The sequence below is a fragment of the Geodermatophilus siccatus genome (assembly GCF_900103785.1).
Classification (GTDB): Bacteria; Actinomycetota; Actinomycetes; order Mycobacteriales; family Geodermatophilaceae; genus Geodermatophilus; species Geodermatophilus siccatus.
In genome coordinates, this window is record NZ_FNHE01000010.1 from 112574 (window position 1) to 219307 (window position 106734).

At 75.0% G+C, this 106734-nt stretch carries 103 protein-coding genes and 1 tRNA gene (1 of these 104 running past the window's edge); 56 read left to right on the top strand and 48 right to left on the bottom strand.

Annotation, left to right across the window (positions count from 1 at the left end; genetic code table 11):
- Nucleotides 1-495, bottom strand: partial view of a hypothetical protein gene (locus tag BLS21_RS18200; protein ID WP_175479624.1) — the 5' portion only. The gene continues 42 nt to the left of window position 1, outside the view; the window shows 495 of its 537 coding nt (coding positions 1-495); it begins with the start codon at nt 493-495; the stop codon falls past the left edge of the window.
- Between the two features lie 84 nt (nt 496-579).
- Between BLS21_RS18200 and BLS21_RS18205 the strand changes: the two genes are divergently transcribed.
- Together BLS21_RS18205 and BLS21_RS18210 are read left to right on the top strand one after the other, a co-directional pair.
- A complete protein-coding gene (locus BLS21_RS18205) occupies nt 580-915 on the top strand; it encodes a DUF3817 domain-containing protein (RefSeq protein WP_091221708.1) in 336 nt (111 codons plus the stop codon).
- A 24-nt stretch (nt 916-939) separates the two neighbouring features.
- Entirely contained in the window at nt 940-2265 is a 1326-nt protein-coding gene (locus BLS21_RS18210) for a serine hydrolase domain-containing protein (RefSeq protein ID WP_091221712.1), read from the top strand.
- Between the two features lie 54 nt (nt 2266-2319).
- Here the strand turns inward: BLS21_RS18210 and BLS21_RS18215 are convergent, their stop codons facing one another.
- Nucleotides 2320-2838, bottom strand: coding sequence for a hypothetical protein (locus tag BLS21_RS18215; RefSeq protein ID WP_091221715.1), 519 nt, complete (start codon nt 2836-2838; stop codon nt 2320-2322).
- A 63-nt stretch (nt 2839-2901) separates the two neighbouring features.
- Nucleotides 2902-3465: a hypothetical protein gene (locus BLS21_RS18220; RefSeq protein ID WP_091221717.1), complete on the bottom strand. Its 564-nt coding sequence runs from the start codon at nt 3463-3465 to the stop codon at nt 2902-2904.
- 163 nt (nt 3466-3628) lie between these two features.
- On the opposite strand from BLS21_RS18220, the gene BLS21_RS18225 reads away from it, so the two are divergent.
- A complete protein-coding gene (locus BLS21_RS18225; protein ID WP_091221979.1) occupies nt 3629-3883 on the top strand; it encodes a DUF3253 domain-containing protein in 255 nt (84 codons plus the stop codon).
- Here BLS21_RS18225 and BLS21_RS18230 read toward each other — a convergent pair.
- Nucleotides 3874-4362 carry an Lrp/AsnC family transcriptional regulator gene (locus tag BLS21_RS18230; protein WP_217636192.1) on the bottom strand — a complete coding sequence of 163 codons (489 nt, stop codon included), beginning with the start codon at nt 4360-4362 and terminating at the stop codon, nt 3874-3876. The two genes, BLS21_RS18225 and BLS21_RS18230, sit on opposite strands and share 10 nt — an antisense overlap.
- A gap of 218 nt (nt 4363-4580) precedes the next feature.
- On the opposite strand from BLS21_RS18230, the gene pdhA reads away from it, so the two are divergent.
- The 6 genes from pdhA to BLS21_RS18260 all read left to right on the top strand — a co-directional run bounded on the left by pdhA (nt 4581) and on the right by BLS21_RS18260 (nt 11034).
- On the top strand, nt 4581-5717 hold the full coding sequence (gene pdhA / locus BLS21_RS18235; protein ID WP_091221722.1) for a pyruvate dehydrogenase (acetyl-transferring) E1 component subunit alpha: 1137 nt from the start codon (nt 4581-4583) through the stop codon (nt 5715-5717).
- 103 nt (nt 5718-5820) lie between these two features.
- The gene (locus BLS21_RS18240; protein ID WP_091221725.1) at nt 5821-6801 is read left to right on the top strand and encodes an alpha-ketoacid dehydrogenase subunit beta; all 981 of its coding nucleotides are present in this window, start codon (nt 5821-5823) and stop codon (nt 6799-6801) included.
- 19 nt (nt 6802-6820) lie between these two features.
- Nucleotides 6821-8269 (top strand): dihydrolipoamide acetyltransferase family protein, encoded by a 1449-nt coding sequence (locus BLS21_RS18245; protein ID WP_091221727.1) that lies wholly within the window; start codon nt 6821-6823, stop codon nt 8267-8269.
- Between the two features lie 170 nt (nt 8270-8439).
- Nucleotides 8440-9276, top strand: a complete 837-nt coding sequence (locus BLS21_RS18250) for an alpha/beta hydrolase (RefSeq protein WP_091221730.1) — start codon at nt 8440-8442, stop codon at nt 9274-9276.
- Nucleotides 9277-9316: 40 nt separating this feature from the next.
- Entirely contained in the window at nt 9317-10486 is a 1170-nt protein-coding gene (locus BLS21_RS18255; RefSeq protein WP_091221732.1) for an AGE family epimerase/isomerase, read from the top strand.
- An 80-nt stretch (nt 10487-10566) separates the two neighbouring features.
- A complete protein-coding gene (locus BLS21_RS18260; RefSeq protein WP_091221734.1) occupies nt 10567-11034 on the top strand; it encodes an SRPBCC family protein in 468 nt (155 codons plus the stop codon).
- A 159-nt stretch (nt 11035-11193) separates the two neighbouring features.
- Here the strand turns inward: BLS21_RS18260 and BLS21_RS18265 are convergent, their stop codons facing one another.
- Genes BLS21_RS18265 through BLS21_RS18280 form a run of 4 tightly spaced genes read right to left on the bottom strand, consistent with a single transcriptional unit; the run spans nt 11194 to nt 15468 of the window.
- Nucleotides 11194-11454, bottom strand: coding sequence for an HPr family phosphocarrier protein (locus BLS21_RS18265; RefSeq protein ID WP_091221737.1), 261 nt, complete (start codon nt 11452-11454; stop codon nt 11194-11196).
- A 49-nt stretch (nt 11455-11503) separates the two neighbouring features.
- Nucleotides 11504-13639: a PTS fructose transporter subunit IIABC gene (locus tag BLS21_RS18270; RefSeq protein ID WP_091221740.1), complete on the bottom strand. Its 2136-nt coding sequence runs from the start codon at nt 13637-13639 to the stop codon at nt 11504-11506.
- A 21-nt stretch (nt 13640-13660) separates the two neighbouring features.
- Nucleotides 13661-14704, bottom strand: coding sequence for a 1-phosphofructokinase family hexose kinase (locus tag BLS21_RS18275; RefSeq protein WP_091221742.1), 1044 nt, complete (start codon nt 14702-14704; stop codon nt 13661-13663).
- Nucleotides 14701-15468, bottom strand: a complete 768-nt coding sequence (locus tag BLS21_RS18280; RefSeq protein WP_091221745.1) for a DeoR/GlpR family DNA-binding transcription regulator — start codon at nt 15466-15468, stop codon at nt 14701-14703. The genes BLS21_RS18275 and BLS21_RS18280 overlap by 4 nt, the downstream gene beginning before the upstream one ends.
- Before the next feature lie 158 nt (nt 15469-15626).
- Here BLS21_RS18280 and BLS21_RS18285 point away from each other — a divergent pair, with 158 nt between their 5' ends.
- Nucleotides 15627-17336 carry a phosphoenolpyruvate--protein phosphotransferase gene (locus BLS21_RS18285; protein ID WP_091221748.1) on the top strand — a complete coding sequence of 570 codons (1710 nt, stop codon included), beginning with the start codon at nt 15627-15629 and terminating at the stop codon, nt 17334-17336.
- A 235-nt stretch (nt 17337-17571) separates the two neighbouring features.
- The gene (locus BLS21_RS25250; RefSeq protein WP_175479625.1) at nt 17572-17718 is read left to right on the top strand and encodes a hypothetical protein; all 147 of its coding nucleotides are present in this window, start codon (nt 17572-17574) and stop codon (nt 17716-17718) included.
- Between the two features lie 191 nt (nt 17719-17909).
- Here BLS21_RS25250 and BLS21_RS18290 read toward each other — a convergent pair whose 3' ends face one another.
- A complete protein-coding gene (locus BLS21_RS18290) occupies nt 17910-18419 on the bottom strand; it encodes a DUF4396 domain-containing protein (protein WP_245700546.1) in 510 nt (169 codons plus the stop codon).
- A 176-nt stretch (nt 18420-18595) separates the two neighbouring features.
- Between BLS21_RS18290 and BLS21_RS18295 the strand changes: the two genes are divergently transcribed.
- Nucleotides 18596-20686 (top strand): GGDEF domain-containing protein, encoded by a 2091-nt coding sequence (locus BLS21_RS18295; protein ID WP_245700547.1) that lies wholly within the window; start codon nt 18596-18598, stop codon nt 20684-20686.
- A 9-nt stretch (nt 20687-20695) separates the two neighbouring features.
- Here the strand turns inward: BLS21_RS18295 and BLS21_RS18300 are convergent, their stop codons facing one another.
- Nucleotides 20696-21541, bottom strand: coding sequence for a tyrosine-protein phosphatase (locus BLS21_RS18300; RefSeq protein ID WP_245700548.1), 846 nt, complete (start codon nt 21539-21541; stop codon nt 20696-20698).
- Nucleotides 21542-21721: 180 nt separating this feature from the next.
- Between BLS21_RS18300 and BLS21_RS18305 the strand changes: the two genes are divergently transcribed.
- Nucleotides 21722-23380, top strand: a complete 1659-nt coding sequence (locus BLS21_RS18305; protein ID WP_091221753.1) for a tannase/feruloyl esterase family alpha/beta hydrolase — start codon at nt 21722-21724, stop codon at nt 23378-23380.
- A 100-nt stretch (nt 23381-23480) separates the two neighbouring features.
- Here BLS21_RS18305 and BLS21_RS18310 read toward each other — a convergent pair whose 3' ends face one another.
- The 4 genes from BLS21_RS18310 to BLS21_RS18325 form a co-directional block, all read right to left on the bottom strand.
- Entirely contained in the window at nt 23481-24359 is an 879-nt protein-coding gene (locus BLS21_RS18310; protein WP_091221755.1) for a 3-methyladenine DNA glycosylase, read from the bottom strand.
- Nucleotides 24360-24376: 17 nt separating this feature from the next.
- A complete protein-coding gene (locus BLS21_RS18315; protein WP_091221758.1) occupies nt 24377-25309 on the bottom strand; it encodes a TRADD-N-associated membrane domain-containing protein in 933 nt (310 codons plus the stop codon).
- Nucleotides 25310-25397: 88 nt separating this feature from the next.
- Nucleotides 25398-27359, bottom strand: coding sequence for a helix-turn-helix domain-containing protein (locus BLS21_RS18320; RefSeq protein ID WP_245700549.1), 1962 nt, complete (start codon nt 27357-27359; stop codon nt 25398-25400).
- Nucleotides 27344-28099 (bottom strand): 3-hydroxybutyrate dehydrogenase, encoded by a 756-nt coding sequence (locus tag BLS21_RS18325; RefSeq protein WP_091221761.1) that lies wholly within the window; start codon nt 28097-28099, stop codon nt 27344-27346. The genes BLS21_RS18320 and BLS21_RS18325 overlap by 16 nt, the downstream gene beginning before the upstream one ends.
- A 690-nt stretch (nt 28100-28789) precedes the next feature.
- Here BLS21_RS18325 and BLS21_RS18330 point away from each other — a divergent pair.
- From BLS21_RS18330 to BLS21_RS18345, 4 genes are read left to right on the top strand one after another with little or no spacing between them, the layout of a single operon-like run.
- Nucleotides 28790-29728, top strand: a complete 939-nt coding sequence (locus tag BLS21_RS18330) for an ABC transporter ATP-binding protein (protein WP_091221763.1) — start codon at nt 28790-28792, stop codon at nt 29726-29728.
- 25 nt (nt 29729-29753) lie between these two features.
- On the top strand, nt 29754-30554 hold the full coding sequence (locus tag BLS21_RS18335) for an ABC transporter permease (RefSeq protein ID WP_091221766.1): 801 nt from the start codon (nt 29754-29756) through the stop codon (nt 30552-30554).
- A 41-nt stretch (nt 30555-30595) separates the two neighbouring features.
- Nucleotides 30596-31789, top strand: a complete 1194-nt coding sequence (locus BLS21_RS24745) for a sensor histidine kinase (RefSeq protein WP_217636193.1) — start codon at nt 30596-30598, stop codon at nt 31787-31789.
- Nucleotides 31786-32391, top strand: coding sequence for a response regulator transcription factor (locus BLS21_RS18345; RefSeq protein ID WP_091221990.1), 606 nt, complete (start codon nt 31786-31788; stop codon nt 32389-32391). The genes BLS21_RS24745 and BLS21_RS18345 overlap by 4 nt, the downstream gene beginning before the upstream one ends.
- 76 nt (nt 32392-32467) lie before the next feature.
- Here BLS21_RS18345 and BLS21_RS18350 read toward each other — a convergent pair whose 3' ends face one another.
- The 11 genes from BLS21_RS18350 to BLS21_RS18385 all read right to left on the bottom strand — a co-directional run bounded on the left by BLS21_RS18350 (nt 32468) and on the right by BLS21_RS18385 (nt 39286).
- Nucleotides 32468-32662, bottom strand: coding sequence for a hypothetical protein (locus BLS21_RS18350; RefSeq protein WP_091221768.1), 195 nt, complete (start codon nt 32660-32662; stop codon nt 32468-32470).
- On the bottom strand, nt 32662-32913 hold the full coding sequence (locus tag BLS21_RS18355; protein WP_091221769.1) for a hypothetical protein: 252 nt from the start codon (nt 32911-32913) through the stop codon (nt 32662-32664). The genes BLS21_RS18350 and BLS21_RS18355 overlap by 1 nt, the downstream gene beginning before the upstream one ends.
- A 170-nt stretch (nt 32914-33083) precedes the next feature.
- Nucleotides 33084-34928, bottom strand: coding sequence for an acyl-CoA dehydrogenase (locus BLS21_RS18360; protein WP_091221772.1), 1845 nt, complete (start codon nt 34926-34928; stop codon nt 33084-33086).
- A gap of 388 nt (nt 34929-35316) precedes the next feature.
- Nucleotides 35317-35679, bottom strand: coding sequence for a LapA family protein (locus BLS21_RS18365; protein WP_091221777.1), 363 nt, complete (start codon nt 35677-35679; stop codon nt 35317-35319).
- A gap of 37 nt (nt 35680-35716) precedes the next feature.
- Nucleotides 35717-35881 carry a hypothetical protein gene (locus tag BLS21_RS25255; protein ID WP_175479626.1) on the bottom strand — a complete coding sequence of 55 codons (165 nt, stop codon included), beginning with the start codon at nt 35879-35881 and terminating at the stop codon, nt 35717-35719.
- A gap of 82 nt (nt 35882-35963) precedes the next feature.
- Complete coding sequence (locus BLS21_RS18370) at nt 35964-36389, bottom strand: hypothetical protein (protein WP_091221780.1); 426 nt, start codon at nt 36387-36389, stop codon at nt 35964-35966.
- A 133-nt stretch (nt 36390-36522) separates the two neighbouring features.
- The gene (locus BLS21_RS18375; protein ID WP_091221782.1) at nt 36523-37143 is read right to left on the bottom strand and encodes a TetR/AcrR family transcriptional regulator; all 621 of its coding nucleotides are present in this window, start codon (nt 37141-37143) and stop codon (nt 36523-36525) included.
- A 197-nt stretch (nt 37144-37340) separates the two neighbouring features.
- On the bottom strand, nt 37341-37481 hold the full coding sequence (locus BLS21_RS25260; RefSeq protein WP_175479627.1) for a hypothetical protein: 141 nt from the start codon (nt 37479-37481) through the stop codon (nt 37341-37343).
- A gap of 150 nt (nt 37482-37631) precedes the next feature.
- Nucleotides 37632-37778, bottom strand: a complete 147-nt coding sequence (locus BLS21_RS25265) for a hypothetical protein (RefSeq protein WP_175479628.1) — start codon at nt 37776-37778, stop codon at nt 37632-37634.
- Nucleotides 37779-37833: 55 nt separating this feature from the next.
- Nucleotides 37834-38769 (bottom strand): PfkB family carbohydrate kinase, encoded by a 936-nt coding sequence (locus BLS21_RS18380; protein WP_091221785.1) that lies wholly within the window; start codon nt 38767-38769, stop codon nt 37834-37836.
- Nucleotides 38770-38791: 22 nt separating this feature from the next.
- Nucleotides 38792-39286 carry a DUF6328 family protein gene (locus BLS21_RS18385; protein ID WP_245700550.1) on the bottom strand — a complete coding sequence of 165 codons (495 nt, stop codon included), beginning with the start codon at nt 39284-39286 and terminating at the stop codon, nt 38792-38794.
- A 61-nt stretch (nt 39287-39347) separates the two neighbouring features.
- Between BLS21_RS18385 and BLS21_RS18390 the strand changes: the two genes are divergently transcribed.
- The 4 genes from BLS21_RS18390 (at nt 39348) to BLS21_RS18405 (ending at nt 42234) form a co-directional block, all read left to right on the top strand.
- The gene (locus BLS21_RS18390; RefSeq protein ID WP_091221790.1) at nt 39348-39701 is read left to right on the top strand and encodes a DUF3140 domain-containing protein; all 354 of its coding nucleotides are present in this window, start codon (nt 39348-39350) and stop codon (nt 39699-39701) included.
- Between the two features lie 3 nt (nt 39702-39704).
- Nucleotides 39705-40460: a methyltransferase domain-containing protein gene (locus BLS21_RS18395; RefSeq protein WP_091221793.1), complete on the top strand. Its 756-nt coding sequence runs from the start codon at nt 39705-39707 to the stop codon at nt 40458-40460.
- A 19-nt stretch (nt 40461-40479) separates the two neighbouring features.
- Nucleotides 40480-41502 (top strand): type III polyketide synthase, encoded by a 1023-nt coding sequence (locus BLS21_RS18400; RefSeq protein ID WP_091221796.1) that lies wholly within the window; start codon nt 40480-40482, stop codon nt 41500-41502.
- 75 nt (nt 41503-41577) lie between these two features.
- Nucleotides 41578-42234, top strand: a complete 657-nt coding sequence (locus tag BLS21_RS18405; RefSeq protein WP_091221800.1) for a response regulator — start codon at nt 41578-41580, stop codon at nt 42232-42234.
- A 99-nt stretch (nt 42235-42333) separates the two neighbouring features.
- Here the strand turns inward: BLS21_RS18405 and BLS21_RS18410 are convergent, their stop codons facing one another.
- The 3 genes from BLS21_RS18410 to BLS21_RS18420 all read right to left on the bottom strand — a co-directional run bounded on the left by BLS21_RS18410 (nt 42334) and on the right by BLS21_RS18420 (nt 45523).
- Nucleotides 42334-44052, bottom strand: a complete 1719-nt coding sequence (locus tag BLS21_RS18410; RefSeq protein WP_245700551.1) for a GAF domain-containing sensor histidine kinase — start codon at nt 44050-44052, stop codon at nt 42334-42336.
- A complete protein-coding gene (locus BLS21_RS18415; RefSeq protein ID WP_175479629.1) occupies nt 44049-44579 on the bottom strand; it encodes a universal stress protein in 531 nt (176 codons plus the stop codon). The genes BLS21_RS18410 and BLS21_RS18415 overlap by 4 nt, the downstream gene beginning before the upstream one ends.
- 62 nt (nt 44580-44641) lie before the next feature.
- Nucleotides 44642-45523 (bottom strand): putative protein N(5)-glutamine methyltransferase, encoded by an 882-nt coding sequence (locus BLS21_RS18420; protein WP_091221806.1) that lies wholly within the window; start codon nt 45521-45523, stop codon nt 44642-44644.
- A gap of 128 nt (nt 45524-45651) precedes the next feature.
- On the opposite strand from BLS21_RS18420, the gene BLS21_RS18425 reads away from it, so the two are divergent.
- Complete coding sequence (locus BLS21_RS18425; protein ID WP_091221808.1) at nt 45652-45888, top strand: hypothetical protein; 237 nt, start codon at nt 45652-45654, stop codon at nt 45886-45888.
- A gap of 69 nt (nt 45889-45957) precedes the next feature.
- Here BLS21_RS18425 and BLS21_RS18430 read toward each other — a convergent pair whose 3' ends face one another.
- From BLS21_RS18430 to BLS21_RS18455, 6 genes are all read right to left on the bottom strand, one after another.
- Entirely contained in the window at nt 45958-46599 is a 642-nt protein-coding gene (locus tag BLS21_RS18430) for a hypothetical protein (protein ID WP_091221811.1), read from the bottom strand.
- A gap of 222 nt (nt 46600-46821) precedes the next feature.
- Nucleotides 46822-46892, bottom strand: a tRNA-Gly gene (locus BLS21_RS18435).
- A 16-nt stretch (nt 46893-46908) separates the two neighbouring features.
- On the bottom strand, nt 46909-49644 hold the full coding sequence (locus BLS21_RS18440; protein WP_245700552.1) for an ATP-binding protein: 2736 nt from the start codon (nt 49642-49644) through the stop codon (nt 46909-46911).
- A gap of 112 nt (nt 49645-49756) precedes the next feature.
- Nucleotides 49757-50722 carry a methyl-accepting chemotaxis protein gene (locus BLS21_RS25625; RefSeq protein WP_217636194.1) on the bottom strand — a complete coding sequence of 322 codons (966 nt, stop codon included), beginning with the start codon at nt 50720-50722 and terminating at the stop codon, nt 49757-49759.
- Nucleotide 50723: 1 nt separating this feature from the next.
- On the bottom strand, nt 50724-51299 hold the full coding sequence (locus tag BLS21_RS18450; RefSeq protein WP_217636195.1) for a PAS domain-containing protein: 576 nt from the start codon (nt 51297-51299) through the stop codon (nt 50724-50726).
- 140 nt (nt 51300-51439) lie between these two features.
- On the bottom strand, nt 51440-54172 hold the full coding sequence (locus tag BLS21_RS18455; RefSeq protein WP_091221813.1) for a S8 family serine peptidase: 2733 nt from the start codon (nt 54170-54172) through the stop codon (nt 51440-51442).
- Nucleotides 54173-54366: 194 nt separating this feature from the next.
- On the opposite strand from BLS21_RS18455, the gene dcd reads away from it, so the two are divergent.
- A complete protein-coding gene (gene dcd, locus BLS21_RS18460; protein ID WP_091221815.1) occupies nt 54367-54957 on the top strand; it encodes a dCTP deaminase in 591 nt (196 codons plus the stop codon).
- On the opposite strand, the gene BLS21_RS18465 is transcribed toward dcd, so the two are convergent.
- The gene (locus BLS21_RS18465; RefSeq protein WP_091221818.1) at nt 54923-56179 is read right to left on the bottom strand and encodes an MFS transporter; all 1257 of its coding nucleotides are present in this window, start codon (nt 56177-56179) and stop codon (nt 54923-54925) included. The genes dcd and BLS21_RS18465 overlap by 35 nt on opposite strands.
- A 227-nt stretch (nt 56180-56406) precedes the next feature.
- Nucleotides 56407-58695: a (Fe-S)-binding protein gene (locus tag BLS21_RS18470; RefSeq protein ID WP_091221821.1), complete on the bottom strand. Its 2289-nt coding sequence runs from the start codon at nt 58693-58695 to the stop codon at nt 56407-56409.
- 237 nt (nt 58696-58932) lie between these two features.
- Here BLS21_RS18470 and BLS21_RS18475 point away from each other — a divergent pair, with 237 nt between their 5' ends.
- From BLS21_RS18475 to BLS21_RS18500, 6 genes are all read left to right on the top strand, one after another.
- Nucleotides 58933-59190, top strand: a complete 258-nt coding sequence (locus BLS21_RS18475; protein WP_175479630.1) for a hypothetical protein — start codon at nt 58933-58935, stop codon at nt 59188-59190.
- Nucleotides 59191-59459: 269 nt separating this feature from the next.
- Nucleotides 59460-61340, top strand: coding sequence for a molecular chaperone DnaK (gene dnaK / locus BLS21_RS18480; RefSeq protein ID WP_091221824.1), 1881 nt, complete (start codon nt 59460-59462; stop codon nt 61338-61340).
- Nucleotides 61337-62029: a nucleotide exchange factor GrpE gene (grpE, locus tag BLS21_RS18485; RefSeq protein WP_091221827.1), complete on the top strand. Its 693-nt coding sequence runs from the start codon at nt 61337-61339 to the stop codon at nt 62027-62029. The genes dnaK and grpE overlap by 4 nt, the downstream gene beginning before the upstream one ends.
- Nucleotides 62030-62048: 19 nt before the next feature.
- Nucleotides 62049-63269, top strand: a complete 1221-nt coding sequence (gene dnaJ / locus BLS21_RS18490; protein ID WP_091221829.1) for a molecular chaperone DnaJ — start codon at nt 62049-62051, stop codon at nt 63267-63269.
- Entirely contained in the window at nt 63266-63724 is a 459-nt protein-coding gene (locus BLS21_RS18495) for a heat shock protein transcriptional repressor HspR (protein WP_091221832.1), read from the top strand. Before dnaJ ends, BLS21_RS18495 begins: the two co-directional genes overlap by 4 nt.
- A 73-nt stretch (nt 63725-63797) precedes the next feature.
- Nucleotides 63798-64262: a MarR family winged helix-turn-helix transcriptional regulator gene (locus BLS21_RS18500; protein WP_091221834.1), complete on the top strand. Its 465-nt coding sequence runs from the start codon at nt 63798-63800 to the stop codon at nt 64260-64262.
- A gap of 120 nt (nt 64263-64382) precedes the next feature.
- Here BLS21_RS18500 and BLS21_RS18505 read toward each other — a convergent pair whose 3' ends face one another.
- The 5 genes from BLS21_RS18505 to aceB all read right to left on the bottom strand — a co-directional run bounded on the left by BLS21_RS18505 (nt 64383) and on the right by aceB (nt 72250).
- Complete coding sequence (locus BLS21_RS18505; protein WP_245700553.1) at nt 64383-66110, bottom strand: L-lactate permease; 1728 nt, start codon at nt 66108-66110, stop codon at nt 64383-64385.
- 180 nt (nt 66111-66290) lie between these two features.
- On the bottom strand, nt 66291-67922 hold the full coding sequence (gene glcF / locus BLS21_RS18510; RefSeq protein WP_175479631.1) for a glycolate oxidase subunit GlcF: 1632 nt from the start codon (nt 67920-67922) through the stop codon (nt 66291-66293).
- Nucleotides 67923-69110: an FAD-binding oxidoreductase gene (locus BLS21_RS18515; protein WP_091221839.1), complete on the bottom strand. Its 1188-nt coding sequence runs from the start codon at nt 69108-69110 to the stop codon at nt 67923-67925.
- On the bottom strand, nt 69110-70597 hold the full coding sequence (locus BLS21_RS18520; protein WP_091221841.1) for an FAD-linked oxidase C-terminal domain-containing protein: 1488 nt from the start codon (nt 70595-70597) through the stop codon (nt 69110-69112). The genes BLS21_RS18515 and BLS21_RS18520 overlap by 1 nt, the downstream gene beginning before the upstream one ends.
- Nucleotides 70598-70639: 42 nt before the next feature.
- Nucleotides 70640-72250, bottom strand: coding sequence for a malate synthase A (aceB, locus tag BLS21_RS18525; RefSeq protein WP_091221843.1), 1611 nt, complete (start codon nt 72248-72250; stop codon nt 70640-70642).
- Between the two features lie 185 nt (nt 72251-72435).
- Between aceB and BLS21_RS18530 the strand changes: the two genes are divergently transcribed.
- The 4 genes from BLS21_RS18530 (at nt 72436) to BLS21_RS18545 (ending at nt 76421) form a co-directional block, all read left to right on the top strand.
- The gene (locus BLS21_RS18530; RefSeq protein WP_091221845.1) at nt 72436-73212 is read left to right on the top strand and encodes an IclR family transcriptional regulator; all 777 of its coding nucleotides are present in this window, start codon (nt 72436-72438) and stop codon (nt 73210-73212) included.
- A gap of 93 nt (nt 73213-73305) precedes the next feature.
- On the top strand, nt 73306-73764 hold the full coding sequence (locus tag BLS21_RS18535; RefSeq protein WP_091221848.1) for a MarR family winged helix-turn-helix transcriptional regulator: 459 nt from the start codon (nt 73306-73308) through the stop codon (nt 73762-73764).
- Between the two features lie 53 nt (nt 73765-73817).
- Complete coding sequence (locus tag BLS21_RS18540) at nt 73818-75437, top strand: MDR family MFS transporter (protein ID WP_091221850.1); 1620 nt, start codon at nt 73818-73820, stop codon at nt 75435-75437.
- Nucleotides 75438-75494: 57 nt separating this feature from the next.
- Nucleotides 75495-76421 carry a diacylglycerol/lipid kinase family protein gene (locus tag BLS21_RS18545; RefSeq protein ID WP_091221853.1) on the top strand — a complete coding sequence of 309 codons (927 nt, stop codon included), beginning with the start codon at nt 75495-75497 and terminating at the stop codon, nt 76419-76421.
- Nucleotides 76422-76523: 102 nt separating this feature from the next.
- Here BLS21_RS18545 and BLS21_RS18550 read toward each other — a convergent pair whose 3' ends face one another.
- On the bottom strand, nt 76524-76961 hold the full coding sequence (locus BLS21_RS18550) for an OsmC family peroxiredoxin (RefSeq protein WP_091221856.1): 438 nt from the start codon (nt 76959-76961) through the stop codon (nt 76524-76526).
- Between the two features lie 72 nt (nt 76962-77033).
- Complete coding sequence (locus BLS21_RS18555) at nt 77034-77477, bottom strand: MarR family winged helix-turn-helix transcriptional regulator (RefSeq protein ID WP_091221859.1); 444 nt, start codon at nt 77475-77477, stop codon at nt 77034-77036.
- 202 nt (nt 77478-77679) lie between these two features.
- Here BLS21_RS18555 and clpB point away from each other — a divergent pair, with 202 nt between their 5' ends.
- The 12 genes from clpB to BLS21_RS25270 all read left to right on the top strand — a co-directional run bounded on the left by clpB (nt 77680) and on the right by BLS21_RS25270 (nt 89886).
- Nucleotides 77680-80265: an ATP-dependent chaperone ClpB gene (gene clpB, locus BLS21_RS18560; protein ID WP_091221860.1), complete on the top strand. Its 2586-nt coding sequence runs from the start codon at nt 77680-77682 to the stop codon at nt 80263-80265.
- Nucleotides 80266-80610: 345 nt separating this feature from the next.
- Nucleotides 80611-81369, top strand: a complete 759-nt coding sequence (locus BLS21_RS18565) for a hypothetical protein (RefSeq protein WP_091221863.1) — start codon at nt 80611-80613, stop codon at nt 81367-81369.
- A 65-nt stretch (nt 81370-81434) separates the two neighbouring features.
- Nucleotides 81435-83090 (top strand): molybdopterin-dependent oxidoreductase, encoded by a 1656-nt coding sequence (locus tag BLS21_RS18570; RefSeq protein WP_217636196.1) that lies wholly within the window; start codon nt 81435-81437, stop codon nt 83088-83090.
- 101 nt (nt 83091-83191) lie between these two features.
- Nucleotides 83192-83875: a fasciclin domain-containing protein gene (locus tag BLS21_RS18575; RefSeq protein WP_175479632.1), complete on the top strand. Its 684-nt coding sequence runs from the start codon at nt 83192-83194 to the stop codon at nt 83873-83875.
- 150 nt (nt 83876-84025) lie between these two features.
- The gene (locus BLS21_RS18580) at nt 84026-84685 is read left to right on the top strand and encodes a fasciclin domain-containing protein (protein WP_091222013.1); all 660 of its coding nucleotides are present in this window, start codon (nt 84026-84028) and stop codon (nt 84683-84685) included.
- Between the two features lie 114 nt (nt 84686-84799).
- Nucleotides 84800-85402 carry an orotate phosphoribosyltransferase gene (gene pyrE, locus BLS21_RS18585; protein ID WP_091221866.1) on the top strand — a complete coding sequence of 201 codons (603 nt, stop codon included), beginning with the start codon at nt 84800-84802 and terminating at the stop codon, nt 85400-85402.
- 38 nt (nt 85403-85440) lie between these two features.
- Nucleotides 85441-86793, top strand: a complete 1353-nt coding sequence (locus BLS21_RS18590; RefSeq protein WP_091221868.1) for an FAD-dependent oxidoreductase — start codon at nt 85441-85443, stop codon at nt 86791-86793.
- Nucleotides 86790-87401, top strand: coding sequence for a pentapeptide repeat-containing protein (locus BLS21_RS18595; RefSeq protein WP_091221871.1), 612 nt, complete (start codon nt 86790-86792; stop codon nt 87399-87401). The genes BLS21_RS18590 and BLS21_RS18595 overlap by 4 nt, the downstream gene beginning before the upstream one ends.
- Nucleotides 87402-87479: 78 nt before the next feature.
- Complete coding sequence (fbaA, locus tag BLS21_RS18600; RefSeq protein WP_091221874.1) at nt 87480-88514, top strand: class II fructose-bisphosphate aldolase; 1035 nt, start codon at nt 87480-87482, stop codon at nt 88512-88514.
- Nucleotides 88514-88936 carry a DUF3151 domain-containing protein gene (locus tag BLS21_RS18605; protein ID WP_091221876.1) on the top strand — a complete coding sequence of 141 codons (423 nt, stop codon included), beginning with the start codon at nt 88514-88516 and terminating at the stop codon, nt 88934-88936. The genes fbaA and BLS21_RS18605 overlap by 1 nt, the downstream gene beginning before the upstream one ends.
- A gap of 115 nt (nt 88937-89051) precedes the next feature.
- Nucleotides 89052-89636: a hypothetical protein gene (locus BLS21_RS18610; protein WP_091221879.1), complete on the top strand. Its 585-nt coding sequence runs from the start codon at nt 89052-89054 to the stop codon at nt 89634-89636.
- 106 nt (nt 89637-89742) lie between these two features.
- Nucleotides 89743-89886: a GPGG-motif small membrane protein gene (locus BLS21_RS25270; RefSeq protein ID WP_165965732.1), complete on the top strand. Its 144-nt coding sequence runs from the start codon at nt 89743-89745 to the stop codon at nt 89884-89886.
- 75 nt (nt 89887-89961) lie between these two features.
- Here BLS21_RS25270 and BLS21_RS18615 read toward each other — a convergent pair whose 3' ends face one another.
- The gene (locus BLS21_RS18615; RefSeq protein ID WP_091221881.1) at nt 89962-90579 is read right to left on the bottom strand and encodes a hypothetical protein; all 618 of its coding nucleotides are present in this window, start codon (nt 90577-90579) and stop codon (nt 89962-89964) included.
- Nucleotides 90580-90645: 66 nt separating this feature from the next.
- On the opposite strand from BLS21_RS18615, the gene BLS21_RS18620 reads away from it, so the two are divergent.
- Nucleotides 90646-91935 carry an adenylosuccinate synthase gene (locus BLS21_RS18620; RefSeq protein ID WP_091221882.1) on the top strand — a complete coding sequence of 430 codons (1290 nt, stop codon included), beginning with the start codon at nt 90646-90648 and terminating at the stop codon, nt 91933-91935.
- 101 nt (nt 91936-92036) lie between these two features.
- Here BLS21_RS18620 and BLS21_RS18625 read toward each other — a convergent pair whose 3' ends face one another.
- Nucleotides 92037-93047, bottom strand: coding sequence for a glycerophosphodiester phosphodiesterase family protein (locus BLS21_RS18625; protein ID WP_245700555.1), 1011 nt, complete (start codon nt 93045-93047; stop codon nt 92037-92039).
- Between the two features lie 164 nt (nt 93048-93211).
- On the opposite strand from BLS21_RS18625, the gene rsgA reads away from it, so the two are divergent.
- Both rsgA and purD read left to right on the top strand, forming a co-directional pair.
- Complete coding sequence (rsgA, locus tag BLS21_RS18630) at nt 93212-94249, top strand: ribosome small subunit-dependent GTPase A (RefSeq protein ID WP_091221888.1); 1038 nt, start codon at nt 93212-93214, stop codon at nt 94247-94249.
- Between the two features lie 128 nt (nt 94250-94377).
- Nucleotides 94378-95658 carry a phosphoribosylamine--glycine ligase gene (gene purD, locus BLS21_RS18635; protein ID WP_091221891.1) on the top strand — a complete coding sequence of 427 codons (1281 nt, stop codon included), beginning with the start codon at nt 94378-94380 and terminating at the stop codon, nt 95656-95658.
- Here purD and BLS21_RS18640 read toward each other — a convergent pair.
- Nucleotides 95645-97051, bottom strand: a complete 1407-nt coding sequence (locus BLS21_RS18640; RefSeq protein WP_091221893.1) for an AI-2E family transporter — start codon at nt 97049-97051, stop codon at nt 95645-95647. The two genes, purD and BLS21_RS18640, sit on opposite strands and share 14 nt — an antisense overlap.
- Nucleotides 97052-97136: 85 nt before the next feature.
- On the opposite strand from BLS21_RS18640, the gene purB reads away from it, so the two are divergent.
- The 7 genes from purB to BLS21_RS18675 all read left to right on the top strand — a co-directional run bounded on the left by purB (nt 97137) and on the right by BLS21_RS18675 (nt 103922).
- Nucleotides 97137-98462 (top strand): adenylosuccinate lyase, encoded by a 1326-nt coding sequence (gene purB / locus BLS21_RS18645; RefSeq protein WP_245700556.1) that lies wholly within the window; start codon nt 97137-97139, stop codon nt 98460-98462.
- Nucleotides 98459-99322 carry a phosphoribosylaminoimidazolesuccinocarboxamide synthase gene (locus BLS21_RS18650; protein ID WP_175479633.1) on the top strand — a complete coding sequence of 288 codons (864 nt, stop codon included), beginning with the start codon at nt 98459-98461 and terminating at the stop codon, nt 99320-99322. The genes purB and BLS21_RS18650 overlap by 4 nt, the downstream gene beginning before the upstream one ends.
- Before the next feature lies 1 nt (nt 99323).
- The gene (locus BLS21_RS18655) at nt 99324-100088 is read left to right on the top strand and encodes an alpha/beta fold hydrolase (RefSeq protein WP_175479634.1); all 765 of its coding nucleotides are present in this window, start codon (nt 99324-99326) and stop codon (nt 100086-100088) included.
- Nucleotides 100089-100232: 144 nt separating this feature from the next.
- Nucleotides 100233-100472: a phosphoribosylformylglycinamidine synthase subunit PurS gene (gene purS / locus BLS21_RS18660; RefSeq protein ID WP_091221901.1), complete on the top strand. Its 240-nt coding sequence runs from the start codon at nt 100233-100235 to the stop codon at nt 100470-100472.
- A 14-nt stretch (nt 100473-100486) separates the two neighbouring features.
- The gene (gene purQ / locus BLS21_RS18665; protein ID WP_175479635.1) at nt 100487-101158 is read left to right on the top strand and encodes a phosphoribosylformylglycinamidine synthase subunit PurQ; all 672 of its coding nucleotides are present in this window, start codon (nt 100487-100489) and stop codon (nt 101156-101158) included.
- A complete protein-coding gene (gene purL / locus BLS21_RS18670) occupies nt 101155-103488 on the top strand; it encodes a phosphoribosylformylglycinamidine synthase subunit PurL (RefSeq protein WP_091221904.1) in 2334 nt (777 codons plus the stop codon). The genes purQ and purL overlap by 4 nt, the downstream gene beginning before the upstream one ends.
- Nucleotides 103488-103922: a sterol carrier family protein gene (locus BLS21_RS18675; protein WP_091221907.1), complete on the top strand. Its 435-nt coding sequence runs from the start codon at nt 103488-103490 to the stop codon at nt 103920-103922. The genes purL and BLS21_RS18675 overlap by 1 nt, the downstream gene beginning before the upstream one ends.
- A 160-nt stretch (nt 103923-104082) precedes the next feature.
- Here BLS21_RS18675 and BLS21_RS25275 read toward each other — a convergent pair whose 3' ends face one another.
- Both BLS21_RS25275 and BLS21_RS18680 read right to left on the bottom strand, forming a co-directional pair.
- Entirely contained in the window at nt 104083-104226 is a 144-nt protein-coding gene (locus tag BLS21_RS25275; protein ID WP_175479636.1) for an MFS transporter small subunit, read from the bottom strand.
- A complete protein-coding gene (locus BLS21_RS18680; RefSeq protein WP_091221910.1) occupies nt 104223-105638 on the bottom strand; it encodes an OFA family MFS transporter in 1416 nt (471 codons plus the stop codon). The genes BLS21_RS25275 and BLS21_RS18680 overlap by 4 nt, the downstream gene beginning before the upstream one ends.
- 209 nt (nt 105639-105847) lie before the next feature.
- On the opposite strand from BLS21_RS18680, the gene BLS21_RS18685 reads away from it, so the two are divergent.
- On the top strand, nt 105848-106734 hold an 887-nt coding region (locus tag BLS21_RS18685), incomplete at its 3' end, for an S-(hydroxymethyl)mycothiol dehydrogenase (RefSeq protein WP_091221912.1).

Below are 106734 nucleotides of genomic sequence, written 5' to 3' on the forward strand. Positions count from 1 at the left end.
GGCGCGGACGCCGCCGGGCAGGTGCACCTCCCAGCGGGTGACCACGCCGGGGTCGACGCTCGTCGCCCCGCGCAGACCCACCACGTCGTCCAGCGTGTGCTCCCACACCCGCAACCCGGCCGGCGTGGCCCGCGGCACGGGTGAGCCCGGCGCCCGCACCAGGTGCTCCTGCAGCACGCTGCCGCCCGGACCGGTGAGCACCTCCCAGTACAGGTGCGGCCACAGCGGCAGCGGCCAGCGGCGCACCTCCAGGTCGAGGTCGCCGAAGCGGCGGTCCTCGGTCTCCTCGGGCGGGCCGAGGACGGCCGAGCGCAGCGCCAGCCCGCGCGGCGCCCGCGGCGAGTGCTGCAGCGCCTGCCAGCGGGTGTGCGCCGCGTGCGCCTCCGCCCGGGTGGCGCCCAGCCGGGGGAGCGCCTCGGCGACCAGGTCCGGCCGCAGGTCGGCCATCCGGCGCAGCAGCACCAGGCAGAACTCGCGCCGCGCCAGACCCCGCACGGGCCCCGACCCTGCCACGGGGGGACGACGGGTGGCGCGGGTCACCCCGACCGACGCAGCTGGCCCGTCCCGGCGTCGGGGACCATGGGGCGCGTGACCCCGCGCGCCGTCGCCCTCTCCTTCCGTGCCGTCGCCCTCGCCGAGGCGTGCTCCTGGGTGGGCCTGCTGTTCGGGATGTTCGTCAAGTACGTGCTGGCGACCTCCGAGCGCGGCGTGCAGATCTTCGGCCCGATCCACGGCGGCATCTTCATCGCCTACGTCGTCGTCGCGGTCGTGGCCGCCCGGGTGCTGCGCTGGAACGCCGGCACCGCGCTGCTCGCCCTCGCCGCGTCGGTGCCCCCGCTGGCCACCCTCTGGTTCGACCGCTGGGCCACCCGCACCGGCCGGCTGCCCGTGCCCGAGGCCGCGCCCACCTCCTGACCGCGGCTCGCTAGCGTCCGGTCCGTGCCCGACGCCGTCCTGCCGTCCACCGCCCGCCTGCTGCTCGCCCGCACCGCCCGCGTGCAGCGCGACGGACGGGCACCGAGCCTCGTCGCGGGCGTCGTCCGCGACGGCGGGCTGGCCTGGTCCACCGGGCGCGGCGACGTCCCCGAACCGCACACCGACGTCCAGTACCGGCTGGGGTCGATCAGCAAGACCGTCACCGCGGTCGCCGTCCTGCGGCTGCGCGACGAGGGCCGGGTGCACCTCGACGACCCGCTCGACCGGCACGTGCCCGGCACCCCGCTCGGCGACCGCACCGTCGGCCAGCTGCTCGCCCACGTCGCCGGCGCGGCCGCGGAGAGCCCGGGCGCGTGGTGGGAGCGGGCCCCCGGCGGCTCGCTGGCGGACCTGCGGCTGGCCCCCGAGCACGTCGTCCTCGGGGCCGCGCGCCGCTTCCACTACTCCAACCTCGGCTTCGGCCTGCTCGGTGAGCTGGTGGCGCGGCTGCGCGGCCGGTCCTGGGCGGACGTCGTCGGCGCCGAGGTGCTCGGTCCCCTCGGCATGACCCGGACGACGCCCCGGCCGGTCGCGCCCGCCGCGGAGGGTCGCGCGGTGCACCCGTGGGCCGACGTCGTCCTGCCCGAGCCGGAGCACGACGCGGGCGTGATGGCCGCTGCCGGGCAGCTCTGGGCGACGCTGGCCGACCTCGGGCGCTTCGCCGCCTTCCTGCTCGGCGACACCGGGGACGTGCTCGAGCCCGCGACGCTGGAGGAGATGACCGTGCCCGCGGGCGTGGACCCCTCCGCGCCGGGCTGGGCGGCGTACGGGCTGGGCCTCCAGGTGCTGCGGGTCGACGGGAGCACGCTGGTCGGCCACGGCGGCTCGATGCCGGGCTTCCTCGCCGGCGTCTTCGTCGACCGCGACGAGCAGACCGGCGCCGTCTCGCTGGCCAACACCACCGCCGGCCTGGACCCGCTCGTCCCCGGCCTGCTCGCCGACCTGCGCGCCGCCGAGCCGCGGGTCGTCGAGGCGTGGGCGCCCTCGCCGCCGCCGGTCCCCCTGGAGTCCCTCGGCATCTGGTACTGGGGGCCCGGGCCGCACGCGCTGCGGGCGCTGCCCGGCGGCCTGCTGCACCTCGGTCCGCTGCCGGGCCGCGCCGGGCGGGCCAGCCGCTTCGCCCGGCGGGACGACGGCACCTGGGTGGGCCTGGAGGGCTACTACGCCGGGGAGCCGCTGCGCATCGCCGAGGACCACCTGGACGTGGGCACCTTCGTCTTCACCCGGCAGCCCTACGACCCCGACGCCCCGGTGCCCGGAGGGGTGGACGAGGGCGGCTGGACGGCCTGACGCGGGTTCGTCCCCGTGGGATCACCGTGCGGCTCACCCGGCGGCCCCGGGCGCTCAGAGCCGGTCGAAGGCGTCCATCGTCGTCTTCACGACCGCGCCGTAGGCCAGGTGCGGGACGATGTCGCTGGCCCAGTCGATCGCCGACCAGGTGCGCGGGTCGGTGATGCCGAGGACGGTCATCGGGCCGTTGGCGGCGACCAGCACCCCGAGCGTGGTCAGCAGCGTGCCGACCAGCGGCTGCGACCGGTAGCCGGCCGCCCGCACCAGCCCGACGACGACGCCGACCCCCACGCCGGCCACCAGCCCGGTGATCGGGCCCAACCCCTGGATGCGGTTCTGTCGCGTGTCGCCCTCGCCCGGGATCGGCACGTGCGCCTTCTCGGCCAGCTTCTCCACGGTCCGCTCGGGGGTCGAGCTCGTCGGGCGGCCGCGCACGGTCATGTCGAGGTACGTGACGGCGTTGAGCGCGGTGCTGCCTGCTGCCCCGGCCGCTGCGCCGCGCAGGGCCCAGCCCGCCACGCTGATGCCGCGTCGTCCCTTGCCGATGGTCCCCAGCGGGGTGCGCTTCGCCATCCGCCCGGTCTACCCCCGTCCCGCGATCGGGTACACCCAGCTCAGCGCGGCACCGGCGGCCCCCTACCCCTCGCCGTCCCCGGTCCACCCGGCCGCCCGTCGCCGCAGGACCAGCCCGCCGGCGAACGCCGCCACGAGCAGGACGGCGACGACCGCCTCCAGGACCGTGTCGGACGGGCCCCGGGGCAGCACGGTCCCGGCCGACCCGGGCTCGGGAGCGCTCACGCCGGTCAGCACCTGCACCTCCGCCGCGGCCCGGGGGGTCCACGCCGTCGTCCCGCCGCACAGGTCGGCCACGAGCCGGTCGTCCTCGCGGACGGCGAAGACGAGGAAGGGGCCCTCACCGGCGACCTCGAGGCCGCACGACGCACCGGACGCGGGCGACAGCACGCCCTGCCGGGCGGCGACCCGTCCCGCGTACACCGCGTCGACGGCGAAGACGTGCAGGACGGTCCCGCCGACCACCTGGCGGTCGGCCAGCCGGCCGGAGAACACCGCGTCGGCGCTGAGGGCGTGGTCGGCCGTCGTCCCCCCGGTGCAACTGCACGCCGAGGCCACCGGGGCCAGCACCCAGCCGGCGAGCACGAGCAGCAGGGCGGCGAGCAGCCCGGTCGTCCAGCGGCGCACGGGCCCAGCATCCCCCGGCCGGCGTCCCCACCGGGTCGACCCCGGGCGCCACCACCCACGGACCCTCGGCCGCTGCCCACCGGGCGAGGCGGGGTGGAGGACCGGCGGTGGCCAGGAGGCGGGTGCCGTGGCGCGGCGGCGTCCCGCGCCGCAGGCTGGGGGCGTGGCGGACGTCGACGCGCGGCTGGAGCAGGCCATCGACGCGCTGCTCCACGACCGGCGGGCCGGCGCGACGATCTGCCCCTCGGAGGCCGCCCGCGCCGTCGACCCCGAGGGCTGGCGGGAGCTCATGCCCGCGGCCCGCGCGGCAGCCGGACGGCTGGCCGCGGCCGGGCAGGTGGAGGTCACCCAGCGCGGCGAGGTCGTCGACGTGGCCACCGCGCGCGGCCCGGTACGGGTGCGCCGGCCTCAGTCCTGAGCAGCGGGGTCCTGACCGGCGGCCCGGGACAGCAGCGGGCCCATGCGGTGGTCGACCAGCCGGCGCAGCGCCAGCGCGGTGTCGGTGCGCTGGACGCCGGGGATGGCCAGCACCCGGTCGGTGATCCGCCAGAGGTCGTCGGCGTCGATCGCGACCACCCGTACCAGCAGGTCGGCGACGCCGGACAGCGCCGTCACCTCGAGCACCTCGGGGATGTCCGCCAGCGCCTCGCCGACGTCGGCCAGGCTGCGCTGCACCACCTGCACGGTCATGTACGCGCCCAGCCGGTAGCCCAGCGCCTCGGGGCGGACGCGGTGGTCGAAGGGTGCCAGGGCGCCGCCGGACTCCAGCCGCGCCAGCCGCGCCTGCACGGTGTTGCGCGCCAGGCCGAGCCGCTGCGACAGCGCCATGACCGTCGCGCGCGGGTCCTCGGCCAGGGCCTGCAGCAGGCGGGCGTCGGTGGCGTCGAGAACCGGCACGTCGCTCAGTCTGACAGGCCCGGCGACCCCGTGACCGGTCATCGTGCGCAATCCGATCGGGGGACCTTGCGCAGATCGCTGGGTGGGTGTCTCCTCCATCGCGGGCCGGGTCGTGCCACGATGTGTGAGTGGCGCCACACCCGGGTGCCACGAGGCGTCCACACCGCCCGCACGGCCCGGCGACCCCGGCAGCGGCGGACGACGGCGAGGAGGAGCACGTGAGCGTGTCCAGTGCCACCGAGGTGGTCGACCCGGTACCGGGTGCGGAGGCGCCGCACCTGCCCCGGCAACCCGACCTGGTGCAGCTGCTGACCCCCGAGGGCGAGCGGGTCGAGCACCCGGAGTACGCGATCGACCTCGACGACCAGCAGCTGCGCGACCTCTACCGCGACCTGGTGCTGGTCCGCCGGTGGGACGTCGAGGCCACCGCGCTGCAGCGTCAGGGCGAGCTGGGCATCTGGGCCTCGCTGCTGGGGCAGGAGGCGGCCCAGGTCGGCGCCGGCCGCGCCCTCGAGCCCGGGGACCACGCCTTCCCGACCTACCGCGAGCACGGCGTGGCCTGGACCCGCGGGGTCGACCCGCTGCACGTCATGAGCCTGTTCCGCGGCGTCGACAACGGCGGCTGGGACCCCGTCGCCACCCGCTTCAACCTCTACACCGTCGTCATCGGCGCGCAGTGCCTGCACGCCACCGGCTACGCAATGGGCGTCCAGCGGGACGGCGCCGAGACCGCCGTGCTGGCCTTCCTCGGCGACGGCGCGACCAGCCAGGGCGAGGTCAACGAGGCGATGATCTGGGCGGCCAGCTTCTCCGCGCCGGTCGTCTTCTTCTGCCAGAACAACCAGTACGCGATCAGCGTCCCGCTGGAGCGCCAGTCCCGGGTGCCGCTCTACCAGCGCGCCGCGGGCTTCGGCTTCCCGGGCGTCCGGGTCGACGGCAACGACGTCCTCGCCGTCCTGGCGGTGACGCGGGCGGCCCTGGCCGCCGCCCGGGAGGGCCAGGGCCCGACGTTCATCGAGGCGTTCACCTACCGGATGGGTGCGCACACCACCTCCGACGACCCCACCCGGTACCGGCTGGCCAGCGAGCTGGAGGAGTGGAAGCTGCGCGACCCGATCGCCCGGGTCAAGGCACACCTGTCCCGCAGCGGCGTCGCCGACGCCGACTTCTTCGCCGCCGTCGAGGCCGAGGCCGACGAGCTGGCGGCGCGGATCCGCCGCGGCACCACCGAGATGCCCGACCCGCCCGGGACGGCGATGTTCGACCAGGTCTACGCCGAGCAGACGCCGCACCTGGCCGCGCAGCAGGCCGAGTTCGAGGCGTACCAGGCGAGCTTCGAGGGGGGCGGGCACTGATGACCGCGAGAACGACGCCCGAGCGAGCACCGCTGCGTGCTGGGGGCGCCTCCCGCTCGCGGGGGACAGCGGCCGTGGAGCGGAACGAGGGCGGAGTCGAGTCATGAGCACCGAGACGCTGACCATCGGCAAGGCGCTCAACCTCGGCCTGCGCCGGGCGATGGAGGACGACGCCAAGGTCGTGCTCATGGGCGAGGACATCGGCCGGCTCGGCGGGGTCTTCCGGATCACCGACGGCCTGCAGAAGGACTTCGGCGAGGACCGCGTGGTCGACACCCCGCTGGCCGAGGCCGGCATCCTCGGCACCGCGGTCGGCCTGGCCATGCGCGGCTACCGGCCGGTCTGCGAGATCCAGTTCGACGGGTTCGTCTTCCCGGCCTACAACCAGATCGTCACCCAGGTGGCCAAGATCCACGCCCGCTCCCGCGGGAAGCTGACCATGCCGGTCGTCATCCGGATCCCCTTCGGCGGCGGCATCGGCGCGGTGGAGCACCACAGCGAGAGCCCCGAGGCCTACTTCGCGCACACGCCCGGGCTCAAGGTGGTCGCGGTCAGCAACCCGGTCGACGCCTACTGGGGCATCCAGCAGGCGATCGCGCACCCCGACCCGGTCGTCTTCCTCGAGCCCAAGCGCCGGTACTGGGACAAGGCCGAGGTGGACACCGCGGCCACGCCGGACCCGCTGTTCGCCTCCCGCGTGGTCCGCGGCGGGGACGACGTCACCGTGCTGGCCTACGGCCCGATGGTGAAGACGGCGCTGCAGGCGGCCGAGGCGGCCGCGGAGGAGGGGCGGTCGCTGGAGGTCGTCGACCTGCGCACGCTCTCCCCGCTGGACCTCGACCCGGTTGTCGAGTCGGTGCGGCGCACCGGGCGCTGCGTCGTCGTCCACGAGGCGCCGGTGACCCTCGGTCTCGGCGCGGAGATCGCCGCGCGGGTCACCGAGGAGTGCTTCCACTCCCTGGAGGCGCCGGTGCTGCGGGTGGGCGGCTACGACACGCCCTACCCACCGTCGAAGCTCGAGGAGGAGTACCTCCCCGACCTCGACCGGGTGCTGGATGCCGTCGACCGTGCTCTGCAGTTCTGAGGACAGGGGCTTCTGAGGGATGGGGACGCTCAAGCAGTTCAAGCTGCCCGACGTCGGCGAGGGGCTGACCGAGGGCGAGATCCTGCAGTGGCTGGTGGCCGTCGGCGACACGGTCACGGTGAACCAGCCGCTGTGCGAGGTGGAGACGGCGAAGGCCGCCGTCGAGCTGCCCTCGCCGTTCGCGGGCACGGTCACCGCGCTGCTGCACGAGGCCGGGACCACCGTGGACGTCGGGACGCCGATCATCACCATCGACGTCGGCGGGGAGGGCGGGGGAGACGCCGCCGCAGCCGACGCCGCGGCCGAGCCGGCTGCGGGTCTGATCGGCGGCGCGGCGCCCGGCGGGCGCACGGCGGTGCTCGTCGGCTACGGGCCGCGGACGACGGAGGCCCGTCGGCGTCCGCGCCGTGCCGTCGTCCCCGCGGACGCCGACTACGGCTCGGGAGGCCAGGAGCGCCCACCGCTGCTGGCCACCGCGCCGGACATGACCACCAAGCCGGTGCGGCACGGTGGCCTGGAGGTGGGCCGCCAGGCCGAGGCGCACGCGGCCTCGGTCGACGCGGCGCCGTCCCGCGCGGCCGAGCACGGGCGGCGCCGGCCCCGGCCGCTGGCCAAGCCGCCGGTGCGGAAGCTGGCCAAGGACCTCGGCGTCGACCTCACCGCGCTGACCGGCAGCGGCGCCGGCGGGGTGATCACCCGCGCCGACGTCGAGGCGGCCGCGGCCGGCCCGGCACCGGTGACCGAGCTGCGGCCGGTCGCCGCACCGACGGCGGGGGAGCAGCGGATCCCGGTCAAGGGGGTCCGCAAGCACACCGCGGCCGCGATGGTGGCCAGCGCCTTCACCGCGCCGCACGTCACCGAGTTCCTCACCGTCGACGTCACTCGGATGGTCAAGCTGCGGTCGCGCATCGCCGCGCGGCCCGAGTTCGCCGGGGTCAAGGTCAGCCCGCTGCTGTTCGTGGCCAAGGCGCTGCTGCTGGCCGCCGCGAAGCACCCGATGGTCAACAGCTCCTGGGACGAGGCGGCGCAGGAGATCGTCGTCCACGGGCAGGTCAACCTCGGCATCGCCGCGGCCACGCCCCGCGGGCTCGTCGTCCCCAACGTCAAGGACGCCGGGCGGCTGTCGCTGGCCGAGCTGGCCGGCGCGCTCACCGAGCTGACCGAGACGGCGCGGGCCGGCCGCACCGCCCCGGAGGACATGACCGGCGGCACGATCACCATCACCAACGTCGGCGTCTTCGGGGTCGACACGGGGACGCCGATCCTCAACCCCGGTGAGTCGGCAATCCTCGCCTTCGGCGCGATCCGCGAGCTGCCGTGGGTGCACAAGGGGAAGGTGCGCCCGCGGCAGGTCACGCAGCTGGCCCTGTCGTTCGACCACCGCATCGTCGACGGGGAGCTGGGCAGCCGGTTCCTGGCCGACGTCGGGGCCCTGCTGTCCGACCCGGGGACGGCCCTGGCGTTCTGACGGCATGGAGCCGGCCGGCGCACCGGCCGGCTCCACGCCGTGACCGACGCGCAGCAGCGGTGCCGTCGGCCCTGGGGGCGGCCGCCGCGGGGCCGCTAGCGTCCGCCGCGTCATCGCGGGCCGGTCCGCGCACCGTGCCCGGCTCGCCCCGAATCGGCGAGAGGCGTGCCATGAGCGACGTGCCGACCGCGGCGCCCGACACCGTCGTCCTGGTCCACGGTCTGTGGATGACCCCGCGCAGCTGGGAACACTGGGTGCCGCACTACGAGGACCGCGGCTACCGCGTGCTGACCCCCGCCTATCCCGGCTTCGAGATCGAGGTCGAGGCGCTGCGGGCGGATCCGCGGGTCATCGCGGAGGCCTCGGTCTCCGACACCGTCGAACACCTCGCCGCCGTGGTGACCGCCCTCGACCGGCCGCCGATCCTCATCGGCCACTCGTTCGGCGGCACGTTCACCCAGCTGCTCCTGGCCCGGGGCCTCGGCGCGGCCGGCGTGGCGATCGACTCGGCGCCGACCGAGGGCGTGCGGGTCACCCCGCCGACGCAGCTCCGGTCGCTGTTCCCCTTCCTCCGCAACCCGGCGAACCGGCACCGCGCGGTCAGCTTCACACCGGAGCAGTTCCACGCCTCGTTCGCCACGACCCTGTCCCGCGAGGAGTCCGATCGGGCGTACGAGCGCTACCACGTGCCCGCCCCGGGCCGGTGGGTGTGGGACGGGGTGATCGCGAACCTCAAGCCCGGCCACCAGGAGACCTGGGTGGACTACGACCGGGACGACCGGGCGCCGCTGCTGTTCGTCACCGGCGGCGAGGACCACGTCATGCCGCCGTCGGTGAACCACTCCAACGCCCGCCACTACCGGCACTCCGCGGCGCTCACCGAGGTCCGCGACCTGCCCGGCCGGTCGCACTGGACCTGCGCCGAACCCGGCTGGGAGGCGGTGGCCGACCTCGCGCTGGACTGGGCGGTCGAGAACGCCGGCCGCCGACCGGTGCCGCGGGCCTGACCTCGCCGTGGACCGCGCGGGCTGACTAGCGTCGCCGTCCGTGACCGACCTCGACCGGCTGCTGGACTTCGCGGCCCGATCCCGGCTGCCCGAGGGCGGCTTCGGCTACCTCGGCGACGACGGCCGCGTACGGCCCGAGCGCGGCCAGGAGACCTGGATCGTCGCCCGCATGACGCACGTCTTCGGGCTCGCCCGGCTGACCGGCCGCGGCGGCTGGGACGAACTGGTCCGGCACGGGGTCGAGGCGCTGGCCGCCGGACCGCTGCACGACGGCGGCCGCGGCGGCTGGTACGCCTCGACCGCCGACGACACCAAGGCCGCGTACGTGCACGCCTTCGCCGTCCTGGCCGGGGCCACGGCCACCGCCGCGGGTGCGCCCGGCGGCCGGGAGCTGCTGGACGAGGCGCTCGGCGTCTGGCAGACGCGGTTCTGGGACGACACGGCGGGCCTGGCGGTCGAGGAGTGGGACGCCGGCTGGGCGCGGCTGTCGGACTACCGCGGCGTCAACGCCAACATGCACGGCGTGGAGGCCTCGCTCGCCGCCGCCGACGCCCTGGGCGACGCCGACCCGCGGGCCGCGCAGCTGCGCGGGCAGGCGCTGCGCACCCTGGAGCGGGTGGTGCACGGCTGGGCGCGGGAGGGGGACTGGCGGCTGCCCGAGCACTTCACCGCGGAGTGGCAGCCGCTGCCCGGGTACAACCGCGACGAGCCGGCGCACCCGTTCCGCCCCTACGGCGTCACGGTGGGGCACCAGTTCGAGTGGTCGCGGCTGGCGCTGCACGCCCGCGCCGTCACGCCGGACGCGCCGTCCTGGCTGCTCGACGACGCCACGGGGCTCTTCACCGCGGCCGCCTCGCGCGGCTGGGCCGCGGACGGGCACGACGGCTTCCCGTACACGCTGGACTGGGACGACCGGCCGGTGGTGACCGCGCGCATGCACTGGGTGCTGTGCGAGGCGGTGGCCGCGGCAGAGACGCTGGCGGCCGTCACCGGCGACGCCTCCTACCGGCGGCTCGCCGCGCACTGGTGGGCGCACGGCGAGGCCCGCTTCGCCGACCCCGGAACCGGCAGCTGGCGCCACGAGCTCACGCCGGAGGGCGCGGTCGCCACGGGCACCTGGGAGGGGCAGCCCGACGCCTACCACCTCGCGCAGGTGCTCCTGCTGCGCGGCCGCCCGGTGCGGGGGAGCGTGGCAGCCGCTCTGCTGTGACCCGGGCCCAGGCAGGTGTCCTGCGCGGAGACGCCGGGTAGAGCGGGTCCATCCGAGGACCCCGAGCAGAGGAGGCCAGCGTGGCCAGCGTGCAGGAATCCGTCGACGTCGACGTCCCCATCCGGGTCGCCTACGACCAGTGGACGCAGTTCGAGTCCTTCCCGCAGTTCATGGGCGGGGTCGAGCGGATCACGCAGCTCGACGAGACGCGCACCCACTGGGTGACCAACATCGACGGCGTCAAGCGGGAGTTCGACGCGGAGATCACCGAGCAGCACCCCGAGGAGCGGGTGGCCTGGACCAGCACCGGCGGCGAGGCCAAGCACGCCGGCGTGGTCACCTTCCACCGCCTCGACGACAACAAGACCCGCGTGATGATCCAGATCGACTGGGAGCCGACGGGCATCGTGGAGAAGGCCGGCGCGGCGCTGGGCTTCGACGACCGGCAGGTCAAGGCCGACGCCAAGCGGTTCAAGGAGTTCATCGAGAGCCGCGGCACCGAGACCGGCGCCTGGCGCGGCGACGTCCCCCGCCCCGACCAGGCCTGAGGCCCCTCCCCAGGCCGGATCGCAGACGCAGGACAGCGCCCGCCCCCTTCTGCAGGGGACGGGCGCCGTCGTCTGTGGCGGTCACCCTCCAGGGCCCCGCCGGCCCCGTCCGGAGGCTCGCCGCGAGCGTGCGAGTAGCAGGAGGACGGGGTCCTCCTGCTACTCGGCGTCGAGGTCCTGGGCGACCAGGCCCGCGATCTGCTCGAGGACGGCGGGGTCCTCGCTGCTCACGACGACCTCCGTCCCCTGCTTCGCGCCGAGCGTCATGATCATCAGCGGCGACCCGGCGTCCACCGGGTTGCCCCCCGGCGTGGCCAGCGTGACCGGCGTCCCGGCCTTGCCGACGGCCTCGGCGATGAGGGCGGCAGGCCGGGCGTGCAGCCCGACGCGGGACCCGACGGTGACGGTCTGACTGGGCATGGGGTACTCCCTCGCTTCGGAGACGGGCGGTGGGCTACAGCCTGGTGGTTCAGGCCCGAGCCGGCTGGGTGACGGGGGCGGCGTTGTGCGCGTGGGCCATGTCGACGGCGTCCTCGGGGACGTCCTCGGCCTTCGGCCGGCCGATGCTCTTGGCGATGGTGACCGCGATCGCGCCCACCACCGTGCCCGCGAGGATCCCGATGACGAACCACAGGATCCCGGTGATCGCGAAGAGCACGAAGAAGCCGCCGTGCGGGGCGCGCAGCTCGACGCCGGCCGCGGCCACGATGGCGCCGGTGGTGGCGCCGCCCAGCATCATCGAGGGGATGACCCGCAGCGGGTCGGCCGCGGCGAACGGGATGGCGCCCTCGGAGATGAACGAGGCACCCAGCAGCCAGGCGGCCTTGCCGTTGTCCCGCTCGGCGGGCGTGTACAGCTTCGGCCGGATCGCGGTGCTCAGCGCCATCGCCAGCGGCGGGACCATGCCGGCGGCCATGACGGTGGCCATGATGACCAGCGGCGCGCCGGTGGCCGTGGCGGTGAGCCCGGTGGTGGCGAAGACGTAGGCCGCCTTGTTGACCGGGCCGCCGAGGTCGAAGCACATCATCAGGCCGAGGATGATCCCGAGCACGGCCGCGGAGGTGCCGGTCAGGCCGTTGAGCCAGTTACCCAGGCCGGTCAGGGCGGCGGCCAGCGGACGGCCGAGGACGACGGCCATCAGGCCGCTGGAGATCAGCGTCGCCAGCAGCGGGATGATCACGACCGGCTGCAGGCCCCGGACCCCCACCGGCAGCTTCCAGCCGCTGATCCACCGCGCGGCGAAGCCGGCGATGATGCCGCCGACGAGGCCGCCGATGAAGCCGGCGCCCACGCTCACCGAGACCGCACCCACGACGAAGCCGGGGACGATGCCCGGGCGGTCGGCGATCGCGTACGCGATGTAGCCGGCCAGGGCGGGGACCAGGAAGCCGAAGGCCGCCTGGCCCAGCACGGTGCAGACCGCGCCGAGGTAGCCCCAGAAGCCGTCGTTGAGGCCCTCGGTCGGTGCGACGTCCGGCAGGTTGAAGAACGTGTTGTTCAGGACCCAGCTCAGCGCGTAGCTGTTGCCGTCGGCCGACGACGGGTCGGTGCTGACGATCTGGTAGCCGCCGAACAGGAAGCCCAGGGCGATGAGCAGGCCGCCCGCCGCGACGAACGGGATCATGTAGCTGACGCCGGTGAGCAGCCAGCGGCGGATCTCCGTGCCGGCGCCCGGCTTGCCGGCCGCGGCGGCCGGCTCGTCGGCGCCGCCGGCGCCGCCCGGCACCCGGCGGGCGTTCGGGTCGTCCGCGGCGGCCAGCGCCTCGCGGACCATGACGTCGGGCTCGTTGATCGCCCGCTTGGTGCCGGACTGGACGAGCGGCTTGCCGGCGAAGCGGTCCCGGTCCCGGACGCCCACGTCGACGGCGAAGATGACCGCGTCCGCGGCGCGGATCACGGCCGGGTCCAGCGGGGTGGAGCCCGAGGAGCCCTGGGTCTCCACGTGCACGTCGACCCCGGCGGCCTCCCCGGCGGCGGTGAGCTTGTCGGCGGCCATGTAGGTGTGCGCGATGCCGGTCGGGCAGGCGCTCACGACGACCAGGCTGCGGCGGGCGCCGGTGGTGGAGGTGTCGGCGGCCGGCGCGGCGGCGGGGGTGGCGGCGGTCGCGGCGCTCGAGGAGCCGGCCGCCGCGGGTGCGCCGGCGGGCGCCGGCTCGGGGGAGACGACCTCCTGCACCAGCCGCACGACCTCGTCGGCGGAGCCGGCCGCGCGCAGGGAGGCCACGAACTCCGGCCGCACCAGCGCCCGGGCCAGGGCGGTCAGCAGCGTGAGGTGGTCGGCGTCGCCGTGCGCCGGCGCGGCGATGAGGAAGACCAGGTCGGCCGGGCCGTCGGGGGCGCCGAAGTCGACCTTGGGGTCCAGGCGGGCGAAGGCCAGCGAGGCCTCGGTGACCGCGGCCGAGCGGCAGTGCGGGATCGCGATGCCGCCGGGCAGGCCGGTGGCCGCCTGCGCCTCGCGCGCCAGGGCGTCGTCGGCCAGGGCGTCGGCCCCGGTGGCCCGCCCGGCGCCGGCGACGAGGCCGGCGAGCCGGCGGACGACCGCGGTCTTGTCGGAGCCCAGGTCGGCGTCGAGCGCCACCAGGTCAGGGGTGATGAGGTCGGGCATGGCTCACCTACTCGAGAGGCGTCAGACGTCGCGGCCGGCGGCCGGGACGGTGGTGCGCTGTGCAGTGGGCGGTGCGGGAGTGGTGCTGGGCAGACCCTCGGTCCGGACGGTGGCGACCTCGACGTCGAGGGCGGCCACCTGCTCGGGCGTGGGGACGGCGGAACCGGGCAGCGAGGCGCTGGCGGCGCCGTACGCGACGGCGCTGCGGAGCCGTTCGGCCGGTCCGGCGCCGGCCAGGTCGGCCAGCACGTGCCCGGCCAGGCTGCAGTCGCCGGCGCCGACGGTGCTGCGGACGGCGATCCGCGGCGGGGTGGCCGCCCAGACGCCCTCGGCGCAGGACAGCAGCGCACCGTCGGCCCCGAGGGTCAGGAGCACCTCGGCCACGCCGCGCGCGTGCAGCGTGTCGACGGCGGCCAGCGCGGTGGCGCGGTTGGCGGTGAGGTGGGCCTCGGGGACGCCGGAGAGCTGGGCGAGCTCCTCGGAGTTGGGCTTGAGCAGGTCGGGCGCGGCGTCCGGACCGGCGCCCAGCAGGGCCAGCAGCGGCGCCTCGGACGTGTCGACGGCGATCTTCGCGCCGGTGTCGCGCAGCGCGCGGACCAGGTCGGCGTACCAGTCCAGCGGCGTGCCGGGCGGCAGCGAGCCGGACAGCACCACCCAGCGGGCGCCCTCGGCGTGCTGGTGCATCGCGATCGTCAGCGCTCCCCGGGCCTCGTCGTCCAGCGGGGCGCCCGGCTCGTTGAGCTTGGTGGTGGTGCCGTCGGGCTCGGCCAGCGTGTAGTTGGTGCGCACCGGCGTGGCGATGGGGACCGTGGCCATCGGCAGGTCCAGCCCGTGCAGGGCGCGCACGATCGGGTCGTCGTCGGCCGCGGGCAGCACGGTGACGACGTCCCCGCCGGCGGCGGCGATCGCGCGGGCGACGTTCACGCCCTTGCCGCCGGGCTCGGTGGAGCTCGGCGCCAGGCGGGCCACGCCGCCGCGCACCAGCGGGCCGGGCAGCGAGAGCGTCCGGTCCAGGCTGGGGTTGGCGGTCAGGGTGACGACGCGATGGCTCGTGTGCTCGGTCACGCGACCACGACCTCGATCCCGGCGTCGTCGAGACGGGCGAGGTCGGCCGGTGCGGCCTCGGCGTCGGTGACCAGGACGTCGACGTCGGCCGGCGTCGCGAAGCGGACCAGGTGCTCGCGGCCGAGCTTGCTGCTGTCGGCCAGCACGACGACCTTCCGGCCGGCGCGGATCATCGCCCGCTTCACCGAGGCCTCCGCCTCGTCGGGCGTGGTGAACCCGTGCTCGGCGGTGATGCCGTTGCTGCCGAGGAAGACGACGTCGACCCGCAGGTCGGCGAGGGTGGCGACGGTCCGCTCGCCGACGGCGCACTGGGTGATCCCGCGGACCCGACCGCCGAGCACGTGCAGGTCGACGCCGGGGGCGGCGGCCAGCCGGGCGGCAATCGGCACCGAGTGCGTGGCGACCAGCAGCCGCCGGTCGCCGGGGAGGACCTCGGCCAGCGCGGCCGTGGAACTGCCGCCGTCGAGCAGCAGGCTGCCGTCGGACCCGGGCAGCAGGTCCAGCGCGGCGGCGGCGATCTTGCGCTTCTGCTCGCTGCGGGTGGCGTGCCGCTCGCCGAGCGCGGTCTCCACGTAGGTGAGCGCGCCGGCCGGGACGGCGCCGCCGTGCACGCGGCGCAGCATCCCCGCGCGCTCGAGGACGGCGAGGTCGCGACGCACGGTCTCGGTGGTGACCCCGAACTCCTCGGCGAGCGCGGTCACCGACACCCGACCGCGGTCGGCGACCAGTCCGGCGATCGTCTGCTGACGCTCCTCGGCGTACATGCCCACCTCCCTGCCCCTAGCACACAACGGTTGCCCGTTTGTGTTGGCTTGGTGTTGTGTTGGTGTTGTTCTACGTCCGATCCGTTGACAAGTCAACACCCATTCGTGACTCTGGTCATAGCCGGAATCGCGTTCCCCCTGACTCGTGCGAGGTAGCCATGACCACCCACGCTCCCGGAACCGCCGCCCTGTCGACCACCGGTCCGGTGGTGCTGCCCGGCACGCCCGTCGTCCCCGGGGTGGCCTGGGGCCCGGTCGTCCGCCCCTCGGGCGCGGTCCTGCTGCCGTCCGACGACGGCGTCGTGGTCGCCGAGGAGGAGCGCGCGGGGGAGAAGGAGCGCTTCGCCGCGGCCGCGGGCGTGGTGGCCGACCGGCTCGCCGAGCGGGCGCGCGCGGCGACCGGGGTGAGCGCCGAGGTGCTCGCCACCACCGCCGGCCTGGCCCGCGACCGCGGCCTGCTCTCGGCGGTCGAGCAGCGGATCGACGCCGGCACCCCCGCCGCCGTCGCCACCGTGCAGGCCGCGCAGCAGTTCGTCGACCTGTTCACCGGCCTGGGCGGGCTCATGGCCGAGCGGGTGACCGACGTCCGGGACGTCCGGGACCGGATCGTCGCCCAGCTGACCGGGCAGGGGGAGCCCGGTGTCCCGAGCCCGGAGCAGCCCTCGGTGCTGCTGGCCGAGGACCTCGCGCCGGCCGACACCGCGGGGCTGGACCCGACCCGCATCACCGGCCTGGCCACCCGGCTGGGCGGCACGACCAGCCACACCGCGATCATCGCCCGTCAGCTCGGGCTGCCCTGCGTGGTCGCCGTCGGCGGCCTGGACGACGTCCCGGAGGGCGCCACCGTGCTGCTCGACGGGGAGCGCGGCACCGTCACCATCGACCCGGACCCGGAGGAGGCCCGTGCCCGCGTGGCGGCCGCGCAGAGCGCCGCCGCGGCGCTGGCCGGGTACCGCGGCCCCGGCCGCACCCGCGACGGCCTCGAGGTCAAGGTGCTGGCCAACGTGCAGGACGGCGCCGGGGCGCGGGCCGCGGCGGGCAAGCACGCCGAGGGCGTCGGGCTGCTGCGCACCGAGCTGGCCTTCCTCAGCCGGGCCGAGGAGCCCTCGGTGGAGGAGCAGGCGGCAGGTTACGCCGAGGTGTTCGAGGCCTTCCCCGGCCAGCGGGTCGTCGTCCGCACGCTGGACGCCGGGTCGGACAAGCCGCTGGCCTTCGCCACGATGCCCGACGAGGAGAACCCGGCGCTCGGCGTCCGCGGGTTGCGCGTCGCCCGCCGCGACCCCGGCCTGCTGGAGCGGCAGCTGGACGCGATCGCCGAGGGTGCCCGCCGGGCCGGTGCCTCGCCGTGGGTGATGGCGCCGATGGTGGCCACCGTCGGCGAGGCCGCGGACTTCGCCGCACGTGTCCGCGCCCGCGGGCTCACCCCCGGCGTGATGATCGAGGTGCCGTCGGCGGCGCTGATGGCCGAGCGGCTGCTGCAGCACGTCGACTTCCTGTCGATCGGCACCAACGACCTCTCGCAGTACACGCTGGCCGCCGACCGGCTCTCCGCCGACCTCGCCGACCTCACCGACCCGTGGCAGCCGGCGCTGCTGGCCCTGGTGCAGCTCACCGCGGAGGCCGGCCGCCGTACCGGGAAGCCGGTCGGCGTCTGCGGGGAGGCCGCCGCCGACCCGCTGCTCGCCTGCGTCCTGGTCGGCCTCGGCGTCACCTCGCTGTCGTGTGCGGCCTCGTCGATCGCCGGTGTCGGTGCCCGGCTGGCCGTCGTCGACACCGACGCGTGCCGGCGGGCCGCGGAGGCGGCGCTGCTGACCGACGACCCGCAGGCCGCCCGGGCGGCGGCGCGCCGGGAGCTCGGCGTCGACTGAAGGGGGACCTCTCTGCCCCCCGGCGCTCGCCGCCGGCCCCGTCGAGGGGCTCGCCGCGGGCGGTGAGGGGGACGGGGCCCTCCTGCCTGCGGAGGGCCCGAGGGCGACATCACCCTCCGAGGTGAGGGATCCTCGCTGTGTCATCGAGCTCGCCTGGCTTTCTTCGGAATAGTCGGGGTCGCGCCTGCATTGCTCAAGGTGCAGACCTCACGAGACCGGAAGAAGGCGACGAGTCATGAACAGCGTGACCTCCAGCTGGCGGCGGCGTCGGCAGGCGGCGCGGACGCGTCGGGCGCTCGACCGCGCCCTCGCGCGCACCAGCAGCCCGGCGATGCGCGACGAGCTGCTGACGATGGCGAACAGCAGCGGGTCCACCCGCTGAGCCGTTCCCGACGACGCGCGACCCCGGCCTCCTCTGGAGACCGGGGTCGCTTGCTGTCCGCCCCCGTCCCGGATCCCACTGGCCCCCCTGCAGGGTCCCGCTGCGAGCTCGCGAGTGGCGGGGGCAGGGGGGTCCTCCTGGAGGCGTGAGGAGGGCGGGGTCCTTCCGCGGTGGGGGGCGGGGGATCCTCCTCAGTGCAGGCCGTGGACGACCGCGTGTCCCCGGCCGCGGCTCATCGTCGCCCGGTTGATCGGCAGGGTCACCACGAAGGCGACCGCCAGCGCACCCGCGAGGGCGAGCCAGAACAGGGCGGTGGAGATGCCGGCCTCCATGGCGCCGGGGACCGACAGCACGACGGCGTTGTCGACGACCTCCATGACGGCGATGGAGATCGTGTCGGTGGCCAGTGCGACGCGCAGCGCCTGCCGGAAGGGCACTCCTGCACGCAGCACGCCCCGCATCGTCAGCGCGTAGCCGAAGACGAAGGCCAGGGCGACCGCGAGCGCGACCGTGGCCCAGTCGGACAGGCCGACGGACGTGCCGATCACCATGCCGAGCACCTCGCCGATGGCGCAGCCGGTGAGGCAGTGCAGCGTGGCCGTGGCCGCCATGGCCCAGGAGACCGGGCCGGGACCGTGCCCGGACCCGTGGGTGTGCACGTCGAGCGCCTGTGGCGCGTGGTCGCGCGGGCTCGTCGTCACGGGAGTCGCCTCCTCGGGTCGGCCGTCGGGGACGGGTGTCCGCGACGACGTACACCACACCCCCCTGGGGTAACTGGTGGCGAGCGGGCCGCGTCGTCCCCCCATGGGGTGTACCCGTTCAACCCCGGGCGCCGTCCTGCCGATGGGACGGGCGTGAGCAGAACGGGAGGCCCCAGGTGAGCGGCCCTGCGGTGTCCGAGGCCCGGGAGACGTCCGGCGCCACCACGGGGCTGCTGCTGAGCTACGTGCGCCAGCAGGGTGGGGACGACGCGGTCGCGGAGGTGCTGCGCCGTGCCGGCGTGCCCTTCACCGCCGCCGAGCTCGAGCTGCCGTCGCACTGGACCAGCTACGACACCCGGATCAAGCTCTTCGCCGCCGCCACCGAGGTGCTCGGCGACCCGCAGACCATGTTCCGCGTCGGCCGCGAGGCCCTCGGGCTCGGCCTGACCCCGGCCCTGGTGCTGCTCGTCCGCGCGATGGGCTCGCCGCGCCAGGTGTACCGCCAGCTCCCGCGGGCCGTGGCCAAGTTCACCACGACCTCGACCATGCGGGTCGTCGAGTCCGGCGCCACCCACGCGACGCTCAGCTACCGGTTGCACGAGGGCTACCCGCACTCCCGGCTGGACTGCGAGTACGCCCAGGGCCTCATCGGCATGGTGCCGACGCTCTTCGGGCTGCCCCCGGCCCAGCTGCTGCACTCCGAGTGCGAGTCCGACGGCCACTCCGTCTGCACCTACCACCTGACGTGGGAGCGACGCCGCAGGTTCGGCGGACGCCGTCGCACCGACGAGGACGTCCCCGAGCTGCTCGCCCTGCGCGACCAGCTGCGCATCCTGCAGTCGGCGGCCGCGGACCTGGTCGCCAGCGAGGACGTCGAGACCGTCCTCCAGCGCATCATCGAGAAGGCCGCCGAGGCGGTGCTCGCCCCGGGCTGGGTGCTCGCCGTGGCCGACCCCGCGGGCGGTCCCGCCCTGGTGCGCAGCGCAGGCCTCCCGCAGCACCAGGTGGACGCCCTCGCGGCCACGTTGCTCGCCGGCGCCGACCCGGGCCCGAACGTCGTCGCGGTCGACGTCGCCTCGGCTCGCCGGGTGCACGGCCGGCTGGCCACGGTCTACCGGCCCGGCGACAGCGGCCTCGTGCACGAGCGCCAGATGCTCGCCGCCTACGCGGGCTACGCCGCGGCCGCCCTCGACCTGCTCATGGCGCTGGAGAGCTCCCGGCAGGAGGCCGACCGGGCCGGGACGCTGCTCACCCTGGCCCACGAGCTCGCCGGTGCCACCGAGGCCGTCGACGTGTGCGCGGTGGTCGCCGAGGCGCTGCCCCGCGTCGTCGGCTGTGACAGCGCCGCGGTGATGCTCTGGGACCCCGCGGAGGGCTGCCTGCGCACGGCCGCCCACGTGGACCCCGTGGAGGAGAACCAGCAGCTGATGTACGGGACGCCCCTCCGCGCCGAGGACGTCCCCGAGCTGGTCGGGATGCTGACGGACCGGGAGCCGCGCTTCCTGCGGCCCGAGTCGAGCAGTCCGGTGCTGCGGCAGCTGCTCACGGCCCTGCAGCTCACCGACGTCGTCGCCGTCCCGGTCGTGGCCGGGCGCACCTTCCTCGGTGTCGCCACCGCGAGCTGGCCGGCCGGGCGGGCGCCCGAGGTGCTCGCCGGCGACGTCCTGCACCGCCTGCGCGGTGTCGGCGACCAGGCCGCGACCGCACTCCAGCGGGCTCGCCTGCTCGAGACGGTGCGGCACCAGGCCACGCACGACGCGCTCACCGGGCTGCCCAACCGGGTGCTCTTCCTCGAACGGCTCGGCGAGGCGCTGGCCACCACGCCCGCCGACCAGCACGTCGGCGTGCTGTTCTGCGACCTCGACCGCTTCAAGGGGGTCAACGACTCGCTCGGCCACGCCGCCGGTGACGAGCTGCTGCGCCAGGTGTCCGCCCGGCTGCGGGCCGCGATCCGCCCCGGCGACACGGTGGGCCGGCTCAGCGGTGACGAGTTCGCCGTCCTGCTGCCCGTCCTCACCCGGCCCGAGGACGCCGACCGCGTCGTCGCCCGCGTGCTGGGCTGCTTCGACGAGCCCTTCCGCCTCGAGGGTGCCGGCGTCGCCGTCGGCACCAGCGTGGGCGTCGCCGTCCAGGGCGGCGGATCGGGCAGCGCCGACGCGCTGCTGCGCGCCTCCGACGCCGACATGTACCGCCACAAGAGAAGGACCCCCTTCCACCCGCGGCTCGCGAGCTCGCCGCGGGACCCTGACGGGGGCCACGAGTCCTAGCTGCAGCTCCTAGGCGCGCAGCCGCGCGCGCAGGGCGGCCTGCTCCTCGGGACCGAAGCCGTGCTCGGTGAGCCAGCCCTGCGGGCCGCCGTGCCGCTCGTCGAGCAGCTCGAGCACCCGGCGCATGGTCTCCGCCCGCGGCGTGTGGCTGGCGACGTCGCGGCGCACCATGTCCTCGGCGTAGGTCGGTGACGCGGCCAGCTTGGCGACCAGGTCGTCGATGACCTCGGCGGTCAGCGCGTAGTCGGCGACGATCTCCTCGTGCGGGACGCCGGCCACGGCGAGCGCGAAGGCCACGACGACCCCGGTGCGGTCCTTGCCCGCGGCGCAGTGCACGACCGTGGCGCCGTCCGTGGGCGCGGCCAGGGCGCGCAGCGCGGCGACCACGTTCTCCGGCCGGTGCGCGAGGTAGCCCAGGTAGGAGCGCACCGCCGGCGGCTCGCCCTGGTCGCCCTCGGCCACCTGCCGCGGCAGGATCGACTCGGCCCAGTCGGCCGGGAGCTCCGGCACGTCGGCCTCCTCGACGGCGAACACGTCGGTGTGGTGACCGCGCTCGGGCAGCAGCGTGAAGTGCCGGTGCGTCACCTCGGGCACCGCGCGCAGCGGGCCGCGGCCCTCCAGCAGCACCTCGGCGGTGGTGCGCAGGTCGACCACCTCGCGCAGCCGCACATCGTCCACCAGCCGGCGGACGTCGTCCTCGCTGAGCGTCTGCAGGTTGTCGCTGCGCAGCACCCGCCCGGGGACCGTCGTCCCGCCGTCGACGGTGGGCAGCCCGCCCAGGTCACGGGTGTTCGTCGTCCCGTCGAGGCGCAGCCAGCGGTCGGTCCGCAGGCGGTCGGAGGCTCCGGAGGTCACGCGCACGACGGTACGACCCACGGGACGCCCGCTCGGTGTGGGCCCGGACCCCACACCCGGTGTCGCGTCCGTGGAGTCCGCTCACGTGGAGTCGGTGCGTGCCACTCCCTACTGTGTGACCCGCCTCACTCGGCGTCCACGGCCTCGCCCGCGCCTCCACCGTCGACCGACAGGAGTCCCATGGACCTGACCAGAGCCAGGACGGTCGTGGCGGGGGTGGCCCTCGCCGTCGTCGCCTCACTCGGCTGGACGACGCCGGCGGGTGCCGCGGACGCCGCCGCCCGGTGTGCGGCGCTCGCGGGGGTGGACATCCCCGCGCGCGTCATCGGCCTCCCGACGACCGGCGGCGCGGTGACCGAAGCCACCCTCGTGGCGCCGTCCGGGAGCGGCACCACCGCGATCGGGGAGTACTGCAGGGTCACCGCGGCGCTGCACCCCGTGGACCCCGCCGCCCCGGACATCCGCATGCAGGTGGCGCTGCCCACCACGTGGAACCAGAAGGCGCTGATGTTCGGCGGGGGCGGCTACAACGGGACGATCCCGGCGCTCGACGGGAACGTCCCGTTCGGTCCGGGCGACGCGCCCAGACCGCTCGGCCGCGGGTACGCGACCTTCGCCAGCGACTCCGGGCACCAGGCACCCGCCGGGTTCCTGCCGACCCCCTCGCTCTACGGCGAGTTCCTCGCCAACGACGAGGCGCTGCGCAACTTCGCCGGCGACGCCCTGAAGAAGACCCGGGACGCCGCCGTGTTCGTCATCGGCCGGTACTACGACCGGAACACCCCGCAGCAGACCTACTTCGCCGGCGGCTCGACCGGCGGCCGGGAGGCGCTCGCCGTCGCCCAGCGCTGGGAGCGTGACTTCGACGGGGTCATCAGCGTCTATCCCGCGTTCAACGCGGCCACCCTCGACCTGTACTTCGGCCACATGACCCGTCAGCTCGCCGCGCCGGGCGCCTTCCCCCGTCCCGCGCAGCAGGTGCTGCTCTACAACGCGGTCGTCACGGCCTGCGACGGCCTCGACGGGTTGACCGACGGCGTCATCAGCAACGAGCCGGCCTGCCGCTTCGACCCCGTCGTCCTGCGCTGCCCGGAGGGGCAGGACACCGGCGACACCTGCCTGTCCGACCCGCAGATCACCGCGATCCGCGCCGTCTCCAGCCCGATCACGTTCCCCTACCCCCTGGCCAGCGGTGAGACCGGCTACCCGGGCTTCCCGTTCCTCTCGGGCGCGGACATGTCGACACCGCTGCTCGGCCTGGGGACGACCGCGCCGGCCACCCCCATGCCGAAGACCGCCGGCTACGGCATGCAGTTCTGGGACGCCTGGGTCACGTACGCCGTGACCCGGGACCCCGCCTTCGACTCGCTGTCCCTGGACCCGCTGGCGCCGGGCCCCTGGCAGGACCGCATCTCGGAGCTCACCGCGCTGCAGGACGTCAACAGCACCGACCTGCGGCCCTTCGCGAGGAGGGGCGGGAAGCTGCTGCTGCTGCACGGGACGGCGGACGAGCTGGTCAGCCACCGGGCCACGGTGGAGTACTACGAGGGGCTCGTGCAGACCATGGGGCAGCGCCGGGTCGACGCGTTCACCCGCTTCTACCTGGTCCCCGGTGCCAACCACGCCAACGTCGCTGCCGCCTTCGCCGCCGGCTGGGACTCCCTCACCGCCCTGGACCACTGGGTCACGACCGGCGCGGCGCCGGCCGACCCCGTCGTCCGGGACACCAACCCCGGCGCCACCCGCACGCGGCCGCTGTGCGAGTACCCGACCCACCCCCGGTACAGCGGCTCGGGCAGCCCCGACGAGGCGGGCAGCTTCGACTGCGTGACCGGATAGCCGGGGTCGGGACGGAGCCCGGCGCCACCGGTGCCCACGTGGTCGACGCCCCGCGTGGGCACCGGCGGACGGCGGCGTCGCGGCGCCCGCCCGCGATGGGTCAGGCCTCGAGGAGCCGGTCGCACACCGCCAGCAGTCGTGACCGCAGCTCTGCACCGCGGCGGGCGAACTCCCGCTGCCCGGCGACGTACTCCGCCTTGCCCTCCGGCGTCTCGATCGCGACCGGGCCGTAGCCCGCCTCGCGCAGGTCGTACGGCGAGGCGCGCATGTCCAGCTCCCGGACGTCGGCCGCCAGCACGAAGCAGTCCAGCAGCAGGTCGCCGGGGACGGCGGGACCGAGCTTGTAGGCCCACTTGTAGAGGTCCATGGTCGCGTGCAGGCAGCCCGGCTGCTCCATCTCGACCTGGGTGGCGCGGGTGGGCCGCAGCCGGTTGCGGCCGACGGCGGCGGGCGTGAAGAACCGGAACGCGTCGAAGTGCGAGCAGCGCACCGGGTGGGACTCGACGACGGCATCGGTGCCGGCCCGGCCCAGCCGCAAGGGCAGCGGGTGCCGGTGCTCGTCGGCCCGGTAGACCATCGCCCACTCGTGCAGCCCGAAGCAGCCGGTGTGCGCGGGCCGGGACGCGGTCGCGGCCAGCAGTCGGGCGACGAAGGCGGCGGTGTCCCCGCGGTCGGCCAGGAAGGCGTCGAGGTCGAGGGTGACCGCGCCGTCGTCGTCGGTGGCGTACCAGCGCCAGGCGGCGTGCGGCGCGGGTCCGTCGGCGCCGGGCTCGAGGACCACCCCGGGGCCCGGGTGCCAGCGGCGCAGCTGCGCGGGGCGGGCGCTGTAGTACTCGTAGAGGAAGTCCTCGACCGGGTGGCGGGTGCCGGTCGCCCGGCGGGCCCGGTGCGCCGCGGTCAGCGCGTCGGCCCGCTCCGCGTGCGCCCGCGCCAGCGCCGTCCACCGGTCTGCCGGCAGGCGGGTGGGGACGGCGGGCACCGGACCAGGGTAGGTGGCTAGTCGTCCCTGCCTCGGCCGCCGGCCTCGGTCCCCGTGGCTCCCGTTCCCGGTGCGGCCCTGGAGCCGTCGTGGCCGCGGAAGTCGTCGAGGAGCTGCTTGAACAGCAGCCTCCGCAGGTCGACGTACACGGCTCGGTCCCGGGTGGGGTCCACCGCCAAGCGCTCGAGCGCCAGGAGCCGTGCCGTGCGCGCCGGCTCGCGGTAGTGCTCCCGCAGCTGCTCGGCCGTCTCCCTGTAGGAGACGGCGAAGGTCCTCGACACGATCGCCGCCAGCGTGGCGCCCAGTGCCGCCAGACCCCCGACGACGTAACGGCTCGCCTCGTCCTGGGTCGGCTGGAGCGCGACGAGGGCGCCGACGACGAGGACGGCGACGGCGACGGCGGCAGCGACCGTGGCGTTGCGGAACGACGTCGATGCCTGCCGCACGCTGAGCACGTGGTACTCGTCGAGCTGCTGGCGGTTCAGGCGGAACAGCTGGGCCAGCGGGAGGCCGTCCGCGAGCTCGTCGACGGCTCGGGCCACCTGGTCCGCGCGGAGTGCGTGCACCCGGTCGAAGAACGCCCGGCGAGCCCTGGCGTACCGCGAGGCGACCACGCCCAGCAGGAGCAGCCCCGGGCCGAGCAGGAGCGTCTGGACGATCCGGATGGTGATCCGCAGCCCGTCCGCGGAGGCGACCGCCCGCGAGGTGAGCACCCACTCGAGCGCCACGGTGGCGACCGCGAGCGCGAAGGCGACGAGCAGCGACCCGGGCACGCTCGTCGGCGAGGTCCAGTCGCCGCGTCCGCCCGGGAACAGGACCTGGCGCTCCGGGCTGTCCTGCCACAGCAGGGAGGACGCGGAGACCCGCCGGCCCGGCGTCCCGCCGTCCTCCGCGGCGCCCGTCTCCCGAGAGCCCTCCTCGCGGGAGGACCCCTCGTCGGTGGTGGACATCGGCATCGACCCCCGCGCCGGTGGTGGCCCGTGCGGAGCGAAGGTCCTCCCGCGGAGGGGGACGCACAAGAGGGAGGGCTGCGCCCGATCAGCCGGCGGCGGGACCGGTGAGCCGGTGCAGCCGCAGGGCCAGGTGCACCTCCAGGGCCCGCTCGGGCGTCGACCACTCGCGGCCCAGCAGCCGGCCCACCCGCTCCAGGCGCTGGGTGACGGTGTTGACGTGCACCTGCAGGGCCTCGGCCGCCCTCGCCGGTGACCCGCCGGCGCCGAACCAGGCCCGCAGCGTCCCGACCAGGTCGGTGCCGCGCCGCTCGTCGTAGTCCAGCACCGGGCCGAGCGTGGCGGTCACGAAACCGCGCACGTCCCGCCCCTCGCCGACCAGCAGCCCGACGAAGCCGAGCTCGTCGGCGCTGGCCGCCTGACCGCCCCGGCCGAGGGCGACCAGCGTCGAGGCGCAGCGCCGGGCCTCGACGTGCGCGGGGGCGACCGCGGCCGGCCCCTGCACCGGCCCGGCACCTCCGACGGTCACCGGCCGCCCCACGGCCGTGGTGAGCTCCCGGCACACCTGCGCCGCCGCGACGCCGGGCTCCCGACCCGGCAGGCAGAGCACCACCCGCCCGTCGTTCAGGCCCGCCAGCCCGCCGCGGACGGCGGCCAGGTGGGTGGCGGCGGCCAGCGCCCGGCCCCGGCCGCGCTCCTCCACCAGGACGACGACGACGGCGTGCGGCCGGTCGAGGTCGGCGCCCAGCCGGCGGGCGCGCTCCCGCAGCCCGTCGGGGTCGCGCAGCGCCGGCCCGAGCAGCTCCTCCAGCAGCTCGCCGCGCACGCGGCCCTCGGCCTCGCTGGCGGTGCGCCGGATGAGCAGCAGCAGGGAGGTCACCAGTGCGGCGCGCTCGAGGATGCGCTGGTCGGAGTCGGAGAGCTCGTCGTCCCGGTGCAGCACCAGGCCGCCGAGCAGCTCGGCGCCCACGGTCACCGCGGCGGTCCACCAGCTGCCGTCGCGGACCGTCCGGCCGGTCGAGCGGGCCAGCGTGAGGGCGGCCGCGGGGTCGGGCGGCAGGTCGCCGTCCGACCCGGGGGACGGCGTGCCGCGGCCGTGCTCGTCGAGGATGGTGATCCGCCCGCCGAGCGCCTCGGTGACCGCGGCCGCGACGTCCTCCACCCCGCCGCCGCGCAGCACGATGTCGATGAACCGGTCGTGCGCGCCGGCGGCCCGCTCCACCGAGGCGGAGTGGGCACGCAGCTCCCGGGTGGCCGTCGACAGCTCCTCCAGCGCCGACCGGGTCTCCTCCAGCAGGCGGGCGTTGTCCAGCGCGATCGCCGCGTGCGCGGCCAGCGAGCCCAGCAGCGAGACCTCGGAGCGGTCGTAGAGCCGCTCGTCGCGGTCGGCGGCGAAGAGCACGCCGATCACCCGCGACCCGCGCACCAGCGGGACGCCGAGGATGGCGACCAGGCCCTCCTCGGCGACACCCCCGTTGATCTCGTCGGTGTGCTGGAAGCGCGGGTCGGCGAAGTAGCGGGCGGTGGCGTACGGCGCGGCGGTCTGCGCGACCAGCCCGCCGAGGCCGGCGCCCATCGGCAGCCGCAGCGCCTGGAACCGGGCCGAGACGGAGCCGTCCGTCACCCGCATGTAGGTGTCGCCGCGGGCGTCGTCGTGCAGGGTCAGGTAGGAGACGTCGGTGCCGAGCAGCTGCCGGGCCCGCCGGACGATCGCGGTGAGCACGTCGTCGACGCTGCGCAGGGAGGCGAGGTCGCCGGCGGTGTCGAACAGTGCGGCGAGCTCGGACTCCCGGCGGCGTCGCGCGGCGAACGCGTCGCGCACCTGCAGGGCCAGCAGCTTGACCCGCTCCAGCCCGGCGAGCGCCGCACCGTCGGCACCGGCGGCCCGGGCGCGCACCACCGGCCCCTCGAACTCGATCGCCGCCGCCTCCTCCAGCAGCAGCGCGAAGTACTCCGCGGCACCGTCCAGCCCCCCTGGCGCCGGCCCCGCCCCCCTGCGGGGGCCTCCTGCGGTGGGCGGCAGGGGGTCCTCCATCAGTGGGCGGTCCACCCGCCGTCCATGACCAGGGAGCTGCCGGTGATCGACGCGGCGACGGGGGAGCAGAGGTAGGCGACCGCCTCGGCGACCTCCTCGGGCTCGATCAGCCGCTTGACGGCCGCGGGGGCGAGCATGACCTGCTCGACCACCTCGTCCTCGGACAGGCCGTGGGCCCTGGCCTGGTCGGCGATCTGGTTCTCCACCAGCGGGGTGCGCACGTAGGCGGGGTTGACGCAGTTGGAGGTGACCCCGTGCGGGGCGCCCTCCAGCGCGATCACCTTCGACAGCCCCTCGAGACCGTGCTTGGCGGTGACGTAGGCGCTCTTGTACGCGGAGGCCCGCAGCCCGTGGACCGAGCTGACGTTGACGATCCGGCCCCAGCCGCGCTCGTACATGTGCGGCAGCGCGCCGCGGACCAGCCGGAACGGCGTCTCCAGCATCAGCCGCAGGATCAGCGAGAAGCGGTCGACCGGGAACTCGTGCAGCGGGGCCACGTGCTGCAGCCCGGCGTTGTTGACCAGCACGTCCACGTCGAGGTCCAGGCCGTCGACCGCGTCGAGGTCGGAGAGGTCGACGGCGACCGCCGTCCCCCCGACCGCCGTCGCCACCGCCTTCGCCGCCTCGGCGTCACGGTCGACGACGACCACGTCCGCGCCCGCCTGAGCCAGTCGCACGGCGCAGGCGCGGCCGATGCCCGAGGCGCCGCCGGTGATGAGGGCCCGCCGCCCGCTGAGGGTTCCTGAGTCCGCCATGTCGCGGAAGGCTAGAGGCTCCTGGCGACCGGCCGCACGGTCGGGGCCCACACACCTCGTCGAGCCGGGATGGGTGCGGCCCACATCGCGCCATGAGCCGTCCCCCGGAGGGGGCACCACACCAGGACGCCGGACGGCGCCGTCCGGTATGGCGGGCGGACACGTGACCGCGGTCACGTCTGCGGCGCCGCCAGGGCCGCACCCCGCATGCTCCTCGACGAGGAGAGCTCGTGACCGCACCCGCACACCCCGGCGCGCTCCGGTCGCGTCGGCGGCGCGAGCACCGTCGGCACGCGCTCGAGGCGATGCCGACGGGCACCGCGTCCCCCGTGGTCACCACCCCGTCGCGGGGTGCCCTCTGCCTGACCGGATCGGCCGTCGGCCGGTGCAGCTCCTCGGCGTGGTCGGCGTCGCCGCCTGCGCGGTCGCCACGCTGGTCGCCGTCCTCTCGGGGGGACCCGCGCCCCGGCCGCGGACCCGGCGGTCGTCGTCCGGGAGGGCCGGTCGCGCACGTCGGTGCGAGGCCGGCTCACGGGCTCCCCATGACATCCGTCACGGGGGGCCCGTGGCGTCGCCGGGAGGAGTCGTGAGGGACGGCACCTGTGCCGCTGCAGGGACGACGGCAGCGTCAGGGGTGCGCCCGGGAGGAGCGGTCGGACCCCGGCCGGCGGGCGCATCGAGGAGGTCGCCGTGCACCCGTCCGTCGCACCCGCCCCGCCGCCCACGGTGGCGCCCGACCCGTCCGCCGTCGAGGTGGTCGACCTGCACCGCCGGTACGGCGACTTCGAGGCGGTCCGGGGGGTGTCCTTCGAGGTCCGGCCCGGTGAGGTGTTCGCGCTGCTCGGCGTGAACGGCGCCGGCAAGACCTCCGCCCTGGAGGTGCTCGAGGGGCTGGCCCCGGCGTCGGGCGGGTCGGTGCAGGTCCTCGGCGCCGATCCGCGGCGTGAGCGGGCCGCCGTCCGCCCGCACCTGGGCGTGCTGCTGCAGACGAGCGGCCTGCCGGGAGACCTGACCGTCGCCGAGACCGTCCGGACCTGGGCCGGCACCCTGACCACGCCGCGCCCGGTCGACGAGGCGCTCGCGCAGGTGGACCTCACCGGCCGGGCCGACGTCCGGGTGCGCAGCCTCTCCGGCGGGGAGCGCCGCCGGCTCGACCTCGCGCTGGCCCTGCTCGGCCGCCCGCGGGTGCTGGTGCTCGACGAGCCCACCACCGGCCTGGACCCGGAGAGCCGGCGCACCGTGTGGCGCCTGGTCCGCGGCCTGGTGGACGACGGTGCCGCGGTGGTGCTCACCACGCACCACCTGGAGGAGGCCGAGGAGCTGGCCGACCGGATCGCGGTCATGCGCGCCGGCCGGGTCGTGCTGGCCGGCACCCGTGAGGAGATCGCCGAGACCCAGCCGGCCACCGTCCGCTTCACCCTCGACGACGGCGTCCCGCAGCTGCCGGTGCCCGCGGGCGTCGAGGTGGTCAGCGCCGGCCCGCGGGTCGAGTGGCACACCCGCGCGCTGCAGCCGGTGCTCGCCGAGCTGTTGACCTGGGCCGCCGCGAACGGCGTCGTGCTCCGCGGCCTCCAGGCCCGCGCCGCCTCCCTGGAGCAGGCCTTCCTCGCCGTCGCCGACGCCGAGTGACCCCCGACCCGAGAGGAACGCCACGATGACCACGCTCGCCGCTCCTGCCGGCCCCTCCCGGCTCCGCCGTGTCGGGGCCCTCGCCGCCGCCGAGACCCGGCTGCTGCTGCGCAACCGCACCGCCGTCGTCAACTCCGTGCTCATGCCCCTGTTGCTGGTGGCCCTCGTCCCCGGGATGGGCCTCGACGACCGGACGACCGGGCCCGGCCTGCTGACCGCGGCCGCCGGCTTCACGCTGGTCTTCCTGACCTACTACAACCTGGTCACCACCTACGTCGCCCGGCGCGAGGACCTGGTGCTGCAGCGGATGCGCACCGGCGAGCTGAGTGACGGCGAGGTGCTCCTCGCCACCGCCGTCCCCACCCTGCTGGTCACGGTCGGCCAGCTCGTCCTGGTCGCCGTGGGCGTGGTCGTGCTCGACCTGTGGACCGCGCCGGTGGACGCCGTCCTGCCGGTCCTGGCGGTCCTGCTCGGCGCGGCGCTGATGGTCGTGCTGGCCACCGCGAGCACGGTGTTCACCCGGACGCCGGAGTCGGCGCAGATCACCACGCTGCCCGTCGTCCTCGGGACGACCGCGCTCTCCGGGCTGTTCTTCCCGCTGAGCGTGCTGCCTGAGGAGCTGGCCACGGTCGCCCGCCTGCTGCCGCTGACGCCGGTCATCGAGCTGGTGCAGCTGGGCCTCGCGGGGCGGACCTGGGACGGCGAGGTCGTCGCCGGCGCGGAGCTGTGGTGGGCCGCGCTGGTCCCGCTGGGCACGCTCCTGGCCTGGACCGTGCTGGCCGGCCTGGCGACCGCGCGGTGGTTCCGCTGGGCTCCGCGGCGCTGACCCGCCCGGCGCGCGACGGGCGGTACGGCAGCATGGGGGCCGTGCCGACCGTCGCGCGCTGGTGGAGCAGCCGCACCGACCCGCAGCGCATCGACCTCTACACCCGCTCGTCGTACTACACGACGCTGGTGTTCGTCCCGGTCATGCTGTTCTTCGCGGCGGCGTCGGACTGGGTGACGGCCTCCGCGTGGCACCCGGTGGTGCTGCTCGGCTCCTCGGTGGTGACGACGGCGGCCTGCCTCGTGCTCACCCGGCGCGGGTTCCACGACCGCGCCGCCGGCCCCGACCGGCCTGCGCTGCTGGTCGCCCTGGTCGCCGGCCTGATCACCGTCCTGGCGGCGCTGGCCGCCACGGGGGAGGGGCCGGCGCCCGCCGCCCCGTGGGTGACCGGCCTGGTGGGCGCCGCGGTGCTGCTGGCCCTGTCGGTCACCGTCCCGACCCGGCCGCTGGTCACCGGGGCCGCGGTCACCGGCGTGCTGGCCGGTGCGGTGGCGCTCGCCGAGGGCAACCCACCGGCCGCTGCCGTCGCCATCGGCGCCTCGATCGGTCTGGCGGTCGCGTTCTTCGTCACGGCCTTCCGGTTCAGCGTCTGGATCCTCGACGTCGTCCTGGAGATGGAGCGCACCCGCGGCGTGCAGGCGCAGCTCGCGGTCGCCGAGGAGCGGCTGCGCTTCGCCCGCGACCTGCACGACGTCATGGGCCGCAACCTCTCGGCGATCGCGGTGAAGACGCAGCTGGCCGCCGAGCTGGTCCGTCGGGGGAGGGACGGCGCGGCCGAGGAGCTGGCGGACATCAGCCGGGTGGCCGAGGAGTCGCTGCGGGAGGTGCGCGACGTCGTCCGCGGTTACCGGCGCACCGACCTGCCCGGCGAGCTGGCCGGCGCCCGGTCGGTGCTGCGCGCGGCCGGGGTGGGCGTCACGGTGACCGGCGAGGAGGAGGCCGAGGCGCTGCCCGAGCCGGTGCAGGCGGCGCTGGGCTGGGTGGTGCGGGAGGCGGTGACCAACGTGCTGCGGCACAGCCGGGCGAGCTGGTGCAGCGTCGAGCTGCGCGCGGCCGGCGGGGAGGCGGAGCTGCAGGTGACCAACGACGGCGCCCCCGGGGCGGGGACGGCCTGGGGCAACGGGCTCACCGGCCTGGCCGAGCGGCTGGCCGCGACCGGCGGCCGGCTCTCGGCCGGTCCGGCCGGCGACCGGTTCGTCCTCGCCGCGACCGTGCCCGTGAGGGTGTCCGCGTGATCCGGGTGCTGCTGGCCGACGACGAGAACCTGATCCGCTCGGCACTGGCCGCTCTGCTGGCCCTGGAGGAGGACCTCGAGGTGGTGGCCCAGGCCGCCTCCGGTGCCGAGGCCCTGGCGATGGCCCGCGCGCACACGCCCGACGTCGCCGTCCTCGACCTGCAGATGCCCGACCGGGACGGCATCTCCGTGGCCGGGGAGCTCTCCACCGTGCTGCCGGGCTGTGCGGTGGTGATCGTCACCGGGCACGGCCGGGCGGGTCACCTCAAGCGGGCGCTGGAGGCCGGCGTGCGCGGGTTCCTGCCCAAGACGGTGAGCGCGCCGGTGCTCACCGACGTCGTCCGCACGGTGCACCGGGGCGGGCGCTACGTGGACCCGGAGCTGGCCGCGGAGGCGATCAGCGCGGGGGACAGCCCGCTGACGCCGCGCGAGGCCGACGTCCTCGAGCTGGCGGCCGGGGGTGCCCCGGTCGAGGAGATCGCCGCCCGCGCGCACCTGTCAGCCGGGACCGTGCGCAACCACCTGTCGGCCGCGGCGGCCAAGCTGGGCGCGCCGAACCGGCACGCCGCGGTGGAGGCGGCGCGCCGGCACGGCTGGATCTGAACGAGTTTCCTGCACGGTCCTGTCCGGCCCCTGGGCCCGCGCAGAGCGTGGGAGGCGTGGGGAGGACGGGGCCCTCTCAGTCGGGGACGTTGCCCGGACGCACCGTCCCGTCGTCGCGCTGGGCGTCCTCGTCGGTGGTGAGGGTGACCTCGTCGCGCTCGCCGCCGTCGGACCGGTCCTCGCCGGGGACGCCGTCGACGAGGTTGCTCGCGCTGGGGCCGTCGGTGGTGTCCGGGGACTCCCGGTAGCCGGTGTCGTCGGACTCGCTCATCAGATGTCCCTTCCTCCGGATCGGGGAGTGGGTCCCGAGACCTCGCCGGACGGTCCGTCCGTCCGGGCGCGGGCGATGTCGGAGTCGGCGCGGGCGGGGAGGTCGTCGCCGGCCGCGGCATCGCGCTCGATCGCCTCGTCGCGGGTGAGGGGGACGTCCTCGAACCCCGACCCGGTGTCGCTGTTGTCCCCGCTGCCCGACGCGGTCGGGATGTCCTGCTGGATCCGGTCGCTGCCCTGGGGGTCGCTCACGGGAGCCTCCTGTCCGACGGCGCTGTCGCAGGGGCCATGCCCGCCGCCGTCCCCGTGAAACGGCCGCGGCCGCCGTCCCCGGGAGGACGACGGCCACCGTGGGGTGCGGTCGGCCCTCCTGCAGGGGCCCGTCCCGAGCGTGCGAGGGGTGGGGGCAGGAGGGTCCCTCCTCAGAACGCGGCCTCGTCGACCTCCATGAGGGCGTTGTCGGTGTGCTCGACGATGGTCCGCTCCGCCGTCAGTCTCGGCAGGACCTGCGTGGTGAAGAACCGGGCGGCGGCGAGCTTGCCCTCGTAGAAGTGCCGGTCCCGCTCGGTGACCTCGCCGGCCAGGGCGCCGAGCGCCACCTCGGCCTGGCGCACGAGCAGCCAGGCCGTGACCAGGTCACCGGTGGCCAGCAGCAGCCGGCTGGTGTTCTGGCCGACCTCGTAGAGCGCGGTGAGGTCCTCCTGCGCCCGGGCGAGGTGGCCGAACATCGCCGCCAGCATGCCCTGCACGTCGGCGAGGGCGGTGGCCAGCAGCGCCCGCTCCTCCTTGAGCCGGCCGTTGCCGGCCTCCGCGTCGATCGTGGCCTGGATCTGCTCGGCGACCCAGGTCAGGGCGACGCCGCCGTCCTTGACGATCTTGCGGAAGAAGAAGTCCTGGCCCTGGATCGCCGTGGTGCCCTCGTAGAGGGTGTCGATCTTGGAGTCCCGGATGTACTGCTCGATCGGGTAGTCCTGCAGGTAGCCCGAGCCGCCGAGGGTCTGCAGCGACTCCTGGGTGAGCAGTTGGGTGGCGCGCTCGGAGCCGAAGCCCTTGACCACCGGCAGCAGCAGGTCGTTGACGCGGGCGGCGAGCGTCGCCTCCTCGCTGTCGGCGGTGCCCTCGGCCTCGGCCTGCGTGACCTGGTCGCGGAAGGTGGCGGCGTAGAGGTACAGCGCCCGCATGCCCTCGGCGTAGGACTTCTGCAGCATGAGCGAGCGGCGGACGTCGGGGTGGCGGGTGATGGGGACCCGCGGGGCGTCCTTGCTGGTCGCGGTCAGGTCGGCGCCCTGCACGCGGTTCTTCGCGTAGTCCAGGGCCACCTGGTAGCCGGCCGACAGCGTGGCGATGGCCTTGGCGCCCACGAACATCCGGGCGTGCTCGATGACCCGGAACATCTGCGCGATGCCGTCGTGCACCTCGCCGACCAGCCAGCCCCTCGCCGGCACCGGCCCGGCGCCGAAGGTCAGCTCGCAGGTCGTGGACACCTTCAGGCCCATCTTCTTCTCGACGTTCGTGACGTACACGCCGTTGCGCTCACCCAGCGCGCCGGTCCCGAGGTCGACGTGGAACTTCGGGACGACGAACAGCGAGAGGCCCTTGGTGCCCGGCCCGGCACCCTCGGGGCGGGCCAGCACCAGGTGGACGATGTTGTCCGACAGGTCGTGCTCGGCCGAGGTGATGAACCGCTTGACGCCGGTGACGTGCCACGAGCCGTCGTCCTGCCGGACGGCCTTCGTGCGGCCGGCGCCGACGTCGGAGCCGGCGTCGGGCTCGGTGAGCACCATGGTGGCGCCCCACTTGTGCTCGAGCATGAGCCGGGCGAGCCGCTTCTGGTCGGGGGTGCCGAGCTCGTCCAGGATGGCGGCGAAGGCGGCCCAGGAGCCGTACATGAAGACGGCGGGGTTGGCGCCGAGCACCATCTCGAAGGCCGCCCAGGTCAGGGCGTGCGGAGCGCCGAAGCCGCCGAGGTGCTCGGGCAGGTCGAGGGAGAACCAGTCGCCGTCCTCGACGGCGCGCACCGACCGCTTGAAGCTCTCCGGCAGGGTCACCGAGGAGGTGGCCGGGTCGAACACCGGCGGGTTGCGGTCGGCGTCGGCGAAGGAGTCGGCGATCGGGCCCTCGGCCAGCCGGCGGATCTCGGCCAGCACGCCGCGCGCGGTCTCGACGTCCATCTGTGCGAACGGCCCCGTGCCGAACCGGTCCTTGGTGTCGAGGAACTCGAAGAGGTTGAACTCGAGGTCCCGCAGGTTCGCGGTGTAGTGGCCCATGCCTGTGGCTCCCGGTCTCCGTGCTGCGACCCGCGACTCAGTACCTGCGGGTAACAAACCGTATTACCGGCCGGTAACCAGGAGCAAGCACCGCCGCAGGACCGCGACCTCGGGAGGCGTGGCTCCCCCTCGTGGGGGTGAGCCGGCGAGTCCGACCACCGCCGCGTTCGAGCCGACCAGCTGACCGCGACCCCGCACGAGGGGCCTGACGGTGGTCGCCGAGGGCGTGCAGACCCCCGAGCAGCTGGTGACGCCGGCCGGCCTCGGCTGCGACGCCTCGCAGGGCTTCCTCGTCGCCCGTCCCGTGCCGGCCGGGTCGGTCGCCGCCACCTGGGTCGGGCCGCCGACCTGCCCGCGCCCGCCTGCGCGGGGGCGGGCGGCTGATCGCTCAGCCGGAGCGGCGGCGGGCGCGCAGCACCAGGCCGGCCAGCCACACCAGCAGGCCGCCGAGCGCCGCGGCGATGACCAGGGCCAGCACCAGCGGCGCCTGGACGTCGGTGAAGACCAGGCTGATCTGGACCGTCTGGTTGTTGAAGACGACGAACAGCACCAGCACCACGGTGACGAACAGCAGCAGCGCCAGGGCGAGCGTGCGGCCGGCGGTGCGGCCGGCGTTGCGGACGGGGTGGCGCTCGGGCGCCGTCGTCCCGCCGGTCGGAGCGGGGCCGGGGGTGGCCGGACCGGTGGTCGTCCCGGGGGTGCCGGTCGGACCGGTCGAGGTGCGGAGGGGGTCGGAGCCGGGAGCGGTCACGGGTCGAGTCTGGTGCCCGCCGCCGTCCCGCGCACGGTCAGCGCTGCGCGTCGGGCTCGGTCTCGGCCGGGGGCCAGCTCGGACCCGCGACACCGTCGGCCGGGCCGGGGGTACCGCCCTGGGACTCCGGGTCCCCGGGCGGGGCCCCCTCGCTGCCGAAGGGCTGGGCGTCGCGCGGTTCGTCGGGCTCCGGCATCGTCATGGAGCCAGTCTGCGGCGGCCGTTCCCCCGCGGCGACCGCACGTGGCCCTGCGGTGCGGCGCGGAGGACCGGGGTGTCCGCGCTCACTCGTCCAGGACGGGGCCGGCCTCGTGGTGGGGGTGGCCCTTGGTCCGCTCGCGCTGCTTCATCCGCGCCTCGTAGACGTGCCGGTCGCCGTCGGACAGCTCGTCGCGGGCGCGCTGGTCGAAGGCGCGGAAGACCGACCAGTAGTTGGCGTCGTAGTCCTCGACGATCTGGAAGGTCCAGCGGTCGGCGATGACGTTGCGTCCGACGAGGTCGCGGTCGAGGTCGTCGGCGAGCTGGGTGTGGCCGGCCTTGCGGAAGAGCTCGACGGCGTCCTGGAGCAGCAGGTCGGCCTTGCCGGAGTGCTGGTGGAAGCCGTAGAGCTGGCCGCGTGCCTGCTCGATGGTCTCGAGGGCCTCGGAGAGCTTGCCCAGGCCCTCCACGGTGGTGTCGTCGAGGTCGGGCCGGCTGCGGTCGGTGCTCACCGGCCCATCCTGCGATCCCTCGCGGGTCCCCGCTGGACGACCGCGGAGGAGTGGGGCCGGAGGGTCCCCGACGATGGCCGGATGGGCTCTGCGGGGGTGGCCGCGGTGTCGGCCGGTAGGCCGACGAGGGAACTCAGCGAGCGGCGATGCCGACGAGCCGCTCGGCCAGCTCGCGACCGTGCGAGGCGGGGCCGTCGGGGCCCAGCAGCCCCCCCGAGAGGTACATCCCGTCGATGATGAGGTGCACCTGCGCGGCGAGGTCCTCGCCCGAGCCCGGCGCGACCTGCTCGGCGAGGCGCTCGAGCCGGGCGTGCAGCTCGAACTTGTAGTCGGCGGCGGCGCTGCGCGCGGGGTGCTGCGGGTCGTCGTACTCGCTGCTGACGTTGGTGAACGGGCAGCCACGAAAGCCGGTCCGGGTGACGTCGGCCTCGACGGTGTCGACGACGGACAGCAGCGCCGCCCGCGGGTCGTCGGCGAGGCGCTCGAGCTCGGCGTCGATGCGGGCGAGCACGGTGGCCGCCTTGCGCGCGAGGTAGGCGCCGACCAGGTCGTCCTTGCTCTTGAACAGCCGGTAGACGGTCATCTTGCCCAGCCCGGTCTCGCGGACCAGCTCGTCCATCCCCACGCTGCGCGAGCTGCGGGTCGCGAACAGCCGCTCGGCGGTGTCCAGGACGATGGCCTGCCGCTCCGCCCGACTCCGGCGGACGGGAACCGAGGCGTCGTCGGCGGCGAGGGGGATGGCGGCTGCGGTCACGCCGGCGATGCTGCCGCAGGGCGTGACGGAGCAGTTCGCGGCACGCCGGGACCGGCCGACAGGTGGTTGCTGTGAGTGACGAGGTGCGTCCGGGCTGACCGGGACGCCGGAGGTCGGTGGGACGGGTGTGACGTTCCGTGACTTCCCCGAGGCCCCTCCTGGGCATCCCCGAGAGGATGCCGGAGGGGGTCCTCGCCTCAGGCCCTGCGGATGCGGCGCGGGTTGGCCAGCAGGCGGGACAGGGGCGCGGTCGAGGCCTGTCGGGCCTGCGACTCGTCGGCCGGGCGCTCCTCAGAGGCCTCGGTACCTACTCGGGGCTGGTTCTGGGTGTCCTCCATGGGCCCAGCGTCCCCCGCGCAGCCGGTGGCGAAACAGACCCGCAACGGTGAGTTGAGTCGAAGTCACGGAGAGATGCGTCACTCCCGGTGGCCGACGAGCCCGGCCGGACGCGGGCCGGGCGCGCCGGCCGGCCCGCGCCGCGCCTCGGGTCAGGGCGTGTCGGCACCGCCCGCGGGCCCGTCGCCGCCCTCGGCGGGCTGCTCCGGGTGCGGCGTCTGGCCACCCGCCTCCTCGCCGGGTGGATCCCCGCCCTCGGCTGGTTCGCTGGTGTGCGCGGGCTGGTCGGGTTCGCTCACGGGACTGCCTCCTCGGTCGTCGGCTGGCCGAGCCTGTGCCCGGCCGGCCGCCCGGTCAACCGCTTGCCTCGTCCACCGGGACGGCGGCCGGCAGCCCGGGCCGTGCGGCGGCCAGCGCGGCGGCGTCGGGCAGGGCGCCCCGCGCACCGGGCCCGGTCGTCGACAGCGCCGCCACCGTGGCCGCGGTCGCCACCGCCTCGGCCGCAGTCGAGCCCGCCGCCAGCGCGACGGCCAGCGCCCCGCAGAAGGCGTCACCGGCGCCGGTGGTGTCCACGGGCCGCACGGGCAGCGGCGGCTGCAGCAGCGCCGGGCCGTCGTCCGGCACGAGCAGTGCCCCGCGCCCGCCGAGGGTGACCACCACCGTGCCGGCCGTGAGGCCGCGGGCCAGCTGCGCCAGCTCGCCCGGCGTCCGGTCGCCGGCCGGTGCGCCGGCCAGCTGCCGCAGCTCGTGCTCGTTGGGCACCAGGACGTCGACGCGCGTCAGCAGTCCGGGCGGCAGCGGCTGCGGAGGCGCGGGGGTGAGGACGACGGTGCCCGTGGCGGCCGCCGCCGCGGCCTGCACGGTCTCCAGCGGGACCTCGAGCTGGAGCAGCACCACCCGCGCCTCGCGCACCGCCGCGACGTCGACGTCCGCGGGCCGCAGCTGCGCGTTGGCCCCCGGGACGACGACGATCAGGTTCTCGCCGCTGCCGTCCTCGACCGGGATCGTCGCGCTGCCGGTGGGGACCTCCGGCGTCCGCACCACAGCCGTGACGTCGACCCCGGTGCCGGCGAGGGCGGCCAGCTGCCGGTCGCCGGCCGGGTCGTCGCCGACGCGGCCGACCGCGGCCACCGCGCCGCCGAGCCGGCCGGCCGCCGCGGCCTGGTTGGCGCCCTTGCCGCCCGGCGCCAGGACGGTCTCCCGCCCGACGACGGTCTCGCCGCGGCCGGGCAGCCGGGGGACGCGGACCAGCACGTCCTCGTTGAGGCTGCCGACCACGGTGACGCTCACCCGCGCAGCATCTCCCAGGGGCTCAGCCGTCGCGCGGGCGCCGGTGGCGCAGCGGCACCAGGTACCAGGCCACCACGCCGAGCACGACGACGAAGGCGCAGCAGGCGAGGGCCGGCCACCGGCCGAGGACGACGTCGAGCACGAGCAGCACCGCCGCCGCGATGCCGAGCAGGAGCAGCGCCAGGCCCACCAGCAGCGCGCCGTCGGCGAAGGCGACCAGCTCCTGCTTGCGCCGCTGCCGGAACAGCGTGCGGTGGAAGGAGACCGGCGCGATCAGCACCAGCATCGCGGTCGCGGTGCTCAGGAGGGTGACCGCGTAGACCGTCGTCCCGAAGGCGCCGAGCTCGTCGAAGCGGGCGCTGAACGGCAGGGTGAGCAGGAACGCGAAGAGGATCTGCACGCCGGTGATCGCCACCCGCATCTCCTGCAGCAGCTCGGCGAGGTTGCGGTCGAGCACCTCCTCGGGCGTCTGGCCGCGGGCGACGGCCGCCCCGGCCACGTCGGTCCGTTTCCGCACCACCCACCTGCGGTACCGCGACGAGCAGGACCCGACACGCCCAGCACCCGCGGAGGCAGGCATGGCGCAGGACGAGGACCCGGACACGGTCCGCCGGGAGTTCCAGGAGGCGGTCAACATGTCCCCCGCCGAGCTGGAGCGCTGGCTGGAGACCGAGGAGTCGCAGTCGGTCGGGCAGAAGGAGGACGGCTCGGGCGAGTCCACCGGTCACGCCGCGGGACGCCGGATCGTCGAGCTGCTGCGCAGGAAGAAGTCGGACCTCACCGACGACGACCTCGCCCACATGCGCAAGGTGCACGGCTACGTCGCCCGCCACCTGGCCCAGGAGCCGGGCAAGGAGGACGTCGAGACCTCCAGGTGGCGCTACTCGCTGATGAACTGGGGTCACGACCCCTTGAAGAAGGGCACGAGCTAGCGCATGGGCCGACTGTCCCGGAACGACCCCGCCCAGTACGACGAGCTGGCCGACCAGTGGTGGGAGGCGTCCGGGGGGTTCGCCGCGCTGCACTGGCTGGCCGCGTCGCGGGCCGAGCACATCCCGCCGGCGCCCGGCCCGGACGCGGTGCTGGTCGACCTGGCCTGCGGCGGCGGCCTCATGGCGCCGCACGTCGCCCGGCTCGGCTACCGGCACGTCGGCGTCGACCTCGGCGCGCAGGGCCTCCGGGTGGCCCGCGAGCACGGCGTCCTGCCGGTGCGCGGGTCGGTGCTCGCCGTCCCGCTGGCCGACGGGTGCGCCGACGTCGTGGTGGCCGGGGAGATCCTCGAGCACGTCGAGGACGACGTGGGCGTGCTGGCCGAGTGCGCCCGTCTGCTGCGCCCCGGCGGCACGCTGGTCGTCGACGCGCTCGCGGCCACCCGGATCGGGCGCTTCCTCATGGTCACCGTGGCCGAGCGGCTGCCCGGCGGCCCGCCGCCCGGCATCCACGACCCCGCGCTGTTCGTCGACCGCGCCCGCCTGCTCGCCGCCGCCGACGCGCTGGGCCTGGACCTACGGCTCGTGGGGCTGCGGCCCTCCTTCCGCGAGGCGCTGGCCTGGAAGCTGGGCCGGCGGGACACGGTGCGCATGAAGCCGGTCCGGTCCACCGCCGTCGTCTTCGCTGGTTACGGCAGGCGCCGGGAGGAGGGCGGACGGAGCGGCGCAGCGGACCCGACGCCCGTACGGTCGGGTCCATGAGCGCCTCCGAGCTGCGCCGATGAGCGCCGTCCTGACCGGTGCCGGTCGCGCCCTGCCCACGACGATCGACCAGGCCGCGGCCTGGGACGGCTTCTTCGCCGACCACTACGCCGGCGTCCGCGCGGCGCGGCGGGTCTTCACCGCCTCCGGCGTGCGCCGGCGGCACGCGGTGGCCAACCCGCTGGACGAGGACATCAGCGGGTGGAGCACCGGCGCGCGCATGCAGCGCTACGTCCAGGAGGCCCTGCCGCTGGGCAAGCAGGCGGTGGCCGCCGCCCTCGACGACGCCGGCCTGGCGCCGGGGGACGTCGGCCTGTTCGCCGTCGCCACCTGCACCGGCTACGCCACGCCGGGCCTGGACATCCGGCTGGCCAGCGACCTCGGCATGCCCCCGGGACTGCAGCGGCTGCTGGTCGGGCACATGGGCTGCTACGCCGCCATCCCGGGCCTGGCCGCCGTCGGCGACTACGTGACCGCCCGGTCCCGCCCGGCCGTCCTGCTGTGCTGCGAGCTGACCAGCCTGCACGTGCAGCCTCCGGTGCGCGAGCTCGACCAGGTCGTCGCGCACGCGCTGTTCTCCGACGCCGCCGCCGCCGTCGTCCTGCAGCCCGGCGGCCGCGGACGGCGGCTGGCCGGGGTGGTCGCCCGCACCGACCCCTCGACCGCTGACCACATGACCTGGGACGTCACCGACCTGGGCTTCCGCATGGGGCTCTCCCCGCGGGTGCCCGACGTGCTCTCCCGGCACGTCGGCGACGTCGTCGAGGAGCTGCTCACCGGCGCGGGGCTGCGGATCGAGGACGTCGCCGGCTGGGCGGTGCACCCCGGCGGCCCGCGGATCCTCGACGTCGTCCGCGACCACCTCGGGTTGACCGAGGAGCAGCTGGCCGCCTCCCGCTCCGTGCTGGCCGAGCACGGCAACTGCTCGTCGGCGACGGTGCTGCTCGTGCTCGAGGAGCTCGCCGACGTCGACGGCCCGGTCGTGGCCATGGCGTTCGGCCCCGGGCTCACGCTGTACGCGGCGCTCCTGCTGCCCTCGTGACCGGGGCTCCGCTGGTGACCCCTCGCTGTAGTCGCTACGCTGTGTGAACGAGGTCACTCTCCGGAGGGGGCGCCCGTGGAGGCGAGCGACGGTGCCGTGCGGGTGTTCCTGGTCGACGACCACGAGGTCGTGCGGCGGGGGGTGGCCGAGGTCCTGGAGGAGGACCCGGTCATCACCGTCGTCGGGGAGGCCGGCTCGGTCGCCGAGGCCCTCGCCCGGGTGCCGGCCGTGCGGCCGGACGTCACCGTCGTCGACATGCGCCTGCCCGACGGGGACGGCGCGGAGGTCTGCCGCAAGCTGCGCGAGCGGGTGCCGGGCCTGCGGTGCCTGGTGCTGACGAGCTTCCCCGACGAGGACGCCGTGGCCGCCGCCGTCGCCGCCGGGGCCTCGGGCTACGTGCTCAAGCAGGTCCGCGGCTCGGCGCTGGTCACCGCCGTCCGGACCGTCGCCGACGGCGGCACGCTCTTCGACCGGGACGCCGGGGTCTCGGCGTCCGCCGCGCGCCGCCGTCCGGCCGAGCGGGACCGCCGGCTGGCCGTGCTCACCGAGCAGGAGCGCACGGTGCTGCGGCTGATCGGCGAGGGCCTGACCAACCGTCAGATCGGCGTCCGCATGGGCCTGGCCGAGAAGACGGTGAAGAACTACACCAGCCACCTGCTGGCCAAGCTGGGCCTCGAGCGGCGCACGCAGGCCGCGATCCTCGCCACCGAGCTGCGCGACCGCCCCGACTGAAGAGGGACCCGCCTGCCCCCACCACTCGCGAGTTCGCGTCAGGCCCCGTTTAGAGGCTCGGCGCGAGCTCGCGAGCGGTGAGGAGGACGGGGTCCTTCTTCAGTCCCGGCGCGGCATCGGCACCGACCAGCGGATCTGGGTGCCCTTCGGTCCGGTGGAGGTGGTCAGCCGGCCGCCGTGCCGCTCGGCGCGGTCGGCCAGGTTGGTCAGCCCGCTGCGCACGGAGACCGCGGGCAGCCCGATCCCGTTGTCGGTGACCACGACGCGCACCTCGGTGTCGACGGTCACCGTCACCGTCACCCGGGTGGCCTGCGCGTGCCGCACGACGTTCGTCACCAGCTCGCGGACGACGGCGACGACGTCGGGCAGCAGCGCGGGTGGCAGGTCCTCGTCACCGCGCAGCCGCACGTCCGGGCGCAGCCCCTGCCCGCCGGTGATCGAGCGGACGACGTCGACGATGCGGGAGCGGACGGCGTCGGGCGAGGCGTCGTCGGCCTCGTGCAGCTCGAAGATCGCCGAGCGGATGCGGGCGATGGTGCCGTCGAGCTCGTCGACCCGCTCGGCCAGCGCCGCCGCCGTCTCGGGCAGCTGCTCCTCCAGCGAGCGGCTCACCCGGTCCAGGGCCAGACCGGTGGCGAAGATGCGCTGGACCACGTGGTCGTGCAGGTCCCGGGCGATCCGGTCCCGGTCGGCCTGCACCTGCAGTCGCCGTTCGCGTTGCTGGCTGCGGGCCAGCTCCAGGGCGACCGAGGCCTGCGCGGCGAAGACCGACGCCAGCTCGAGGGTGTCCGGCTCGAAGGGCTCCCGCCCGCGCCGCCGCATGGCGACGACGGTCCCCAGCGCCGGACGACCGCCCAGCGGGATCATCAGCGTGGGGCCGAAGCGCTCGGTCAGCTCGCCGAGCACCGGAGCGCGCTGGCCGCCGACCGCGGCGGCGCTGACGTCGGGGATGAGCACCGGCGTGCCGGTGCGGTGCGCCGTCCCCAGCTGCGTGTCGGTCAGCGGGAGGCGCACACCCTCGGCGTACTCGTAGTAGTGCGCGCCGACGGCCACCACCACGGTGAGCACGTTCTCGTCGTCGGGGCTCGGCACCAGCACGCCGGCGGCGTCGGCCGAGGCGAGATCGGCGACCTGCTCGCCGATGGAGCGCAGCACCGTGTCGGGGTCGGCGCCGGACAGCAGCGCGGTCGCGATGTCCGTGCCGGCCTGGGCCCACGCGCGGCGGTGCTCGGCCCGCTCGACCAGCTCGGCGTTGCCGATGGCCAGGCCGGCGGCGGCGGCCAGCCCGACCGCCGCGGCCTGGTCGGCGTCGGTGAACGCGTCGACGCGCTCGACGGTCAGGAAGAGGTGGCCGAACACCGCCCCCCGCACCCGGACCGGGACCCCGAGGAACGAGCGCATCGGCGGGTGGCCGGGTGGGAAGCCGACCGCCTCCGGGTGGGTGGTCAGGTCGGCCAGGCGCAGCGGCTCGGACCGTCCCAGCAGCAGGCCGACGACGCCGGCCCCGACCGGCGACCGGCCGATCCGCTCCCGCGTGGCGGCGTCCATGCCGACGACGACGAAGCGCTCGTAGGCCGCGCCGGTGTCGTCGAGGACACCGAGCGCGCCGTACGTGGCCCCGGTGGTCTCGACGGCGGCCTGCACGATCCCGTGCAGCGTGCCGTCGACCTGGGCGCTGTGCGCCGTGGGCTGGCTGCCCGGGACGGACACCTCGGCCGAGGACAGGTCGACCGCCCCGGCACCGGGCGGGGTCAGGGCCCGGCGGTCGGGGTGCTCCTGGGGGAGCGGCGGGGACGTGGTGATGCCGGCCTCCGTCACGCGCCGCGGGCGAGGCGGCGGGTCGGCTGCCGGGGGACGGCGGGGCGCAACAGGGTCTTGCCCCGGCTGCTGACCACCACCAGGTCGGCGCCGCGCGTGGCGCTGCTGAGCGCCTCGAACACCGGCCGCTCGAGGACGGCGGTGCGGACGCGGCCGGTGACGCCGGTCTCGGCGATGGCCCGCAGCACCTGGGCCTCCAGCCGCTCCAGCGCGACGGCGCCCGTGCGCCGCCCCGGGCGGGAGACGCCGGGGAGCGTGTCGTCGCCGTCGTCGTCGACCACCCAGACGGCGACCACGGTGGCCTCCCGGCGGGCGGCCTCCCGCAGCGCCCACACCAGGGCGCCGTGCGCGGCCGGCGAGCCGTCGACGTCGACGAGCAGCCAGGGGTTCTGCCGTCGCGGCAGCAGCGGGGTGAGCCGCATCGGCTCCACCCGGCGATCGCCGCGCGCGTCGTCCACGGCGCGGTCCGCGGGGCTGCCCGGCCGATCCTGTTCCGGCTCGTCCCTGAACCGGTGCGCGTCCTCCATGCGGCGATCGTGTACCGCCCCGTTGCGGGGCGGCAGGGACCAAGGGCCCGCGGCGGGCGAGGTCATGGCGTGACTGATCCATCCCGGTGGGTGACTGGGTGTGTCACAGCGGACCGTGACGATCCGGATACGCGGATCTCCGGGGACGTCCCCAGTACGACCGTCGCGTCGCGCTCCTCGTCCCGGACCACGTCCGCCCGCAGTCCGGCCGCCCGCACCGCCGCGGCGGTGCGCGGCGCCTGGCGGGCACTGGTCTCGACGAGGAGGGTCCCGCCGGGCGCCAGCCAGCACCGCGCCTCCGCGGCCACCCGGCGCTGCAGGACGGTGCCGTCGGGGCCGCCGTCCAGTGCGCGGCGCGGCTCGGCGTCGCGCGCCTCGGTCGGCATGAGCGCCACCGCCGCACTGGGCACGTAGGGGGCGTTGACCGCCAGCAGGTCCACCCGGCCGCGGAGCGCGGCCGGCAGCGCGGCGTAGAGGTCGCCCTGGTGCACCCGGCCGCCGACCGGCTCGAGGTTGCGCCGGGCGCAGCGGACGGCGACCGGGTCGACGTCGGCCGCGTGCAGCTCGACCGGGCCCAGGCCGGCGGCCACGGCGAGCGCGACCGCGCCGGAGCCGCAGCACAGGTCGACGACCACCGGGGTACCGGGAGCGGAGCGCAGCAGCGCCACCGCCTGCTCGACCAGCAGCGCGGTCCGCTGCCGCGGCACGAAGACGCCGGACTCGACCGCGACGCGCAGACCGCAGAACCGCGCCCAGCCGAGGACCGTCTCCAGCGGCTCGCCGGCCACCCGACGGTCCACCATCGCGGCGAGGTCCGCCGGGCCGGCGGCCGCGGCGAGCAGCTCGGCGGCCTCCTCCTCGGCGAACACGCAGCCGGCCGCGCGCAGCCGGGCGACCAGGGGCGACGGAGGCTCCGGGGGGACGTCGTCCAGCGACGGTGGCACGGGCCTCCGCCCCCTCCCGACTCCGGCTGCCCGCGAGGCTACGGGCGGGTGGCGGCGTGCATGGGTGGCGCGCCCGCGGGGCAGGGAGGTCGTGCGCGAGCCAGGTCCGACCGGCGACAGGAGCCACCATGCCGACACCCGACCCACGTCCTCCCGGCGAGGACCGCTCCGGTGAGGACCGCCCGAGCTCCCGGGGCCGCCGGGGGAGGGCCGTCGTCGCCAGCACGTTCCTCGCCGGACTGGCGATCGTCCTGGCCGTCCTGCTGCTCGTCCCGCGGTGCAGCCAGGCGGTGCAGGACAACGGGTCGGCCGTCGACGCGCCGTCGGTCGTCGAGCAGACCGTCCCTCAGGCCGACCGGCCGTAGCCCGGCACCCCGGAGCCCCGGCGGCCGTCGAGGACGGGCACGCCGGGGCTCTCTCGCGTGCCGGTCCGGTCAGACGGTGAAGCCGACGCGGTCGATCTTGCGGTGGTAGCGGGTGCCGAGCCCGCCTCCGAGCAGCGCACCGAGCAGCGAGACCAGCGCGGCGGCGACGCCGGCGACGACGCCTGCGGTGGTGGCGGTGCTGCCGCTGACCGGGATGCTCGGCAGGTTCAGCTGGGAGAGCACGTTGTACTGCGCGCCCAGCACCACGCCGAGGACGCCGAGCACGACGACGACCAGCAGGCCGATGAGCCACACGGCCAGGCCCTGCCGGGCCCCGTCGAAGCGGGCCATCCGGCCGGCCACGTAGCCGCCGGCGAGATAGGCGACGAAGAGCACGACCAGCAGGGCGATGCCGCCGGTGAGACCGATGGTGGTGGCCTGCTGGGCGGCCTCGTCCGCGGTGTCCACCTGGCTGAGGCCGAAGGCGACACCGGCCGCCGAGAGGACGGCCAGCAGCAGCACGGCCAGCCCGTTGGCCGACAGCCAGCCGAAGAACGCCGCGCCCCACTTGATGCCGCCGAAGCGGGCGTGCTGCGCGTCGACGGCGTCCCGGGCGGCCCCGCGGGTGGCGTGCGCGCCCTCCGGTGCGGCCGGGGCGGCCGCCGCGGTGGGGGCGTCGAGGCGGGTGCGGGTGCGATCGGGCTCGGTCATCACGTCTCCTCGTGGACGACAGAGGGCCCGGGATGGGTGCCCGGCCGCCCCCGTGGCAAACGGGTCGTGACCGGATCGTGTGACGCGCTGACCAGGGAGGACGCGCCCCGCCGAGCTGGGTCACCGCCGGAGGACGGCTCCGTCACGGACGGTCCGGCGGGGTCCACCGTGGGGAGCGGGGCGGTCATGGGTGCTGACCGGTCGACCGGCCCGGAGGCGGAGAGCGGGTGACGAGAATCGAACTCGCACTGTCAGCTTGGGAAGCTGATGTTCTGCCATTGAACTACACCCGCGGAGTGCGCCCCGAGCTTACCGGAGCGCCCCGTCGGAGGGGAGCGGGGGGCCGCCCGTGCGGATGACGACGGTGGTGCCGGCCGGGCTGGGCGTCGCCGTGATCTGGCCGACGGCGCTCATCAGCATCGAGCCCCGGCCGCGGTCCATGCTCGGCACCCGCTCGCGCCACCGGCCGTAGTCGCGGACCGCGACCTCCACCCGGCCCCCCACGACCTCGGCGCCGACGTCGATGACCGGCTCGGCGGGGTCCTGGGCGTGCTCGATGGCGTTCGTGGCCGCCTCGCAGGCCGCCAGGACCAGGTCGTAGGCGAGGTCCTCGTCCAGGCCCGCCTCGGCGAACAGCGCCCGCAGCCGCCGGCGCAGCGCCGCGACCGACCGGGTGTCGGACGGGAAGCGCCAGTGCCGGCGGACGGCGGTGTCCACGGGGGCGACGGGAGCCGGCGGTGCCTGACCCCCGGCGGACGGCGCGGTCGCGGGTGGGGCCGCCGGCAGGTGCGGGCGGGGCGGCACCGCGGGGACGGCGTCCCCGTCGGCCGCGGCGGTCGCGGACTGCTCGGCGGGGGGCGCGGGACGGGTGACCCCGGCCGCGCGCCCGGCGGCGCGCTCCAGCACCGCGCGCAGCCGCCCGATCAGCTCGGCGGACTCGAACGGCTTGGCCAGGTAGTCGTCCACCCCGGCGTCGAAGCCCTCGACCGCGGCCTCCTGGCCGGCCCGGGCGGTGAGCATGACGACCGGGAGGTCGCGCACGGCGGGGTCGGCCCGCAGGGCGCGGAGCAGGTCGAAGCCGTCGAGTCCGGGCATCATCACGTCGGTCACGACGACGTCGGGCCGCGCGGCCGCGATGCTCTCCAGCGCCTCCTGGCCGTTGGTCGCCGTCCGCACGGTCCAGACCGGGGACAGCAGCCGGGTCAGGTAGGCGCGCATGTCGGCGTTGTCGTCGACGACCAGCACGCTGGTGCCGGGCGTGCTGGCCGGCGTCCGCGGGCCGGCGGCGTCGGGGACGTCGTCCCACGGCGTGACCACGCCGCCGCGCGAGGACGCCGACGGGACGGCGGGTGCGCCGGCCGGGGCGTCGGGCGCGCCGAAGGGCACCCGCACCGTGAAGGTGCTGCCGGTGCCGGGCTCGCTCGTGGCGCTGACCTCGCCGCCGTGCAGGGTGACCAGCTCGCGCACGAGGGCCAGGCCCAGCCCGCTGCCCTCGCGGCTGCGCGCCGCGGTGCCCACACCGCGGTGGAACCGCTCGAACAGGTGCGGCAGCTCCGCGGCGGGGATGCCCACGCCGGTGTCGGCCACCGTCAGCACCAGGTCGTCGCCGTCGGCCCGCAGCGTGACGTCGATGCCGCCGACGAAGGTGTACTTCACCGCGTTGGCGACCAGGTTGAGGACGATCTTCTCCCACATCCGCGGGTCGACGTGGGCGGGCCGGTCCAGCGGCGGGCAGTCGACGGTGAGCCGCAGGCCCGCGCGCTCGGCGGCGGCCCGCAGCACCCCGGCCAGCTCGGTGGTGAAGGCGGCGACGTCGGTCTCCACCCGCACCGCGGACGCCCGGCCGGCCTCGATGCTGACGAACTCCAGCAGGTCGTTGACCAGCCGCTGCAGCCGCTGGCCGTTGCGCAGCGCCAGCGTCAGCGACTCGCGGACGCCGGCGGGCAACGCGGGCCCGTGCTCGGCGAGGGTGTCGGCGATCGGGCCCAGCAGCAGGGTGAGCGGGGTGCGCAGCTCGTGGCTGACGTTGGCGAAGAACGCCGTCTTCGCCTGGTCGAGCTCGGCCAGTGCCTCGGCCCGGGCGCGCTCCTCGGCGTAGGCGCGGGCGTTGCGGACGGCGGCGGCGAACTGACCGGCGAGCAGCTCGTGGAAGGAGCGGTACTCCTCGTCCAGCGCGCGGTTGGGGTTCACGCCGACCACCAGCGCGCCCACGCCGTCGCCGTCGGGGCCGCCGAGGGGGCAGACGACGGCCTCGCTGACGGCGTCGCCGAAGGGCCCGCCGGTCAGGCCCAGGTCGGCGACGGACGGGGGGAGCAGCTCGTCGGGCGAGGCGGCGACCTCGGGCAGCTGTCCGGGCGCGCAGCCGACCACCGCGGCGCGGCGGAGGCCGGGCGCCCCGGGGGCGGCGAGGTAGACGGCGGCGAACGGCACGTCGAGCGGGTCGCCGGCCAGCGCGGCGGCCATCGCCGCCACCGTCGCGGTCTCGTCGACCAGCTCACCGGTCGACGTCGCCACGTCGTGCAGCAGCCGCTGCCGGCGCTCGGCCAGCACCTGCCGGGTCACCTCGGTGCAGACCGCGTGCATGCCCGCGACGCGGCCGTCGTCGCCGTAGGCGGGCGCGTGGGAGACGGTGAAGTAGGTCTCCTCGCGGTAGCCGGCGCGCTCGAGGAGCAGGAGCAGCTGCGGGATCCAGGACGCCTCGCGGGCGGCCATCGCGTGCTCCACCGGCTCCTGCAGCGCCGCCCAGCCCTCGGCGAGGGTCACCCGCAGGTCGTCGCCGATGGCGCCGGGGTGCTTGGTGCCGATCAGCGTCGCGTAGGCGTCGTTGTAGAACTGGGTGTAGCGCGGTCCCCAGGTCAGGATCATCGGGAACCGCGAGACCAGCACCGTGCGGACGGCGTGCCGCAGGCTGGCCGGCCAGGCCTCGACCGGGCCCACCGGGGTGGTGGACCAGTCCAGGGCGGCCATCAGCCGGCCGTTCTCGCCACCGTCACCGAAGAGCTCGTCGTCCCCGGGGGCCGGGGACGGGCGGGCGCCTGTGCTCACGTGCCGGCGCACCTCCCCGTGCTGGTCTCCGCCCCTCCCGACGTGGTGCGGACACACGTCGGTCCCGGTCCCGGTCCTGGGCCGGGTACCGGGACCGAACGGTACCCCGCGGTCAGCGGCGCATCGCCCCGAGGAAGCCGGTCGCCTCCGAGCGCAGCCGCTCGGCCAGCTGGGACAGCCCGGTGACGTCCTGGCCGCCGGGACCCAGGGACGCCGAGCCGTCGACCGCGGCGGCGATGCCGTCCACGACGCCGTTCATCTCGGTGACCGTCGTCCCGACCCGGGTCATGACCGCGGCGACCTCCTCGCAGGCGGCCCGGATCTGCTCGACCTGGGCGGTCACCCGCTCGGTGGCCCGGCCGGTCTGGTCGGCGAGGTCCTTGACCTCCGAGGCGACGACGGCGAAGCCCTTGCCCGCCTCCCCGGCCCGGGCCGCCTCGATGGTCGCGTTGAGCGCCAGCAGCCGGGTCTGGGCGGCGACGGAGTCGATCAGCGCGATGACGTCGCGGATCTCGGCCGCCGACCGGGTGAGCGTGCTCATCGTCTCCTGCGCGGTGGACGCCTGGGCGCTCGCCGCCGAGGCAGCCTCCGCCAGCCCGGACGCCGACGCGCTCATCTCGGTCGAGGCGGTGGCCACCTGCTCCGACGTCGAGAGGACGACGGTCTCGAACTCGTCGGCCAGCAGCAGACGGGCGTTCGTCGCCTCGGTGACCCGGCCCGCGGTCTCGCGCATGGCGTCCCGTGCGGCGTTGATGTCGGTCGCGCCCTTGCGGTAGGCGCCGGCCAGGCCGCCGGTCAGCACCGAGCGGTGGAACCGGCCGGCTGCCGCGGAGGTCAGCGCGGCCGAGGCCTCCCGCACGAAGGCGTCGGAGACGTCGAGCACCGAGTTCACGGCGTCGTTGAGGGCCTGCAGCTCCGGCACGTCGGCCACGCCCGCCGCCGGGCGGCTGCGGGCCTCCAGGTCGCCCTGCGCGGCCGCCTGGCAGGTCCGGGTCAGCTGCTGCACGAAGGCGCGGTGCACCGCCAGCTCCTCGGCGTCGCTGAGCCGCCCGTCCCGTGGCCGTCTGCGGATGCCCACCTCAGCGCTCCTCTCGCGCGATGACCGACCAGATGAACTCCTCGTACGAGCCGGCTTCCGCCGCGACCAGCTCGTCGAGCAGCCGGGAGGAGGCGGCCACCGCGGCCTTGGCCGTGGGGTGGCGCCGCTCCTCCTCGACCAGGCGCCGGTACAGCGGGGTGACCGTGCGGATCGCGCCGGGCGAGGGTCGGCGCCGGTTGGAGTGGTAGCCGACCACCGACCCGTCGGCGGAGTAGGACGGCGTGACGTGCGCGAGCACCCAGTAGTGCGCGCCGTCGGAGGCCAGGTTGTTGATGTAGGCGAACAGCTCGCGCCCCTCGGAGAGGGTCTGCCACAGCAGCGCGAAGACCGCGCGGGGCATCTCCGGGTGGCGGATCAGGTTGTGGGGCCGGCCGATCACCTCGTCGAGCTCGTAGCGGCTGATCCGCAGGAAGACGTCGTTGGCGTAGGTGATCACGCCGCGGCCGTCGGTCTTGGAGACGATCAGCTCGTCCGGGGCGAAGGTGCGCGCCTCCCCGGTCGGTGCGACGCCCCGGCCGGCTCTCCGCGAGGCCGGCCGTTCGTGGATGTCGAGCAAGGGGTCCTCCGGTCCAGCGGGACGGTGTCGTCCCCTTCTCCATCGGCAGGGCGGCCGCGCGATGGAGTGGGGCGGCACGGGGCCCGCGGACGGCACCGCGCCACCGGCCGGCGGGGAGCCGGCCGGTGGCGCGGGAGGGGTCAGACCCGGACGCCCCGGCAGGACGTCGAGCAGTCGGTCGACCAGACCGCCCGCAGACCGGAGAACGCCGCGCTGCGGACCAGTCGGAGCCCACCCGGGCCGGTGCGCACGTCGCCCGGGCTCCCGGCACCCGCAGAGCCGTCGCTGCCGCTGCCGCTGCCGCCGCCGGTCCCGCCGGAGGAGCCGCCACTGCCCGAGCTCCCGCCCGTGCCGCCGGTCCCGGTACCGCCCGGCGTGCTGCCGCCCGGCGCCGTCCCGCCGGTCGCGTCGGTGTAGGTCAGCGCCGCGGTCAGCACCGAGAGCCGGCCGTCCGGCGCGAAGACGTGCACGTCGTACACGCCCGCCGCCCGGGCCGGGACCCGGACGACGACCTGGGTCGCCGACGCGCGGACCACGGTGGCCGCCGCCGAGTCGCCGATGCGCACCCGCGGGTCGGCCGGCAGGGCGGTCCCGGTGATGGTCACCAGCGTCCCGCCGGCGGTGCCCACCCGGGCCGGGCTCAGCGAGGTGATCCCGAAGGGGCCGACGGACGGGTAGACGACCTGCCCGCCGGGGGTCGGGCCGCCCGAGCCGCTGGGGGTCTCGGGGGACGTCGGCGTCGGAGTGCCCGAGGGGACGTCGGGGACGGACGGCGTGGCGCGGCCGGACGGCACGTCCGGGGTGCTCCCGGAGCCGCTGCCCGCGTCGCTGCGGCCGGAGCCGCTCGCCCCGCTGCCGCCGTCGCCGCTGCTGGGGTCGGCGCCGTCGGACCCCGAGCCGGAGCCCGAGCCGCTGGGACCGCTGCCGCCGCCGGTGCTCCCGGAGCCGGAGCCGCTGCCCGACGAGGTCGACCGGTCCGTCCCGCCGCTGCCGGAGCTCCCGGGTTGTTGACCGCCGGTGCCGGTGCCGGTGCCGGCCGACCCCGGGCCGGCGGAGCCGGACCCGCTGCCTGCCGACCCGGAGCCGCCCGAGCCGGGCCCGGCCGGGCCCGACGGGCCGGTGCCGGGGGTGCCGGCGTCGCGGCCCGGTGCGGGCTCGGCCACCGTCCCGACGAGCAGGGGAGCGGCGTACGTGCGCCCGAGGGCCGTGCCGTCGCGGTCGAGCTGGACGGTCAGCACGTACCGGCCGTCGCCGAGCTCCACCGAGGGGGAGAGGGCGAGGTCGGCGGGGCCGGCTGCCCGGCCGAGCGGGAAGCGCGCCGTCCCGGTGTCGTCGGTCGCCAGTGTGGTGCTCCCGACGGTGAGCTCCACGCCGGAGACGGCCCAGACCTCGCCCTCGTGCTCCATGCCCAGACCGAGGGTGACCCCGTAGTCGCCGGCCCCGGGCGACCCCGCCGCGGCCACGCGCGGGGTGACGACGCCGGCAGGCGCGGTCATCGAGGTGAAGGTGTACGAGACGACGTCCGCGGCGCGGGCCGGCAGGCGGCTCAGGGACAGCCGGCCACCGGTGACCGACCTCCCGGCGAGGGCCGCGACCGGGTCGACGTCCTCGAGCAGCGCCTGGCGCAGCTGCTGCGGCGTCGCGCTCGGCATCGCCTGCCGGTAGAGCGCCACCGCGCCGGCCACCTGCGGCGAGGCGATCGACGTCCCGCTGACCAGCCGGTAGCCGCCGTCGTTCCAGGTGGTGAAGACCGTCGTGCCGGGCGCGAAGAGGTCGACCGAGCCGGCGCCCCACGCGGAGAAGTCGCTGCGGGTGTCCGCCGCGGTCGAGGACCCGACGGTCACGACGTTGGCCTCGGTGAGGCTGGCCGGGTACAGCGGGTCGGCGTCCCGGTCCCGGGCGTCGTTGCCGGCCGCGACGACGACCACCACGCCCCTGCTCGCGGCGTAGGCGACGGCCGAGCGCAGGTTCTCCAGGGCCCAGCCCCCGGCGGGGCCGCCCCACGAGGCGTTGACGACGTCGGCCCCGTGGTCGGCCGCGTAGCGGATCGCCTCGGCGCCCAGGGTCAGGTCGACCGACCCGCCGGTGCCGATGACCAGCGGCATGATCGTCACGCCCGGGGCCACGCCGGCGGTGCCCAGGCCGTTGCCGGCCCGAGCGCCCACCGCACCGGCCACGCTGGCGCCGTGGGTGCCGCCCGCGCCGTTGTCGACGTCGGCGCTGCCGGTCGTGAAGTTCCAGCCGTGGCAGTCGCCGGCCTTGCCGTTGCCGTCGCGGTCGACCGACCCGCAGGACTCGGCCGGGTTGGTCCACAGCGCGCCGGCCAGGTCCGGGTGGTCGGAGTCGTAGCCGGTGTCGACGACGGCGACGACGACGTCCTCGCCGGTGCCGGCCTGCCAGCCCGTGGTGACGTCGTCGTCCGCGTCGGCGACCGCGGTCTGGCCGTACGCGTTGGTGCCGGTGTTCTCCAGGTTCCACCCGTACTGCGGCCAGTAGGGGTCGGCCACCGTCCCGGCGGCGACCGGCACCGCCGGCGAGTACTCGGCGTCGGCGACGCCGGGCAGCGCCTCGAGGTCGTGCGGCGCCAGGCCCTCGGCGGCCACCAGCGCGCGGTCGGCGCCGACCGGCTGGGCGTTCACGACGCCGTCCGCAGGGGTGACCGCCCCGACCAGGTCGGCCGGGCTGACGCCCTCGTCGGCGGTGAGCACGTACCGGGTCAGCCCGTCACCGGGGCCGAAGCCGGCGGCCACCGGCACGGCCGGGGAGGCGAGCGCGCTGTAGGCGGCGGCGCTGGCGTAGCCGGCGACCGAGGCGGTGACGAGCACGACCGCCAGGGCGCCGCGGCGCAGCGGCGCTCCTCGGGACTGGGACACGGACCCTCCACTCCACCGGGGACGTGCGCCCCCAGGTTCCGGCCGGCCCGGGAGGGGCCGGTGGGAGGGGATCGGCGTCCCGGTGCGCCCGGTTGAGGCGCGCGGTGCGGATTCGCCCGGAGTGGTGAGCGGACGCGGTCCGTGGACTCCGCCGCTGGCCGACAGGCCGGAGGGAGGTCCCTACACTCCGCCGCATGCTGCTGTCCGACCGCGACATCACGGCCGCGATCTCCGAGGGCCGCCTGGGCATCGAGCCCTACGACAAGGCGCTGGTGCAGCCCTCGAGCATCGACGTCCGGCTGGACCGCTACTTCCGGGTCTTCAACAACGCGCGCTACACCCACATCGACCCCGCGCAGCAGCAGGACGACCTGACCACGCTGGTCGAGCCCGACGGCGACGAGCCGTTCGTGCTGCACCCGGGCGAGTTCGTCCTCGGCTCGACGCTCGAGGTCGTCACGGTCCCGGACGACCTCGCAGCGAGGCTCGAAGGAAAGTCGAGCCTGGGCCGTCTCGGACTGCTCACCCACTCCACCGCCGGCTTCGTCGACCCGGGCTTCTCGGGCCACATCACGCTCGAGCTCTCCAACGTGGCGAACCTGCCGATCACGCTCTGGCCCGGCATGAAGATCGGTCAGCTGTGCCTGTTCCGGCTGACCACCCCGGCCGAGCACCCGTACGGCTCGGCGGTCTACGGCTCCCGCTACCAGGACCAGCGCGGCCCGACGCCCTCGCGGTCGTTCCGCAACTTCACCCGCGCGGAGACGCGGCGTCCGGCTCCCTGACCGCCCCGGCCGCGTCCCGGGCGGCCACCTCGTCGTCCACGAAGCGCTCCCGGGTGGCCAGCCAGCCGGTGACCGTCAGCGCCGCGACGCCGCCGAGCGCGAGGACGAACATGCCGGTGTAGCTGCCGGTGGTGCCGAGCAGGACGCCGACCAGCAGCGGCCCGGCCCCGGCGAGCACGTACCCCCACCCCTGGACGACCGTGGACAGGGCCGCGGTGGTCTCCGGCGTGCGGGCACGCAGGCCGATGAGCGCGAGCACCATCGCGAAGGTGCTCATGCCGACCGCGAGCAGGCTCATCCACAGCCACGGCACCGTCCGCGGGGCCAGCATCAGCCCCAGCCAGCCGGCGACGTAGCAGGCGGCGAAGAGGACCAGCAGCGGCCGCTGCAGGCGCGCGCGCACCGACAGCGGGGGGACGACGGCGTTGAGCGGCACGACGACCACGGTGTTCACCCCGAGCAGCAGCCCGGCGGTCGCGGCGTCCAGCCCGGAGTCGCGCAGGTACTGCGCCGTCCAGCCGAGGATGATGTAGGCCTGCATCGCCTGGAGGCCGAAGAACGCCGCCAGCGCGACCGCGGTGGGGCTGCGCAGCAGCGAGCGCATCGGCAGCGCCGCGTGCGTGGCGCGCGAGGTGCCCGCCCGGGGCCGCACCGCCAGCCACGGCAGCGCCGCCAGCAGCGCCGGCACCGCCCAGATCGCGAGGGTCCAGCGCCACCCGGCGTCCCCGGCGGCCCGGGCGATCGGTGCGGCCGACACCGAGGCCACCGCCCCGCCCGCGGACATCGCGGTGCCGTAGGCGCCCACGAGCAGCCCGGTGCGCGTCGGGAAGTACCGCTTCACCAGGCTGGGGAGCAGCACGTTGCCCAGGGCGCCGCCGACCATCGCCAGCACGGTGCCGGCGACGAAGAGCCAGAACGCCCCGGCCACCGCCCGGAGGACCAGGCCCGCGGCCATCGCGAGCAGCGCGCCGGCCAGCACGTGCCCGTCGCGGAACCGCGCGGTCAGGAGGGGCCCGGAGAAGCCGATGACGGCGAAGCAGATCACCGGCAGGCTCGTCACCAGCCCGGTGAGGCCGCTGGAGATGCCCAGCCCGGACTGGATCTCCTGCAGCACCGGACCGACGCTGTTGACCGCCGTCCGCAGGTTCAGCCCGGTCAGGACGATCGCCGTCCCGACGAGCAGCAGGCCCCGGCGGTGGTCGGGGACGTCGCTGCTGACCACCCGACGATCGTCCTCCCCGGCGCGAGCCGGCTGAGAGCGGGGGTCCAGCGCGACGCGCGACCGCCGGACCGCCCGGGGGACGACCCGGGGCACGCGCCGCCGGACCGCCCGCTGCACGGCCGGGGTCGCGCGGTGGGGGCACGCGCCGTCGTGGCGGTGCTCCGGCCCGTCGGCCCCGTCCGGGGTCCCGCCCCGAGCGTGCGAGGGGCGGGGATGACGGGGTCCTCCTACTGCGCGCCGTGCTCCGTCGCCGCGGAGCCGGTGCCGGCCACGTCGTCGTCCTTCGTGCCGACGTCGGCGCCGTGCTCGGTGCCCGGCGTGCCGACCGGGGCGAGCGAGCGCAGCAGGATCTGGCTGACGTCGAGGACCTCGACGTGCTCGCCGGCCTCGCCGTTCTGCTTCTTCGTCGTCAGCGCGTCGCTGAGCATCGTGATGCAGAACGGGCAGGCGGTGGAGATGACGTCCGGATCGAGGTCGAGCGCCTCCTCGGTGCGCTCCATGTTGATCCGCTTGCCGATCTTCTCCTCCATCCACATGCGGGCGCCGCCGGCGCCGCAGCAGAAGCCGCGGTCCTTGCAGCGGTGCATCTCCTGGGTGGAGAGGCCCTGGACGGACTCGAGGATCTCCCGCGGCGGCGTGTAGACCTTGTTGTGCCGGCCGAGGAAGCACGGGTCGTGGTAGGTGACCTTGCGGTCGACCGGCGTGACCGGGGTCAGGCGGCCGTCGGCCACCAGCTGGTTGAGCAGCTGGGTGTGGTGGACGACCTCGTACTCGCCGCCGACCTGCGGGTACTCCCGGCCCAGCGAGTTGAAGCAGTGCGGGCAGGTGGTCACGATCTTGCGCATGCCCGGCACGCGGCCCTCGAAGACGCCGTCGAGGGTCGCCACGTTCTCCTGGGCCAGCATCTGGAAGACGAACTCGTTGCCCATGCGGCGGGCCGGGTCGCCGGAGCAGGTCTCCCCGGAGCCGAGGACGGCGAACTCGACACCGGCGGTGTGCAGCAGCTCCGCGACGGCCTTGGTGACCTTCTTGGCGCGGTCGTCGATGGCGCCGGCGCAGCCGACCCAGAACAGGTACTCGACCTCGTGGGGCAGCGGGCCGTCGGCCTGCCGGACCTCGAAGTCCAGCTCCTCCATCCACTGGTCGCGGGTGCTGGGGCTGACGCCCCACGGGTTGCCGCGGTTCTCCAGGTTGCGCAGCATCACGCCGGCCTCGGAGGGGAAGTTGGACTCGATGAGCACCTGGTAGCGGCGCATGTCGTCGATGTGGTCGACGTGCTCGATGTCGACCGGGCACTGCTCGACGCAGGCGCCGCAGTTGGTGCAGCTCCACAGCACGTCGGGGTCGATGACCCCGCCCTCCTCGAGGGTGCCGACGAGCGGGCGGTGGGCCTGCGCGTCGTTGGTGCCCTCGATGCGGGCGTAGCCAGACGCCCAGACCTGCTCGTCGCTGGGCTTGAGGACGTCGTAGTCCGGCGCGGTCTCGCTCGCGGTCTTCTCCCCCAGCAGGTACGGGGCCTTGGCGTACAGGTGGTCCCGCAGGTCCATGATCACCATCTTGGGGCTGAGCGGCTTGCCGGTGTTCCACGCCGGGCACTGGCTCTGGCACCGCCCGCACTCGGTGCAGGTGGTGAAGTCGAGCATCCCCTTCCAGGTGAAGTCCTCGATCTTGCCGCGACCGAAGACGGCGTCCTCGTCGGGGTCCTCGAAGTCGATCGGCTTGCCGCCGGAGGTCATCGGCTGCAGCGGGCCCAGCGCGGTGGCGCCGTCCGGCTCGCGCTTGAAGTAGATGTTGAAGAACGCGCTGAACCGGTGCCACGCGACGCCCATGTTGAGCAGCCGGGAGACCACGACGAGCCAGACCAGCGAGGCCACGATCTTGACGAAGGCGATGACGCTGACCAGGTCGGGGTTGGCCGGGAACAGGGTGGACAGCGCGCTGGAGACCGGGTGCGACCAGGTCGGGGCGTCGACCAGGCCGGCCGAGATCTTGGCCGCGCGGATGCTCAGGATGCAGACGCCGACGATGAGGACGATCGCCTCGACGAAGTAGCCGCGGCCCTCGTTCGAGCCGGCGAAGCGGCTCTGGCGACCCTGGCGGCGCGGGTGGTCGAGCTGGCGCCGGACGATCAGGTACAGGATGCCGAGGACCGTGCCCGTGCCGATGACGTCGACGAACAGGTTCCACAGGCCCCACTCGCCGATCAGGGGCAGGTGGAAGGCCGGGTTCCAGACCTCGCCGAAGGCCTCGACGAGGGTGAGGAACAGGCCGTAGAAGCCCAGGAACACGAACCAGTGGGCGATGCCGATCGACGACCACTTGAGCATCCGGGTGTGGCCGAGCGACTCCACGACCAGCGTCTTCACCCGTGGACCGACCGGCCGGGTGCGGGTGCTGTCCGGCTGGCCGGTCCTGATGATGCGGACCATGGCCCGGACCGCCCGGTAGGCGAAGACCACCGACACGATCAGGAAGATGACGCTGATCGTCCCCAGGACGATCTGCAAGGGGCCCATCGAAATCCCTCCCGGACGCCCGGAGGCGTCGGTTGATCCCCCGCCCGCCACGACGGCGGGTGGACTCGCCGCCGTCGAGCGGACCGTGCGCGGGCACCTGCGCCCGCGCGCGTCGGACGATAGCTGTCGGCCGCACAGGCTACTCGCCGGTAACCACATTGCCGCGGCGCCCGCGCGCCCCGGCGTCCGCGGACGTTCCCCGACGATCAGCTCAGCTGATCGCCGGCGGCCGTCGCGGTGGAGTTCGACGGGCTGGTCGAGTACGAGGCGCCTCGGGACGGCCGTTCGCCGGCGCGGGTGCTCTGGGAGGAGGAGCGCCGCGAGGACCGTCTGCGGGACCTCGAGGTCCGGGTGCTGCGGGTCGTCCGAGCCGATCCGGGGCCCGCGTGGGAGCGGGTGAGCACCCGCCTCGCCTCTCTGCTGGCCAGGCCGCGGACCGGGCCGCGCCGCTGCACCGTCGTCCGCGGGTCCGTCCCGTCGTGGCGGTCGGCCTGACATCCCGTCGGCGTCCCTGGCTCACCACTGCGGGTCCTGGCTCGGCTCCGGTCGTGAGCCGGGACCCGGGACGATCAGCCGAGCTGATCGTCGGTGACGACGGCGACCCGACGGAGGAGGTGGTGAACAGATCGCGGCACCCGGGAACACTCCCGGCGGGGGTGCCGTTAGGGTGGGCAGGAAAGTTGAGTGGACCCCGCGCAAGGCGGACACCGACTCCCCACACGGACCAGTACCACCCCGGAACACACGGAAGAGAGGCCAGCTCCATGGCTCGAGCGGTCGGTATCGACCTCGGCACCACCAACTCCGTCGTCACCGTCCTCGAGGGCGGCGAGCCGACGGTCATCGCCAACTCCGAGGGCTCGCGCACCACGCCGTCGGTCGTCGCGTTCGCCAAGAACGGCGAGGTCCTCGTCGGCCAGTCGGCGAAGAACCAGGCGGTCACCAACGTCGACCGCACCATCCGGTCGGTCAAGCGCCACATGGGCACCGACTGGAAGTCCCCGGAGATCGACGGCAAGCGCTACACCCCGCAGGAGATCAGCGCCCGCATCCTGCAGAAGCTGAAGCGGGACGCCGAGACCTACCTGGGCGAGCCGGTGACCGACGCGGTCATCACCGTCCCGGCCTACTTCGAGGACGCGCAGCGCCAGGCCACCAAGGAGGCCGGCGAGATCGCGGGCCTCAACGTCCTGCGCATCGTCAACGAGCCGACCGCGGCCGCGCTGGCCTACGGCCTGGACAAGGGCGAGACCGAGCAGACGATCCTCGTCTTCGACCTCGGTGGTGGCACCTTCGACGTCTCGCTGCTGGAGATCGGCGAGGGCGTCATCGAGGTCAAGGCCACCGCCGGTGACAACCACCTCGGTGGTGACGACTGGGACGAGCGGGTCGTCAAGCACCTGGTGCAGACGTTCAACGCGCAGAACGGCATCGACCTGTCCAAGGACAAGCTCGCCATGCAGCGGCTCCGCGAGGCCGCCGAGAAGGCCAAGATCGAGCTGTCCGGCGCGCAGTCGACCAACGTCAACCTGCCCTACATCACCGCCGGCGCCGAGGGCCCGCTGCACCTGGACGTCACGATCACCCGTGCGGAGTTCCAGCGGCTGACCCAGGACCTGCTCGACCGCACCCGCGCGCCGTTCAACCAGGTCATCCGGGACGCCGGCATCACCGTCGGCCAGATCGACCACGTCGTCCTCGTCGGTGGCTCGACCCGCATGCCGGCCGTCACCGACCTCGTGCGCGAGCTGACCGGCGGCAAGGAGCCCAACAAGGGCGTCAACCCCGACGAGGTCGTCGCCGTCGGCGCCGCCCTCCAGGCCGGCGTCCTGCGCGGTGAGGTCAAGGACGTCCTGCTGCTCGACGTCACCCCGCTGTCCCTGGGCATCGAGACCAAGGGCGGGATCATGACCAAGCTCATCGAGCGCAACACCACGATCCCGACCAAGCGCAGCGAGATCTTCACGACGGCCGACGACAACCAGCCGTCCGTGCAGATCCAGGTCTTCCAGGGCGAGCGCGAGATGGCGGCCTACAACAAGAAGCTCGGCATGTTCGAGCTGACCGGTCTGCCGCCGGCGCCGCGCGGCGTCCCGCAGATCGAGGTCGGCTTCGACATCGACGCGAACGGCATCGTGCACGTCACCGCCAAGGACCTCGGCACGGGCAAGGAGCAGTCGATGACCATCACCGGTGGCTCGGCCCTCCCCAAGGAGGACATCGAGCGGATGATGAAGGACGCCGAGGCGCACGCCGAGGAGGACAAGCGCCGCCGCGAGGAGGCCGAGACCCGCAACCTCGCCGAGTCGCTGCAGTACCAGACCGAGAAGTTCCTGGCCGAGAACGGTGACAAGATCCCGGCCGACAAGAAGGAGGAGCTCGGCGAGGCCCTCACCGAGCTGCGCTCCGCTCTCGGTGGCTCGGACATCGCGGCGATCAAGGCGGCCCAGGAGAAGGTCGCCCGGGTCTCCCAGGAGGTCGGCGGGGCGCTCTACGCCCAGCAGGCCGAGGCGGGGGCCGCCGGCGCCGGGGCTGCCGGCGCCGCCGGTGACGCCGGCACGCCCGGTGGTGCGACCGGTGCCACCGCGTCGGACGACGACGTGGTCGACGCCGAGATCATCGACGAGGACAACGACCGCCGATGACGGACAGGGAAGAGGAGCCGCGGGTCGTCATCCGCGACAAGCGGCGCATCGACCCGACCAGCGGCACCGTGCGGGTGCCGGCCGGTGAGCAGCCGGCCGGCGCCCGCCCGGGCGTACACCCAGCAGGGGAGCAGATGAGCGAGCACGAGACCACCGCCGACGGCGGACAGCCGACGGTGGTGGACGACGACCTGTCCCGCCAGCTGGCGGAACGGACCGAGGACCTCCAGCGGGTCACCGCCGAGTACGCGAACTACCGGCGGCGGGTGGACCGGGACCGTCAGCTCGTGGTGGACCAGGCCGCCGAGCGGTTCGCCACCCAGCTGTTCCCGATCGTCGACGACATCGAGCGGGCCCGGGACCACGGCGAGCTGACCGGCGGGTTCAAGTCGGTGGCCGACCGGATCCTCGGCCTGCTGGACGGCCTGGGCGTGGAGGCCTTCGGCAAGGCGGGCGACCCGTTCGACCCGTCGCTGCACGAGGCCGTCATCCACGACACCTCGACCGAGGTCGACGTCCCGACCGCGACGACGGTGCTGCGGCAGGGTTTCCGCCGCGGCGACCGGGTGCTGCGGACGGCGATGGTCGCGGTCACCGACCCCGAGCACCCGGTCGCGGCCGCGCCCGCCGAGGGCGTGACCGACGGGACCGCCCCCGCGCAGCCGGGCGAGGGCCCGGCGGCCGACTGAGCCGGAGAGGGGGCGCCCGATGAGCACCCGGGACTTCATCGAGAAGGACTACTACGCCGCTCTGGGCGTCGCCCAGGACGCCGACGCGGCGGCCATCAAGAAGGCCTACCGCCAGCTGGCGCGCGACCTGCACCCGGACAAGAACCCGGGCAACGCGGACGCGGAGGCCCGGTTCAAGGAGGTCTCCGAGGCCTACGACGTCCTCTCCGACCCCAAGCGACGGGCCGAGTACGACGAGGCCCGCCGGCTGTTCGGGTCCGGAGGGGCGGGTGCGCGGGCCGGGTTCCCCGGCGGGTTCCCCGGCGGGGCGGGCGGCGGCCAGCCGTTCGACCTCGGTGACCTCTTCGGCGCCGCCACCGGCGGGCGCGCCGGCGGTGGCGGCGGTGCCGGCGGGCTCGGCGACCTGTTCGGGGGCCTCTTCGGGGGTGGCGGAGCCGGGGCCGGCTCGGCGCGGGCCCGCAGCCAGGCCGCGTCCGGCCCGGCCCGCGGCCAGGACGTCGAGACCGAGGCGACCCTCTCGTTCGAGGAGGCCGTCCTCGGCGTGACCGTGCCGCTGCGGATGCAGAGCCCGGGCACCTGCCCGACCTGCCACGGCAGCGGCGCGCGGCCCGGCACCTCCCCGCACACCTGCCCGGTCTGCCAGGGCGCCGGGGTGACCAGCCGCAGCCAGGGGGCGTTCGCCTTCTCCGAGCCGTGCCGCAACTGCCGCGGCACCGGCCAGGTCATCGACGACCCCTGCCCGACCTGCGCGGGCAACGGCGTCACCAACCAGACCCGCACGATCACCGTGCGGATCCCGGCCGGCGTCAAGGACGGCCAGCGCATCCGGCTGGCCGGCAAGGGCGCCCCCGGACGTCGGGGCGGCCCGGCCGGTGACCTGTTCGTCGTCGTCCACGTGTCCGAGCACGAGCTGTTCGGCCGCAAGGGCAACGACCTCACGCTCACCGTGCCGATCACCTTCGCCGAGGCCACCCTCGGCGCGACGCTGACCGTGCCCACGCTCGACGGCAACGTCACGCTCAAGGTCCCTCCGGGGACGGCGAGCGGCCAGACGCTGCGGGTCCGCGGGCGCGGGGTCCCCGGCAAGGGCCGGTCCGGTGACCTGCTGGTGACCGTCGAGGTGGCGGTGCCGAAGCGGCTCACGCCCGCCGCGGAGGACGCCGTCAAGGTGCTCGAGGCCGAGCTCGGCGACCCGCGGCCGCGGATCACCGCCGCGGTGCAGCAGGGGGGTGCGCGGTGAGTCTCCCGACCGACGGTGCCCGCGGGCAGGCCGACGTCGGGCGCGGCGTCGCCGAGGACGCGCCGGTCTTCGTCATCTCGGTCGCCGCGGAGCTGGCCGGCATGCACGCGCAGACGCTGCGCCAGTACGACCGGCTGGGGCTGGTCAGCCCCGGCCGGACCCGCGGCGGCGGCCGGCGGTACAGCCCGCGCGACGTCGCGCTGCTCCGCGAGGTGCAGCGGCTGTCGCAGGAGGACGGCGTCAACCTGGCCGGCATCAAGCGGATCATCGACCTGGAGTCGCAGGTCGAGGCCCTGCAGCAGCGGGTCCAGGAGCTGATCACCGAGGTGGAGCTCGCGGAGAGCCGGGCGATCGCCGCCGAGTCCGCCGTCCGCGCGGGCTACGGGCGTGACCTGGTGCCCCTGCGGCCCGCCACCTCGGCACTGGTCGTCTGGCGGCCCCGGGACGAGAGGTGACCGAGCGTGCGAGGTGACCCGTGAGCGGAGCACCCCGCGGCACGGGACCGACGAGCGCCGGCGAGGAGGTGCCGTGACCCCGGTGGACACGCACGAGGCCTACGTGCAGGTGGAGCGGGAGATCGGCCTGCTGCTGCGCCGCTCCCGGGCCATCTCCGCCCGCCTGTCCCGGGAGCTGCACCCCGACCTGGACGGCGCCGCCTACGGGCTCCTGGCGCTGCTGCAGGACGCCGGCCCGCTGCGCGCCAGTGACCTGGTGGCCCGGCTGGGGCTCGACAAGAGCACGGTCAGCCGCCAGGTCTCCACGCTGGTCGCGCTGGGCCTGGTGACCCGCGAGGCCGACCCGGCCGACGGCCGCGCCCAGGTGCTCAGCACCTCCCCGGAGGGTGCGGCCCGGCTGTCCCGCATCCGGGACGCCCGGCGGGCCCGCTGGGAGGCCGACCTCGCGGACTGGCCGACCGAGGACGTCGCCACGCTCGGCGAGCTCCTGGCCCGGCTGAACCGGCTCGGCGAGGCCCGCGAGGCCGAGGACGGCTGAACGGAGGACCCCGTCCTCGCACCCTCCGCGAGCTCAGGGCGGGGCCCTGGACGGAACCGCGGACGACAGCGCCCCCGTACCCGGCCGGGTACGGGGGCGCCGTCGTGTCAGCGGGTCAGGTCACGAACCCGGGACCATCCAGCCCAGCACCGGGGAGGCCTGCAGGACCACGATCAGGCACATGAGCAGCAGGAGCAGCATGCTCCAGCCGAACACCTTCCGGAACAGCTCACCCTCCCGGCCGGCCATGCCGACCGCTGCGGCCGCGATGGCCAGGTTCTGCGGGCTGACCATCTTGCCCATGACGCCGCCGGAGGAGTTGGCCGCGGCCAGCAGCACCGGGTCGAGACCGGCGTTGGTCGCCGCCTGCACCTGCAGCGCGCCGAACAGCGCGTTGGCGGAGGTGTCCGAGCCGGTCACCGCGACGCCGATCCAACCCAGGATGGGGGAGAGGAAGGCGAAGAAGCCGCCGGTCTCGGCCAGCAGCCGGCCGAGGTGGCTGGTCATGCCCGACTGGTTGAGCACGTAGGCCAGCGCGAGCACCGCCATGACGGTGACGATGGCCCACTTCAGCTCGCGATAGGTGTCGACGTAGGCCTTCAGCGCCCGCCCGGGGGAGATCCGCAGGACCAGCATGGTGAGGATGCCGGCGAAGATCATCAGGGTGCCGGCGGCCGGGAACCAGTTGAACGAGAACGTCGTGGAGGACAGCTCGGTGTCCGAGCCGGCCGCGAACACGTTCAGGCCCGGCCAGGCGAAGGACGTCGTCCACGGCGCCTGGGCCAGCGCCGCCTTCACCGGGCCGAGGTTGGCCAGCGCGAAGATGACGATGATGATCCCGTACGGGGCGTAGGCCTTGACGACCTCGGCCCGAGTGTCGGGGACCACGGGTGCGTCCGTACCGACGGCCGGGGCGTGCGGGTCGCGCGGGGCCTGGTCGCCCGGGGCGTCGCCGAGCTGCTCGCCGGCGGTCGCGCCGACCCCGCCCCGGCCGCGGGTGCCGCCGGACCCGGCGGCCACGGTGCCGACGCCGCCGCCGGCCAGGGTGGCCGCGGTGACCGGCTCGTAGGCGGCCTTGCGCATGCGGACGACCGCGACGACGGCGGCCGCGGCGACGAGCGCGGCGATGATGTCGGTCAGCGGCACCGAGATGTAGTTCGCGGCGACGAACTGGGCGACGCCGAACGCCAGACCGCCGGCCAGCGCCTCGCGCCAGGTGTCGCGCAGCCCGCGCTTGCCGTCGACGACGAAGACCAGCACCAGGGGCACGAACGCGGCCAGGATCGGCGTCTGCCGGCCGGCCATGGCACCCAGGGTGTCGATGGTGAGCCGGGCGTCGTCGCTGACGCCGGAGGTGACCGTGGCCAGCGTCACGATCGGCGTGGCGAGCGCGCCGAAGGCGACCGGGGCGGTGTTGGCGATGAGCGCCACCGCGGCGGCCTTCATCGGCTGGAAGCCCAGCGCCATGAGCATGACGACGCTGATGGCGACCGGGGTCCCGAAGCCGGCCAGCGCCTCGAGGAGGGCGCCGAAGCAGAAGGCGATGATGATGGCCTGGATCCGCTGGTCGGGGCTGACCTTCTCGAACGAGCGCCGCAGCACGTCGAAGTGCCCCGTGGCGACGGTGAGGTTGTAGACCCAGATCGCGTTGATGACGATCCACAGGATCGGGAAGAAGCCGAACGCGGCGCCCTCGGACGCCGACAGCAGCGACTGTCCGACCGGCATCCGGAACGCCACGATGGCCAGGACGATCGCGACGGCCAGGGAGATCAGCCCGGCCATCCACGCCTTGACCTTCAGTGCACCGAGGAGCACGAACAGGGTGAGCAGCGGTATCGCTGCCACCAGCGCGCTCAGTGCGAGTGACCCACCGACAGGGTCGACGACCTGCTCGAACAACGGGGCTCCTTCCCTCGGCGTGAGGGTGCGAGGCTGGGTGGGTGGACGTGGGGCGGTTCAGTGTGGAGCAGGGCCGGCCCCCCTGCGGGGCCCGCTGCGAGCTGGCGGGTAGCAGGGGGGCCTTTTTCACCCGTCCGTGGCGACGGGACGGGCCAGGGCGGTGCCGGGGCCGTTGAGCGCCCGGTCGAGCAGTTCCTCCACGGGCACCCCGCGGATCGAGGCGTCCAGCACCTGCACCGTGTGCGCGACCGGCATCCGCTTGCCCATGCGGGCCAGCGTGGTCGCGACCTGCATCCAGCAACCGGGGTTGGCGGTCACCATCAGGTCCGCGCCGGTGGCGAGGACGGCGGCCGCCTTGCGCTCGCCGAGCTCGCGTGCCGGCTCGGGCTGCAGCATGTTGTAGGTACCGGCGCTGCCGCAGCACAGCTCGGCCTCGGTGAGCTGCCTGAGCTCCACGCCCGGGATCCCGCGCAGCACCTTCCGCGGCTCCTCGCGGATGCCCTGCGCGTGGGCCAGGTGGCAGGCGTCCTGGTAGGCCACGGTCATGGGCAGCGGGTGCCGCTCGGCGACCGGGCCCAGCTCGACGATGAACTCGCTGATGTCCCGGGCCTTCTTCGCGAGGGCCTCGGCGCGCTCGGCCCACTCCGGCTCGTCGCGCAGCTGGTGGCCGTACTCCTTGACGTTCGAGCCACAGCCGGCGGCGTTGAGGATGACGTGGTCGACGCCGGCCCGCTCGAAGGTCTCGATCGTCCGCTTGGCGAAGTCGAGGGCCTGCTCCTCCCGCCCGCCGTGGCCGGGCAGGGCCCCGCAGCAGCCCTGGCTCCGGGGCACGATGACGTCGCAGCCCTCGGCGGCCAGCACCCGCACGGTCGCGGCGTTCACGTCGGGGAAGAACGTCCCCTGCACGCAGCCGGCCAGCAGCCCGACGACCGCGCGCCGCTGGCCCACGGCCGGCGTCCGCTCGGGGACGCGCTCCACCGGGCCGAGCTTGGGCGCCAGCGACTCCATGGCCATCAGCGGGCCCGGCAGCTTGCTCATCAGCCCGGAGCGGGTCAGCAGGCTGCCGAGCCGACTGGCCTGGTAGGCGCGCAGCGGCCCGCGCAGGGCGCGCAGCCGCTTCGGGTAGGGGAACAGGTTGTAGATGAGGTCGCGGTAGAACTTCTCGGCCCGCGACCGCCGATAGCGCCGCTCGATCTGCGGGCGCGTGGCCTCGATGAGCTTGTCGTACTGGACGCCGGACGGGCAGGCCGTCACGCAGGCCATGCAGCCGAGGCACTGGTCGAAGTGGCGGACCATCGAGTCGTCGAGCGGCTCGCCCTCCAGCGCCTCCTTCATGAGGTAGATGCGTCCTCGGGGGCTGTCCATCTCCTCGCCCCAGAGCACGTACGTGGGGCAGGTGGGCAGGCAGAACCCGCAGTGCACGCAGTCGCCGATGAGTGCCGGGTCCGGCGGGTGGTGCTCGTCGAAGGCCGGCTGGACGGCCTGCCGCGTCGTCGGCACGCCGAGCAGGGTCGGGGTGCCCACGGTGGCGGCCCCGGTGCCGGCCGGCAGGTCGATGTCCTGGCCGATGTCGAGCGGACGGCGGGCCCCGACCACCGCGGCCGGCGCCTCGTCGGCCCCGCGGACCGCGCCGGTCGGCGAGTCGGGCGGCAGGTCGGCGACCGAGTCGCGCACCGGGCCGACGTTCGGCGACGCGCCGGGGGACCCGGGCGGGGGCGAGTCGCCCCGGTCGTGACTGCCCGGCGTGATCTCCGTCATCTACAACCCTCCGACGAACCGGCCCGGCGACATCCGCCGCTCGGGGTCGAACCTCTCCTTGACCCGCCGCATCAGGTCCAGCGAGTCGCCGACCGGACCCCAGTGGTCCAGGCGCTCGCGGACGGCGTCAGGCGCACGCAGGACCACCGCGGTCCCGTCGTGCGGGGCGATCGCGGCACGCAGCCGGGGCAGCGCCTCGGCCGCCTCCGCGGCCGGGACCGCCGCGTAGGACACGCCCGTGGCGGCGTGCGCGGCCACCGCCGTCCCGGCGGGGAGCGCGCCCAGCACCGCCGAGAGCGATGCCGGTGCGTAGGCCAGCCGCAGCAGCACGTCGTCCGCACCGCCGGGCCGCCGGCCGAAGTCCTCCGGCAGGTCCTCGGACTCCTCGCCGCCGCCGAGCAGGGCGACGGCGGCCCGGGCCTGCCCGGCCACCGATTCCGCGATGGACTCGAACAGCACGACCAGTCGTGCGGTGCCGTCGGCCGCGGCGATCAGCTCCACGGCCGAGGGAGTGAGCGTCGAGCGGGCCAGCGCGACCGACAGGGGACCGGCAGCCGCGGTGTCCGGCAGCTGGAGCGTGACCACCCGGCGCGCCGGCGGCACCGGGTGCAGCCGCCACGTGGTGGAGACCACGACGCCGAGCGTCCCGTGGGCGCCCGTGAACAGCTTGCCGAGGTCGTACCCGGCGACGTTCTTGACGACCTTGCCGCCCGCGTGCGCCACGGTGCCGTCGGCGAGGACCACGGTGATGCCGATGAGCAGGTCACGCGTGGTGCCGTACCGCAGCCGGCGCGGACCCGACGCGTTCGCGCTCACCACGCCGCCCAGCGTGGCGCCGTCCTCGGGCGGGTCCAGGCCGAGCAGCTGGCCGGCCCGGCCCACCTGCGCCTGCAGGTCGGCCAGGCGCACCCCGGCCTCGGCCACGACGGTGAGGTCGCCCGCCACGTGCTCGACGACCCGGTCGAGGCCGGTGAGGTCCAGCAGGAGGTCGCAGGACTCCGGCGGTGGAGCCCAGGTCAGCTTGCTGCGCCCGCCGACCGGGACGACGGAGCGCCCGTCGGCCGCCGCGGCCCTCACGACCTCGGCGACCTGGTCGACCGTGGTGGGCCGGACCACCTCGCGCGGGACCACGCCACCGACCGCGTCGTCGGGTCCGCCGGCTCGACGGGTGTCGGTGACGGCGGTCATCAGAAGACCTCGCCCAGGCCGGCTGCCTGCACCGGGTGCTCGCCCTTCCGGACGCCGGGCCGCTCGCCGCACAACCGCGGGGTCGGGAAGACCTTGCCCGGGTTGGCGACGCCGTCGGGGTCGAAGGCGCACCGCAGCAGCTGCATGGTGTCGAGGTCCTCGGGTGTGAACTGCTTGCCCATCTTCATCCGCTTCTCCTGGCCGACCCCGTGCTCGCCGGTGATCGAGCCGCCGGAGGTGATGCAGAGCTCGAGGATGGCGCCGGCCAGCTCCTCGGCCTCGTGGGCCTGGCCCTCGACCGCGTCGTCGAACAGCACGAGCGGGTGCAGGTTGCCGTCGCCGGCGTGGAACACGTTGGCCACGCGCAGGCCCCGCTCGTCGGCCATGCGTTCGATCTCGGCGAGCACCTCGGGCAGCTTCGTGCGGGGGATGACGCCGTCCTGGACGAAGTAGCTCGGGCTGATCCGGCCGACCGCCGCGAACGCCGACTTGCGGCCCTTCCACATCAGCGCCCGCTCCGCGTCGTCGGCCGCGATGCGGATCTCGAAGGCGTTGCGGGCCCGGGCGATCTCCTCGACCTGCCGGAACTGGGCCTCGACCTCGACCTGCGGGCCGTCGAGCTCGATGACCAGCACCGCCACCGCGCCCTCGGGGTACCCGCAGCTCACCGCGGCCTCGGCGGCCTCGATGGCCAGCGCGTCCATCATCTCGACGGCGGCCGGCAGGATCCCGGCCGCGATGATGTCGCTGACCGTGCCGGCCGCGTCCTCGACCGAGGAGTAGCCCACCAGCATGGTCTGCACGGCCTCCGGCACCCGGATCAACCGCAGGGTCAGCTCGGTGGCCACACCGAGGGTGCCCTCGCTGCCGATGAACGCGCCCAGCAGGTCGTAGCCGGGGTGCTCGGGCGCGCGCCCGCCGAGGTGCACGACCTCGCCGTCCGGCAGCACCACCTCGGCGCCGAGGACGTGGTTGACCGTGAAGCCGTACTTCAGGCAGTGGGCGCCCCCGGCGTTCTCGGCCACGTTCCCGCCGATCGAGCAGACCAGCTGGGACGACGGGTCGGGCGCGTAGGCCAGGTCGTGGGGCGCCGCGTCGCGGGTGACCCACAGGTTGATGACCCCGGGCTCGACGGTGACCTGGCGGTTGTCCGCGTCCACCGGGGACAGCTTGCGCAGCCGCGACAGCACGAGCAGGACGCCGTCGGCGCTGGGCAGCGCGCCACCGGACAGACCCGTGCCCGAGCCGCGCGCCACGAAGGGGACGCCGGCCTCGGAGCACAGCCGCACCGTGTCGACGACGTGCTGCCGGCTCTCGGCCAGCACCACGATCGCCGGGGTGACCTTGAAGTTGGCCAGCCCGTCGCACTCGTACGTGCGCACCTGCGCGCGGTCGGTGAGCACCCGCTCGGTGCCGACCGCGGTCCGCAGCCGCTCGGCCAGGGCGGTGGTGCGGTCGGAGAGAACTGGCTCGGCGATGGCGGTCATGGCGTCCTCACAGCATCCGCTCGGTGGGAAGGTGGGCCAGGGTCACGGCATGCGCTCGTAGGCCGGCAGGGTCAGGAAGTCGGAGTACTCGTCGGACACCGCCATCTCCAGGAACAGCGCGCGGGCGTCGTCCCAGCGGCCGGAGGCGAAGGAGTCGCCGCGGGCCTCGGCGATGGCCTTCATCTCCTCGTCGGTGATCCGCTCCACCAGCTCGCGGGTGACCGTCTCGCCGTTCGAGAGCTGCACCCCGTTGTGCAGCCACTGCCAGACCTGGCTGCGGGAGATCTCGGCGGTGGCGGCGTCCTCCATGAGGTTGTTGATGCCGACGGCGCCGGAGCCCCGCAGCCACGACTCGATGTACTGGATGCCGACGCTGATGTTGCTGCGCAGGCCCGCCTCGGTGATCTCACCCGGGGTGGAGCGGACGTCGAGCAGCTGCTCGGCCGTCACCTGCATGTCCTCGCGCTTCTTGTCGATCTGGTTGGGGCGCTCTCCGAGGACGGCGGTGAAGACCTCCTTGCAGAGCTCGACCATGCCCGGGTGGGCCACCCAGGAGCCGTCGAAGCCGTCGTTGGCCTCGCGCTCCTTGTCGGCCCGGACCTTGGCGAAGGCCTGCTCGTTGACCGCCGGGTCCTTGGAGGGGATGAACGCGGCCATGCCACCGATGGCGTGCGCGCCGCGCTTGTGGCAGGTGCGGACCAACAGCTCGGTGTAGGCGCGCATGAACGGCACGGTCATCGTCACGGAGTTGCGGTCGGGGAGGAGGAAGTCCTCACCCCGGGTCCGGAAGGTCTTGACGACGCTGAACATGTAGTCCCAGCGGCCGGCGTTGAGGCCGGCGGAGTGCTCGCGCAGCTCGTGGAGGATCTCCTCCATCTCGAACGCCGCGGGGTAGGTCTCGATGAGGACCGTCGCGCGGATGGTGCCGCGCGGGATGCCCAGGTGGTCCTGCGCCAGGTTGAAGGCGTCGTTCCAGAGCCGCGCCTCGAGGTGGCTCTCCATCTTCGGCAGGTAGAAGTACGGACCCTGGCCGCGGTCGATCTGCTTCTGGCCGCAGCTGGCCAGGTACAGCGCGAAGTCGACCAGGCTGCCGGAGGTCTGCTCGCCGTCGACGGTGATGTGCTTCTCGGGGAGGTGCCAGCCGCGCGGGCGCACGATGATCGTGGGCAGCTCCACGTCGTCGCGGACGCGGTACTCCTTGCCCTCCGGGCTGGTGAACTCCAGCGTGCCGTCGATGGAGTCCATCAGGTTCAGCGGGCCGTTGACCACGTTGGTCCACAGCGGGGAGTTGGCGTCCTCCTGGTCGGCCAGCCAGCACTTCGCGCCGGAGTTCAGCGCGTTGATCGTCATCTTCCGGTCGGTGGGACCGGTCATCTCGACCCGGCGGTCGACCAGGCCGGGCGCGGGGTGGGCCACCTGCCAGGAGTCGTCCTCGCGGATGGACCGGGTCTCCTCGAGGAAGCCCAGGCTGGCCCCGTCGGCCAGGGCGCGCACCCGCTCCTGCCGGGCCGCGAGCCGCTCGAGCCGGCGCCCGTTGAGCTCGCGGTGGAGGAGGGCGACGAGCTCGAGCGCCCGGGGGGTGAGGATCTCGTCGAACCGGTCCTCGATCGGGCCGGTGATCTCGAGACCGTCCACGCCGGCGATGGTGCTCATGGATCTCCCTGAGTCGCTGTGCTGGGCGCCGACCAATTCCGCTGGACGGGAGGTCGGAGTACTCTCATTCCGCATCGTGGAACACGTTGTCTGGTTAATGGAAAAGTAGTGGGACCCATCACGCTTTTCAACCCGAGGTGCCCATGGTCCGGAACCCGAACGGGCGGAACGAGGGGAGAGGGCCCATGGCCGCTGGCGGGACCGTGGACGGCGTGCAGTCGCTGGACCGCGCCTTCCTCCTGCTCGAGCTCATGGCCGACGCCGACGGCGAGGTCGCGATCAGCCGGCTGGCCACCGACAGCGGCCTGGCGGTGTCGACCATCCACCGGCTGGTGCGCACGCTGGTGGCCCGCGGCTACGTGCGCCAGCTGCCGTCGCGGCGCTACGTGCTGGGCCCCCGGCTGATCCACCTGGGGGAGTGCTCGTCGCGGGTGCTGGCCACGTGGGCCCAGCCGCACCTCTCCCGGCTCGTCGACACCATCGGCGAGACCGCCAACATGGCGATGCTCGACGGCGACCGGGTCGTCTACGCCGCCCAGGTGCCCTCCCGGCACTCGATGCGGATGTTCACCGAGGTCGGCCGGCGGGTGCACCTGCACTGCACCGGCGTGGGCAAGGTGCTGCTGGCCCAGATGCCGCCGGAGACGGCGCGCCGGCTGCTCGTGCAGGGCGGCATGCCGGCGCGCACCGACCGCACGGTGACCGACCCCGACGAGCTGCTGGCCCAGCTGCCGGGCGTCGCCGAACAGGGCTACGCCCTCGACGACGGCGAGCAGGAGGCCGGCGTGCGGTGCGTCGCGGTGCCCGTGCCCGGCGGCTCCGCGGCCGGGGCGATCTCCGTCTCCGGGCCGGCCGGTCGGCTGGGGCTCGACGCCGTGCCCCGGGTGGTGCCCCTGCTGCAGTCCGCGGCGGCCGCGCTGGCCTCCGAGCTCGGCTGGGGCGTCGACCGGCTCGGCCGCTGAGGGTGGGCGCCCTCACAGGGCAACAAGTTGCCTACCGCAACCAAACATCCGTATGGTTGCACGAGGCAAGTACCCCCTGTCGAGGACGGCGACGTGTCCATCACCCCCGAGACCCGTGACCGGCTGACCTCCGGCCTGGCCCGTGTCGTCCGCAGCGGCCGCCACCTGAGCGTCCGTGCCGCGGACTCCCTGTACGGCGACCTGCCCTCGTTCGGCTGGGCGCTGCTCGTGCCCCTGGAACAGGACGGCGAGCAGCGCTGCAGCGCCCTGGCGGCGCGGGCCGGCGTCGACGTCTCCGTCGCCAGCCGGCAGCTGGCGACCCTCGAGCGGTCCGGCTACGTCGAGCGCCGGCCCGACCCGCACGACGGCCGCGCCAGCCTGATGCACCTCACCGACGAGGGCGCGAGGGCCCTGGCCGTCACCCGTGCGCTGCGCGCCCGGTGGGCCGGGACCGCGCTGGCCGGCTGGGACGAGGACGACGCGCGGTTGCTGTCCGGGCTGTTGGAGCGGCTCGCGGCCGACCTCGAGCGGGCGCCCGCCACCGCCGCGTGACCCGCGGCCCCCTCCCACCGCCTCCCGCCCGCACCCGCCAGACCAGGAGAACCGTGGCCACCACCACCCACGACGACCGCACCGCGGCCGTCCCCACCCCGGCGCCTGCCGGCATCCCCCTCGGCGACGCCGCCCCTGTCGAGCAGCAGGGGCGGATGACCCACCGGCAGATCCTCTCGGCGCTGTCCGGGATGTTGCTGGCGATGTTCGTGGCGTTCCTGTCCTCGACCGTCGTCTCCAACGCCCTGCCGACGATCATCACCGAGCTGCGCGGCACGCAGGGCCAGTACACCTGGGTGGTCACCGCGACGCTGCTGGCCTCGACCGCCTCGACCCCGATCTGGGGCAAGCTCTCCGACCTCTACAGCAAGAAGCTGCTGATCCAGGTCTCCATCGTGGTGTTCATCGTCGGCTCGATGCTGGCGGGCCTGGCCCAGTCGGTCGAGACGCTGATCGCCTGGCGGGTGCTGCAGGGCCTCGGCCTCGGCGGCGTCCAGGCGCTGATGCAGATCGCGATGGCCGCGATGATCAGCCCCCGCGAGCGCGGCCGGTACTCCGGTCTCATCGGCGCGGTCATGGCGGCGGCCACGGTCGGCGGCCCGCTCATCGGCGGCCTGCTCGTCGACACCAGCTGGCTGGGCTGGCGGTGGTGCTTCTACGTCGGCGTGCCGTTCGCCGTCGTCGCCCTGGTGCTGCTGCAGCGCACCCTGCACCTGCCGGTGACCAAGCGCGACGTCCGCATCGACTACCTGGGGGCGGCGTTCCTCACCGCCGGCGTCTCCGCGCTGCTCATCTGGGTCACCCTGGCCGGTGACACCTTCGCGTGGGCGTCCCTGGAGACGGCGCTGTTCGTCGGCGGCGGGCTGCTGGCCGTGGTCGCGTTCGTCGTCACCGAGCTGCGCGCGGCCGAGCCGGTCGTCCCGCTGCAGCTCTTCCGCGACCGGACGACGACGCTGTCGATCCTGGCCAGCATCGCGATCGGTGTGGCGATGTTCGGCTCGTCGGTCTTCCTCGGCCAGTACCTGCAGATCTCCCGCGGCTACTCGCCGACCGCGGCCGGCCTGCTGACGCTGCCGATGGTCGGCGGGCTGCTGCTGTCCTCGACGGTGTCGGGCATCCTCATCACCCGGTCCGGGCGGTGGAAGGGCCACCTCGTCGCGGGGTCGCTGCTCGTCGTCCTCGGCTTCGCGCTGCTCGGCACGATCGACCACGGGACGGACATGGTGCTGCTCGGCGCCTTCCTGTTCGTCCTCGGTGTGGGCATCGGCATGACGATGCAGAACCTGGTGCTCGCCGTGCAGAACACCGTCGCCGCCCGCGACCTGGGTGCGGCGAGCTCGGCGGTCGCCTTCTTCCGCAGCCTCGGCGGCACCATCGGCGTCGCCGTCCTCGGCGCGGTGCTCGACTCCCGCGCCAGCGAGCTGATCCGGCAGGCCCTGGCCGGCCTGCCCGGTGCCGCGCAGGGCGCCGGCGGGGCGGGGCTGGCCGACCTGGCCGACGCGCCGCCGGCCGTCCGGGCGCTGATCGCGGCGGCCTACGGCGACGCCACCGGGCGCATCTTCGCCGTCTCCGCCGCGGTGGCGGTGGTCGCGGTGGTGGCCATCCTCTTCATCCGCGAGGTGGCCCTGCGGACCGAGAGCGGCGACGAGCGGCTGCGCACCGAGTCCGCCTGAGCGACCGGTCGCGATCCGCAGAGGCGTCCCGCTCGCCGCCCCGGCTACGGTGCGGCGGTGAGCGGGACGCCTCGACTGCTGCTGGTGGTCAACCGGGCCGCGGGCACGGCGGAGGACGACGCGGTCGAGGCGGCGGTGCGGACGCTGCGCGCCGGAGCCGACACCGAGGTGGTCGCGACCGGGTCGGCGGCCGAGCTGGACGCCGCGGTCGTCGCCCGGGACGGACGCCGGCTCGTGGTGCTCGGCGGGGACGGGTCGGTGCACGCCGTCGCCAGGGCGCTGGAGCGGGTGGGCGGCCTCGACCCGGCCGAGCCGGTCGGCATCGTCGCCCGGGGCACCGGCAACGACCTCGCACGGACCCTGGGCCTGCCGCTGGAACCGGACGCGGGGGCGGCCGCCGTTCTCGCCGGGCGGCCCCGGCCGCTGGACCTGCTCGACGACGACGCCGGTGGCCTGGTGGTCAACGCGGTGCACGCGGGCGTGGGGGCGCGGGCCGGCGCGCAGGCCGACCGGCTGAAGGAGCGGCTCGGCGTCGCCGCCTACCCGGTGGGCGCGGCGGTGGCCGGCGTCAGCAGCCCCGGCTGGCCGCTGCGGGTGGAGGTCGACGGCCGGGTGGCGACGCACCCGTCGGAGGGGTGGGCGGCCGACGGCACCTGTGACGTGCTGATGCTCGGCGTCTGCACGGGGCGCTCCATCGGCGGCGGGACGCCGCTGGCCCCGCGGGCCGAGCCGGACGACGGGCTGGCCGACGTGGTGGTCTCGATCGCGACCGGTCCGGTGGCCCGCGCCGCCTTCGCGGCGGCGCTCACGAGCGGCGAGCACGTCGACCGGCCCGACGTCCTGGTGGTGCGCGGCCGTCAGGTGTCGATCTCCGGGGGGCCGGTCGACCTCGATGCGGACGGCGAGGTCGAGGAGGGCGTCCGGGCGCGGACCTGGCGGGTGCGGCGGCACGGCTGGTCGGTGCTCGTGCCGCCGCCCCGGTGACCGACGGGAACGGCCTCCTCCAGCGGGAGGACCCCGTCCTCCTCACCCCCCGCACGCTCGGGGCGAACCTCGCGGCGGGGCCGTGGGGGGGGGGGGGTCCTCCTACTCGAGGGCGGCGTCCAGGCTGATCCTGTCGACGCCGGCCAGCGCCTTGCTCACCGGGCAGCCGGCCTTGGCCGCCTGGGCGGCCTGCTCGAACCCCGCGGCGTCGAGCCCCTCGACCTCACCGCGGACGGTGATCTTGATCTTCGTGATGTGCGGGCCGCCGTCCTTCTGGCCCAGCGTGACGTCCGCGGAGACCTCCAGGGCCTGAGGGGTGCCGCCGGCCTTGGCGATCTCGTTGGACAGGGCCATCGCGAAGCACGACGAGTGCGCCGCCGCGATGAGCTCCTCGGGGCTGGTCGTGCCGTCGGCCTCCTCGGCCGCGCGCTTGGGGAACGACACCTCGTAGGTGCCGACCTTCGAGCTGGACAGCTCGACCTGACCGGAGCCCTCCTGCAGGGTGCCGTTCCAGGCGGTGCGAGCGGTACGGGTGGGCATGGGTCCTCCTCCTCGGGACTGGTGTGTCGCGGGTGCGCTACCCCGGTCCGTCGTGGACGACCCGTCGTCGGGTCAGTTGGTCGTGACCCGCTCGGTGACCAGGTGCAGCTTGGCCTTCAGGTCGGCGAACTCCTCGCGGTCGAGATCGAGCGCGCAGATGATCTCCTCGGAGATCGCACCGGCCTTGTCCCGCAGTGCCCGGCCGGCGTCGGTCAGCGCGATGGCGACCGAGCGCTCGTCCTCCACGCGGCGGTGGCGGGTGACCAGGCCGGCGGTGGTGAGCCGCTTGAGCAGCGGGGAGAGCGTGCCGCTGTCGAGGGAGAGGCGGGCGCCCAGTTGCCCGACGGTCTGGTTGTCCTCCTCCCACAGCAGCATCATCACCAGGTACTGGGGATAGGTGAGACCGACGGCGTCGAGCAGGGGCCGGTAGCGCGCGGTCATCGCCCGGGAGGCCGCGTAGAGCGCGAAGCACAACTGGTCCTCGAGGACCGCGCTCGGGGGCGGGAGACGCGTCATCCTCCAATTCTAGGCCCCCGGTCACCGCCGGTACCCGGGGTTGCGCTGGCCGTGCCGCACATCACCGGGTCGCACGCGTGTCCTGCGCCGGGTGGACGCAGTCAGATTGAGTGGAACACACTCAACTCGTGCGTCGTTGGACTCCCCGACAGCACCTGGCCGGCTCGTCCGGCCCTTCCTGAGAGGACCGATCCCACAGACCATGCAGAGCAAGCTGACCACCCGTTCGCAGGAGGCGATCACGGCCGCCCAGCGGCTCGCGGTGGATCGCGGCCAGGCCGCGCTCGAGCCCCTGCACCTGCTCGCCGCGCTGCTCGAGCAGACCGACGGCATCGCCGGCCCGCTGCTCAAGGCCGTGGGAGCCGACGTCGCCGACGTCCGCGCCAAGACCGACGCCGCGCTGCGGCGGATGCCGAGCGTGAGCGGGGCGACCGTGCCCGCCCCCTCCCCGTCCCGGGAGCTGCTCCGCGTGCTCAACGCCGCCGGGGAGCAGGCCAGCGCGCTGGGCGACGAGTTCGTGTCCACCGAGCACCTGCTGGTGGGCCTGGCGAGTTCCGACGGCGAGGCGGCGGCGGTGCTCACGAGCGCCGGCGCGACCCGCGACGCGCTGCTGGCGGCCTTCCGCACCGTGCGGGGCAACCGGAAGGTCACCACCGCCGACCCGGAGAGCACCTTCCAGGCCCTGGAGAAGTACGCCGTCGACCTCACCGAGCGGGCCCGCGAGGGCAAGATCGACCCGGTCGTCGGCCGCGACACCGAGATCCGTCGCGTCGTGCAGGTGCTCTCCCGCCGCACCAAGAACAACCCGGTGCTGATCGGTGAGCCCGGCGTCGGCAAGACGGCGATCGTCGAGGGCCTGGCCCAGCGCATCGTCGCCGGCGACGTCCCCGAGAGCCTCAAGGGCAAGCGGCTGATGGCGCTCGACCTGGCCAGCATGGTCGCCGGCGCCAAGTACCGCGGCGAGTTCGAGGAGCGGCTCAAGGCCGTCCTGCAGGAGATCGCCGAGTCCGAGGGCGAGGTCATCACCTTCATCGACGAGCTGCACACCATCGTCGGTGCCGGTGCCACCGGCGACTCGGCGATGGACGCCGGCAACATGATCAAGCCGATGCTGGCCCGCGGTGAGCTGCGGATGGTCGGGGCGACCACGCTCGACGAGTACCGGGAGCACATCGAGAAGGACCCGGCGCTGGAGCGCCGCTTCCAGCAGGTCTTCGTCGGCGAGCCCTCGGTCGAGGACACCATCGGCATCCTGCGCGGCCTCAAGGAGCGCTACGAGGTCCACCACGGCGTCCGGATCACCGACGCGGCCATCGTCGCCGCCGCCACCCTGTCGGACCGCTACGTCACCGCCCGCTTCCTGCCGGACAAGGCGATCGACCTGGTCGACGAGGCGGCCAGCCGGCTGCGGATGGAGATCGACAGCCGGCCGGTCGAGGTCGACGAGGTGGAGCGCGCCGTCCGCCGGCTGGAGATCGAGGAGATGGCGCTGGCCAAGGAGGACGACCCGTCCTCCCAGGAGCGCCTGGCCGCGCTGCGCGCGGACCTGGCCGACAAGCGGCAGCAGCTCGACGAGCTGACCGCCCGGTGGCAGCAGGACAAGAGCGCGATCGTCCGCATCCAGCAGATCAAGGAGGAGCTGGAGCGAGCCCGCCTGGAGGCCGAGCGGGCCGAGCGCGACGGCGAGCTGGCCAAGGTCGCGGAGCTGCGCTACGGTCGGCTGCCCCAGCTGGAGAAGGCGCTGGCCGACGCCGAGGCCTCGGTCGCGGGCACCGACTCCATGCTCAAGGAGGAGGTCGGCCCCGACGACATCGCCGAGGTCGTCCAGGCCTGGACCGGCATCCCCGCCGGGCGGCTGCTCGAGGGGGAGACCCAGAAGCTGCTGCGGATGGAGGAGGAGCTCGGCCGGCGCGTCGTGGGCCAGCCCGACGCCGTCCGTGCCGTCTCCGACGCCGTGCGCCGCGCGCGCTCCGGCGTCGCTGACCCGAACCGGCCCACCGGGTCCTTCCTGTTCCTCGGCCCGACCGGCGTCGGCAAGACCGAGCTGGCCAAGGCGCTGGCGGAGTTCCTGTTCGACGACGAGCGGGCGATGGTCCGCATCGACATGAGCGAGTACTCCGAGAAGCACTCGGTGGCCCGGCTGGTCGGCGCCCCGCCCGGCTACGTCGGCTACGAGTCCGGCGGCCAGCTCACCGAGGCGGTCCGGCGGCGGCCCTACACCGTCGTGCTGTTCGACGAGGTCGAGAAGGCCCACCAGGACGTCTTCGACGTGCTGCTCCAGGTGCTCGACGACGGCCGGCTGACCGACGGCCAGGGCCGGACGGTGGACTTCCGGAACACCATCCTGATCCTGACGTCGAACCTCGGCTCGCACCTGATCGCCGACCAGTCGGTCGACGAGGAGCGGCGCCGGTCGGCGGTCATGGAGGTGGTCCGGCAGCACTTCAAGCCGGAGTTCCTCAACCGGCTGGACGACGTCGTGGTCTTCCACGCCCTCGGCAGCGAGGAGCTGGCCGGCATCGTCGACATCCAGGTCGGCGTCCTCGCCCGCCGGCTGGCGGCCCGCCGGCTCACGCTGCGGGTCACCGACGCCGCGCGCGAGTGGCTGGCGCTCAACGGGTTCGACCCGGTCTACGGCGCCCGCCCGCTGCGCCGGCTGGTGCAGTCGGCGATCGGCGACCAGCTGGCCAAGGCGCTGCTGGCGGGTGACATCCGGGACGGCGACGAGGTGGTCGTCGACGCCCCGGCGGACCTCGCCGAGGAGGGCCTGACCGTCCGTCGCGGCTGACGAAGGGCCACCCTTCTCCCCGCGCCTCGCGAGCTCGGCGCGGGCCCCGGACGGGTGGCCGTTCCAGACCCTCACCAGGGGCCCGTCGTCCCACCCGGGGCGGCGGGCCCCGCGCGTTCCGGGGACGTCGAGCAGCGCGCCGTCGCGAGGAGCGGGGACCCGAGAGGTCCCCCGCCGGAGGACGCGGTGGGCTCTCCGCGACAGGGGGACGGCACCTGGCCGCGGTGCGGTCCGGAGGACCGCGGTGTCATCGATCCGGTCTCGATCGCCCATCGGCACTGGTCCGGTACCGAGTGGTCCGTGATCCTCGGGCGGGACACCCGAGGAACGACCAGGGAGCGAGTGATGACGTCAGGGCAGGGCGGCCAGGACCCCCAGCAGGGGCAGCCCCCGCAGGGCCGACCCGGCTGGCAGACGCCGCCGGGGCAGGGCTGGCAGAACCCGCCGCCTCCGCAGCAGGGGTGGCAGGACCCGCAGCAGGGTGGCTGGCAGAACCCGCAGCAGGGTGGCTGGCAGAACCCGCAGCAGGGTGGCTGGCAGAACCCGCAGCAGGGTGGCTGGCAGGACCCGCAGCAGGGCTGGCAGGGGCAGCCGCCCTACGGCTACGCCGCCGCGCCGTCCGCCCCGGGGCAGCACCTCCCCCCGGAGGCCCCGCCCCGGCCGGACACCGTCCGCTTCGGTACCGGCGCCTTCGTGGCCAACCTGCTGCTCGGGCTGGTCGGATCCGCGGTGGCCTTCGGCAGCTTGGAGAGCATCGTCAACCAGGAGCTGGCCACGACCGGGGTCGAGTTCTCCGAGGAGTCCGTCCGCTCCCTGCTCATCGTGGGCGCGGTGATCGGGCTGGTCTTCACCGCCCTCCAGGCGATGTTCATCTTCTTCGCGTGGAAGGGGCACAACTGGGCCCGCATCGTGCTGTTCGTGCTGGGCGGGCTGGCCCTCGTCAGCGGGCTGGTGGGGCTGGGGCAGCCGAGCACCGGTTTCCTCAGCGCGCTCTCGGTGTTCCAGCTGCTGCTGCTGGCCGTCGGCATCGTGCTGCTGGCCCGCCCTCCGTCCAACGAGTGGTACCGGGCGATGACCGCCCGCCGACAGGCCGGACTGCGCTGACAGCTCGTTACGGAACCGTTACCGGGGGAGTGAACCCGTAGCGCGACCGGTCCCGAAGACCGGTCGTGACCACCACCGAGCAGATCCCGGCCGCGGCGACCGGGCCGGACGTGCCGCCCCGTTCCGGGTGCCGTCCGCTGGCCGCCGCGGCCGGACTGCTGTCCGCCGGTGTCGCGCTGGGTGTGGCCGAACTCGCCGCCGGCCTCACCGGTCCGCAGTCCTCGCCGGTCGTCGCCGTCGGCGACACGGTCATCACCCTCGTCCCGGAGCCGGTCAAGGCCTTCGCGATCCGGACCTTCGGCGAGCACGACAAGACGGCCCTCGTCGTCGGCACGCTCGTGGTCATCGCGGTCCACGCCGCGGTCCTCGGCGTCCTGGCGCTGCGCCGCCGGGCGGTCGGGGTGGCCGGGATCGCGCTGTTCGGCCTGGTCGGGGCCCTCGCGGCGGTCACCGGCCCCGCAGGCGGCCCGCTCGACGCGCTGCCGGTTCTCGTCGGCGCCCTCGGGGGCACCGTCGCGCTGCTCGCACTGCTGGCCCCGCTCACCGTGCCGGCCACCGGCACCACGGACACCCGTCCCGACGACGAGGCCCCGTCCGTGGGGCGCCTGCGGACCGCCCTCGGTTCCGGCGACCGCAAGGGCGTCGGCCTCGACCGCCGCCGGTTCCTCCTCACCAGTGGTGCCGCCGCCGGTGCCGCCGTCGCCACCGGCGGTGCGGGCCGGCTGCTGCTGCGCCGCTTCGACGTCGGCGGTGCGCGCGCCGACCTCGTCCTCCCGGCGCCGGCGTCTCCGGCCGCGCCGCTGCCCGTCGGTGCCGACCTCGCCCCGCAGGTCCAGGGCCTGACGCCGCTGTTCACCCCGAACCGCGAGTTCTACCGGGTCGACACCGCGATCACGGTGCCGCAGATCAGGCCGGCCGACCACCGGCTGACGCTCACCGGGATGTTCGACTCCCCGCGCACCTACACGCTCGACGACCTGCTCGGCCGCGACGACGTCATCGAGCGCGACATCACCCTGACCTGCGTCTCCAACACGGTCGGGGGCCGGCTGGCCGGCACCGCGCGCTGGCTCGGGATCCCGCTGGGGGCCTTCCTCCGCGAGAACGGCATCCGGTCCGGCTCCGACCAGCTGGTCTGCCGCTCCTCGGACGGCATGACCATCGGCGCCCCGACCCGCGCGGCGCTCGAGGTCGAGGACGCGATGATCGCCTTCGGGATGAACGGCGAGCCGCTGCCCGTCGAGCACGGCTTCCCGGTGCGCATGCTCATCCCAGGGCTCTACGGGTACGTGTCGGCGTGCAAGTGGATGACCGGCATCGAGGCCTCCACCTACGGCGCCTTCGACGCCTACTGGACCGCGCGCGGCTGGGCCGCGCAGGCGCCGATCGAGATCGCCTCTCGCATCGACACCCCCGCCCCGCTGCGCCGCTTCCCGGCCGGGCGCCGTCCGATCGCCGGCGTGGCCTGGGCGCAGACCCGTGGCGTCGGCGCCGTCGAGGTCCGGGTCGACGACGGGCCGTGGGTGCCGGCGCGGCTCTCCTCGCAGGTGGACGCCGACCTGTGGCGGCAGTGGGTGCTGCCCTACGACTTCGCGCCCGGCTCGTACCAGCTCACGGTCCGCGCGACCAGCGCCGAGGGCGAGGTGCAGACCGGGGAGCGGGCCGAGCCGTTCCCCGACGGGTCCAGCGGACTGCACTCCATCCGGGTCACCGCGACCTGACCCACCACCCACCAGGACTCGCCTCGGCCGCCGGCCGCAGGCGCGGCCCCCGCTCCCCGGGACGGGGCCAGAACCCGAGCACGACGACCAAGGAGATCCACGTGAAGCGCACCCTCACCCGCACCGCCCTGCTGACCGGTGTCTCGGCCCTCGCGCTGAGCGTCACCGCCTGCGGCGCCGAGGACGCCGCGTCCGACGCCGCTGACAGCGCCGGCAGCGCGGCCAGCAGCGCCAGCGAGGGCGCCATGGGCGGCATCGGCTCGTCGGCGCCCAGCGACAGCGGAACGCCGTCCGAGGAGCCCTTCGGCGAGGGCTGCGCCGCCGTCCCGGCCGACGGTGAGGGCTCCTTCACCGGCATGACCGACGACCCGGTCGCCACCGCCGCCAGCAACAACCCGGTGCTGTCGACGCTGGTCCAGGCCGTCGTGCAGGCCAACCTGGTGGACACCCTCAACAGCGCCCAGGACGTCACCGTGATCGCCCCGGCGAACCCGGCCTTCGAGGCCGTCCCGCCGGACGCCCTCCGGGCGGTGCTGGCCGACAACGCCCAGCTGACCGCGATCCTGAGCCACCACGTCATCGAGGGCCGCCTGGCCCCCGACGAGCTGGCCGGCACGCACACCACCCTGGGCGGCGACGAGGTCACCATCGAGGGCTCCGGCGAGGACTTCACCGTCGCCCGGACCGTGACCGGCACCCCGGCCTCGGTCATCTGCGGCGACGTGCAGACGGCGAACGCCACCGTCTACATCGTCGACCAGGTGCTCGCCCCGGCCCAGGGCTGAACGAGGACCCCTGCCGGTACACATCCGCGGGCCGTCGTCCTCACGGACGGCAGCCCGCGGATGTGTACCGGACTGCTGTCGCGCCGTTACCGGCTGTGGCGCGCCGCGCCGGGGATGATGGCGGCGCACCCGACGAAGGAGCTCCGCCCCGTGACGCGCACCCCGACCCGCCGCGCCCTGTTCGCCGCCGCGACCGTGCTGGCGTTGCCGCTGGCCGGCTGCGGCTCCGACGGGCCGGCGGACGACGTCGCCGCGGCGAGCAGCGCGCCCGCGACGACGTCGGCGTCGCCGGCCGCCCCGCCCGTGCCGACCGGCCCCTTCGGCCCCGGCTGTGCCGGACTCCCGCCCGAGGGCCCCGGCAGCCCGGCCGCCCTCGCCGCCGCCCCGGCCGCGACCGCGATGTCGACCGTCCCGGGGCTGACCACCACGATGGTCACCGTGCAGCGGGCCGCGCTCGCCGCGTCCCTCGACGCCACCCAGGACCTCACCGTGCTGGCCCCGGTCAACGAGGCCTTCGCCGCCGTCCCGCCCGCCACGCTGGACCCGCTGCTGGCCGACACCCCGCGGCTGACCGCCCTGGTCACCCACCACGTCATCGCCGGCCGGCTGGGGCCGGGCGAGCTGGCCGGCACGCACACCACCCTCGACGGCGGTCAGGTCACCATCGACGGGGTCGGCGAGGTCTTCACGATCAGCGCCGACCAGACCCTGCTGGGCGCCGCCGACGCGACGGTCGTCTGCGGCAACCTGCCCACCCTGAACGCCACCGTCTACGTCCTCGACCAGGTGCTCACCCCGCCGGTCGCCTGAGGAAGCCGCGGAGCGCCGCGGCCCCGTCCCGGGCCCCGCCCCGAGCGTGCGAAGGGTGGGCAGGAGGGGGTCCTTCCTCGGTGAGGAGGACGGGGTCCTTCTAGGGTCGGCGGCATGGAAAACGACCCCCTCCCTCCCCGCCCCTCGTCCCTCGGAGCGGGCCCCGGGGAGGGGGCCGCCCGGCCCGACCGTGACCGGCTGCTCGAGCTCGTCGTCGACCTCGCCGTCGTCCACGGGCGCGTGACGCTCTCCTCGGGGCAGGAGGCCGACTGGTACATCGACATGCGCCGGCTGACGCTGCACCACGAGGGTGCTCCGCTGGTCGGCCGGGTCATGCGCCAGCTCACCCGGGACCTGCGCTACGACGTCGTCGGCGGGCTCACCCTGGGCGCCGACCCGGTGGCGACGGCGATGCTGCACGCCGCGGCAGCCGGTGAGGGCTTCCTCGACGCGTGCGTCGTCCGCAAGACCGGCAAGGCGTACGGGCTGCAGCGGCGGATCGAGGGGCCCGACGTCGCCGGCCGCGCCGTCCTCGTGGTCGAGGACGTCTCGACCACCGGGTCGAGCCCGCTGACCGCCGTCGAGGCGCTGCGCGAGGCCGGTGCCGAGCCGGTCGCGGTGGCGGTCGTCGTGGACCGCGGCGGGCGGGCCGCGGTGGAGGCGGCGGGCCTGGAGTACCGGGCCGCGTTCACCCTCGCCGACCTCGGCCTCGGGTGAGCCGGCCCCGGCCGGCCCGTCGGTGACACCCTGACCCCATGAGCGCAGCGCGTCTGCTCGTCGTCGGAGGGGATGCCGCCGGCATGTCCGCGGCCGCGGCGGCCCGGCGGCTGCGCGGTGCCCCCGACCTCGCCATCACCGTCCTCGAGCAGGGCCCGGAGGTCTCGTACTCGGCCTGCGGCATCCCCTACTGGGTGGGCGACGTCGTCGGGGACCGCGACGAGCTGATCGCCCGCACGCCGCGGGAGTTCGCCGCCCGCGACATCGAGGTGCGCACCGGCACCCGCGCCGAGGAGCTCGACCTGGACGCCGGCACGGTCCGCACCAGCACCGGTGAGACGCTCGGCTTCGACCGGCTGGTGGTCGCCACCGGTGGTCGCCCGCTGCGCCCGGACGTCCCCGGTCTGGACGCGCCCGGTGTCCACGGGGTGCACCGGCTGGCCGACGGCGCCGACATCCGCGGCGCGGTCGCCGCCGGCGCCCGCCGGGCGGTCGTGCTGGGCGGGGGCTACATCGGCCTGGAGATGGCCGAGGCGCTGCAGGCCCGCGGCCTCGGGGTCACCGTCGTGCTCGCCGACGACCTGCCGATGTCGCTGCTCGACCGGGACATGGGCGAGCGGATCTGCAAGGCGATGGGCGACATGGGCATCGACGTGCAGCCCGGCCAGCCGGTGCGCGCGATCGAGACCGGCGCGGACGGCGCGGTACGGGCGGTCACCACCGACGCCGGCAGCTACCCCTGCGACCTCGTCGTCCTCGGGCTGGGCATGGGCCCCGAGGTCGGGCTGGCCCGCGCCGCCGGCCTGCGGATCGGCGAGACCGGGGCCGTCGAGGTCGACCGCACCCAGCGCAGCCGCTCGCACGAGGCGGTCTACGCCGCCGGCGACTGCAGCCAGACCTTCCACCGGCTGACCGGCGAGGCGGTGCACGTCGCGCTGGGCACGCACGCCAACAAGCAGGGGCGGGTGGCCGGCTCGGTGATCGGCGGTCAGGCGGCCCGCTTCGCCGGCGTCCTGGGCACCGCGCTGACCCGGGTCGGCGACCTGGAGATCGGGCGCACCGGGCTGTGCAGCGGGCAGGCCGAGGCCGCCGGGTACGACGTCCGCGCCGAGACGATCGAGGGGACGACGCGGGCCGGCTACTTCCCCGGCGCCGCGGGGATCACGGTCAAGCTGGTCAGCGACAGCGGCTCCGGGCAGCTGCTCGGCGGCCAGGTCGTCGGCGGGCCGGGCGCCGGCAAGCGGATCGACGTCCTGGCCACCGCCATCTGGGCGGGGCTGACCGCCGAGGAGTTCGCCGGCTCGGACCTCTCCTACGCGCCGCCGTTCTCGCCGGTGTACGACCCCGTGGTGGTCGCCGCGCGGGTGGCCAGCCGGGTGGAGCAGGGGTGAGCACCGCAGGTGGGGGTGCGGCCGACGTCCGCGACGAGGACTGGTACGGCGACGACCTCTCCGGGCAGCGGCACACCGGGGTCACCTTCAGCCGGGTCGACCTGTCCGAGACCACGGACGACGGCGCCGTCTTCACCGACTGCGTCTTCCGGGACTGCCGGTTCACGCTCAGCCGGCACACCGACGCCGCGTTCCTGAACTGCACCTTCACCGGCTGCTCGTTCGCCCAGGCCGTCTTCACCGACTGCAAGCTGGTCGGCAGCACCTTCGACCGCTGCACCTTCGACCTGGCCACCGTCGAGGGCGGCGACTGGTCCTTCGTCGTCCTCCGGCGCGCGGACCTGTCGCGGGCCGGGTTCACCGGTGCGCGGATGCGCGAGGCCGACCTCACGGACGTGCGGGCCGCCGGGGCGACGCTGCGGGACCTGGACCTCTCGGCCGCTCAGCTGTCCGGTGCCGACCTGTCCGGCGCCGACCTGCGCGGCAGCGACCTGACCGCGCTGGACCCGCGGGAGGTCGGGCTGACCGGCGCCCGGGTCGACGGCGGGCAGGCCGTGGTGCTCGTGACCGCCCTCGGCCTCCTGGTCGGACCGGAGGACGACCGGTAGCGGGGTGTCGCACCCCTCGGGCCGGGCGCGATACTGGCCGCCGGACCAGCGCCGCCACCGACGCAAGGAGTGCCCCGCATGCCCATCGCGACCCCCGAGGTCTACGCCGACATGATCAACCGGGCCAAGGAGGGCGGCTTCGCCTACCCGGCGATCAACTGCACCTCGTCGGAGACGGTCAACGCCGCGCTGCGTGGCTTCGCCGACGCCGGCAGCGACGGCATCATCCAGTTCTCCACCGGCGGCGCCGAGTTCGGCTCGGGCACCCGGGTCAAGGACATGGTCACCGGCGCCGTCGCGCTGGCCGAGTTCGCGCACGTCGTCGCCGAGAAGTACCCGGTCAACGTCGCGCTGCACACCGACCACTGCCCCAAGGACAAGCTCGACGCCTACGTCCGCCCGCTGATCGCCCTGTCCAAGGACCGGGTCGACGCCGGCCAGGCGCCGCTGTTCCAGTCGCACATGTGGGACGGCTCGGCCATCGAGCTCACCGAGAACCTCGACATCGCCGAGGAGCTGATGGAGAAGGCCGCGGCGGCCAAGATCGTCCTCGAGCTGGAGATCGGCATCGTCGGCGGCGAGGAGGACGGCGTCGTCGCCGAGATCAACGAGAAGCTCTACACCGCCGACGGCGACTTCCTGCGCACCGCGCAGAAGCTCGGCCTCGGCGAGCGCGGGGTCTACCTGCTCGCCGCGACGTTCGGCAACGTGCACGGCGTCTACAAGCCCGGGAACGTGAAGCTGCGGCCCGACGTGCTCGAGCGCGGGCAGGCGATCGTCGCCAAGGAGTTCAACCTGGGGGACGGCGCCAAGCCGTTCAACCTGGTCTTCCACGGCGGCTCCGGCTCGGCGCAGGAGGAGATCCGCGAGGCCATCTCCTACGGCGTCGTGAAGATGAACGTCGACACCGACACCCAGTACGCCTTCACCCGGCCGATCACCGACCACATGTTCAAGAACTACGACGGCGTGCTGAAGGTCGACGGCGAGGTCGGCAACAAGAAGACCTACGACCCGCGCACCTACATGAAGCTCGCGGAGACCGGCATGGCCGCGCGCGTCGTCGCGGCGTGCGAGGACCTGCTGTCGGCCGGCCAGTCGCAGAGCGCCTGATGACGCACCCGCACCACAACCTCCTCGGTGAGCCGCCGGCCACCCTGCTGCCCGGCAACCCGGAGGCCGACGCCGAGTTCGCGGCCGGCGACCCGCCGGCCGAGGTCGCCGCGCACCACCCCACGGTGAGCGCGGCGTGGGCGGCGCTGGCCGAGGAGGCGATCGACCGTCCCGAGCAGGTGCTCACCGACGTCATCGAGGCGTACGCGTACGCCCGCACCGGCTACCACCGCGGCCTCGACGCGCTGCGCCGCAACGGCTGGAAGGGCTACGGCCCGGTGCCGTGGTCGCACGAGCCCAACCGTGGCTTCCTGCGCTGCGTGACGGTGCTGGCCCGGGCCGCGGAGGCGATCGGCGAGACCGACGAGCAGGAGCGCTGCACCCAGCTGCTGCGCGACTGCGACCCCAGCCTGGCGCCGTAGGCAGCCCTGTGCGGGCGTTCCTCGCGGACTGCCGGCGCTGTCGCGCCCGCGATCCGCGGGGAGCGCCCGCGATGCGCCGCTCGGTGCCGCGAGCACCGACCTGCACACTCCTCCCGTGGACCACTCACCCGCCGCCGTGACCGCGCGCCTGCGTCCGCTGCTGCTCGCCGTCCACGAGGCGCTGTCGGCCGGCGTCGCGGTCAGCGCGGCGATCCACGCGCGGCAGGGCTGGAACCCGACCGCCGACCGGCACCTGGACCACCAGCTGGTCCGTCGCGAGGCGATGGAGCGGCTGCGACCGTGGGACGCCGGCCCCGACGAGCTCTCCGACCCGCTGCAGGCCCGCCAGCTGGACCTCGACACCGGCACCGACAACCTGGGCCTGCCGATGAGCGGGCTGATCCTGCGCACCCCCACGGACGTGGTGCGGGTCTGGCGTTCCGACGACGGCGAGCTGCCCGCCGCGGCCACCGACGGTCTGCGCGCCTTCTACCGCCAGGACCCGAGCCGCCAGCTGCAGCTCGCCCTCGACCCCGACGCGCCACCGTCCACCCCGGGTCACCTGGCGCTGCTGTGGGCCGACTCCGGAGCCCTCCTCACCCGCTTCGACCTCGTCCGGCCGTGCGGGCACGTGGGCCGGCGGGTGCAGGTCGACTGGCACGTCGACCTGCACGAGCGGCTGGGACGCCCCGCAGCCTGACGTCACCCTGCGTGATACGACGACGCAGACCAGGCGGTGGAGGTCGGAGATCGTTTACTCTCCGTACCCAGCGTCCGGTCCGGACGCCCGTTCCCGGAGGTTCCGCATGGCCACGCTTCTCTGGATCCTCGCCGTCGTCCTCGTCGTCGCCGGCATCGTCGCGATCGTCCGCAGGCAGTTGCTGTGGGGGATCGTGCTGATCATCGTCGGCCTGCTCGTGGGGCCCGGCGGGGTGAGCATCTTCACCTGAGGGAGGACCTCCCTGCCCTCGGCCCCGTCCCGAGGCTCGTCGCGAGCTCGCGAGGGATGAGGACGGGGTCCTCCTTCAGGGCTGCAGCCGCCAGCGCACCCGGTCGTCGGCGTACCACGTCCAGCGGTCGACCGGCCGCGGGTACGGGACGCCGTCCCGGACGACCCGGGCCGGGTCGCTGGCGATCTGCACCGCCCGTCCGCGGGTGCGGCGGCCGGGCCGCAGCGGCAGCGTCATGACGGTCACGTCGAGGGTGTCCACGGCCCGCCAGTCGGGCCGCACGTCGATCCGGGTGATCTGCCCGTCGGCGATCTTGACGGCGTCGTGGTGCGCCTGCGCGCCCAGCCGCCGCGCCAGCGGACGGCGCCGGTCGTCCCCGGCCGCCTCCAGACGGCCGTGGTGCAGCAGCACGCCGCCGTGGTCGTCGCGCACCAGGCCGAGCTCCCGTGCGACCCCCGTGCCGATGCCGAGCGCGCGGGCCAGGGCGGTGGAGTCGCCGTCGCCGGCGGGCTCCCAGGAGACGGGGACGCCGGCGGTCCGCCCGGCCTTCCACAGCGTCGTGAGCACCGCCGCGAGGGCCGGCACCGGCCCCCTCACCAGCAGGGCGCCCGCCTCGGCCGCCGGTGCGACGTCCTCGCGCGCCGGCGCCGCACCGGGCGCGAGACCGCGCAGGTCGAACTCGACGAGAGGCATGCCGATACCCTGCCACCTGCCAGCCGGTCGACCGCCGGTGACGAGTCCGAGGGGGACGACAGCGAGATGCCGGCAGTCGTGCTGATCGGCGCCCAGTGGGGCGACGAGGGCAAGGGCAAGGCCACCGACCTGCTCGGGGGGCGGGTTCCGTACGTCGTCCGGTACCAGGGCGGCAACAACGCCGGGCACACGGTGATCACGCCGGACGGCGAGAGGTACGCGCTGCACCTCATCCCGTCGGGGATCCTCACGCCCGGGTGCACGCCGGTCATCGGCAACGGCGTCGTCATCGACCCCGAGGTGCTCATCGGCGAGCTCGCCGGCCTCGAGGAGCGCGGCGTGGACACCTCGCGGCTGGTCATCTCGGCCGATGCGCACCTGATCATGCCGCACCACCGGGCACTGGACCGGGTCACCGAGCGGTTCCTGGGCAAGCGCCGGATCGGCACCACCGGCCGCGGCATCGGCCCGGCCTACGGCGACAAGGTCGCCCGCACCGGCATCCGGGTGCAGGACCTGCTCGACCTGTCGATCCTCCGGCAGAAGCTCGAGGGCACGCTGCAGGAGAAGAACCAGGTCCTGGTCAAGGTCTACAACCGCAAGGCGATCGACGTCGACGAGGTGGTGGAGGAGTACGCCGGCTACGCCGAGCAGCTCAAGCACCGCATCGCCGACACCCGGCTGCTGCTGGCCAACGCCCTGGACGCCGGCGAGTGGGTGCTCCTGGAGGGCTCGCAGGGCACCCTGCTCGACGTCGACCACGGCACGTACCCGTTCGTCACGTCGTCGTCCCCGACCGCCGGTGGCGCGGCGGCGGGCTCGGGCATCGGCCCCACCCGCATCGAGCGGGTGGTCGGCATCCTCAAGGCCTACACGACCCGCGTCGGCTCCGGGCCGTTCCCCACCGAGCTGCACGACCAGTGGGGCGACTACCTGCGCACGCAGGGTGGCGAGGTCGGTGTCACCACCGGCCGCGACCGCCGCTGCGGCTGGTTCGACGCGGTCGTGGCCCGCTACGCCAGCCGGGTCAACGGCATCACCGACTACTTCCTCACCAAGCTCGACGTCCTCTCCGGGCTGGAGACGGTGCCGATCTGCGTGGCCTACGAGGTCGACGGCGTCCGGCACGACGAGATGCCGATGACGCAGACCGACTTCCACCACGCCAAGCCGGTCTACGAGGAGATGCCGGGCTGGTTCGAGGACATCCGGAACTGCCGGACCTTCGACGAGCTGCCGGCCAACGCGCAGGCCTACGTGCGCCGGCTCGAGGAGCTCTCCGGCGCGCGGGTCAGCGTGATCGGCGTCGGCCCCGGCCGCGACGAGAACGTCGTCCTGCACGACCTCATCGGCTGAGGGCGACGATCAGCTGAGCTGGTCGAACACGGTCCTGGCTCACCACTGGTCGTGAGCCAGGACCGTGGACGACCAGGTCACCTGATCATCGGGGGCACCCCTCAGCGCAGGTCGAGGACGGCGCCGGAGCGCGGCGCGGTCCGGGAGGACCGCGAGGTGTACAGCTCCTGCCTCGCTGCAACCGCGATCTCGGGGGCGTCGGTGATCAGCCCGTCGACGCCGAGGGCCAGCAGCAGGCGGGCCTCGGTCTGCATGTCCCCGGTGCCGCTCACGGCCTGGCCGCGGCGCAGGTGCCGGGGTAGGAAGGCGTTCTCCGGGCGCAGCGTCCACGGGACGACGGCCAGCCCGGCGCGGTGGGCCTGGGCGATGAGGTCCGAGATGCCGGTCATCGCCTGGTCCGCGTCGCGCAGCAGGATCCGGTGCCGGCTCGGGGCGATGCCCTGCGCGTAGGTGCTGACCTCGCGCAGGCCCGCCGGGGTGACCAGCTGGTCGTCGGTGCCGGCGTCGTCGACCAGCTGCAGCATCGTCGGCCCGCGGTCCCCGAGGTCGGCGCGCAGCTGCCGCAGCGCGGCCGCGTCGAAGGACTGCACGACCACGGTCCCGTCGGGCCGGGCCGCGTCGAGGCGGCGCAGCTCGGCGGCGACGAGCTCGGGAACGGGGACGCCCGCCTCGTGGTCGAACCAGCTGGGCTTCTTCAGCTCGGCCAGCACGCGCACCTGCCGGGACGGGGTCGAACGCCGGCGGGCGATCGCCACGACCTCGGCCAGGGTGAGGATCCCGGCCCGCCCGTCGTAGGTGGTGTTCAGCGGGCGCAGCGCCGGCATGCGCTCGACGGCGCGCAGCGTGCGCAGCTCGGCGAGGGTGAAGTCCTCGGTGAACCAGCCGGTGCGCTCGCGGCCGTCGACGACGCGGGTGGTGCGCCGGTCGGCGAACTCGGGGCGGTGGGCGACGTCGGTGGAGTGGGAGAGCTCGTTCTCGTGCCGGACGACGAGCGCGCCGTCCCGGCTGACGACGACGTCGGGCTCGATGAGGTCGGCCCCCAGGTCGATGGCGAGCTCGAAGCTGGCCGCGGTGTGCTCGGGCCGGTACGCCGGCGCTCCGCGGTGACCCACGATGACGGGACGGGCAGGGCGGGTCGCCGGGACCGTTGCCGGCGACGCGATCGCGCGCATGCCGGCTACAACACCCCAGCGAGGTGTCGAGACGGCGAACGCGCGCCGACTGGTCGCCCACAATTCGGAGGACACCGCCCTGACCTGCGCGGGACGATGCCGACGTGACGGACATCTCACTCCTGGGCTGGGTGCGGGCGCTCGACGCCGACCTGCCGCCGGGCACCCGCCCGGGCCGGGTCGCGCGGGTCGACCGCGGCCGACTGACCGTGCTGACCGGCGACGGCGAGCTGCGGGCGCACCCCGCCGCGGCGCTGCTCGAGGGCAGCGGGCCGGCGGTCGGCGACTGGGTGGCGCTGCGCGGGGAGCTCGCCGTCGCGGTGCTGCCCCGCCGGACGGCGTTCACCCGCGTCGTCGCCGGGCGGACGTCGGCCGAGCAGGTGGTCGCGGCCAACCTCGACCTGGTGCTCGTCGTCGACGCGTTGACCACGGCGCCGCGGCTGCGCCGGGTGGAGCGCTACCTCGCCGTCGCCTGGGGCAGCGGCGCGACGCCGGTCGTCGTCCTCACCAAGGCCGACCTGTGCGACGACGTCCCCGGCGCGCTGCTGGCCGTCGCGGAGGACGCCGTGGGTGTCGACGTCGTGGCCGTCAGCTCGGTGACGGGGGAGGGGCTGGACGCCGTCCGGGCGCTGCTGGGCCCGGGGCGGACGGCGGCGATGGTCGGCCCGTCGGGCGTGGGCAAGTCCAGCCTGGCCAACGCGCTGGCCGGGACGGTGGTGGCGGCCACCCACGGGATCCGCGAGGCCGACGGTCGTGGACGGCACACCACCACGGCGCGCGAGCTGCACCTGCTGCCCGGCGGCGGCCTCCTGGTCGACACCCCGGGGATGCGCGAGCTCGGGCTGGTCGACGACGCCGGGGTCGACACCGCCTACGCCGACGTCACCGAGCTCGCCGCCCGGTGCCGCTTCCGCGACTGCGCGCACCGCACCGAGCCCGGGTGCGCCGTGGCCGCCGCGATCGACGACGGCCGGCTGGACCCGGCCCGCTACACCGCCTGGCGGAAGCTGCAGGCCGAGGCGCACCGCCAGGCGCTGCGCTCGGACGCCCGCGCCCGGGCCGCCGAGCACGCCCGCGTCCGGGCGCTGCACCGGTCGTACCGCTCGCAGCCGAACCGCGGAAGGACCACCCTTCACCCCTAGAAGGACCCCCTGCTCCCCACCACTCGCAGGCTCGCGGCGGGCCCCGGCAAGGGGCCGATCGGGGCTCGGCGCGGGACCCTGGAGGGTGGCCGTTCCAGTACGTCGCGCGCTCGGTAGCGTCGCCGTCCGTGCGCGTGCTCGTGATCGGCTCCGGTGCCCGGGAGCACGCCCTGTGCGTCGCTCTGTCCTCCGACCCCGCGGTGACCGCGCTGGCCTGCGCGCCCGGGAACGCCGGCACCCGGGCGGTCGCCGAGCCCGCCGCGGTCGACGTCGCCGACCCGGTGGCGGTCGCCGCGCTCGCCACCGGCTGGAGCGCCGACCTCGTCGTCATCGGACCGGAGGTGCCGCTGGTCGCCGGGGCCGCCGACGCCGTCCGCGACGCCGGCATCGCCTGCTTCGGGCCGTCGGAGCAGGCCGCGCAGATCGAGGGCAGCAAGTCCTTCGCCAAGCACGTGATGGCCGCCGCCGGCGTCCCGACCGCCCGGTCCTGGCCGGTCGGCGGTCCGGCCGAGCTGGAGACGGCGCTGGACGAGGCCGGGGCGGCCGGGGAAGGTGCCCCGTACGTGGTCAAGGACGACGGGCTGGCCGCCGGCAAGGGCGTCGTCGTCACGACCGACCGGGACGCCGCCGTGGCGCACGGGCACCGCGTGCTCGAGGCCGGCGGCGCGGTGCTCGTCGAGGAGTACCTCGACGGCCCGGAGGTGTCGCTGTTCGCCGTCACCGACGGGACGACGGTGCTGCCGCTGCTGCCCGCCCAGGACGCCAAGCGCCGCGACGACGGTGACGCCGGGCCCAACACCGGCGGGATGGGGGCCTACGCGCCGCTGCCGTGGGCGCCGCCGGGGCTGGTGGACGAGGTGCTGGCCACCGTGCTGCAGCCGACGGTCGACGAGATGCGCCGCCGCGGCGAGCCGTTCTCCGGGCTGCTCTACGCCGGGCTCGCGCTGACCTCGCGCGGGGTGCGGGTGGTGGAGTTCAACGCCCGCTTCGGCGACCCGGAGACCCAGGTCGTGCTGCCGCTGCTGGAGACCCCGCTGGGGGGTCTGCTGCACGCGGCCGCCACCGGCACGCTCGCCGACCACCCGCCGCTGCGCTGGCGCGACGGGGCCGCGGTCACCGTCGTCGTCGCGGCACCGGGCTACCCCGAGCGGCCGCGCACCGGCGACCCGGTCACCGGCGCCGACGCGGAGGGGGTGCTGCACGCGGGCACCACCGTGGACGCCGAGGGCACCGTCCGCTCCGCCGGTGGGCGGGTGCTCGCCGTGACCGCCGTCGGCGCGGACCTCGCCGCGGCCCGCCGGCGGGCCTACGAGCGGGTCGCCGGCGTGCGGCTGGCCGACGCGCACTGGCGCACCGACATCGCGCTGGCCGCGGTCGAGGGCCGGATCAGCCTCCCTACCGGGCGGTGACCGCCGGCCGGGCGCGGTCGCGGCGCGGCTCGGGTGGGCGCGGGCCTTCGTAGCGCCGCGACAGGTAGGTGCCGGCCACGTTCGCGCAGGCCACGGTCGGCACGGCGATGAGCGCGCCGAAGATGCCGGCGACCAGCAGCCCCGCGGCGATCGCGAGGACGACGGCGAGCGGGTGCACCCGCACCGCCCGGCCCAGCAGCAGCGGCTGCAGGACGTGCCCCTCCAGCTGCATGACCAGCACGACGACGGCCAGCGCGATCAGCGCGGTGATCGGCCCCTTCGAGACCAGCGCGACCAGCACGGCGACGGTGCCGGCGAGGAACGACCCGATGATCGGGATGAACGCGCCCAGGAAGACCAGCGCGGCCAGCGGGATGACCAGCGGGACGCCCAGGACCGCCAGCCCGATGCCGATGCCGACCGCGTCGACCATCGCCACGGCGGCCGTGGCGCGCACGTAGGAGATGAGCGTGCGCCACGAGCGCCGGGCGGCCTCGTCGACGTACGCGCGCGAGTCCCGCGGGAACAGGCCGACCAGCCACAGCCAGATCGAGCGGCCGTCCTTGAGGAAGAAGAACAGCGTGAACAGCGCCAGCAGGGTGCCGGTGGCGACCTCGCCGACCGTGACGGCGGTCGTGAGCGCGCCCGAGGCAAGCACGTCCTCGTTGTCGACGAGCGTCTGCTGCAGCTGGGTGACCGCGTTCTCCAGCTGCGTCCGGGTGACCGGGAAGGTGCGGACGAGGAGGTCGCGCACCTGCTCGACACCCTGACCGACCTGGTCGGCGAGGTCGCCGAAGCCGGTGGTGACCTGCTGGACGACGAGCGTGACGATGCCGGCCACGGTGCCGAGCCCGACCACCAGCATCGTGAGCGCGGCCAGCGCCCGTGGCCAGCCGCGGCGGACCAGCGCCGAGGCGCCCGGTTGCAGCAGCGCCGCCAGCAGCAGCGCGACGATCACGGGGACGACGACCACGGCGACGTAGGCGGCCGCCCAGAGCAGCATGTAGAGCCCGGCGACGACGACGATGAGCCGCCACGACCAGGCGGCCGCCACCCGCAGCGCCAGGGGCACCTCCTCCTCGGGCGCGCCCGGTCCCCGCGCGGGACGACGGCGCCGCTCGGCGGGCCCGCGCCGCTGGTCGCTCCCCGCCGGCGGCCCGCTCACCCCGCCGGGCCCGAGCGGGCCGTCGAGGTCGGGCGCGCCGGGCTCGGGGCTGCCGAGGGGCGGCCGGTCGGTGTCGTCGTCGGAGTCGGTCGTCCCGTCGTCGAGGTACGCGTCGTCGTCCGGGTGGGGGTGTGACCAGGGGTGCGGCCAGGCGTGCGGGTCGTGCTCACGGGCCGCGCGGATGCGCTCGCGGGCCCGCGTCAGCAGGTGGGTGCCCCGTCGCAGCATCGGTTCCTCCGGGGAGCTCGAGGGGCCGTCGTCGACAGCATCTCGCCTGCGGGAGACTGGGGCACGTGGTGCGACGAGCTGACGAGTGGCGGGCGGTACCCCGATGATCGAGCGGTACACCCTGCCCGAGATGGGGCGGGTCTGGAGCGACCAGCACAAGTACGAGCTGTGGTGCCGGGTCGAGACCCTCGTCCTCGAGGCGCACGCCGCGGCCGGGCGGGTGCCCGCCGAGGCGGTGCAACCCGTGCGCGACGCGCCGCCGCCCCTGCCTGCGCGGGTCGCCGAGATCGAGGAGACGACGCAGCACGACGTCATCGCCTTCCTCACCGCGTGGGCCGACAACACCGAGCCCCGGTCGGCCGCCGCCTACGTGCACCACGGCATGACCTCCTCGGACCTGCTGGACACCGCCCTCGCCGTCCAGCTGACCGAGGCCACCGACCTGCTGCTGGCCCGGCTCGACCGGCTGGTGGCGGTGCTGCGCGACCACGCGCTGGCCCACCGCGACACCATCAAGGTCGGCCGCACCCACGGTGTGCACGCCGAGCCCGACGTCTGGGGCCACCGGGTCGCCGACATCGCGTTCGCCGCCGCCCGCTCGCGGGACCGGCTGCGGGCCGCGCGGGAGCGGGTCGGCGTCGTCGCCATCTCCGGCGCCGTCGGCACGTACTCGCTGATCGACCCGTCGGTCGAGGTCGCCGTCGCCGAGGCGCTGGACCTGCGGCCCGCCGACGCCTCCACCCAGGTGGTGCTGCGCGACTCGGTCAGCGAGTGGGTCGCGGCGCTGGCGATCATCGCCACCGTCTGCGAGACGGTCGCGCTGGAGGTGCGGCACGGGCAGCGCACCGAGGTGCGGGAGCTCTCCGAGGCGTTCGGCTCTGGCCAGAAGGGCTCCAGCGCGATGCCGCACAAGAAGAACCCGATCCGCTCCGAGCGCATCGCCGGCCTGGCCCGCGTCGTCCGCGCCGCCGTCGTCCCGGTGATGGAGGGCATCCCGCTCTGGCACGAGCGCGACATCTCGCACTCCTCCACCGAGCGGGTGTTCCTGCCCGACGCCGCCATCACCACCGACTACCTGCTGCACCTGACCACCGGGCTGGTGGAGAACCTCGTCGTGGACGCCGACCGGATGCGGGCCAACCTCGAGTCGACCGGCGGGCTGATCTACACCTCGTCGGTGCTGCTCGAGCTGGTCGAGGGCGGGGCCTCGCGGGAGGACGCCTACGCGCTGGTGCAGTCCGCGGCGATGGAGACCTGGAACAGCGGGACGCCGTTCCGCGAGACGCTGCGCAAGCGCGCGGCGGACGCGGGCGTGACGCTGGACGAGGCGCGGCTGGACGAGATCTGCCGGCCGGAGCGGTACGTGGCCAACCTCGGGCCGTTGTTCGACCGGCTCGCCGCGCTGTCATGACCGTGGCCCTGCCGCTCGTCGCCCGGGGCAAGGTCCGCGAGGTGTACGACGCCGGCTCCGACCGGCTGCTGCTCGTGGCCTCCGACCGGATCTCCGCCTACGACCACGTGCTGCCCACGCCCATCCCGGACAAGGGCCGGGTGCTCACGCAGCTGTCGGTGTGGTGGTTCGACCAGCTGGCGCCGGTGCTGTCGTCCTTCGGGGCGAGCCACCACCTGCTGTCGGCGTCCGACGTCCCGGCCGAGGTCGCCGGGCGGGCGATGCTGGTGCGCCGGCTGGAGATGCTGCCGGTGGAGTGCGTGGCCCGTGGGTACCTCTCGGGCTCCGGCACGGTCGAGTACCAGCGCACCGGGTCCATCCGCGACGTCCCGCTGCCCGCCGGGCTGGTCGAGGGCTCCCGGCTGCCCGAGCCGGTGTTCACGCCGTCCACCAAGGCCGAGCAGGGCGAGCACGACGAGGCGATCGACTTCGCCGCCGTCGTCGGCGCGGTCGGGGCCGAGCGGGCCGGGCAGCTGCGCGAGCTGACCCTGGCGCTGTACCGGCGCGGCGCGGAGATCGCCCTGGACGCCGGGATCGTGCTGGCCGACACCAAGTTCGAGTTCGGTCTCGACCCCGACGGCGGGCTGGTGCTCGGCGACGAGGTGCTCACGCCGGACTCCTCGCGCTTCTGGCCGGCCACGCTGTGGTCGCCGGGGGCGGCGCAGCCCTCGTTCGACAAGCAGTACGTCCGCGACTGGCTCACGTCGTCCGGCTGGGACCGCGTCTCCCCGCCGCCGGAGCTGCCCGCCGACGTCGTCGAGGCCACCCGCGAGCGCTACGTGACCGCCTACGAGCGGCTGACCGGTACTGCGTTCCGCTGACGTGGCCGGAACGCGCTCGGGCCTCGCGTACCGCTCCGGCGGCGCGGGTGACCACCTGCTCCTGCTGCTGCACGGGCTGGGCGCCACCGGCGCGGTGTGGGACCGGCTGCTGCCGCTGGTCGAGGCGTCGTGGCGCGGACCCTGGGCCGTTCCCGACCTGCGCGGGCACGGCCGGTCGCCGGCCGAACCGCCGTACGGCTACGCGGTGCACGCCGCGGACGTGGCCGTGCTCGCCGCGGAGTCGGGCGCCGCGCGGGTCACCGTGCTCGGGCACTCGTTCGGCGGCGTGGTGGGCGCGGTGCTCGGCGGCGGCTGGTACGGCGTGGAGGTCGCGCGGGTCGTGGCGCTCGGCGTCAAGATCGACTGGACGGACGACGAGGTGAGCCGCGCCCGGTCGCTGGTGGCCCGCCCGCCGCAGGTGTTCGCGACCCGCGCCGAGGCCGCCGACCGGCACCTGCGGCTGGCCGGGCTCACCGGGCTCGTGGCCCCGGACGACGCGGTCGCGCTCGCCGGCGTCCGCGAGGTGTCCTCGGGGTGGGCGCCGGCGCTCGACCCGCGGGCGTTCGGCGCCGTCGGCCCGCCGGTCGAGGAGGTGCTGCGCCGCTCGGTCGCGCCGCTGCGGTTGGCGGCGGGGGCGTCCGACCCGATGGTGGGCCTCGACGCGATGCGCCGGGTGGACCCGGCCGCGGTGCTCGTCGAGGGCGCCGGCCACAACGCCCACTGGGAGGCCCCCGAGGCGGTGTGGTCCCTGCTCGACGCCGGCTGACCTGGCGCGGCGAGATCTGCACAGTGGTCGCCGTCAGGGGGGTGAAGGCCGCCACTGTGCAGATCTCGCGGGAGGAGGAGGGCGAGAGCCGGCGTCGTACGCGCTCCGGTCAGTGGTCCGCGTCACCCCGGTACGCTCGTCCGCGTGCCTCGGGTGGTCGTCGACGTCGTGCTGAAGCCGGAGATCTCCGACCCCCAGGGTCAGGCGGTGCTGGGAGCGCTGGGCCGGCTCGGCCACGACAGCGTCCGCAGCGTCCGCCAGGGCAAGCACTTCGTCCTCGAGGTCGAGGGCACGCCCGACGAGGCCGAGTTGACGCAGATCGCCGAGACGCTGCTGGCCAACCCGGTCATCGAGGACGTCGAGCTCCACCTCCCGACCGACTGAGGAGTACCCCCTCCGTGCGCATCGGTGTCATCACCTTCCCGGGTTCCCTGGACGACGTCGACGCCGCCCGCGCGGTGCGCCTGGCCGGGGCCGAGCCCGTCGCGCTCTGGCACGACGACCACGACCTCGAGGACGTCGACGCCATCGTCCTGCCCGGCGGCTTCTCCTACGGCGACTACCTGCGGGCCGGCGCCATCGCCGCGCGGGCGCCGATGATGCAGGACGTCGTCGACCGCGCCCACCAGGGCATGCCGGTGCTCGGCATCTGCAACGGCTTCCAGGTGCTCTGCGAGGCCGGCCTGCTGCCCGGCGCGCTCACCCGCAACGGCCACCTGCACTTCCGCAACCGCGACCAGGCGCTGCGCATCGAGCGCGCGGACACCGCGTGGACGCAGGACTACGAGGCCGGCCAGCGGATCGTCGTCCCGGTGAAGAACGGCGAGGGCCGCTACGTGGCCGCGCCGGCCGACCTCGACCGGATCGAGGGCGAGGGCCGGGTCGCCGTCCGCTACGTCGAGGGCAACCCCAACGGCTCGATGCGCGACATCGCCGGCGTCACCAGTGAGAACGGCCGCGTCGTCGGGTTGATGCCGCACCCCGAGCACGCCGTCGAGGACCTCACCGGCCCGAGCACCGACGGTCTCGGGTTCTTCACCAGCGTCCTGAAGGCGGTCGTCAGCGCATGACGCAGGGACTCAGCGACCTCGACACCGGGCCCGGCCCGCTGTCGCACCAGCTCGACACCGTCGAGCTGGCCGCGCGGACGCCGGACCTCGAGCAGCCCTACGGCGAGCTGGGCCTGAAGTCCGACGAGTACGCCCGGATCCGCGACATCCTCGGTCGCCGGCCCACCACCGCCGAGCTGGCCATGTACTCGGTCATGTGGAGCGAGCACTGCTCCTACAAGAGCTCGAAGGCGCACCTGCGCCGCTTCGGCGACCTGCCGCGCAGCGAGGCGCTGCTGGTGGGCATCGGCGAGAACGCCGGCGTGGTGGACGTCGGCGACGGCTACGCGGTGACCTTCAAGGTCGAGTCGCACAACCACCCCAGCTACGTCGAGCCCTACCAGGGCGCGGCCACCGGGGTCGGCGGCATCGTGCGCGACATCCTCACCATGGGCGCCCGCCCGATCGCCGTCATGGACTCGCTGCGCTTCGGCCCGGCCGACGCCCCCGACACCGCCCGCGTGCTGCCCGGCGTCGTCGCCGGCGTGGGCGGCTACGGCAACTGCCTGGGCCTGCCCAACATCGGCGGTGAGCTGCTCTTCGACGCCTGCTACGCGGGCAACCCGCTGGTCAACGCGCTGTGCGTCGGCGTCATGAAGCACGAGGACGTCCGGCTGGCCAAGGCCGAGGGCGTCGGCAACAAGGTCGTGCTCTTCGGCGCCCGCACCGGCGGCGACGGCATCGGCGGCGTCTCGGTGCTGGCCAGCGAGACCTTCGACGAGGAGGGGCCGGCCAAGCGCCCGAGCGTGCAGGTGGGCGACCCGTTCACCGAGAAGCTGCTCATCGAGGCCTGCCTGGAGATCTTCCGCGAGGACCTCGTCACCGGCATCCAGGACCTCGGCGGCGCCGGCCTGTCCTGCGCGACCAGCGAGCTGGCCAGCGCCGGCACCGGCGGCATGCACATCGACCTGGACGCCGTGCCGCTGCGCGACAGCACCCTGACGCCCGCCGAGATCCTGATGAGCGAGTCGCAGGAGCGCATGTGCGCCATCGTCGAGCCGGACAAGGTCGACGCCTTCCTCGCCGTCTGCCGCAAGTGGGGCGTGCTGGCCACCGTCATCGGTGAGGTCACCGACGGCGACCGGCTGACCGTCGACTGGCACGGCGAGCGGATCGTCGACGTCCCGCCGCGGACCGTCGCCCACGAGGGTCCGGTGTACGACCGGCCGATGCAGCGCCCGGCCGACCTCGACGACCTGCAGGCCGACGACCCGGCCGCCCTGCCCCGCCCGGCGACCCCCGAGGAGCTCGCTGCGCACTGGCTGGCCGTCGTCGCCAGCCCCGACGGCGCGGACAAGACCTGGGTCACCGAGCAGTACGACCGCTACGTCCGCGGCAACACCGTGCTCGCCCAGCCCGACGACGCCGGCGTGGTGCGCATCGACGAGGGGACCTCCCGCGGCATCGCGCTCGCCCTCGACGGCAACGGCCGCTACGCGCGGCTGGACCCGTACACCGGCGCGCAGCTCAACCTCGCCGAGGCCTACCGGAACGTGGCGGTCAGCGGCGCCCGCCCCCTGGCGGTCACCAACTGCCTGAACTTCGGCTCCCCGGAGGAGCCGGAGGTGATGTGGCAGTTCGCCGAGGCCGTCCGCGGCCTGGCCGACGCCTGCCGCGACCTCGGGCTTCCGGTCACCGGCGGCAACGTCAGCCTCTACAACCAGACCGGCGACGTCGCGATCAACCCGACGCCGGTGATCGGCGTCCTAGGCGTGCACGAGGACGTCCGGACCCGCGTGCCCACCGGCTGGCGGACGGCGGGGGAGACCGTGCTGCTGCTCGGCGTCACCCGGCCGGAGTTCGGCGGCTCCGCCTGGGCGAGCGTCGTCCACGGCCACCTCGGCGGCCGCCCGCCGGCGGTGGACCTGGAGGCCGAGCGGTCGCTGGGCGAGCTGCTCGCCGCGCTGGGCCGCGAGGGGCTGGTCACCTCCGCGCACGACCTGGCCGACGGCGGCCTGGCGCAGGCGCTGGCCGAGTCGGCGCTGCGGTACGGCACGGGCGCGCGGCTGACCCTGGACGGCGACGTGTTCACCGCGCTGTTCAGCGAGTCGGCCGCGCGCGTCGTGGTGACCACGACCGACCCGGAAGCGGTGCGGGTCACCGCCGAGTGGGCCGGCGTCCCGGTCACCGAGCTGGGGACGACGGGCGGTGACGTGCTCGCCGTCGACGGCGTCGCCGAGCTGCCGCTGGCCGAGCTGCGGGCCGCCTGGAGCGCGACGCTCCCGGCCCTGTTCGGCACCCCGGAGGCGACCGTGGGCAGCGTCCCGGCGGGGACCGTCCCGACCAGCTGATGCCGGCTGTGCCCCCGTCGACGAGGCCGATCCCGGCCGACGAGCTGCGGGCCGCGGTCGACCCGGTGCGGGCCTGGCTGGCGGGGGAGGCCGAGCAGCCCCCGCGGTCGGTGCTGGGGGCCGCGGTCAGGACGACCGCCCGCTGGCTGGCCCAGCAGGTGCCCGGCCGCTCGGTGGAGCTGCGGGTGCCCCCGCACGTCGCCGTCCAACTGGTGCCGGGGCCGCGGCACACGCGCGGGACGCCACCCAACGTCGTGGAGACCGACGCCGCCACCTGGCTGCGGCTGGCGACGGGGCGGCTCACCTGGGAACAGGCGGTCGCCGACGGGCGGGCCAGCGCCAGCGGCAACCGCGCCGACCTGAGCCCCCACCTGCCGCTGTCCCCCCTGTCGCCCTCCGGGCGACACCGCGGCCAGGAGCCGTCCCCCGGTTGAGCCGGGCCGCTGCCCGTGTCCCGGTCGGGAGACCCTCCGGGCCCCGCGACCGTTCCACCCCGGCGGAGAGCCGTCCCCGGCTCGTCCGGACCCGTCCTGGACGACACCGCGCCCCGGCCGCTACGAGAGCGACCGGGGCGCGGTGTGTGTGCTGGTGGGCTCAGCCGCCGAACAGGGCGCTGGCGGCCTTGACCGTGTTGTAGAGCCCGTAGGCGAGCGGCACGCCCACCAGGGTCCAGGCGAAGGCGATCAGCCCCACCGGGGTGTGGGTGGGCTGCCGGTGGTCGGTGGCGGGGTGGCTCATCGGACGGCGCTCCGTTCCGTGTCGGCGCGAGCGGTGGCGGGGGAGGTGGCCTTCGGCTCGTGCCACTTGCTGGCCACCGGGCGGACCAGCAGGTTGGCGATGAAGCCGACGACCAGCAGGCCGACCATGATGAACAGCGCCGGGCGGTAGTTCGCCGCGACGAGCTGGCCGGGGGTGCCCTGGGTGTCCAGGACGCCGTTGATGATCAGCGGCCCGGCGACACCGGCGGCGGACCACGCGGTCAGCAGCCGACCGTGGATGGCACCGACCTGGTAGGTGCCGAACAGGTCGCGCAGGTAGGCCGGGACCGTGGCGAACCCGCCGCCGTAGAAGGAGATGATCACGGCCGCGAGCAGCACGAACAGCCAGGTGGCGGTGCTGCCGATGGTGGCCAGCCCGATGTACAGGAGGGCGCCGACACCCAGGTAGACCATGTAGATGGGCTTCCGGCCGATGAAGTCCGACGTCGAGGACCACACGAAGCGGCCGCCCATGTTGAACAGCGACAGCAGGCCGACGAAGCCGGCGGCCGTGGCGGCGGCGACCGTGGAGGTCTCCCCGTTGCGGAAGAAGTCCTGGATCATCGGCGCGGCCTGCTCGAGGATGCCGATGCCCGCGGTGACGTTGCAGAAGAGCACCGTCCACAGCAGCCAGAACTGCGGGGTCTTGATGGCGTTGTTGGCCGAGACGCTCTCGGTGGTGACCAGGGCCTTCTTCTTGACCGAGGACGGGTCGAAGCCGTGGGGCCGCCAGTCGTCGGCCGGGACCCGGATGATGAAGGCGCCGAACATCATGAAGACCAGGTAGACCGCGGCCAGCGTGAAGAACAGCGCCGCGACGGCCTCCCCGTTGGGCACGGTGCCCGCGGTGCCGTCGTACGCGGGGTCGTAGTAGTTCATCAGCTGCCGGGACAGCGGCGAGGCGATGAGCGCGCCACCTCCGAAGCCCATGATCGCCATGCCGGTCGCCAGACCGGGCCGGTCCGGGAACCACTTGATCAGCGTGGAGACCGGGGAGATGTAGCCGATGCCCAGGCCGATGCCGCCCAGGACGCCGTAGCCGAGGTAGAGCAGCCACAGCTGCCCGGTCTCGATGCCCAGACCGCCGACCAGGAAGCCGGAGACCCAGAAGACGGCGGAGGTGAACATCGCCGCCCGGGGACCGTTGCGGTCCACCCAGGTGCCGAACAGGGCGGCGGAGACGCCGAGCATGACGATCGCGATCGAGAAGATGACGCCGATCGCGGTCAGGCTCGTGTCGAAGTGCTCGACGAGCGCGGTCTTGTAGACACTCGTCGCGTACGCCTGACCGATGCACAGGTGCACGGCGAGCGCCGCCGGCGGGATCAACCAGCGGTTGAAGCCGGGACGGGCCACGATGCGATCTCGGGCCAGGAAACTCGGTACTGCCACGGGACGGACCTCCGGAGGACATCGGTCGGGGGATCCCCCGCCGGAAAGGGTCTGTGCCAGACGTCACGGACCCGCGGGAACGCTACGTCCGTCCTGGACGTACCGCTGGACGAAGGAGTCGATCCCCACCGGTCGAGACCGGATCGTTGCGAAGTCAACCAGCTCCCGGACGGTCCAACCACCCCCGTGGCCGGGCATAGGCTCCCGCCATGGCCTACGAGGTGAGGGGCGTCGTCGCCCGCAGCAAGGGAGCCCCGGTCACGGTCGAGACGATCGTCGTCCCCGACCCCGGCCCCGGAGAGGCGGTGGTCGACGTCCAGGCGTGCGGGGTGTGCGCCACCGACCTGCACTACCGCGAGGGCAACATCACCGACGAGTACCCCTTCCTGCTCGGCCACGAGGCCGCCGGGGTGGTGGCCGCGGTCGGGGAGGGCGTGACCAACGTCGCCGTCGGGGACTTCGTGGTCCTCAACTGGCGGGCGGTGTGCGGGCAGTGCCGGGCGTGCGCCCGGGGCGAGCTGCAGTACTGCTTCAACACCCACAACGCCGCCCAGCAGATGACCCTCACCGACGGCACCGCGCTGTCCGCGGCGCTGGGCATCGGCGCGTTCGCCGAGAAGACGCTGGTGCACTCCGGGCAGTGCACCAAGGTGGACCCGGCCACCCCGGCCACCGCCGCCGGGCTGCTGGGCTGCGGGGTGATGGCCGGGGTGGGCGCGGCGATCAACACCGGCGGCGTGCGCCGCGGCGAGTCCGTGGCGGTGTTCGGCTGCGGCGGCGTGGGCGACGCCGCGATCGCCGGCGCCCGGCTGGCCGGGGCGACCACGATCGTCGCCGTGGACGTGGACGACCGGAAGCTGGCGTGGGCGCGGCAGTTCGGCGCCACCCACACGGTCAACTCCCGGTCCACCGACGCGGTGGCGGCGATCAGGGCGGCCACGGGCGGGTTCGGGGTGGACGTGGCGATCGACGCGGTGGGGCACCCGGCGGTGTTCGAGCAGGCCTTCTACGCCCGGGACCTGGCCGGGCGGGTGGTGCTGGTCGGCGTCCCGGCCCCGGACATGCAGATCACCCTGCCGCTGATCGAGGTGTTCGG

Coding starts and splice junctions, on each gene's coding strand:
- BLS21_RS18285 (WP_091221748.1), top strand. CDS start 15,627: ATGACCACCCACGCTCCCGGAACCGCCGCCCTGTCGACCACCGGTCCG.
- BLS21_RS18390 (WP_091221790.1), top strand. CDS start 39,348: ATGGCGCAGGACGAGGACCCGGACACGGTCCGCCGGGAGTTCCAGGAG.
- BLS21_RS18265 (WP_091221737.1), bottom strand. CDS start 11,454: ATGCCCAGTCAGACCGTCACCGTCGGGTCCCGCGTCGGGCTGCACGCC.
- BLS21_RS18215 (WP_091221715.1), bottom strand. CDS start 2,838: ATGGCGAAGCGCACCCCGCTGGGGACCATCGGCAAGGGACGACGCGGC.
- dcd (WP_091221815.1), top strand. CDS start 54,367: ATGCTGCTGTCCGACCGCGACATCACGGCCGCGATCTCCGAGGGCCGC.
- dnaK (WP_091221824.1), top strand. CDS start 59,460: ATGGCTCGAGCGGTCGGTATCGACCTCGGCACCACCAACTCCGTCGTC.
- BLS21_RS18520 (WP_091221841.1), bottom strand. CDS start 70,597: ATGACCGCCATCGCCGAGCCAGTTCTCTCCGACCGCACCACCGCCCTG.
- BLS21_RS18650 (WP_175479633.1), top strand. CDS start 98,459: ATGACCGTGGCCCTGCCGCTCGTCGCCCGGGGCAAGGTCCGCGAGGTG.
- aceB (WP_091221843.1), bottom strand. CDS start 72,250: ATGAGCACCATCGCCGGCGTGGACGGTCTCGAGATCACCGGCCCGATC.
- BLS21_RS18245 (WP_091221727.1), top strand. CDS start 6,821: ATGGGGACGCTCAAGCAGTTCAAGCTGCCCGACGTCGGCGAGGGGCTG.
- fbaA (WP_091221874.1), top strand. CDS start 87,480: ATGCCCATCGCGACCCCCGAGGTCTACGCCGACATGATCAACCGGGCC.
- dnaJ (WP_091221829.1), top strand. CDS start 62,049: ATGAGCACCCGGGACTTCATCGAGAAGGACTACTACGCCGCTCTGGGC.
- purL (WP_091221904.1), top strand. CDS start 101,155: ATGACGCAGGGACTCAGCGACCTCGACACCGGGCCCGGCCCGCTGTCG.
- BLS21_RS18430 (WP_091221811.1), bottom strand. CDS start 46,599: ATGACCGAGCCCGATCGCACCCGCACCCGCCTCGACGCCCCCACCGCG.
- BLS21_RS18280 (WP_091221745.1), bottom strand. CDS start 15,468: ATGTACGCCGAGGAGCGTCAGCAGACGATCGCCGGACTGGTCGCCGAC.
- BLS21_RS18395 (WP_091221793.1), top strand. CDS start 39,705: ATGGGCCGACTGTCCCGGAACGACCCCGCCCAGTACGACGAGCTGGCC.
- BLS21_RS18640 (WP_091221893.1), bottom strand. CDS start 97,051: ATGCTGCGACGGGGCACCCACCTGCTGACGCGGGCCCGCGAGCGCATC.
- BLS21_RS18315 (WP_091221758.1), bottom strand. CDS start 25,309: ATGTCCACCACCGACGAGGGGTCCTCCCGCGAGGAGGGCTCTCGGGAG.
- BLS21_RS18515 (WP_091221839.1), bottom strand. CDS start 69,110: ATGACCGCCGTCACCGACACCCGTCGAGCCGGCGGACCCGACGACGCG.
- BLS21_RS18335 (WP_091221766.1), top strand. CDS start 29,754: ATGACCACGCTCGCCGCTCCTGCCGGCCCCTCCCGGCTCCGCCGTGTC.
- BLS21_RS25255 (WP_175479626.1), bottom strand. CDS start 35,881: ATGACGATGCCGGAGCCCGACGAACCGCGCGACGCCCAGCCCTTCGGC.
- BLS21_RS18415 (WP_175479629.1), bottom strand. CDS start 44,579: ATGGAGGACGCGCACCGGTTCAGGGACGAGCCGGAACAGGATCGGCCG.
- BLS21_RS18205 (WP_091221708.1), top strand. CDS start 580: ATGGGGCGCGTGACCCCGCGCGCCGTCGCCCTCTCCTTCCGTGCCGTC.
- clpB (WP_091221860.1), top strand. CDS start 77,680: ATGCAGAGCAAGCTGACCACCCGTTCGCAGGAGGCGATCACGGCCGCC.
- BLS21_RS25270 (WP_165965732.1), top strand. CDS start 89,743: ATGGCCACGCTTCTCTGGATCCTCGCCGTCGTCCTCGTCGTCGCCGGC.
- BLS21_RS18605 (WP_091221876.1), top strand. CDS start 88,514: ATGACGCACCCGCACCACAACCTCCTCGGTGAGCCGCCGGCCACCCTG.
- BLS21_RS18425 (WP_091221808.1), top strand. CDS start 45,652: ATGCCGACACCCGACCCACGTCCTCCCGGCGAGGACCGCTCCGGTGAG.
- BLS21_RS18250 (WP_091221730.1), top strand. CDS start 8,440: ATGAGCGACGTGCCGACCGCGGCGCCCGACACCGTCGTCCTGGTCCAC.
- BLS21_RS18360 (WP_091221772.1), bottom strand. CDS start 34,928: ATGGGCCACTACACCGCGAACCTGCGGGACCTCGAGTTCAACCTCTTC.
- BLS21_RS25275 (WP_175479636.1), bottom strand. CDS start 104,226: ATGAGCCACCCCGCCACCGACCACCGGCAGCCCACCCACACCCCGGTG.
- BLS21_RS18400 (WP_091221796.1), top strand. CDS start 40,480: ATGAGCGCCGTCCTGACCGGTGCCGGTCGCGCCCTGCCCACGACGATC.
- BLS21_RS25250 (WP_175479625.1), top strand. CDS start 17,572: ATGAACAGCGTGACCTCCAGCTGGCGGCGGCGTCGGCAGGCGGCGCGG.
- BLS21_RS18325 (WP_091221761.1), bottom strand. CDS start 28,099: ATGGCGGACTCAGGAACCCTCAGCGGGCGGCGGGCCCTCATCACCGGC.
- BLS21_RS18240 (WP_091221725.1), top strand. CDS start 5,821: ATGAGCACCGAGACGCTGACCATCGGCAAGGCGCTCAACCTCGGCCTG.
- BLS21_RS18675 (WP_091221907.1), top strand. CDS start 103,488: ATGCCGGCTGTGCCCCCGTCGACGAGGCCGATCCCGGCCGACGAGCTG.
- BLS21_RS18470 (WP_091221821.1), bottom strand. CDS start 58,695: ATGGGCCCCTTGCAGATCGTCCTGGGGACGATCAGCGTCATCTTCCTG.
- pyrE (WP_091221866.1), top strand. CDS start 84,800: ATGGAAAACGACCCCCTCCCTCCCCGCCCCTCGTCCCTCGGAGCGGGC.
- BLS21_RS18305 (WP_091221753.1), top strand. CDS start 21,722: ATGGACCTGACCAGAGCCAGGACGGTCGTGGCGGGGGTGGCCCTCGCC.
- BLS21_RS18565 (WP_091221863.1), top strand. CDS start 80,611: ATGACGTCAGGGCAGGGCGGCCAGGACCCCCAGCAGGGGCAGCCCCCG.
- BLS21_RS18270 (WP_091221740.1), bottom strand. CDS start 13,639: ATGCCCGACCTCATCACCCCTGACCTGGTGGCGCTCGACGCCGACCTG.
- BLS21_RS18530 (WP_091221845.1), top strand. CDS start 72,436: ATGGCCGCTGGCGGGACCGTGGACGGCGTGCAGTCGCTGGACCGCGCC.
- BLS21_RS18590 (WP_091221868.1), top strand. CDS start 85,441: ATGAGCGCAGCGCGTCTGCTCGTCGTCGGAGGGGATGCCGCCGGCATG.
- BLS21_RS25260 (WP_175479627.1), bottom strand. CDS start 37,481: ATGGAGGACACCCAGAACCAGCCCCGAGTAGGTACCGAGGCCTCTGAG.
- BLS21_RS18555 (WP_091221859.1), bottom strand. CDS start 77,477: ATGACGCGTCTCCCGCCCCCGAGCGCGGTCCTCGAGGACCAGTTGTGC.
- glcF (WP_175479631.1), bottom strand. CDS start 67,922: ATGACGGAGATCACGCCGGGCAGTCACGACCGGGGCGACTCGCCCCCG.
- BLS21_RS18615 (WP_091221881.1), bottom strand. CDS start 90,579: ATGCCTCTCGTCGAGTTCGACCTGCGCGGTCTCGCGCCCGGTGCGGCG.
- BLS21_RS18550 (WP_091221856.1), bottom strand. CDS start 76,961: ATGCCCACCCGTACCGCTCGCACCGCCTGGAACGGCACCCTGCAGGAG.
- BLS21_RS18620 (WP_091221882.1), top strand. CDS start 90,646: ATGCCGGCAGTCGTGCTGATCGGCGCCCAGTGGGGCGACGAGGGCAAG.
- grpE (WP_091221827.1), top strand. CDS start 61,337: ATGACGGACAGGGAAGAGGAGCCGCGGGTCGTCATCCGCGACAAGCGG.
- BLS21_RS18350 (WP_091221768.1), bottom strand. CDS start 32,662: ATGAGCGAGTCCGACGACACCGGCTACCGGGAGTCCCCGGACACCACC.